This window comes from Sphingopyxis sp. PAMC25046 (assembly GCF_004795895.1).
Lineage (GTDB): Bacteria > Pseudomonadota > Alphaproteobacteria > Sphingomonadales > Sphingomonadaceae > Sphingopyxis.
This window is the reverse complement of the sequence record NZ_CP039250.1, coordinates 3,399,475-3,514,817: the sequence shown is the minus strand read 5'-3', so window position 1 is coordinate 3,514,817 and position 115,343 is coordinate 3,399,475. Positions and strand designations below refer to the sequence as shown.

At 64.4% G+C, this 115,343-nt stretch carries 107 protein-coding genes (2 of these 107 only partly in view); 73 read left to right on the top strand and 34 right to left on the bottom strand.

Annotation, left to right across the window (positions count from 1 at the left end; translation table 11 throughout):
* A protein-coding gene (locus E5675_RS21805; protein WP_231679523.1) for a TonB-dependent receptor crosses the window boundary here: on the top strand, positions 1–22 show its 3' end. It extends 1,166 nt beyond the left edge of the window; the window shows 22 of its 1,188 coding nt (coding positions 1,167–1,188); its start codon lies beyond the left edge, outside the window; it ends in the stop codon at positions 20–22.
* Between the two features lie 164 nt (positions 23–186).
* On the opposite strand, the gene E5675_RS16590 is transcribed toward E5675_RS21805, so the two are convergent.
* On the bottom strand, positions 187–1,152 hold the full coding sequence (locus E5675_RS16590; RefSeq protein WP_247594657.1) for a LysR family transcriptional regulator: 966 nt from the start codon (positions 1,150–1,152) through the stop codon (positions 187–189).
* Between the two features lie 116 nt (positions 1,153–1,268).
* Between E5675_RS16590 and E5675_RS16585 the strand changes: the two genes are divergently transcribed.
* The 14 genes from E5675_RS16585 (at position 1,269) to E5675_RS16520 (ending at position 12,539) form a co-directional block, all read left to right on the top strand.
* Positions 1,269–2,414 (top strand): CaiB/BaiF CoA-transferase family protein, encoded by a 1,146-nt coding sequence (locus tag E5675_RS16585; protein WP_026108913.1) that lies wholly within the window; start codon positions 1,269–1,271, stop codon positions 2,412–2,414.
* A 538-nt stretch (positions 2,415–2,952) separates the two neighbouring features.
* Positions 2,953–3,228 (top strand): helix-turn-helix transcriptional regulator, encoded by a 276-nt coding sequence (locus E5675_RS16580; protein WP_230960638.1) that lies wholly within the window; start codon positions 2,953–2,955, stop codon positions 3,226–3,228.
* A gap of 86 nt (positions 3,229–3,314) precedes the next feature.
* Positions 3,315–4,061 carry a LuxR family transcriptional regulator gene (locus E5675_RS16575; protein ID WP_017499962.1) on the top strand — a complete coding sequence of 249 codons (747 nt, stop codon included), beginning with the start codon at positions 3,315–3,317 and terminating at the stop codon, positions 4,059–4,061.
* A 92-nt stretch (positions 4,062–4,153) separates the two neighbouring features.
* Positions 4,154–4,768, top strand: a complete 615-nt coding sequence (locus E5675_RS16570; protein ID WP_017499961.1) for an acyl-homoserine-lactone synthase — start codon at positions 4,154–4,156, stop codon at positions 4,766–4,768.
* 11 nt (positions 4,769–4,779) lie between these two features.
* A complete protein-coding gene (locus E5675_RS16565; protein ID WP_038292484.1) occupies positions 4,780–5,655 on the top strand; it encodes a phytanoyl-CoA dioxygenase family protein in 876 nt (291 codons plus the stop codon).
* 30 nt (positions 5,656–5,685) lie between these two features.
* Entirely contained in the window at positions 5,686–5,997 is a 312-nt protein-coding gene (locus E5675_RS16560; protein ID WP_081095412.1) for a helix-turn-helix domain-containing protein, read from the top strand.
* Entirely contained in the window at positions 5,990–6,511 is a 522-nt protein-coding gene (locus E5675_RS16555; protein ID WP_017499958.1) for a S26 family signal peptidase, read from the top strand. The genes E5675_RS16560 and E5675_RS16555 overlap by 8 nt, the downstream gene beginning before the upstream one ends.
* Positions 6,499–7,140: a lytic transglycosylase domain-containing protein gene (locus E5675_RS16550; protein ID WP_017499957.1), complete on the top strand. Its 642-nt coding sequence runs from the start codon at positions 6,499–6,501 to the stop codon at positions 7,138–7,140. Before E5675_RS16555 ends, E5675_RS16550 begins: the two co-directional genes overlap by 13 nt.
* Positions 7,141–7,206: 66 nt before the next feature.
* Positions 7,207–7,650, top strand: a complete 444-nt coding sequence (locus E5675_RS16545; RefSeq protein ID WP_136175471.1) for a hypothetical protein — start codon at positions 7,207–7,209, stop codon at positions 7,648–7,650.
* Positions 7,651–8,165: 515 nt separating this feature from the next.
* Positions 8,166–9,137 carry a zincin-like metallopeptidase domain-containing protein gene (locus tag E5675_RS16540; protein ID WP_017499955.1) on the top strand — a complete coding sequence of 324 codons (972 nt, stop codon included), beginning with the start codon at positions 8,166–8,168 and terminating at the stop codon, positions 9,135–9,137.
* Positions 9,134–9,568 (top strand): DUF2958 domain-containing protein, encoded by a 435-nt coding sequence (locus tag E5675_RS16535; protein ID WP_017499954.1) that lies wholly within the window; start codon positions 9,134–9,136, stop codon positions 9,566–9,568. The genes E5675_RS16540 and E5675_RS16535 overlap by 4 nt, the downstream gene beginning before the upstream one ends.
* 85 nt (positions 9,569–9,653) lie before the next feature.
* Entirely contained in the window at positions 9,654–11,465 is a 1,812-nt protein-coding gene (locus E5675_RS16530) for a ParB N-terminal domain-containing protein (protein ID WP_017499953.1), read from the top strand.
* Positions 11,466–11,575: 110 nt separating this feature from the next.
* On the top strand, positions 11,576–12,043 hold the full coding sequence (locus E5675_RS16525) for a hypothetical protein (RefSeq protein WP_017499952.1): 468 nt from the start codon (positions 11,576–11,578) through the stop codon (positions 12,041–12,043).
* Positions 12,036–12,539 (top strand): hypothetical protein, encoded by a 504-nt coding sequence (locus E5675_RS16520; protein WP_017499951.1) that lies wholly within the window; start codon positions 12,036–12,038, stop codon positions 12,537–12,539. The genes E5675_RS16525 and E5675_RS16520 overlap by 8 nt, the downstream gene beginning before the upstream one ends.
* A gap of 53 nt (positions 12,540–12,592) precedes the next feature.
* Here the strand turns inward: E5675_RS16520 and E5675_RS16515 are convergent, their stop codons facing one another.
* A complete protein-coding gene (locus E5675_RS16515) occupies positions 12,593–12,820 on the bottom strand; it encodes a hypothetical protein (protein ID WP_017499950.1) in 228 nt (75 codons plus the stop codon).
* A gap of 360 nt (positions 12,821–13,180) precedes the next feature.
* On the opposite strand from E5675_RS16515, the gene E5675_RS16510 reads away from it, so the two are divergent.
* The 5 genes from E5675_RS16510 (at position 13,181) to E5675_RS16485 (ending at position 18,434) form a co-directional block, all read left to right on the top strand.
* On the top strand, positions 13,181–13,501 hold the full coding sequence (locus E5675_RS16510) for a DUF736 family protein (RefSeq protein WP_017499949.1): 321 nt from the start codon (positions 13,181–13,183) through the stop codon (positions 13,499–13,501).
* A gap of 840 nt (positions 13,502–14,341) precedes the next feature.
* Positions 14,342–16,306: a relaxase/mobilization nuclease RlxS gene (rlxS, locus tag E5675_RS16500; protein ID WP_017499947.1), complete on the top strand. Its 1,965-nt coding sequence runs from the start codon at positions 14,342–14,344 to the stop codon at positions 16,304–16,306.
* A 51-nt stretch (positions 16,307–16,357) separates the two neighbouring features.
* Positions 16,358–16,558, top strand: coding sequence for a hypothetical protein (locus E5675_RS16495; protein ID WP_017499946.1), 201 nt, complete (start codon positions 16,358–16,360; stop codon positions 16,556–16,558).
* Entirely contained in the window at positions 16,555–17,733 is a 1,179-nt protein-coding gene (locus E5675_RS16490; protein ID WP_017499945.1) for a nucleoside triphosphate pyrophosphohydrolase family protein, read from the top strand. The genes E5675_RS16495 and E5675_RS16490 overlap by 4 nt, the downstream gene beginning before the upstream one ends.
* Positions 17,730–18,434: a uracil-DNA glycosylase gene (locus tag E5675_RS16485; protein ID WP_017499944.1), complete on the top strand. Its 705-nt coding sequence runs from the start codon at positions 17,730–17,732 to the stop codon at positions 18,432–18,434. Before E5675_RS16490 ends, E5675_RS16485 begins: the two co-directional genes overlap by 4 nt.
* Here the strand turns inward: E5675_RS16485 and E5675_RS16480 are convergent.
* The 5 genes from E5675_RS16480 to E5675_RS16460 are packed head-to-tail and all read right to left on the bottom strand — an operon-like array spanning position 18,401 to position 21,562.
* The gene (locus tag E5675_RS16480) at positions 18,401–19,180 is read right to left on the bottom strand and encodes a hypothetical protein (RefSeq protein WP_017499943.1); all 780 of its coding nucleotides are present in this window, start codon (positions 19,178–19,180) and stop codon (positions 18,401–18,403) included. The two genes, E5675_RS16485 and E5675_RS16480, sit on opposite strands and share 34 nt — an antisense overlap.
* Positions 19,152–19,832, bottom strand: a complete 681-nt coding sequence (locus E5675_RS16475) for a C1 family peptidase (protein WP_017499942.1) — start codon at positions 19,830–19,832, stop codon at positions 19,152–19,154. The genes E5675_RS16480 and E5675_RS16475 overlap by 29 nt, the downstream gene beginning before the upstream one ends.
* Positions 19,833–19,838: 6 nt before the next feature.
* Complete coding sequence (locus E5675_RS16470) at positions 19,839–20,849, bottom strand: ImmA/IrrE family metallo-endopeptidase (RefSeq protein WP_017499941.1); 1,011 nt, start codon at positions 20,847–20,849, stop codon at positions 19,839–19,841.
* Between the two features lie 3 nt (positions 20,850–20,852).
* On the bottom strand, positions 20,853–21,227 hold the full coding sequence (locus E5675_RS16465) for a helix-turn-helix transcriptional regulator (RefSeq protein ID WP_017499940.1): 375 nt from the start codon (positions 21,225–21,227) through the stop codon (positions 20,853–20,855).
* On the bottom strand, positions 21,224–21,562 hold the full coding sequence (locus E5675_RS16460) for a hypothetical protein (RefSeq protein WP_017499939.1): 339 nt from the start codon (positions 21,560–21,562) through the stop codon (positions 21,224–21,226). The genes E5675_RS16465 and E5675_RS16460 overlap by 4 nt, the downstream gene beginning before the upstream one ends.
* A 342-nt stretch (positions 21,563–21,904) precedes the next feature.
* On the opposite strand from E5675_RS16460, the gene E5675_RS16455 reads away from it, so the two are divergent.
* The 14 genes from E5675_RS16455 to E5675_RS16390 all read left to right on the top strand — a co-directional run bounded on the left by E5675_RS16455 (position 21,905) and on the right by E5675_RS16390 (position 35,629).
* Positions 21,905–23,932: a conjugal transfer protein TraG gene (locus tag E5675_RS16455; RefSeq protein WP_038292469.1), complete on the top strand. Its 2,028-nt coding sequence runs from the start codon at positions 21,905–21,907 to the stop codon at positions 23,930–23,932.
* 2 nt (positions 23,933–23,934) lie between these two features.
* Complete coding sequence (locus tag E5675_RS16450; RefSeq protein WP_017499937.1) at positions 23,935–24,360, top strand: hypothetical protein; 426 nt, start codon at positions 23,935–23,937, stop codon at positions 24,358–24,360.
* Positions 24,357–25,379 (top strand): P-type conjugative transfer ATPase TrbB, encoded by a 1,023-nt coding sequence (gene trbB / locus E5675_RS16445; protein WP_017499936.1) that lies wholly within the window; start codon positions 24,357–24,359, stop codon positions 25,377–25,379. Before E5675_RS16450 ends, trbB begins: the two co-directional genes overlap by 4 nt.
* On the top strand, positions 25,376–25,729 hold the full coding sequence (locus tag E5675_RS16440) for a TrbC/VirB2 family protein (protein WP_017499935.1): 354 nt from the start codon (positions 25,376–25,378) through the stop codon (positions 25,727–25,729). The genes trbB and E5675_RS16440 overlap by 4 nt, the downstream gene beginning before the upstream one ends.
* A gap of 50 nt (positions 25,730–25,779) precedes the next feature.
* A complete protein-coding gene (locus E5675_RS16435) occupies positions 25,780–26,010 on the top strand; it encodes a VirB3 family type IV secretion system protein (RefSeq protein WP_051035683.1) in 231 nt (76 codons plus the stop codon).
* The gene (gene trbE / locus E5675_RS16430; protein WP_017499933.1) at positions 26,004–28,472 is read left to right on the top strand and encodes a conjugal transfer protein TrbE; all 2,469 of its coding nucleotides are present in this window, start codon (positions 26,004–26,006) and stop codon (positions 28,470–28,472) included. The genes E5675_RS16435 and trbE overlap by 7 nt, the downstream gene beginning before the upstream one ends.
* Before the next feature lie 6 nt (positions 28,473–28,478).
* Positions 28,479–29,231, top strand: coding sequence for a P-type conjugative transfer protein TrbJ (gene trbJ / locus E5675_RS16425; RefSeq protein WP_017499932.1), 753 nt, complete (start codon positions 28,479–28,481; stop codon positions 29,229–29,231).
* 136 nt (positions 29,232–29,367) lie between these two features.
* Positions 29,368–30,675: a P-type conjugative transfer protein TrbL gene (gene trbL, locus E5675_RS16420; RefSeq protein ID WP_017499931.1), complete on the top strand. Its 1,308-nt coding sequence runs from the start codon at positions 29,368–29,370 to the stop codon at positions 30,673–30,675.
* A 3-nt stretch (positions 30,676–30,678) separates the two neighbouring features.
* Positions 30,679–31,521, top strand: coding sequence for a conjugal transfer protein TrbF (gene trbF / locus E5675_RS16415; protein ID WP_026108910.1), 843 nt, complete (start codon positions 30,679–30,681; stop codon positions 31,519–31,521).
* Entirely contained in the window at positions 31,518–32,369 is an 852-nt protein-coding gene (gene trbG, locus E5675_RS16410; protein WP_006635655.1) for a P-type conjugative transfer protein TrbG, read from the top strand. The genes trbF and trbG overlap by 4 nt, the downstream gene beginning before the upstream one ends.
* Positions 32,366–33,604, top strand: a complete 1,239-nt coding sequence (locus tag E5675_RS16405; protein ID WP_017499929.1) for a TrbI/VirB10 family protein — start codon at positions 32,366–32,368, stop codon at positions 33,602–33,604. Before trbG ends, E5675_RS16405 begins: the two co-directional genes overlap by 4 nt.
* Positions 33,597–33,809, top strand: a complete 213-nt coding sequence (locus E5675_RS16400; protein ID WP_017499928.1) for a DUF2274 domain-containing protein — start codon at positions 33,597–33,599, stop codon at positions 33,807–33,809. The genes E5675_RS16405 and E5675_RS16400 overlap by 8 nt, the downstream gene beginning before the upstream one ends.
* A 4-nt stretch (positions 33,810–33,813) precedes the next feature.
* The gene (locus tag E5675_RS21995; RefSeq protein WP_051035681.1) at positions 33,814–34,047 is read left to right on the top strand and encodes a helix-turn-helix domain-containing protein; all 234 of its coding nucleotides are present in this window, start codon (positions 33,814–33,816) and stop codon (positions 34,045–34,047) included.
* Between the two features lie 349 nt (positions 34,048–34,396).
* Entirely contained in the window at positions 34,397–35,629 is a 1,233-nt protein-coding gene (locus E5675_RS16390; protein WP_136175470.1) for an integrase arm-type DNA-binding domain-containing protein, read from the top strand.
* A 363-nt stretch (positions 35,630–35,992) separates the two neighbouring features.
* Here E5675_RS16390 and E5675_RS16385 read toward each other — a convergent pair whose 3' ends face one another.
* The 7 genes from E5675_RS16385 to E5675_RS16360 form a co-directional block, all read right to left on the bottom strand.
* Complete coding sequence (locus tag E5675_RS16385) at positions 35,993–37,321, bottom strand: type II toxin-antitoxin system HipA family toxin (protein ID WP_136175469.1); 1,329 nt, start codon at positions 37,319–37,321, stop codon at positions 35,993–35,995.
* Positions 37,321–37,572: a helix-turn-helix domain-containing protein gene (locus E5675_RS16380; RefSeq protein ID WP_136175468.1), complete on the bottom strand. Its 252-nt coding sequence runs from the start codon at positions 37,570–37,572 to the stop codon at positions 37,321–37,323. Before E5675_RS16380 ends, E5675_RS16385 begins: the two co-directional genes overlap by 1 nt.
* A gap of 136 nt (positions 37,573–37,708) precedes the next feature.
* A complete protein-coding gene (locus tag E5675_RS16375; RefSeq protein WP_136175467.1) occupies positions 37,709–38,464 on the bottom strand; it encodes a DUF6499 domain-containing protein in 756 nt (251 codons plus the stop codon).
* Positions 38,465–38,665: 201 nt separating this feature from the next.
* On the bottom strand, positions 38,666–39,628 hold the full coding sequence (locus E5675_RS21560; protein ID WP_168707909.1) for a JAB domain-containing protein: 963 nt from the start codon (positions 39,626–39,628) through the stop codon (positions 38,666–38,668).
* Entirely contained in the window at positions 39,592–40,047 is a 456-nt protein-coding gene (locus E5675_RS21555; protein WP_168707908.1) for a hypothetical protein, read from the bottom strand. Before E5675_RS21555 ends, E5675_RS21560 begins: the two co-directional genes overlap by 37 nt.
* 53 nt (positions 40,048–40,100) lie before the next feature.
* Positions 40,101–40,442 carry a hypothetical protein gene (locus tag E5675_RS16365; protein WP_136175465.1) on the bottom strand — a complete coding sequence of 114 codons (342 nt, stop codon included), beginning with the start codon at positions 40,440–40,442 and terminating at the stop codon, positions 40,101–40,103.
* 59 nt (positions 40,443–40,501) lie between these two features.
* Positions 40,502–41,020, bottom strand: a complete 519-nt coding sequence (locus tag E5675_RS16360) for a helix-turn-helix transcriptional regulator (protein ID WP_136175464.1) — start codon at positions 41,018–41,020, stop codon at positions 40,502–40,504.
* 426 nt (positions 41,021–41,446) lie between these two features.
* Here E5675_RS16360 and E5675_RS16355 point away from each other — a divergent pair, with 426 nt between their 5' ends.
* From E5675_RS16355 to E5675_RS16330, 7 genes are all read left to right on the top strand, one after another.
* On the top strand, positions 41,447–42,190 hold the full coding sequence (locus E5675_RS16355) for a LuxR family transcriptional regulator (protein ID WP_136175463.1): 744 nt from the start codon (positions 41,447–41,449) through the stop codon (positions 42,188–42,190).
* 77 nt (positions 42,191–42,267) lie between these two features.
* Positions 42,268–42,882: an acyl-homoserine-lactone synthase gene (locus E5675_RS16350; RefSeq protein ID WP_348769809.1), complete on the top strand. Its 615-nt coding sequence runs from the start codon at positions 42,268–42,270 to the stop codon at positions 42,880–42,882.
* Positions 42,883–42,896: 14 nt separating this feature from the next.
* The gene (locus tag E5675_RS16345) at positions 42,897–43,799 is read left to right on the top strand and encodes a phytanoyl-CoA dioxygenase family protein (RefSeq protein ID WP_136175462.1); all 903 of its coding nucleotides are present in this window, start codon (positions 42,897–42,899) and stop codon (positions 43,797–43,799) included.
* Entirely contained in the window at positions 43,796–44,419 is a 624-nt protein-coding gene (locus E5675_RS16340) for a GntR family transcriptional regulator (protein WP_136175461.1), read from the top strand. Before E5675_RS16345 ends, E5675_RS16340 begins: the two co-directional genes overlap by 4 nt.
* Before the next feature lie 98 nt (positions 44,420–44,517).
* On the top strand, positions 44,518–44,649 hold the full coding sequence (locus E5675_RS21930) for a hypothetical protein (protein WP_281727858.1): 132 nt from the start codon (positions 44,518–44,520) through the stop codon (positions 44,647–44,649).
* 48 nt (positions 44,650–44,697) lie between these two features.
* Complete coding sequence (locus E5675_RS16335; protein ID WP_136175460.1) at positions 44,698–45,360, top strand: lasso peptide biosynthesis B2 protein; 663 nt, start codon at positions 44,698–44,700, stop codon at positions 45,358–45,360.
* Positions 45,357–47,033, top strand: coding sequence for an asparagine synthase-related protein (locus tag E5675_RS16330; RefSeq protein ID WP_136175459.1), 1,677 nt, complete (start codon positions 45,357–45,359; stop codon positions 47,031–47,033). The genes E5675_RS16335 and E5675_RS16330 overlap by 4 nt, the downstream gene beginning before the upstream one ends.
* Positions 47,034–47,078: 45 nt before the next feature.
* On the opposite strand, the gene E5675_RS16325 is transcribed toward E5675_RS16330, so the two are convergent.
* The 4 genes from E5675_RS16325 to E5675_RS16310 are packed head-to-tail and all read right to left on the bottom strand — an operon-like array spanning position 47,079 to position 53,541.
* Positions 47,079–49,049: an Atxe2 family lasso peptide isopeptidase gene (locus E5675_RS16325; RefSeq protein WP_136175458.1), complete on the bottom strand. Its 1,971-nt coding sequence runs from the start codon at positions 49,047–49,049 to the stop codon at positions 47,079–47,081.
* On the bottom strand, positions 49,043–51,967 hold the full coding sequence (locus tag E5675_RS16320) for a TonB-dependent receptor (protein ID WP_136175457.1): 2,925 nt from the start codon (positions 51,965–51,967) through the stop codon (positions 49,043–49,045). Before E5675_RS16320 ends, E5675_RS16325 begins: the two co-directional genes overlap by 7 nt.
* A gap of 60 nt (positions 51,968–52,027) precedes the next feature.
* Positions 52,028–52,960 (bottom strand): FecR domain-containing protein, encoded by a 933-nt coding sequence (locus E5675_RS16315; RefSeq protein ID WP_136175456.1) that lies wholly within the window; start codon positions 52,958–52,960, stop codon positions 52,028–52,030.
* Positions 52,957–53,541, bottom strand: coding sequence for a sigma-70 family RNA polymerase sigma factor (locus E5675_RS16310; protein ID WP_168707907.1), 585 nt, complete (start codon positions 53,539–53,541; stop codon positions 52,957–52,959). Before E5675_RS16310 ends, E5675_RS16315 begins: the two co-directional genes overlap by 4 nt.
* A 1,060-nt stretch (positions 53,542–54,601) precedes the next feature.
* On the opposite strand from E5675_RS16310, the gene E5675_RS16305 reads away from it, so the two are divergent.
* The 4 genes from E5675_RS16305 (at position 54,602) to E5675_RS16290 (ending at position 58,893) form a co-directional block, all read left to right on the top strand.
* Complete coding sequence (locus E5675_RS16305) at positions 54,602–55,579, top strand: zincin-like metallopeptidase domain-containing protein (protein ID WP_247594897.1); 978 nt, start codon at positions 54,602–54,604, stop codon at positions 55,577–55,579.
* Positions 55,579–56,022, top strand: a complete 444-nt coding sequence (locus tag E5675_RS16300) for a DUF2958 domain-containing protein (RefSeq protein WP_136176536.1) — start codon at positions 55,579–55,581, stop codon at positions 56,020–56,022. The genes E5675_RS16305 and E5675_RS16300 overlap by 1 nt, the downstream gene beginning before the upstream one ends.
* A gap of 85 nt (positions 56,023–56,107) precedes the next feature.
* Positions 56,108–57,907: a ParB/RepB/Spo0J family partition protein gene (locus E5675_RS16295; protein ID WP_136175453.1), complete on the top strand. Its 1,800-nt coding sequence runs from the start codon at positions 56,108–56,110 to the stop codon at positions 57,905–57,907.
* A gap of 341 nt (positions 57,908–58,248) precedes the next feature.
* Complete coding sequence (locus E5675_RS16290) at positions 58,249–58,893, top strand: hypothetical protein (RefSeq protein WP_168707906.1); 645 nt, start codon at positions 58,249–58,251, stop codon at positions 58,891–58,893.
* Between the two features lie 4 nt (positions 58,894–58,897).
* On the opposite strand, the gene E5675_RS16285 is transcribed toward E5675_RS16290, so the two are convergent.
* The 5 genes from E5675_RS16285 to E5675_RS16265 form a co-directional block, all read right to left on the bottom strand.
* Positions 58,898–59,131, bottom strand: a complete 234-nt coding sequence (locus E5675_RS16285; RefSeq protein WP_168707905.1) for a hypothetical protein — start codon at positions 59,129–59,131, stop codon at positions 58,898–58,900.
* A gap of 65 nt (positions 59,132–59,196) precedes the next feature.
* A complete protein-coding gene (locus E5675_RS16280; protein ID WP_136175450.1) occupies positions 59,197–59,433 on the bottom strand; it encodes a hypothetical protein in 237 nt (78 codons plus the stop codon).
* Positions 59,433–59,900 (bottom strand): hypothetical protein, encoded by a 468-nt coding sequence (locus tag E5675_RS16275; protein ID WP_136175449.1) that lies wholly within the window; start codon positions 59,898–59,900, stop codon positions 59,433–59,435. Before E5675_RS16275 ends, E5675_RS16280 begins: the two co-directional genes overlap by 1 nt.
* Positions 59,901–59,944: 44 nt before the next feature.
* Complete coding sequence (locus E5675_RS16270) at positions 59,945–60,313, bottom strand: hypothetical protein (RefSeq protein ID WP_136175448.1); 369 nt, start codon at positions 60,311–60,313, stop codon at positions 59,945–59,947.
* 32 nt (positions 60,314–60,345) lie between these two features.
* Positions 60,346–60,900 carry a helix-turn-helix transcriptional regulator gene (locus E5675_RS16265; protein WP_136175447.1) on the bottom strand — a complete coding sequence of 185 codons (555 nt, stop codon included), beginning with the start codon at positions 60,898–60,900 and terminating at the stop codon, positions 60,346–60,348.
* Positions 60,901–61,370: 470 nt separating this feature from the next.
* Between E5675_RS16265 and E5675_RS16260 the strand changes: the two genes are divergently transcribed.
* The 3 genes from E5675_RS16260 to E5675_RS16250 all read left to right on the top strand — a co-directional run bounded on the left by E5675_RS16260 (position 61,371) and on the right by E5675_RS16250 (position 62,574).
* Positions 61,371–61,568 carry a hypothetical protein gene (locus tag E5675_RS16260; RefSeq protein WP_136175446.1) on the top strand — a complete coding sequence of 66 codons (198 nt, stop codon included), beginning with the start codon at positions 61,371–61,373 and terminating at the stop codon, positions 61,566–61,568.
* Between the two features lie 74 nt (positions 61,569–61,642).
* Positions 61,643–62,152, top strand: coding sequence for a hypothetical protein (locus tag E5675_RS16255; RefSeq protein WP_136175445.1), 510 nt, complete (start codon positions 61,643–61,645; stop codon positions 62,150–62,152).
* Complete coding sequence (locus E5675_RS16250; protein WP_136175444.1) at positions 62,143–62,574, top strand: hypothetical protein; 432 nt, start codon at positions 62,143–62,145, stop codon at positions 62,572–62,574. The genes E5675_RS16255 and E5675_RS16250 overlap by 10 nt, the downstream gene beginning before the upstream one ends.
* Positions 62,575–63,011: 437 nt before the next feature.
* On the opposite strand, the gene E5675_RS16245 is transcribed toward E5675_RS16250, so the two are convergent.
* Entirely contained in the window at positions 63,012–63,422 is a 411-nt protein-coding gene (locus tag E5675_RS16245) for a hypothetical protein (RefSeq protein ID WP_168707904.1), read from the bottom strand.
* Positions 63,423–63,735: 313 nt separating this feature from the next.
* On the opposite strand from E5675_RS16245, the gene E5675_RS16240 reads away from it, so the two are divergent.
* The 9 genes from E5675_RS16240 to E5675_RS16200 all read left to right on the top strand — a co-directional run bounded on the left by E5675_RS16240 (position 63,736) and on the right by E5675_RS16200 (position 73,169).
* Positions 63,736–64,059 (top strand): DUF736 family protein, encoded by a 324-nt coding sequence (locus E5675_RS16240; protein ID WP_136175442.1) that lies wholly within the window; start codon positions 63,736–63,738, stop codon positions 64,057–64,059.
* A gap of 166 nt (positions 64,060–64,225) precedes the next feature.
* Positions 64,226–64,495, top strand: coding sequence for a helix-turn-helix domain-containing protein (locus tag E5675_RS16235; protein WP_136175441.1), 270 nt, complete (start codon positions 64,226–64,228; stop codon positions 64,493–64,495).
* A complete protein-coding gene (locus E5675_RS16230) occupies positions 64,488–65,060 on the top strand; it encodes a S26 family signal peptidase (protein ID WP_136175440.1) in 573 nt (190 codons plus the stop codon). The genes E5675_RS16235 and E5675_RS16230 overlap by 8 nt, the downstream gene beginning before the upstream one ends.
* Positions 65,048–65,758 (top strand): lytic transglycosylase domain-containing protein, encoded by a 711-nt coding sequence (locus E5675_RS16225; RefSeq protein WP_136175439.1) that lies wholly within the window; start codon positions 65,048–65,050, stop codon positions 65,756–65,758. The genes E5675_RS16230 and E5675_RS16225 overlap by 13 nt, the downstream gene beginning before the upstream one ends.
* A gap of 228 nt (positions 65,759–65,986) precedes the next feature.
* The gene (locus tag E5675_RS16220) at positions 65,987–66,343 is read left to right on the top strand and encodes a hypothetical protein (protein WP_136175438.1); all 357 of its coding nucleotides are present in this window, start codon (positions 65,987–65,989) and stop codon (positions 66,341–66,343) included.
* 111 nt (positions 66,344–66,454) lie between these two features.
* The gene (locus tag E5675_RS21550; RefSeq protein WP_168707903.1) at positions 66,455–66,676 is read left to right on the top strand and encodes a hypothetical protein; all 222 of its coding nucleotides are present in this window, start codon (positions 66,455–66,457) and stop codon (positions 66,674–66,676) included.
* A 171-nt stretch (positions 66,677–66,847) separates the two neighbouring features.
* Complete coding sequence (gene rlxS, locus E5675_RS16215; RefSeq protein WP_348769808.1) at positions 66,848–68,824, top strand: relaxase/mobilization nuclease RlxS; 1,977 nt, start codon at positions 66,848–66,850, stop codon at positions 68,822–68,824.
* An 81-nt stretch (positions 68,825–68,905) separates the two neighbouring features.
* Positions 68,906–69,850 (top strand): nucleotidyltransferase and HEPN domain-containing protein, encoded by a 945-nt coding sequence (locus E5675_RS16210; protein ID WP_247594656.1) that lies wholly within the window; start codon positions 68,906–68,908, stop codon positions 69,848–69,850.
* Positions 69,851–70,352: 502 nt separating this feature from the next.
* The gene (locus E5675_RS16200; RefSeq protein ID WP_136175436.1) at positions 70,353–73,169 is read left to right on the top strand and encodes an SEC-C metal-binding domain-containing protein; all 2,817 of its coding nucleotides are present in this window, start codon (positions 70,353–70,355) and stop codon (positions 73,167–73,169) included.
* A 44-nt stretch (positions 73,170–73,213) separates the two neighbouring features.
* Here the strand turns inward: E5675_RS16200 and E5675_RS16195 are convergent, their stop codons facing one another.
* Together E5675_RS16195 and E5675_RS16190 are read right to left on the bottom strand one after the other, a co-directional pair.
* Positions 73,214–74,314 (bottom strand): DUF3800 domain-containing protein, encoded by a 1,101-nt coding sequence (locus E5675_RS16195; RefSeq protein ID WP_247594896.1) that lies wholly within the window; start codon positions 74,312–74,314, stop codon positions 73,214–73,216.
* Positions 74,315–74,357: 43 nt separating this feature from the next.
* On the bottom strand, positions 74,358–78,785 hold the full coding sequence (locus E5675_RS16190) for a hypothetical protein (protein WP_168707902.1): 4,428 nt from the start codon (positions 78,783–78,785) through the stop codon (positions 74,358–74,360).
* 22 nt (positions 78,786–78,807) lie between these two features.
* Here E5675_RS16190 and E5675_RS16185 point away from each other — a divergent pair, with 22 nt between their 5' ends.
* Complete coding sequence (locus tag E5675_RS16185) at positions 78,808–79,041, top strand: hypothetical protein (RefSeq protein ID WP_136175433.1); 234 nt, start codon at positions 78,808–78,810, stop codon at positions 79,039–79,041.
* A 20-nt stretch (positions 79,042–79,061) separates the two neighbouring features.
* On the opposite strand, the gene E5675_RS16180 is transcribed toward E5675_RS16185, so the two are convergent.
* Positions 79,062–79,400, bottom strand: a complete 339-nt coding sequence (locus tag E5675_RS16180; RefSeq protein WP_136175432.1) for a hypothetical protein — start codon at positions 79,398–79,400, stop codon at positions 79,062–79,064.
* Here E5675_RS16180 and E5675_RS16175 point away from each other — a divergent pair.
* The 6 genes from E5675_RS16175 to E5675_RS16150 all read left to right on the top strand — a co-directional run bounded on the left by E5675_RS16175 (position 79,383) and on the right by E5675_RS16150 (position 87,985).
* Complete coding sequence (locus E5675_RS16175; RefSeq protein WP_210727552.1) at positions 79,383–80,552, top strand: DUF4365 domain-containing protein; 1,170 nt, start codon at positions 79,383–79,385, stop codon at positions 80,550–80,552. The two genes, E5675_RS16180 and E5675_RS16175, sit on opposite strands and share 18 nt — an antisense overlap.
* Positions 80,549–80,812, top strand: a complete 264-nt coding sequence (locus E5675_RS16170) for a hypothetical protein (protein WP_136175431.1) — start codon at positions 80,549–80,551, stop codon at positions 80,810–80,812. Before E5675_RS16175 ends, E5675_RS16170 begins: the two co-directional genes overlap by 4 nt.
* Positions 80,813–81,224: 412 nt before the next feature.
* Positions 81,225–83,300: an ATP-dependent endonuclease gene (locus E5675_RS16165; RefSeq protein WP_136175430.1), complete on the top strand. Its 2,076-nt coding sequence runs from the start codon at positions 81,225–81,227 to the stop codon at positions 83,298–83,300.
* A complete protein-coding gene (locus E5675_RS16160; protein WP_136175429.1) occupies positions 83,293–85,053 on the top strand; it encodes a UvrD-helicase domain-containing protein in 1,761 nt (586 codons plus the stop codon). The genes E5675_RS16165 and E5675_RS16160 overlap by 8 nt, the downstream gene beginning before the upstream one ends.
* 158 nt (positions 85,054–85,211) lie before the next feature.
* Positions 85,212–87,128 carry a DUF4365 domain-containing protein gene (locus tag E5675_RS16155; RefSeq protein WP_136175428.1) on the top strand — a complete coding sequence of 639 codons (1,917 nt, stop codon included), beginning with the start codon at positions 85,212–85,214 and terminating at the stop codon, positions 87,126–87,128.
* A 14-nt stretch (positions 87,129–87,142) separates the two neighbouring features.
* Complete coding sequence (locus tag E5675_RS16150) at positions 87,143–87,985, top strand: hypothetical protein (RefSeq protein WP_168707901.1); 843 nt, start codon at positions 87,143–87,145, stop codon at positions 87,983–87,985.
* 100 nt (positions 87,986–88,085) lie between these two features.
* Here E5675_RS16150 and E5675_RS16145 read toward each other — a convergent pair whose 3' ends face one another.
* Positions 88,086–88,265: a hypothetical protein gene (locus tag E5675_RS16145; RefSeq protein WP_136175426.1), complete on the bottom strand. Its 180-nt coding sequence runs from the start codon at positions 88,263–88,265 to the stop codon at positions 88,086–88,088.
* 238 nt (positions 88,266–88,503) lie between these two features.
* On the opposite strand from E5675_RS16145, the gene E5675_RS16140 reads away from it, so the two are divergent.
* Positions 88,504–89,532 carry an IS110 family transposase gene (locus tag E5675_RS16140; protein ID WP_136172897.1) on the top strand — a complete coding sequence of 343 codons (1,029 nt, stop codon included), beginning with the start codon at positions 88,504–88,506 and terminating at the stop codon, positions 89,530–89,532.
* Positions 89,533–89,824: 292 nt separating this feature from the next.
* Here E5675_RS16140 and E5675_RS16135 read toward each other — a convergent pair whose 3' ends face one another.
* Positions 89,825–90,589: a hypothetical protein gene (locus E5675_RS16135; RefSeq protein WP_136175425.1), complete on the bottom strand. Its 765-nt coding sequence runs from the start codon at positions 90,587–90,589 to the stop codon at positions 89,825–89,827.
* A gap of 448 nt (positions 90,590–91,037) precedes the next feature.
* On the opposite strand from E5675_RS16135, the gene E5675_RS16130 reads away from it, so the two are divergent.
* The 6 genes from E5675_RS16130 to E5675_RS16105 all read left to right on the top strand — a co-directional run bounded on the left by E5675_RS16130 (position 91,038) and on the right by E5675_RS16105 (position 103,664).
* Positions 91,038–91,718: a response regulator transcription factor gene (locus tag E5675_RS16130; RefSeq protein WP_210727551.1), complete on the top strand. Its 681-nt coding sequence runs from the start codon at positions 91,038–91,040 to the stop codon at positions 91,716–91,718.
* Entirely contained in the window at positions 91,715–92,737 is a 1,023-nt protein-coding gene (locus E5675_RS16125; RefSeq protein ID WP_210727550.1) for a HAMP domain-containing sensor histidine kinase, read from the top strand. Before E5675_RS16130 ends, E5675_RS16125 begins: the two co-directional genes overlap by 4 nt.
* A 171-nt stretch (positions 92,738–92,908) precedes the next feature.
* Positions 92,909–93,631, top strand: coding sequence for a response regulator transcription factor (locus E5675_RS16120; protein WP_168707900.1), 723 nt, complete (start codon positions 92,909–92,911; stop codon positions 93,629–93,631).
* A gap of 330 nt (positions 93,632–93,961) precedes the next feature.
* Entirely contained in the window at positions 93,962–100,465 is a 6,504-nt protein-coding gene (locus tag E5675_RS16115; RefSeq protein ID WP_136175423.1) for a peroxidase family protein, read from the top strand.
* An 86-nt stretch (positions 100,466–100,551) separates the two neighbouring features.
* The gene (locus E5675_RS16110; RefSeq protein WP_136175422.1) at positions 100,552–102,309 is read left to right on the top strand and encodes a type I secretion system permease/ATPase; all 1,758 of its coding nucleotides are present in this window, start codon (positions 100,552–100,554) and stop codon (positions 102,307–102,309) included.
* Positions 102,306–103,664 (top strand): HlyD family type I secretion periplasmic adaptor subunit, encoded by a 1,359-nt coding sequence (locus tag E5675_RS16105; RefSeq protein WP_210727549.1) that lies wholly within the window; start codon positions 102,306–102,308, stop codon positions 103,662–103,664. The genes E5675_RS16110 and E5675_RS16105 overlap by 4 nt, the downstream gene beginning before the upstream one ends.
* A 359-nt stretch (positions 103,665–104,023) precedes the next feature.
* Here the strand turns inward: E5675_RS16105 and acpA are convergent, their stop codons facing one another.
* The 4 genes from acpA to E5675_RS16085 form a co-directional block, all read right to left on the bottom strand.
* Positions 104,024–105,682 carry an acid phosphatase gene (acpA, locus tag E5675_RS16100; RefSeq protein WP_136175421.1) on the bottom strand — a complete coding sequence of 553 codons (1,659 nt, stop codon included), beginning with the start codon at positions 105,680–105,682 and terminating at the stop codon, positions 104,024–104,026.
* A 41-nt stretch (positions 105,683–105,723) separates the two neighbouring features.
* Positions 105,724–107,169 carry an alkaline phosphatase family protein gene (locus E5675_RS16095; RefSeq protein WP_136175420.1) on the bottom strand — a complete coding sequence of 482 codons (1,446 nt, stop codon included), beginning with the start codon at positions 107,167–107,169 and terminating at the stop codon, positions 105,724–105,726.
* 182 nt (positions 107,170–107,351) lie between these two features.
* Entirely contained in the window at positions 107,352–108,938 is a 1,587-nt protein-coding gene (locus E5675_RS16090) for an amidohydrolase (RefSeq protein WP_136175419.1), read from the bottom strand.
* A 67-nt stretch (positions 108,939–109,005) separates the two neighbouring features.
* The gene (locus E5675_RS16085) at positions 109,006–112,011 is read right to left on the bottom strand and encodes a TonB-dependent receptor (protein WP_168707899.1); all 3,006 of its coding nucleotides are present in this window, start codon (positions 112,009–112,011) and stop codon (positions 109,006–109,008) included.
* Between the two features lie 503 nt (positions 112,012–112,514).
* On the opposite strand from E5675_RS16085, the gene E5675_RS16080 reads away from it, so the two are divergent.
* On the top strand, positions 112,515–113,867 hold the full coding sequence (locus tag E5675_RS16080; protein ID WP_136175417.1) for an MFS transporter: 1,353 nt from the start codon (positions 112,515–112,517) through the stop codon (positions 113,865–113,867).
* Here the strand turns inward: E5675_RS16080 and E5675_RS16075 are convergent, their stop codons facing one another.
* The gene (locus E5675_RS16075) at positions 113,868–114,974 is read right to left on the bottom strand and encodes a LacI family DNA-binding transcriptional regulator (protein WP_136175416.1); all 1,107 of its coding nucleotides are present in this window, start codon (positions 114,972–114,974) and stop codon (positions 113,868–113,870) included. It lies immediately after the preceding gene.
* 243 nt (positions 114,975–115,217) lie between these two features.
* Between E5675_RS16075 and E5675_RS16070 the strand changes: the two genes are divergently transcribed.
* Positions 115,218–115,343: the 5' portion of an FAD-dependent oxidoreductase gene (locus tag E5675_RS16070; protein ID WP_136175415.1), read on the top strand. 1,269 nt of this gene lie beyond the right edge of the window; the window shows 126 of its 1,395 coding nt (coding positions 1–126); it begins with the start codon at positions 115,218–115,220; its stop codon lies beyond the right edge, outside the window.

The following is a 115,343-nucleotide window of genomic DNA, read 5'->3' as shown; positions in this document are numbered from 1 at the left end:
AGAAGTGGCGATTAGCTTCTAGGCCATTTTCGAGGCGAGTGGAATCACCCGCCAACTCGGAAAATGCCCAAGATCAATTTGCTAGAGCATTTCCTGCCGGAAAGCCGGTTCCCACTTCTGCGCGAAATGCTCTAGCTGATCGCGACGGATGCAGCGGATTTCCGATCGCACCCCGCCCCCTTGCCGTTAATCCGATGATGCGGTGCGCCATGCCTGACGAACAAGGCTGACGAGCGCACGGCCAGCCGGTTTTACCTGCCAGCGGCTACGCACAGCATAACAAAGCGTCAATGGATCGAATAAACCGATTCCCTCCAAGGCCACGAAATTGGCGCGAAACCATGAGTTCTCGGTGAACTGTTTTGCAACCATCCCGATAGCATCGGATGTGGCAACGATCCGTCGAACCAATTGAAAATAGTCTGTCATGTGGATCCAGTCAGCGGGACGCTTACCGCTTTTTTCGTACATCTGCTGAATGATCGATGTGTAGGGTTCGGAAGATGAGGGCACTACGAATTCGAACTGGACCAGCGGCTCCTTGCTGGTCGGGTTTATCCCCAGAATGGGATGATTGTTCCGCACAAAAGGCAGTATTTCGATCGAGGCGACCCGCTCGCACTTGAATTCCGGCCAGCGTGCAAAGGCCGCTTCAAGTCCAAAGGCGACATCGATATCGCCGCGCGACAGGAGTCGCACGCCCCTTTCGCTGTTGCCCGAAACGACTTCGACGCGCACTGCCGGATGGCGCCGCAGCAAAGAAACCAGAGGTTGGGTGAGCAACCAGTCGATTGACCCTGGGAACAGTCCGATTCGAAGCGGGCCCGCATAGGCGTCGGCGCGGCGGGCTGTATCTCCGAGTAGTTCAGCTGCGTCGGCAAGCAAGCGCGCTGCGCGATCAATAAATTCGCGTCCCTCCTCTGTCGGCATCGCGCCCCGTGAGGTCCGATGGAAAAGGGAATAGCCAAGATGCCGTTCGAGTTCAGCGACACTCTTGGTCACCGCCGACTGCGTGACACCAACCGCATCCGCTGCCCTGGAGAAGGAACGAAGCTGACCAACCGCGACGGCATGCTTGAGGCGAGAATCGAGCATGGACATGCCCCCCAGGAATAATTGCTCCAGAGAATGAATTAGGCGAATCAAGGTCATTTTGCCAATCTTACTTTCGACACTGCCGCCCAGCACGACTGCAACCCGTCTCGAAATCTGGAGCGGCGAAACGGCCTGGATCAAAGCGCCAAGGTCTCAGACGCAGGTATGCCTGAATGACGAAAACTGGTCCGCTTGCAGGCCTCAAAATACTCGAAATTGCGGGCATCGGCCCGGCGCCGTTTTGCGGAATGCTGTTGGCCGACCTTGGCGCCGATGTCGTCGTCATTGAACGCGTAAGCCCTAACTCCGAAAATATCGATCTTGGCAGCGGCGCCATTGTGAACCGCGGGAAACGTGTAATTGCCTTGGATCTGAAGTCCCCCGAAGGCGTCGCGCATGTCCTGGATCTCGTCCAAAGGGGCGATGTACTGATCGAAGGCATGCGGCCTGGGGTGATGGAGAGGCTCGGCCTTGGTCCCGAGGTTTGCCTAGCGCGTAACCCCCGCCTTGTATTCGGTCGCATGACGGGTTGGGGGCAGCAGGGACCTCTCGCCCAAGCGGCCGGCCATGACATCAACTATATCGCGCTGTCAGGAGCCCTTTGGTATGCTGGGCATCCCGGTGAACCGCCAATGGCGCCGCCAAGCCTGGTAGGCGATATTGGGGGTGGAGCGCTCTATTTGGCCATCGGCGTCCTCGCAGCGGCAATGCACGCGCGGGATACCGGGAATGGGCAAGTGGTTGACGCCGCGATCGTCGATGGGAGCGCTCACATGATGAACTTGCTCCTGAGCCTGAAGGCCGCCGGCCAGGTTGCCAGCATACGCGGCTGCAGCATCCTTGACGGCCCTCACTGGTACTCGACCTATCGGTGCGCCGACGGGAATTTCATCTCAGTCGGATCACTCGAGCCCAAGTTCTATGCGCTGCTTTGCAAAAAGCTGGGGTTGGCCGGCGATAGCAGTTTTGACGACGGCTATGATCGTGATGCCTGGCCCGAGCTCAAGCAGCGTTTTAGCGAGATATTCGCCATGCGGACACGGGAAGAATGGCGCACACTGCTGGAAGGCAGCGATGCCTGCTTTGCCCCCGTGCTTGATCCGGACGAAGCGGCGCGCCATCCTCATATGGCAGCGCGAGGCGTCTATCGGGAGATCGACAATATCCTCCAGGCAATGCCGGCGCCACGTTTTTCGGGCTCGTCACTACCGATCCCCGGACCGATCCCGCTGCATCATGAAGATCCGAGTACAATTCGGCGGGGCTGGAGCAAACCGGACCGCTGCGGGATTACCGCCAGAACCGACTGTTGCGAGTAGTCGGTTGGCATGGTGGGCGGCCAGCGGCCCGACACGAACGGTGATTTCATAACTATGAACCAATGCGACGCTCCGCTTCGCTGCGCTGCATTCAAATCAAAGGAGACAACGACACACAGGCACGTCAAACTATCCGATGATTCCTGTACGCCACGCCGGAACGGCGATTGCGGACGTGTCCACGGGACGTTGTTCGCATCGTGATTCGCTCGGCGCTTGAAATCAATGCTCGCCCCGGATGTGACGACGCCGATGGGATTTCCACTGCGGCGTCCACGGCCAATGTCCTGGCGTGAGGGCTTCGGTCATCGACCGATTCGACCGTCCGAATGCGGTCTTTTGGCGCGCCTGAGAATCCGCATCAGAGTTGAGTGCGCGTTGTTCGGGAATCTCATTTAAATATTTGTAAAAACGTAATAATATAGATAATAACTCCAACCTGTATCCAGTGTGGAGTAATGGTCGCAGGGCGTGAACTTACGCCCTTATGGATGCGTCGAAGTCCTTCAGTTTGAATCTCAGGAAATTGCGGCTTGCGATGCGCATCACGCAAGAAGCGCTCGCCCATGATGCGGGCACGAGCAGCTCTTATCTGAGTGCGATCGAAAATGGCCGGTCGAGCCCGACGCTGAAAGCAATGGAGCGGCTCGCGAAGGCACTCGGCGTTAATGCCGTCTATCTCTTGTCCGGCCGGATATCGATCTCGATCGTTTCGGACGACGAACTGGAAATCGGCGCGATACTGGCGCGCCCGGCGGTGACGCTCCGGCGCCATCCGCACAAGCCGACGGGGCGGCCGAGCAAGACCAAGTAAATCATCGGGGGCTGCACGCGCGTGGGCTGGAACCACGCGCCCGATAGACGCGCCCGCAACGCGCGCGTCGAAAGGAGTGCCCCTCGGTGCCGTTTCGCGACCTCGATGCCTATATTAAGCAGGCCAGGCGCGCGAACAGTGATCGCGAGCTGTTCAGTTGCAGCGAGGCCGCCGCACGCCAGCTCGGCCTCCCATGGCTCGCGATCGTCCAGAGCATGGCCTTCTTTCAGCCCGGTGGGCGATATTTCCGCATGGACAATTTCCAGAGCTGGGGCGACGTTTTCGTCGCCGAAGGCTATTACCGCGACGATCCCGCCTTGCTCGCGGCGCGCTCGACAAGCCGGGCGTTCTGCTGGCACGAAATGGAGCGACTGCTGGGCGGCTTCACGCGGCGACAGGCGCGCATCGTGCGCGAAGCCGCGCGTCATGGCCTGCGCAACGGCCTCACCGTTCCGATTGGCGTCGCCGGCGAGCCGCCCGGATGCTGTACGTTCGCAACGCGCGACGGGCAATTGCCGCCATCGCATATCTGCCGGATCGCGACGCTGATGGCGAGCGAGGCGTTTACCGAGGCGCGGCGCTTGCACGGCTTTCCGGCGCGCCCGCTGAAATTACCCCATCTCAGCCCAAAGCGGCTCGAATGCTTTCGCTTGGCGGCGATGGGCAAGAGCGACGTCGAGATCGGGATCATGATGAACATCGCCCCGACGACAGTGCGCACCTACATGCGTGACCTGCGCGAACATTTCGGAATCTATTCCCGCGCGCAGCTCCCGGCGATCGCGCTCGCCTGCGGAATCGTCTGCATCGAGGAGATCGTCCCGCGGTTCTGAGCGGGATCGCCGCATCCTCAATATTGACGACTGTTTGAGCCCTTCATCTCTGCTCCCTTCGCGACTGTTCAATTTGAACGGGAGCTACTGCCATGATCCATATTGTCAAAGGGTGCTCGCTTACCGATGCGCGCGCCGCCTCGATGTTCGAGGACCGCAAGACCCTGTTCGTCGATCTGCTGGGCTGGGATGTTCCGGTCGTCGGCGGCCGCTATGAAATCGACAGCTATGACGGCGACAAGGCGGTCTATCTGATCGCCACCGACGATGGCTGCATTCACCAGGGGTCGATGCGGCTGCTATCGACAGAGGGCGCACATCTTCTCGCCGATCGTTTCGCGTCGCTCTGCGAGTGCGATGCGCCCCGGGGGGAGCAGGTTCGCGAGATTACGCGACTTTGCCTGCCGCAACGATTGGGCGCCCCCGGACGCCTGCGTGTCCGCAACCGGCTCATCTCGGCGATGGTCGATCATGCGCTCGGCAGCGGAATCACCATGCTAACCGGCGTCGTGACCGCTGCTTTTCGCGAGGAGGTTTTGGCGATGGGCTGGCGCGCAGCGCCGCTCGGCCCCGCGCGCCGCATCGATGGCGCGTTCCTTGGAGCGTTCCGCATCGAGATCTGCGCCGGTACGCCTGCGCTGCTGGCGTCGAACGGCATCTATGTACCGGGTGCGATCACTCCCGATGCGGCGGCAAGAGCCGCGTGAAGGGAATGGCGATGCACGACCCCGCCCGCCTCGCCGCGATGCTGCTCGCCGACGGTTATGTCATTGTCGATAACGCCGTGCCGACCGAGCTAATCACCGCGCTCGAAGCCGAACTCGCACCGCGCTTCGTCGCCACGCCCTTTTGCGAAGGCGGATTCTACGGAGCCCGCACCAAGCGCTTTGGCGCGTTGTTGCGGCGTTCACGGCATATCGCCGGCCTTGTGCTGCACCCGATCATCCGCGGTATCGCCGAAACGGTGCTCGGGGAATGGTGCGATCGTATCGTTCTCAACCTCACCCAGGCGATCGAAATCCATCCCGGCGCGCTCGCGCAGGTGCCGCACCGCGACCAGGATCTCTGGGGCGGCGTCAAGACCGGGATGCACTATCAGATCAACGTCATCTGGCCGATCGATCCGTTCACGCTGGAGAGTGGCGCGACGCTGGTCTGGCCGGGCAGCCATCACGATGCGGCATCGCAACCGGGCGATGCACGTCCGGTCGCCGCCGAAATGCCACCCGGCTCCGCGCTGCTGTTCCTCGGATCGATCCTGCATGGTGCCGGCGCTAACCAGTCCGATCATGTGCGCCGCGCGGTCATCACCTCCTATTGCCTCGGATGGCTGCGGACGTTCGAGAATCAGTATCTCGTCTATCCGCCCGCCATCGCTCGAGCGTTCGATCCCGATCTGGCCGCGCTCATCGGCTATGCCCAGCATCGCCCCAATCTCGGCAATGTCGAAGGCCAGTGCCCGTCCGTGCTGCTTCACCGGGACGATATCGACGGCCTCCCTGCGATCGACGCGCTGCTCCCCGGCCAGGCCGACATGCTGGATGCCTATGTCGCCGAACAGGAAGCCGCGCGTGCGGGCCTGATCGGCGGGTAACGCGGGTTCGTCGGACCGGGCGCTGCACTCATGACACACGATCCAAACCCCGAAGCAGGCGGCGGCGCGCGAACACGGATCGAGGCGGATTCATCCGCTGTGGACGGTGGAGCCACGGCGTCGTCGGCCGCGGAGCGCGCTCGGCGGGCACGCGAGCATTGCCCGTTTCTGACAACCAAGCAGGCCGCGTTCCATCTCGGTCTCGCGGGGGACACGCTCAAGAAGATGCGCCGGGAGCGGCGCGGCCCGCCGTGCCGAAAGCATGGCACCGTCTGGCGCTACCATATCGACGATATCGAGGCCTGGTCGCGCGCGAACATGCGGGAGGGAGGCAATGGCTAGGCTGCTACCCTCCCGTCTGCCGGCTAAACCCACCGCGCTGATCGGTCTCGGCGCGGCCGCGCTGGCGACCACGATCGCGCTGCCGCCAACGCCGTGGCTGGTCTGGAACGCATCGGCCAGCGCGCCGATCGGTCTCTATGCCGTCAGCGGACGGCAGGACATCGCATCGGGCGACATGGTGCTGGTCCGGGTGCCCGACCGCTGGCGCCGGCTCGCCGCCGAGCGGCGCTACATTCCGATCAATATCCCGCTGGTCAAGCGCGTCGCGGCCGCGCCCGGCGATCGCGTCTGTGCGCGCGGGCGGGAGATCTATGTCAACGGCCACCCGGTGGCCGAACGCCGCGAAGCCGATGGCCGCGACCGTCCGATGCCGTGGTGGAATGGCTGCGTGATGTTGCGTTCGGGCGCATTGTTCCTGCTGATGGACAGCCCGGATTCGTTCGATGGGCGTTATTTCGGACCGACATCGCGCGGCGACGTCATCGGCGAGGTGCGACTGCTGTGGCTGGGCTGAGGGTCGCCATCACCGCCCTGGCGCTGCTGGCGGCGGCACCGGCTGACGCGCAGTCGGTCGTTCACTGGCGGCCCTATATCGAGGCAGCCTCGGCGCGTTTCGGCGTGCCGGTAGAATGGATCGAGCGCGTCATGCGCGCCGAGAGCGGCGGGCGCACGGTGCTGGACGGGCGCCCGATTACCAGCCACGCCGGCGCGATGGGACTGATGCAGCTCATGCCCGGCACCTGGTCCGAAATGCGCGCGCGGCTCGGGCTCGGACGTGATCCCCATAGCCCGCGCGACAACATATTGGCGGGGACGCTCTATCTTCGTCTGATGTATGACCGCTTCGGTTATCCCGGACTGTTCGCAGCCTATAACGCGGGACCGGCACGCTATGCCGAGCACGTGCGGACCGGCCGCGCGCTGCCCGGTGAGACCCGCGCCTATCTCGCGAGCGTCGCCGGAGTGCCCGTCAATTCCCGGTCGGCTGTCACGGCCGCCAGTGCAACGCCGCGTACCGTCAATGCCATCTTCTTCGCGATCGGCGACCGGCCCCCTGCCGGCCGGAGCGAAGCCGGTGCGGCCACGCTGTTCGTCGCGCTGCGATCGACGTCGCCCGAGAAGAACGCGCCAGACCGCCCATAGTGCGAGCCGATCGGGGCTTCATGCCGAATCGTGTTTCTGCTATGTTCCGAGCCTATGGAGTTGGTCGTGATGTTGCTCGGTCTGATCCTGTCCGCCACCGGCATCGTCCTCTTCGCCTGGGCGATGTTCCGGCTCGCCGTCTTCGCACTCCCGGTCGGGCTCGGTGCGGCCGCATTTCTGTGGGCGGGGGGTGGCGAACTGGGGCCGTTGCTCGGTCTGCTTCTCGGCCTCGTCGTCGGCGTCGCGGTCTTGCTGATCGGACGCATGCTCATCGCGTCGCGGTTGCCCGTTCCGCTTCGCGGAGCGATCGCGCTTCTCTTCGCCGTGCCCGCCGGGATCGCCGGCGGCAGTGTCGTCTCCAGCCTGATGCAGCTCGGCGGTGCGGGGCCGACCGCGACCGGCATCGCCGCGGCGGTCGGCGCGATCATCATCGCCGGTGCCGCCATGATGAGCCTGTTGCCCGCGATGACCGCTTGCACCGGTTCGAACGGATCCCCGCTGCACGGTTGATCTGTTGGGGCCAGTGGGCCGAGTGCTCGCTCCTCGTGTCACCGCGCGCATGGCGACCACGACGAGAGTGCTTCAAGACGGCAGGGTCTGACCTGACGCATCCGGGTTTTCAGGCGCCTCGCGCCTGCGGCGCGACCGCCGCTCTATTCCGCTAGGCTCACATCCGTTCGCCAAGCTCCACCGGGCCACGCTTCGCGCGTCCCGGCCAAAGGTGACGATCGGACTGGCGGGATGCCGGAGCCTTGCTCCGGCCTGTCGTCGCCGCGCCTGACCGGCGCGGCGGCATTTTTCGTTGGGCCTTCCCCTCGTCGCGCGGGTGGGCGGCGCTCCCTTCTGGGCCCGGCCCGGCGTCCCGCAAGCCGGCCTTCGACTGCGCTCGGGTCCGGCTCCTCCATTGCATTTCGGCCCTGCGGGTGCGGACCGCCTCCTGGCCGCGCCCGGCAGGTCGCAATTCGCCGCCCACCCCCGCTCCGGGGGAGGCCCTGGGGTTTTTGGGGCGGCATTGGAGGATAGCCATGCACCAGACCGGCAGCCAACGCGCGCGCGCAGAGGGCAGCAAACGCCAGCCCCCGGCGGAGCGCGCCAATCTTTACGACGAGGTGACGGGCCGCATTGTTTCCGAACTTGAGGCGGGCCGCTTCCCTTGGGTCCAGCCTTGGGGCCGCCCCAATGGTCAAGGCTTCTCCGCCGCCCCCGGCCTCCCGCGCAACGGGCTCACCAGCCGCAATTACAGCGGCGTCAATGTCCTGATCCTGTGGGGAGCAGTGATCGAGAACGGCTATCCGTCGCAATCGTGGCTGACCTTCCGCCAAGCCTTGGAGGCGGGCGGCAATGTCAGGAAAGGCGAGCGCGGGACAAGGGTTGTCTATGCCGACCGCTTCACCCCCGAAGCCGAGAAGGAACGCGCGCGCCAGACCGGCGGCGAAGCCCGCGCGGTGCCGTTCCTCAAACGCTTCACCGTGTTCAACGTCGCACAGTGCGAAGGCTTGCGCCCCGGCCTTGCCACCGACCCCGCACCGCTTCCCGAACGCCAAGTCGTGCCGATCGCCGAAGCGGTCATTGCGGCATCGGGCGTCGATTTCCGCATCGGTGGGGACAAGGCCTACTATGTCCCGAGCGCCGACTATGTGCAGGTGCCCCCGCAACCGGCCTTCCACGAACAGATCAATTTCTACCGGACGGCGCTGCACGAACTCTGTCATGCCAGCGGCCACCCGTCGCGCCTCAATCGCAATCTGCGCAATGCGTTCGGCAGCAAGGACTATGCGCGCGAAGAATTGATCGCCGAGATGGGATCGGCCTTCCTTTGCGCCGCGCTCGGCATCGTGCCGACCGTTCGTCACGCCGATTATCTGGCATCATGGCTCGACGTGCTGCGCGAGGACAATCGCGCGATCTTTCGCGCGGCCAGTCAGGCGAGCAAGGCCGCCGATTGGCTGCTTGCCCGCTACGCCGAGACGCAGGACGAAGGGAGGGAAGCGGCATGATTACGCTCCCCCATGCGATCCTTTCGGCGCTGCGCGCGAATGCGCGCGCCAGCCGCCTCCACGAGCAGCGCGACGAACGGTTCGACCCGTTCCCGGTGGTCAAATTCTTCAATCCGGTCGGCGCGGCGACGTGGATCGCCACCGAGCTTTACGACGATGGAGACACGCTGTTCGGCCTCGCCGACTTGGGGTTCGGATGCCCGGAAATGGGCGTGTTCTCGCTTACCGAGATTGCGGGCGTCCGCTTGCCCTTCGGCCTGTTCATCGAGCGCGACGAGCATTTCGAGCCGCTGGCCCCGCTTTCGCTATGGTCCGATACCGCGCGGCGCATGGGTGCAATCGTTCTGGCCGAAGCCGAACTTCGCCGCATCACCGATAGCCGGAACGGCAACGAGCTTCCGCCGCCTCTTGATGATCGAGGGGCCGGATGACGCGCGGCGCGTTTCGCCGCATTGAGTGCCGGTCCCGCCCATCCAGCAAGACAAACGGGACCGGCGCTCCAGAAGGAGCAGACCAATGAAACTCGACTTTATCGACCATAGCAAGCTGGTTCCGTCCAAGGTGAACATGCGGCACGGACCCAAGCCCCCGGACGTGGGCGACATTCTGCCCTCGATCCGCAAGCGCGGTGTCATCGTGCCGCTGATCGTGCGCCCGCAGGCGGGCAACGATAATGGCGTCCACGAAATCGTCGCCGGGCGGCGGCGCTGGACGGCGAACGCCATCGCGCTTGTCGAGGGCATCGACCACGGCCCGCTTCCCGTCGCCATCCTCGACGCCGGGGACGACGCCGACGCCATCGAGGCATCGCTTCTCGAGAACACCCGGCTCGATCCCGACGAGGTGACGCGATGGGAAACCTTCGCACGGCTGGTCAAGGAGGGCCGCGACATTGCGGATATCTCCGCGACGTTCGGCATTCCCGAGCTTGGCGTGAAGCGTATCCTAGCGCTCGGCAACCTGCTTCCGCGCATCCGCGATCTTTACCGCAAGGAGAAGATCAACGCGGCGACCGTCCGGCATCTGACGCTGGCGAGCAAGCAGCAGCAGAAGGCATGGCTGGCGCTCTACGACGATGACGACGCCTATTGCCCGACCGGCCAGCAATTGAAGGCATGGCTGTTCGGCGGGCAGTCGATCAAGGTCGAACATGCCCTGTTCGACGTCGATGCGAGCGGCCTTGCGATCGTCGCCGATCTGTTCGGCGAAGACCGCTATTTTGCAGATGCCGACGCGTTCTGGACCGCGCAGAACGCCGTAATCGACGCGCGCAAGGAGGACTATCTGGATGCCGGATGGTTCGACGTGGTGATCGTCCCGCCCGGCGAATATTTCTACCGCTATGAGTTCGCCAAGGCACCCAAGCGCAAGGGCGGGCGCGTGTATATAGATGTGCGCGAAAGCGGCGAGGTCGAGGTCCACGAAGGCTATGTGACGAGCAAGGAGGCCAAGCGGCTCGAACGCGGCGAGGCAATCGAAACCGGCCCCAAAGTGCCGCGCCCCGAAGTGACGAGCACGATGCAGACCTATATCAACCTGCACCGTCATGCCGCTGTCCGCGCCTCGCTGACCCGTCATCCCAAGGTCGCGCTGCGCTTGATGGTCGCCCATGTCATCGTCGGGTCGCCACTGTGGACGGTCAAGCCCGAGCCGCAGACCGCGCGCAACGACGATGTGCGCGAAAGCGTCGAAACTTGCCGCGCGGAAACCGACTTCGACGCGAAGCGCCGCGCCGTATTGGACCTTCTCGGCTTCTCGCCCGAGGAACCGACCGTCACAGGCGGCAACGGCGACGACTTCGGACTGGTCGGCGTGTTCCTGCGCTTGCTCGACGTGCCCGACCGCGCCGTAATGGACGTGATCGTCATCGTCATGGGCGAAACGCTCGCCAGCGGCAGCGCCGCCATCGAGGCGGTCGGCGGCGAGATCGGCGTCGATATGGCCCGCTACTGGCAGGCCGACGACGCCTTTTTCGAGTGTGTCCGCGACAAGGAGGTGCTGACCCGCATCGTCGCCGAGGTGGCGGGCGAACCTGTCGCCGCCGCCAATGCGAAGGAACCGGGCAAGGTCTTGAAGCGCATCGTCCGCGACCATCTGGAGGGTGCGAACGGGCGGCCCAAGGTCGAGGGTTGGGTGCCGAAATGGATGGCGTTCCCGCCCGCTACCTATACGGCGCGCGGCGGCGTCGGCACCGTCGCGGCTCATGCCAAGGTGCTCGCGGCGCGCCCCGACCGCGAGCCGGAACCGACCGGCCCCGGCGCGGTGATTGCGCTTCCGGCCCCTGCCAAGGCCGAGCCGCAGGAACAGCCCGAGCGCGAAGCCGCATGAAACTGGACGGGCGGCGGCGCACCCGCCGCCCGTTCCGTCCCCCATAAAATCGCCGCGCCGCTCGGCCGCAAGCGGCCCTCGCGGCGCGGATTTCAGACAGGAGACTTGTCATGGCCGACCGTGTTTCGGCATCCATCACCATCGGCGGGACGCTCCCCGCCAGCCAGCTTCCCGCCTTCGCCGAGGCCATCGCGAACGAAGGGCTGTCCACCGAATGGGACGGCGAACCCTTCGCGCTCGGCGATCTGCCCGAGGGCGAGCCCTTGGCGCTCATGGCGCACGAGGTCGCCTGGGGGCGGTTCGAGGGACTCGAAGCCTTCTGCATCGCGCATGGGCTTTTCTTCGCGCGCTGGTCGGGCGCCTATGCCTGCCAGTGGGGTGCGGAACGCACCGTGTTCACCGGCAGCGGCGAACCGCAAAGCTACGCTGCCGACGAGGACGACTATATCCTCATGGGGCGCTGCACCGCCGAGCGATTGGGCAGCTATGCGGCGATCATCGCGCATTTCGATGCGGCCGACTTCGCGGTGCCCCCGCTTGTCATCACGCCCGAACGGGAGGAGGCGAGCAATGGCTGACATCTGGATTCAGGGCAGCTTCGCCTTTCGCTGCACCGCCGCCGAGTGCGCGCTGATCGAGGAAGTCGCAAACGCTGGCTACGCGCTAGCGAATGACGACGCGCCCGATCCGCCGAGCGCGGCGCTGCTCGCAGCCTTTCCGCCGGACGATGCGAACGCGCGGTGGAGCGGGTTTCGCGAGGCGTTCAACGATCCCGAATTTCCCACCATCGGAGCCGATTTCATCGCTGAAACCTGCCCCGACGATCCATCCGCGCGGATCGTGTGTTTCGCCAGCATGGACGATTTCGATGCCGCTGCCATCGCGGTGGTGATCCAGCGATGTTGCCCCGAAACGCTCGCCAAGGGGCCGATCGGCTTTGAATGGGCCATGACCTGTTCCAAGCCCCGCATCGGGGAGTTCGGTGGCGGCTGGTGCGCGATTTTCGCAGACCGCATCGAGATCGACGCGACCAACGAGGCGCTGTCGCGCGCGCTCGCGGGCGACGGCAACTAGCCCAAATCGCGCCGCACTGCGCGCTCGCGTGCCGAAAACCCCTGCCGCCTGACCTACCGGGCGGTGCGGCGGATCACCGTCCGGGCGCTTCCGCATAACGTGCATTCGTCCTTCTGCCGCTCGAATCCGCGCGTGCCGCCGAGCGCGCAGGTGACGACATTGGCCTGTGCGGTAACCGACAGGTTGAGCCGGTCAGTCACGCAGGCATCGCACACCGCCGCGCCGTCCAGCCGCACGATCAGCCGTTCGATCTGCCCCGCAATCGTCGTTCCTTCGTTCATCGCCGTGAGGCTATAGCCGCGGCCTCGTGGCCGCGAAAGCAATCATGGCTTCCCGGAAAGACGCCGGACTGGGCTTCCTGTCCGCGCGCGCATCTCGTCCTTTCGTGTCTCACCAACCCGTCGCCGGCTCCTTGGGCGCATGACCTGGGACGGCCGCGCGCCTCGCGAAACCATCGCGCGGAACTGATTTCCCCGCGCCGCTTTGGCGGCGCTCCTCGCGGCCGCTTCGCTCCAAATCAGCCCCGCGCTTCCGGTCCTCCGCTTCGCTTCGGCCTGCGGTTCGCAGCGCGCTCAAGGGCCGTCCCTTCGGTCCGCCCATCGCCCGGCATCGGGTCGGGCGAATGTGCAAGGAGACGAGAAATGCCCTCAATCGGTCATGTCCAGCGCCAGAACGACGGTTCGTTCCGGGGCGCCTTGAAGACGCTTTCGGTCAATGCCGAGATCGCCATCATCCCCAACCGCAGTAAGACCGGGGACCAGCCCGACTACCGCGTGCTGTCGAACGGCGTCGAACTGGGCGGCGGCTGGATCCGCACCGGCGAGGTGAGCCAGCGCGAATATGTCCGCCTCGCCATGTCGGCCCCCGAACTTGGCGGCCGCACCCTCTACGCCAATCTCGGCCGCGCCGCCGGGCAGGACGACGACGACGCGTTCGCCGTTATCTGGAACCCCGGCGACTGAGCCGGATCGGCCCCGCGCCGGTCACCCGGCGCGGGGCTTTCCTCATGCCTTGAGGGCTTGGCGTGGGCCTTTTCCTGCACCGGAACGCGCTTGCGGGCCTGCAGAGAGGAAGAAATCCGCTCAGCAAGCACCGAGTATCCGGCGGCGAACGGACCGCCTCAACCATCGACGGTTCCCCCAATTTTCACGCCACCTGCGTTCCGCTTCGCTCCACTCCGGCGACGAGAAAATCGGCTCCCCCGTCGCCCGCTTCGCGGCCGCTGCGCGGTGGTTGACCCCGCCCGCTCCCCGCCGGGCGATGGCTCATCTTTCGCTTGTATCAGGAGGATGAGATGTCGGTTGAACAACAGATCGAGGAGCTTCGCGCGGAGCTTTCATGGTGCGATGACGCGGGAGAACGGCGGCAGATCGAAGCCGAATTAAGGGCCGCTGAGAAGAGGCTGAAGCGGTGCAATCGGGCGCTGCGTCAGGCCGAACAGGCAGGCTGGCAATAAGGCGATGCGCTGTTGAAGGGGCAGGTTCGCGGGAGTGGTGCCGCATGGCGCCGCTCCCCTTTTTTGATCGGGAAGGCGGGAAGGCAAAGCGGGCGTCTGGGGCGGCAGGTGGCAGTCGGGCTCGATGGCAAGATAGAGGCAAAATCTCGCGATTTTGTAAGTGTTTGTCTGCACATCGTTTTTTGAAGGCTTTTGCGAGACTCGCCCTTTGAGTGCGAGACAGGGTTACCAGGAGTGGCGGTTTTCTGGGCTTTTCCGATCCCAATCGCGAGACTCCTTGCGCTCTGGCGAGGACGCGCCATTCTTATCGGCGGGGAGCGTCATTCCGGCATGGAAGGACGCCGCTATGCGCGATGATGAGTTCGAACCGCAGCTGGGCCGGATGCGCGGCCGGGGCAAGGAGCAGCGCTACCTGAGCCGCGTCGTGAAAGCGGCAAAGCGGGCCGGCATGAAAACGGGCAGGCGCGGCCGTTTCGACGGCAGCCGGATCGGGCGCGGCGCGAGTGTTGCGCGGGTGCTCAGATCGCGCGACCGATTGGGCGCGTTCCGGTCGCGCCGCGTGATCGTCAAGATACGGCCTGTCGGCCTTGGCGGGAAAGGCATGGGCGGTGCGAAGGCGCACCTTCGCTATATTCAGCGCGACGGCGTGACCCGTGAGGGCGAGGCTGGTGCGCTCTACTCGCCCGACAGCGACGTCGCCGATGGCAAGGCGTTCCTCGAACGGTGTGACGGCGACCGCCGCCAGTTCCGGTTCATCGTGTCGGCCGAGGACGCCGACCAGTATCCCGACTTGAAGCCGTTCGTGCGCCGGCTGATGACGCAGATGGAGCAGGATCTTGGGACAAAGCTCGATTGGGTGGCGGTCGACCATTTCAATACCGGCCATCCGCACACGCATATCGTGGTGCGCGGCGTAAACGATCGGGGTGAGAATCTGCTGATCGCGCGCGAGTATATCTCGCACGGGAGCCGGCAGCGGGCGATCGAGATCGTCAACCTCGACCTGGGGCCGCGCACCGACCTTGAAATCGAAGAGCGGCTTCGCAGCGATACGGGTGCCGAGCGGCTGACCGCGATCGACAGACGGCTGATCCGCGACATGGATACCGCGCGGCTGGTCAGCGCGAGCGATGGCGATCCCTTCCAGCAATCGCTTCGCGTCGGTCGCCTGCAGAAACTCGGGCGCATGGGACTCGCCTCGCATGTCGGCAACGGCACCTGGCGGCTTGAGCCCGACCTTGCGAACACACTGCGCCAGATCGGCGAGCGCGGCGACATCATCCGCACCATGCAGCGCGAGCTGACCGCGCGGAAGCTCGATCGTGCTGCGGTCGATCGCGTCATCTACGACCCGGTCGCGAAGGAGGCGACGCCGATCATCGGCCGCGTCGTGATGCGCGGGCTCGCCGACGAACATGAAGACCGTCATTATCTGCTGGTCGACGGCATCGACGGGCGCACCCATTATGCCGAGATCGGCAAGGGCGAGCTGGTCGACACGATCCCCGAAAATGCCATCGTCCGGATCGCGCCACGCGAGGGCGGCATTCGCGCCGTCGATCGGACGATCGACGAGATCGCGGCGGCGAACGGCGGGCGCTATTCGATCGACGCCCATCTGAAGCACGATCCGACCGCCAGCGAACGCTTCGCCGAAACGCATGTCCGGCGGCTTGAAGCGATGCGAAAAATCTCGGGCGTCGTCGAGCGCGAGCCCGACGGAAGCTGGATCATCGCGCCGGACCATCTCGCCAGGGTCGAGAGGTTCGAAGCCATGCAGTTCCGCGACCACCCCGTTGCCATTGAAACCCTGTCGGCGATCCCGCTCGACAAATTACCGGGAACCGATGCCGCGACCTGGCTCGATCGCGAGCTGGTCGCCGAAGCGCCGGTGCCAGTGCGCGATGCTGGGTTCGGGCACGAGGTTCGTTCAGCGCAGGCGATGCGACGGCAATGGCTGATCACCGAACAGCTTGCAGACGAACAGGATGGGCAGACGGTCTATCGGCGAGGGATGCTCGCCGCGCTCCAGCGGCGAGAATTGCTGCGTGTCGCCCGCCAGCTCTCCGACAAGTTAGGCGTTCCGTTCGCCGAGGCCAGAGAGGGGGAGGCTGTTCAAGGCAGGCTCGTGCGCGCAGTCGAGATGACGAGTGGTCGCCATGCGCTCATCGAACGGTCGCGCGATTTCACGCTGGTGCCGTGGCGCTCTGTTCTCGATCGCCATGTCGGTAAATCGGTCTCGGGCATCATGCGCGACGGCGGGATCAACTGGACACTCGGGCGGCAGCGCAGCGGGCCGAGCGTCTCCTGATCCGGAGGATTCGGGCTTTCTATTTTCATGAAATTATGTTTTCATGGATTCATGAAAAATATCGCAGCGCAAACCGATGTCGGCGACGAGCATCTTCAGGTGCAGATTCCTGCCGTTACGAAACGCGATCTCGGTCAACGGTCGCTCGATTCCCGCGAGCCGATCCGGATGATCGTACTGCGGGCACTTGAAGCCTATGGCGTGAGCGTCCCCGCAGACGCGATATCGGATCGCCGGAAGGGCAGGCGATGAGCGAGGATTTCGAAGCTCTCACTGTTGCGGATTATGCGAAGCAGGCCGCGCGGACTGATCAACGCAGCGGTGGCCGCGCACTGGGCTTCTCGATGCTTGGCCTTTTCGGCGAAGTCGGCAGCTTGCTCAGTGAGGCCAAGAAAAAGCAGCGCGACGATGCCTCCTACCTGGGTTACGCTCACGCCGTCGCGGAAGAGCTTGGTGACGTCCTTTGGTATCTGGCGGCGATCGCACGGCGCAGCCGCATGGCGCTCAGCGACATCGCTGCCGCCGCGGCGACAAACGGCGGACAATGGCAGACGGGCGGCAACGAAACGCTCAGTTTCCATGCGCTGCAGCCGCAGCACATTCCGCTTGCCAAGGCACCGATGCCGCAGTTCGAGCATAGCCTGCTCGCGCTGGCAGGCGACGTTGGGCTGCTCATCAACGATTTCCAGGCGGGCGGTCTTGCGAAGGACCGCGAAGCACTCGCGGGCCGGCTGGTCGCGGTCATGCGCCGGTTGATCCAGGCGGCAAACGAATCCGGTGTTACCATCGAGGCTGCCGCCGTGAAGAATCTTCACAAGATCTTCGATCGCTGGCCGCGCGAGCGCATCTATCCGGCGCCGACCGATGCGGCGCTCGACCCAGAAGAGCAATTGCCGCGGCGGATGGCGATCGACGTCTATGAACGCACCGTTCGCGGGCAGACATTCGTGTATCAACGCTCAAGCGGTGTGTATGTCGGCGACCGGCTCACCGACAACGCGCTCGAACCCGACGACTATCGTTTCCACGATGTCTTTCACTACGCTTATGTCGCGGTGCTTGGCTGGTCGCCAGTGCTGCGTGCGCTGCTCCGTCTCAAGCGCAAGAGCGATCCGAAACTCGACGACGCCGAAGACGGTGCTCGGGCGATTCTCATCGAAGAGGGCATAACTTCCTGGATTTTCGGACAAGCGCAGCAACTCCGGTACTTTGAAAACGTGAAGCGCGGTGGCCTTCCGCTGGACATGCTGAAGCATGTCCGCCAGTTCGTCGCCGGCTACGAATCAGAACGCTGTCCGCTGTGGCTTTGGGAGGAAGCGATCCTCCAGGGCTATACGGCTTTCCGCTTCCTTCAGGAGCATCGGCGCGGCCGCGTCCTGATCGACTTCGCCAATCGCCGCCTGCGTATCAAGGAATTGCCGTCATGACCCCGAAATCCTTTGTGTCCACCCTGGCGGCGACCGAACTTCCCTCAGTGTTCAATCCCTGGCGCGATCGCTGCACGGTCCATGACCGCAGCGACGCCGCCGCCCGGCGCCGCGACAATCTCGAAATGCTGCTCACCGCGGCGCTTGATCATCGCGTCGAAACGATCTGGATCGCGCGTGATCTCGGCTATCGCGGGGGGCGGCGTACGGGCGTACCGCTGACCGACGAAATTCACCTCGGACATGCCGGCACGCTGATGGGCGGCATCGCATTTGAACGTGCGACGCAGGGACCCGCCGTGGCGGAGCGCACCGCGGCGATCGTCTGGCGTGTGCTAGAGCGGATCGGTCAGCCTGTCATGCTCTGGAACGTTTTCCCGTTCCATCCCCATGAAGCGGATGATCCGATGTCGAACCGATGCCACACGCGAAGCGAGCGCGAGGCGACCTGGCCGATATTGCAAGCCCTCGTGTCAATGATCCGGCCCCGCCAGATCGTCGCGATCGGGCGCGACGCTCACCTGGCGCTGGACGGTCTCGACATTCCGACCACCGCGGTCCGCCATCCGAGCTACGGCGGGCAGCGCGAGTTCATCGAGGGCATGTTCAGCCTGTACGGTGTCGCGGATGACAACGATGAGCCGCTAGAACTGCCGTTGGGCGCGCCTCACGCCGCAGCACGGAGATGTGCGCTCGCCTGATCGCAGCGTTCAAAGAGTTGCTTAAGATCGCCGCGGTTCCAGTTGGCGGTGTCGACCGTGGCGTTGGTCGAGACGATCGTGAGCGGACCCAGCGCGACCCCGCCTTCCTTGGCGATGAATTCGAGCAGACGGCCGAGGCCGATCAGATTGCCGAGCAGTTTTTCGATATAGTAGTGATTGCGGTAGAGCGCGGTCATGCCGAGGCGACGATCGTCGCCCTTGCCGATCAGCTTGAGACTGGCAAAGCTCAGGCACTGACCGCCGTAGGGCGAGTCATTCACGTCGCGGGCGGGGTCGAAGATCAGCAGTTCGAATTTGTTGAGCGCTCGGACGTTCGGGTTGCGCAGGCGCTCGACGATGCCCCAGATTTGATTGATTGGCTGGCCGTCGGCGCGGGGCAATTCCATCATCCGTTCGAAATAATAGCCCGACCAAGCGCCCGACCTCCGGACCTTCGGCAGCACGTTGTCGCGAAACCGGTCGAAGAATTGCGGCGCGCCGTAGCGCCTGTACAGCGCTGCCGGAAAAATCGTGTTGGCGACCGTCTCGATGGGCTTCTTGCCATGGCCCGAAAGGAAGGCATCGACTTCCGCCACGACGGGATCGGCGAGTGTTGCGCGCGCAGTCGGCTCGGCCACGGAGATGACGACATTCTGCGCCTGGTGTCCGGTGGCGAGGTCGACGAGCCGGACCGCCTCGCGCCAGCCAGCAACGCAGTCAGGCTGCGGCGGTATGGGAAGATACATCGACTTCCTCCGTCAAATTTGCCGTGGCGAAAAGGCGCGGCGCTAGAAAGCGCTCAGTAAGCCAGGCGTGGCCTTCCAAGCCCCAACCTGGTCCCCAGCTGTTGCGGATGAGAATGGCCGGGGTGCCGTCCACGGTTCCATGCCCGACCGCGACGACCGCGTGCCGTTGCGCTGGCTCGGGGAGTTCGTCGTTCGCCGGATCGACGACGCCATCACCGCGCGGCTGGAAGAAAGACCGTGACAGCATCGTCAGCATGAGCACCGGCGTGTCACGATCCAGCGCGGCAAGGATGGATGACAGGTCGGTTCCATCCCTCTGTCCGTTGCGGCCATAGAGCGGGCCAACGGTCGCCGGCGGCGTCCACAGTCGATGATCGGCTGGAACCGCTGCCAGATACGGCCAGCCTTTCTCGTCGGGTTGGCCATCGAGCCGTAGCGCGTCCAGCATTGTGGATAGCAGTGCGCCGCTCGTCGGCGGTCTGCCCGCCCGTTTCTGCGCGGCATAAAAGGCGAATTCACACGACAGCGGTGCCCAGCCGTCGCGAAGCCCGGCGTGGGTGTCGCTCGCGGCGAATGCGAGGCATGTCGGCCGCGCGCCTTGATCGCGCGCAGGCCCGAACAGCGGCCGAAGGTCACGGACGATATCGATCATGGGGCGTCAGGCGGCCTCGAGCAGGTGCCGCCGTTCGGCGCGCGACAGGCCCGTCTGTTCCGGGCCGGTGAGGTCGAAATCGAGCGTCAGGCTGGTGAGGGCCGGCGCAGGCTGCCACGGCCGCCGCTCGTCGAGCGACATGCGGCCGCGCCGCGGCGCATCGGGCGCCGCGGTGACACGGCGGACAACGGGACCACCGATGCCATCGCCGTCGATTGCCTCACGCTCGTCTCGAACGACGGCGAAGCCGCTGGCGATCAGTTGGTCGAGATCCCAGAGATACCCACCGCCGCTATGTTCTTCGAGCTGCAGCACGAAAAGATCATTGCGACTGCCATCGATCCGCGAGCCGGCATCGCGCTCGGTCAGCAGCCAGACGTCGCCGCGATAGTTGTCGGGCCGATAGTCCTTGAGGAGATCGACCTTCAGGCTGCGCGGCTGCGTCCGGAGCAGGTCGGTCATCACCGATGGCGAAATCAGATTGTAGCGAACCAGGGTGCGGCACGTCGCCTCATAGCTGGCGCCGATCCGCAGCGAGAGCTGATAGACGACATTGGGGCGCCGGAAATGATCGATCTGCCATCCTTGTCGCGCGCTGTGCGCGAGCACCAGCCATTTCGGCATCATGAAGGCGATCGCAAAGGCGTCGGCTTCGGTTTCCTCGAAGTTGTTTCCCGGTTCGGGCGACATCGGCATCCGGCGCAGGATGCTCTCATCGTCGAGGCTCGGCTCGTGTCGCATCGAAAAATGCCCGAGTTCGTGCGCGGCCGTGAAGCGCTGGATGCTCATCGGTCGTTCCGTCGTGACGAGAACGCCAGGAGCAGGTGCGCTGAGATAGGCGCCGAGCAGGCCTTTCAGAGGACGAAGCAGCAAGGGTAGACCCACGGCATGGATCGCGCCGAAGACATCGACGCTGCCGCCTTGGGTCTCGATCAGTGCGCGCGTATCGAGTTCGCGATGCAGGCGGCCCGCTGCCATCGTACCAGCGCGAACCGCGCTCGCATAATCCGACGCCATCGATCAGCTCCGTTCGCCGCCAGACCGCGAGCGGAGATATTCGGCAAACCGGCTCAGCTCGGCCCGGTCCTCAGTCGACAAGGCCGCAACGCGTCGCGCCAGATGGGCGACATCGGCGGGAAGGCTCGCGGAGGCCTCGTCTTCGCCGGTAAAATAGGCCACCGACTGGCGGTAAAGACGGGCAAGCCGCGTCAGTTCGATCGCTTCAACGCGGCGCTGGCCATTCTCGATATCGGTAAGCGCGGTCCGGGGAATCTTGAGATAGGCAGCAACTTCTTCCTGCTTGAGGCCGAGATATTTCCGTGCTTCGCGCAGACGGTCGCCCAAGCGCCGCCGCTCCTGCTCGTCGCCTTCCTGGCGGAGTGCGAGATTGGTCATGGCTTCGACCCTTTCTTCTTAACCCAGACGCGTTCGATCTTAGGGAGGAGGTCGTCAATCGCCTTCTCGATCGAATTGTAGCCGCCGGTGCGGACGATGCTGTCGCGAAGCTCGATGTCGAGGACCTGCTCCACCGCGCAAAGCGTGTCGACCACGGACAAGGAGTCGAGTGGCACGGGCGCCTGGATGATCTTCGGGTTTTCCGGAGGCAGGGCAATTCCGCGCACCTGTGCCTCAGCCCTGGCCACTTGCAGCAGTTCGTCGACCAACGCCCTAATGGCGTCGGCTTTGGGAAACGCGGTTGCCGCGGGCTGCGGAGGAGCGATTGTCGCCATGCATGCCTCGCACGATTTCACTACATTAAATGCGATATAATGTCTGATAATCCGACACGCAAGCCCGAATTTGCAGCTCGGATTTTTGCAGGGTGTAGCGGGTCATCGGCGGTGCGGTGTGGTGGTCAGTGCCACCTCGAGGGACAACGACAGGGCAGAATCATCAACTCGGGTCATAGCTCGATCAAAAGAACAGAGCTGGAATATTGAGTCAGTCGCCGACGAGTGATCTCCTTCGGTCACCCACCAGCCCCCAGCGGCTCCGTTCATTTCGGGCGGCCCATAGCCGAGTCTTGAAGCCGCGCCCCGACCGCATCCGGCGGTATGGGCGGGAGCTTCAACGTGACCCCGACCAAATTGCTCATCGGCCAGATCCTTGTCGTGTTCGCAATCGTGATCGCGGGCCTCTGGGCGGCGACCCAATGGGCGGCGGCGATGCTCGCCTACCAGCCCGAACTTGGTCCGGCCTGGTTCATGGCTGGAAGCACGCCGGTCTATCGTCCCTGGGCGCTCTTCCCCTGGTGGTATCACTACGATGCCTATGCGCCGCATGTTTTCGACAAGGCCGGCGCGCTCGCCGGCGCGAGCGGTTTCATCGGCTGCGGCGCGGCGATCGCAGGCTCGCTCTGGCGCGCGCGGCAGTCGCGTCACGTCACCACCTATGGTTCGGCGCGCTGGGCCAGGCCGAACGAGATCGAGCGGGCCGGCCTTTACGGTGATGCCGGCGTATTCCTGGGCCGCTCGCGCGGCCGCTATCTCCGGCATGACGGCCCCGAACATATCATGGCGTTCGCGCCAACCCGTTCGGGCAAGGGCGTCGGGCTGGTCATACCGACACTGCTTGGCTGGACCGGCAGCGCCGTGGTTCACGACATCAAGGGCGAGAACTGGCAGCTCACCGCCGGCTGGCGCGCGCGCTTCTCCCACGTCCTGCTGTTCAATCCGACCGATCCCGCTTCCGCCAAATACAACCCGCTGCTGGAGGTCCGGCGCGGCGAGCATGAGGTCCGCGACGTCCAGAACATCGCCGACATCCTGGTCGATCCCGAAGGCGCGCTCGAACGGCGCAACCACTGGGAGAAAACCTCCCATTCGCTCCTGGTCGGCGCGATCCTCCACGTCCTTTATGCGGAGGAAGAAAAGACGCTCGCACGGGTAGCCACATTCCTGTCGGACCCGCAGCGGCCGTTCACCGCCACGCTCCGGCGGATGATGACCACCAATCACCTCGGCACGAAGGATGCGCCGCAGATCCATCCCGTCGTCGCCTCGGCGGCGCGCGAGGTGCTCAACAAGAGCGAGAACGAGCGCAGCGGCGTCCTCTCCACCGCAATGTCGTTTCTCGGGCTCTATCGCGACCCGACCGTCGCCGCGGTGACATCGCGCTGCGACTGGCGGATCGCCGATCTCGTCGAGGCCGGCCATCCGGTCTCGCTCTACCTTGTCATCCCGCCATCGGACATCAGCCGCACCAAGCCGCTGGTGCGGTTGGTGCTCAACCAGATCGGCCGCCGCCTCACCGAAAAGCTCGATGCCGATCCCGCCAGGGCGGGCAAGCACAAGCTCCTGATGATGCTCGACGAGTTCCCGGCATTGGGGCGGCTCGACTTCTTCGAGACCAGTCTTGCCTTTCTCGCGGGCTATGGAGTGCGCGCCTTCCTGATCGCGCAGTCCTTGAACCAGATCGAGAAGGCTTATGGCGAGCACAACTCGATCCTCGACAACTGCCATGTCCGCGTCGCGTTTGCGACCAACGACGAGCGCACGGCGCGGCGGATTTCGGACGCGCTCGGCATCGCCACCGAACAGCGCGCGATGCGCAACTATGCCGGCCACCGGCTCGCGCCCTGGCTGGCGCACGTCATGGTCAGCCGGCAGGAGACCGCCCGGCCACTCCTGACCACCGGCGAGGTGATGCAGCTCCCGCCCAAGGATGAGCTTGTCCTTGTCTCCGGCATGGCCCCGATCCGCGCGAGGAAGCTGCGCTATTACGAGGACCGCAATTTCCGCGAGCGGATCGCACCGCCGCCGCAGCCCGCGCCCGGAGACTATCCCGACCGGCCGCAGGCACGCCCCAACGACTGGAGCGGACTGGTCCGCGCGCCCGATACCCGGCTCGGCAAGCCCGATGACGATGCGAAGGCGGATGAGGACGGCGGCTTGCAACAGCAGCGCCACCCCGGCCTCGGCGAAGAACCCGCCAAAAAACCCGAGCCGCCAAAGCAGCTCGACCTGCTCGGCCTGGACAGCGACGACACCGACACGATCGCCGACAAGCACGCGATGGACCGCGCCGGCGCCACCGGCACGCTGATCCGCGCTCACGCGATCAATCAGGGTCGCAGCGCCGACATGCTGCCGGACTTCTGACAATGGCCGCGATCAAACCCAACCGCGTCCGCTACCAGCTCTTCCTGCCCGAAGATCTGAGCCACCGCTTCGAGGCGCTGGCGAGCCAGCCCGGCGCGTCCAAATCGGCGATCCTCACCGACGCGCTCACCGCCTGGCTCAACCGGCAGGCGGCGAGCGAGCTGGAGAACAAGTTCAGCCAGCGGCTCGATCGCATGTCGCTCGCGCTGGGGCGTGTCGAGCGTGACGGGCATGTGCTGCTCGAGAGCCTGGCGCTGTTCATCCGCTATGAACTGATGGTGCAGGCCCCTTTGGCCGAAGCCGACGAAGCGGCGCGTGCGATCGGCCGAGACCGCTTCGAGGCGTTCATTGCCCGCGTCGGCGAAGCGCTCGCCAGCGGCCAGCGCACGCTTGCTGCCTCCGCGAAAGACAATGGAGGTGGGCGATGAGCGACACGCTTTTCGGCTCCGATAATTCCGCAGGGCGTCGGCGCGCGATGCTGCGCACCGCGATGGGGCCGACCATCGCCGCAGCGCTGGCCGATCCGGTGGTCATCGAGATCATGGTGAACCCGGACGGCGTGTTGCGCCTTGATCGACTCGGCGAAGGCCGGATCGATACCGGCACCAAATATGAGCCCGCGCAGGTCGAGCGGATCATCCGCCTGGTTGCCAGCCACGCACGGACAGAGGTTCATGGCAATGCGCCGATCGTGTCAGCCGAGCTGCCACCGCACGGCGAAGGCGCGGGCGAGCGGTTCGAGGGTATCCTGCCGCCGGTCAGCCTCGCGCCGTGCTTCTCGATCCGCAAGCCCGCGGCGCGCATCTACACTTTGCTCGACTATGTGCGGGACGGCATCATGCCCGCCGACACGGCGCGACTGCTGTCGATGGCCGTGGTCGAGCGCAAGAACATCCTGGTCGCGGGTGGCACCAGTTCGGGCAAGACGACGCTTGCCAACGCGCTGCTCGCCGAGATGGCGCACCTCGACGAACGCGTCATCATCATTGAAGACACGCGTGAGTTGCAATGCGCCGCGCCCGACGTGGTGGGGCTGCGCACGCGTACGATTGGCACTGCCGGAGCCGGCGGCGTCACGATGGCTGATCTTGTCCGCTCGACATTGCGGCTCCGCCCCGATCGCATCGTCGTTGGCGAGGTGCGCGGGCGCGAAGCGCTCGACATGCTCAAAGCCTGGAACACCGGGCATCCGGGCGGCATCGCAACCGTCCACGCCAATTCGGCAGTGTCGGCGCTCTACCGGCTCGAGCAGCTCGTGCAGGAAAGCGTCGTCACCGTTCCGCGCCGGCTGATCGCCGACGCCATCGACATGATCGTGTTCATCGCCGGGCGCGGCCTCGCGCGCCGCGTCGACACGATCGCGCGCGTCGCCGGCCTCGATCCCGACGGCGGCTACGCCGTCCTCGACCTTACTCCCGACCACGCCCTCGAACCCCAAGGAGAATGACCATGCGCTTGTCCCGTATTCCTGCCCGTATTCCCGATCGTCGGAGCATCTTCCTCACCGGCGCCGCCATCGGCCTCGGGCTTGCGCTCGCCGCCACCGCGCAGGCCGCCGGCTCGGGCATGCCGTGGGAGGAACCGCTTCAGCAGGTCCTCGAATCGGTCCAGGGTCCTGTCGCCAAGATCGTCGCGGTGATCATCATCATCGTCACCGGTTTGACGCTCGCGTTCGGCGAGACGGCAGGCGGGTTCCGGCGCCTCATCCAGATCATCTTCGGCCTGTCGATCGCGTTTGCGGCGTCGAGCTTCTTCCTCAGCTTCTTCAGCTTCGGCGGCGGGGCGCTCATCTCGTGAACGCGCCAAATTCCTATGGCGCCAGCCATATCGAGGGGTTCGAGGCGCCGATGCACCGCGCGCTTGCCGAGCCGATCCTGCTTGGCGGGGCGCCGCGAGCGATCGCGATCGTCAATGGTACGATCGCGGCCGCGCTCGGACTCGGTCTCCAGCAGTGGATCGCCGGGCTGGCCATGTGGGCGTTCGGGCACACTCTCGCGGTGTTCGCCGCCAAGCGCGATCCCGACTTCGCCCCGGTCCTTGTCCGCCACCTTCGCCAGAAGGGGCATCTGTCATGCTGAATCTGCGCGAATACCGTCAGAAGGCCGACCGGCTCGCCGATCATCTTCCATGGGCGGCGCTTGTCGCGCCCGGCGTGGTGCTCAACAAGGACGGCAGCTTTTTGCGCGTCCTCAGGTTCCGCGGCCCCGATCTAGAATCCGCCACCGAAGCCGAGCTTGTCGCCGCCTGCGCGCGGGCGAACAATGTCCTGAAGCGCTTCGGCTCGGGCTGGGCACTCCATTTCGAGGCCGAGCGGCGCGAAGCGCTGGGTTATCCCGACAGCAGCTTTCCCGATGCGGCGTCGTGGCTGGTCGATGAGGAACGGCGCGCGGCGTTCGAAAGCGCGGGCGCGCATTTCGAGAGCCGCTATTATCTGACGCTCACCCTCCTGCCTCCGCCCGATCAGGCGGACACGGCGGGCCGAGCGCTGATCGAGCGCAGCGACGACGCGAAGGGCCGCGACTGGCGACAAGCGCTTGCCGGCTTCATCGCCGAGACGGATCGTGCGCTTGACCTGTTCAGAGGCTTCATGCCCGAGGTGCGCGCGCTCGGCGACAGCGAAATGCTGACCTTTCTCCACGGTGCGATCTCCGCGCGCCGCCATGTCGTCGCCGTGCCCGAAACGCCCATCTATCTGGACGGGCTGCTCGCCGACACGCCGCTGACCGGCGGGCTCGAACCGATGCTCGGCGACGAGCATCTGCGGACGCTCACCATCCTCGGATTTCCGAACGCGAGCCGTCCCGGCATCCTCGACGGACTCAACCATGAGGATTTTGGCTATCGCTGGGTGACGCGCTTCATTGCGCTCGACAAGACCGACGCAACCAAAGCGCTCACTCGCCTGCGGCGGCAGTGGTTCAACAAGCGCAAGTCGATCACCGCGCTGCTGCGCGAAGTCATCTACAACCAGCCGGTCCAGCTTCTCGACAGCGATGCCGACAACAAGGTGGTCGATGCCGACCTCGCCTTGCAGGCGCTCGGCGGCGATCATGTCGCGTTCGGCTATCTGACGACGACGATCACCGTTGCCGATATCGACCGCGCCCGCGTCGAGGAAAAGGTCCGCGCGGTCGAGCGCATCGTCAACGGGCTCGGCTTCACCTGCATCCGCGAGGGCATGAATGTGGTCGAGGCGTGGCTGTCGAGCCTGCCGGGCCATGTCTATGCGAACGTCCGGCAACCGATCGTCCACACCCTGAATCTCGCGCATCTCATGCCGCTGTCCTCGGTATGGGCAGGACCGGCGCGTAATCCGCACCTCGACGGTCCGCCGCTGCTTTATGCGGAAACCAGCGGCTCGACGCCGTTCCGTCTCAGCACGCATGTCGGCGACGTCGGTCATATGCTGATCGTCGGACCCACCGGGGCCGGAAAGTCGGTGCTGCTCGCAATGCTCGCGCTTCAGTTCCGGCGATATCCAGACTCCCAGGTCTATGTCTTCGACAAGGGATTTTCGGCGCGCGCGGCCGTGCTGGCGATGGGCGGCGCGCATCACGCGCTCGGGCTTGGCGGTGAGAGCGGTCATGCCGATGACGTGGGCGGGCGAACGATCGCCTTCCAGCCGCTGCGCCACATCGATCGCTCCAACGCACGCGCCTGGGCGACCGAATGGATCGGCGCGCTGCTCGCCCATGAGAAAGTACTGGTCACACCCGAGATCAAGGAGGCCGTCTGGTCGGCGCTCACCAATCTCGCGACCGCCCCGATCGAGGAACGCACGCTCACCGGCCTGTCGCTGCTGCTGCAATCGGCACCGCTGCGATCGGCGCTCGCGCCCTATACGCTCGAAGGATCGTTCGGCCGCCTGCTCGACGCCGCCGAAGACGATCTAGCGATCGCCGACGTGCAGTGCTTCGAGACTGAAGCGCTGATGGGGCAGGCGGGCGTCGTTGCGCCCGTGCTGACCTACCTGTTCCATCGTCTCGAGGAGCGCTTCACCGGGCGGCCGACGCTTCTCGTACTGGATGAAGCCTGGGTGTTCCTCGACCACCCGCTGTTCGCCGCGCGCATCCGTGAGTGGCTGAAGGTGCTGCGCAAGAAGAACGTCAGCGTCGTGTTCGCGACACAGAGCCTAGCCGATATCGCCGACAGCACGATCGCGCCGGCCATCATCGAAAGCTGTCCGCAGCGCATCTTGCTGCCCAATGATCGGGCGATCGAGCCGCAGGGCCAGACGGTCTACGTCCGCTTCGGTCTCAACGCGCGCCAGATCGAACTGGTCAGCCGCGCGACGCCCAAGCGGCAATATTATCTGCAATCAGCGCGCGGCAACCGGCTGTTCGAGCTTGGGCTAGGCCCGATCGCGCTGGCGTTGTGCGGCGCGTCCGATCCCGACAGCCAGAAGCGCATAGACGCGGTGCTGGCCGAAAAGGGCCAGGCCGACTTCGCCGCGACCTTTCTCTCCCAAGCCGGCCTCGATTGGGCGGCCGACCTGCTTGGGCGTCACCCTGCCGCCCGCCCCCCAGAAGACAAGGAGTAATTTCCCGTGCCCCGTATCCCTATCCGCAAATATGCGTGCCTCTCCGCTCTCGCGCTCGGCGCCGTCGGCTCGCTCGGTATCGGCATCGCGTTGACCTCGACGCCCGTCGCGGCCCAGCTCAGTGTGTTCGATCCATCGAACTATTCGCAAAACCTGCTCACCGCCGCGCGCACGCTTGCCCAGATCAACAACCAGATCCAGAGTCTCCAGAACGAAGCGCAGATGCTGATCAACCAGGGCAAGAACCTGTCCCGGATCGATTTCCCGCAACTTCAGGAGCTTCGCCAGCGCCTCCAGCAGATCGACCAGCTCATGGGCCAGGCGCAGGGCGTCGACTTCCGCATCGATCAGCTCGACGAGCGCTTCCGCCAGCTCTACCCGCAGGAGTTCGATCAGGTGTTCCGCCGCGATCAGCGTGTGGCTCGCGCACGCGATCAACTCGATACCGCGATGTCCGCGTTTCGCCAGACGATGGGGGTCCAGAACCGCATCGTCGACAACGTACGGAGCGACACGCAGGCGCTCGCCGACATCGTCGCGCGCAGCCAGGGCGCGGAAGGCTCGCTTCAGGCGCAGCAGGCCACGAACCAGCTTCTCGCGCTCACCGCCAAGCAGCAGCTCCAGCTTCAGCAAATGATGGCGGCGCAGTTCCGGGCGGAATCGGTCGAGCAGGCGCAGCGGGGCCAGATCGCGCGCGAGGCACGCGAGTCGACGCGCCGCTTCCTCGGCGACGGCAAGGCTTACACGCCACGCCAATGAGCTGAGGCAGGCGAGGACCGCGCCCCCAGCTCCCCCCGGGTCCGAACCTGTCTCGTCGCGGGGGCCGTAGGGCTTGCCCCTCTCATGGCCGCCGGTCCCCGCGACACCTTTCAACTTCAAGCAGGAACCCGCCCATATGGATGACCTGAATGTCATCGATCAGTTCATGGAGGCCTTCGCCTCCTACATCGACAGCGGGTTCGGCCTGTTGGGCGGTGACGTCGGTTTCCTGACCACGATCCTGATCGGCATCGACATCACGCTCGCCGGGCTGTTCTGGGCGCTCGGCGGCGAAGACGACGTCATCGCCAAGTTCCTCAAAAAGATCCTCTATGTCGGCGTCTTCGCCCTGATCCTCAACAGCTTCTCGACACTGTCCGATATCATCTTTCGCAGCTTCGCCGGCCTCGGCCTCACCGCAGGGGGCAGCGCGATTACGGCTGACGATTTATTGCGACCCGGCAAGCTGGCCGGGACCGGCTTCGAGGCAGCATGGCCGCTCCTCGAGCAGGCGAAGGAGTTGGTTGGCCCGATCGCCTTCTTCGACAATTTCATCGAGATCGCCGTGCTGGTGATCGCCTGGGTCGTCGTCATCGCCGCCTTTTTCATCCTCGCGATCCAGCTTTTCATCACAATCCTCGAATTCAAGCTTACTTCGCTCGCCGGCTTCGTGCTCGTGCCCTTTGCGCTGTGGAACCGCACGTCGTTCCTCGCCGAACGGGTGCTCGGGAACGTCGTCAGTTCGGGCATCAAGGTCATGGTGCTCGCGGTCATCGTCGGCATCGGCTCTAACTATTTCGCCGACTTCACCAGTGCGATCACCGGCGACGAGGTGTCGATCGAACAGGCCGTGTCGCTGATGCTCGCGAGCCTCGCGATCTTTGGCCTCTCCATCTTCGGCCCGGGAATCGCATCCGGCCTCGTCGCCGGCGCGCCGCAGCTCGGCGCCGGATCGGTGATCGCCACTACCGTGCTTGCCGGCGGAGGTCTTGCGATGGCAGGCGCTGGCGCCGTCGGCGCGGCACGCGGTCTCGCGGGGGCCGGTCTCGGCGCGATCCGCGCCGGTACATCGATGGGGTCTGCCGCATCCACTGCCTACAAGCTCGGGCAGGAAACCTCGGGCTCGACCAGCGTCGGCGCGGGCCTCGGCGGCGTTGCGACCGCCATGCGCGGCGCGGCTGCCAACCGGATGAGCGGCGGTCTCGGCGTTAGCGCTGCCGCCGATCGTGGGCAGCGCGCCGCATGGGAAGCAGGAAGCACCCGTGCCGGCGGCGCCGCCCCCGCAGCCGCGCCGATAGGCGCAGCTGAAGGAACACCCGCCTGGGCGCAGAAGCTTCATGCCAGCCAGAATGCTCGCCACCGCCGCCAGATGGCGATCCACGCAATCCAGGGCGGCGACCGCGGCGGCGCTGGCGCCACTCCAGACATCAAGGAAAGGGACTGAGCGATGAAATTTCGACGCGCATTGCAGCGCTATGGGCGAACGCCCGAACCCGAGACACCCTACCAACGAGCGGGCCAGCTTTGGGATGAGCGTATCGGCTCGGCTCGCGCACAGGCGAAGAACTGGCGGCTGATGGCCTTCGGCGGCCTGTTCCTGACCACTGGTCTGTCGGGCGCGCTGGTCTGGCAATCGATGCAAAGCCGCGTCGTGCCCTATGTGGTCGAGGTCGATGCACTCGGGCAAGCACAGGCCGTCGCGCCTGCCGCCAAGGACTATCGGCCGACCGATCCGCAGATCGCATGGTTCCTCGGCCGGTTCATCACCGGCGTTCGAGCGCGCTCGCTCGATCCGGTATTGATGCGTGAAAACTGGCTATCAGCCTATGATTTCGCGACCGAACGTGCGTCACTGTTCCTCGGCGAATATGCCCGCACCTCCAATCCGTTCGCCGATGTCGGGCGCAAGACGGTTTCGGTGCAGGTGACGAGCGTCGTCCGCGCGTCGGATACGAGCTTCCAGGTCAAATGGACCGAGCAGCAATATGAGCGGGGAAGCCTCGCCAGCACGTCACGCTGGACGGCGATGCTCACGGTGAAGATCAAGCCGCCGCGCTTGGCCGATGTGCTCCGAAAAAACCCGCTCGGTCTCTATGTTGACGCGATCGACTGGAGCCGCGAACTGGAAACGCCTCAGGACCGGCCGCCTTCGCCGCAACCATCGGCCGTGCCCGATCCCGCACAATCACTCCCGGTCGCGCCGCCCACCGACATTCCGCTGGGCTCGCCGCTCGATCCGACCCTTGCTCAACCCGCAGCCGCACCATCCCCCGAAAGGACCGACCAATGATCCGTGCCCTCATCCTGGCGGCGAGCGCGATGGCGCTTGCCATGGGCGTCGCTGCGCAGAGCCGCGAACCCGCGTCACCCACCGCGCGCGTCACTGCCGCCAACCGGGCGGCACTGCGCGAGCCGTCGAGCGCGGGATATATATATGCCGTCCAGGTCTATCCCTGGGCGGAAGGCGTGCTCTACCGGCTCTATGCCGCGCCCGAGCGCATCACCGACATTGCCTTGCAGCCGGGCGAAACGATTGTGTCCGTCGCCGCCGGCGACACCGTGCGCTGGACTGTCGGCGATACCACCAGCGGCATCGGCGAAAGCAAGCGCGTGCACATCCTCGTCAAGCCGTTTTCGGCGGGCCTACGCACAAACCTTGTCATTGCTACCGATCGCCGGACCTACCATCTCCAGCTCGAAAGCACGCCCGCGACCGCGATGGCGGCGATCTCCTGGACCTATCCACATGACGAGCTGATCGCGCTCCGGCGTCAGCGCGATGCAGCCGTGGCGGCGACGCCGATCGCGTCGGGCCTCTCGGTCGAAAGCCTCAACTTCAACTATGCGATCTCGGGCGACAAGCCGGCCTGGCGGCCGCTGCGCGCGTTCGACGATGGGCGGCAGACCTACATCGAGTTCTCGCCTGCGATCGCCGTGGGTGAGGCGCCCCCGCTGTTCGTGATTGGCGAGGATGGCGAGGCCCAGCTCGTCAACTATCGCGTCGCCGGCCGCTATTATGTGGTCGACCGCCTGTTCGGTGTCGCCGAGCTGCGCCTTGGCGGCAAGAAACAGCAGATTGTCCGTATCACCGCCGCCCAGCCGAAGAGCCGGCAGCGCAAGGCCGGGAGGGGCGCGTGACCGATCCAACCGCTTCTTCCGCGCCGATCGCGGCGCCCAAAGCCGACCCCGAAACGCTCGTTCTGCGCGCGGCGCCGGGCCGCGTCACCCGTTTTCGCCGCGGTGCGATCGTCGCCATCGCTGCCGCCGGCTCGACCGCGATCATCGGCGTCGCCTGGCTGGCGCTCAAGCCCGCGACCCTGAGCCTGATCGCACGAAGCGATGAAAAGCTGGTTGGCGCGAAGGCGCCGCCTGATGCGCTCGCGGGCGCGCCGACGAGCTATGGCGACGTGCCGAAGCTCGGGCTACCGCTTCCCGGTGATCTCGGGCGGCCGATCCTCGAGCGCCAGCGGCAGCTTGGCGGGATGGTTCCCCCTGACCCCGCTGCCGATGCGGTGAGCCGGGCCGCGCAGGAAGCCGAAGCCGAGCGCCAGCGCATCGCCGCTGAGCAGAAGGCCGCACGCGAGTCTGGCGTCATGCTGCAATTGGCGGGCGGCGGTCGCGCCGCCGCCCCTGCACCGGTGACTACCGATGCAAGTGTTCCGCCAGCATCGGCCGAGACTGCCAAGCCGCTCCTCGACCCTGACCGAGATCCTAACGCCCAGGGGCGCAAGAACGAATTGGTCGGCCACGCCAATCGCGACGACGACATCAATCCGCACGCGCTGGCGCAGTCCGTATCGCCTTGGACCTTGCAGGCCGGCAGCATCATTGCCGCGAGCCTCATAACCGGGCTCAACTCGGATCTTCCCGGGCTCGTCACCGCGCAGATCACGGAGAACGTCTATGACAGTGTGACCGGGCGCGGTCTGCTCATTCCGCAAGGATCGCGGCTGATCGGCAGCTACGACAGCGTTGTAGCGTTTGGGCAGAGCCGTGCGCTGGTCGTCTGGCAGCGGATTATCCTGCCCGACGGCTCGTCGATTCGTATCGACAATGTGCCGGCGACCGATACGCAGGGCTATGCGGGTCTGTCCGACCGGATCGACCGGCATACTTGGCAACTTCTGAAGGGCGTCGCCCTGTCGACACTGCTGGGCGTCGGCACTGAATTGAGCTTCGGCAGCACCGAAAGCGACCTTGTCCGGGCGATCCGCGAGTCAGCGCAGCAGAGCGGCGCGCGCGCCGGCGATCAGCTCGTCACGCGCAATCTCAATATCCAGCCGACCTTGCGCGTGCGTCCCGGCTGGCCGCTACGGGTGGTCGTGCACAAAGACATCATATTGCCCGGACCCTGGGGAGGCCGTCATGGCTGATTTGAAGCTGCCAAGGCTGCCCGATCGGACGCCGGCTAAGATCACGATCAACGTCATGCCGGATCTCATCGAAGCGCTGAACGACTACGCCGAGGCCTATGAGGCGGCCTACGGCCGACGCGAGTCCGTACCGGACCTCATTCCATTCATGCTTAGCGGCTTCCTGGCGAGCGACCGCTCGTTCAGCCGGGCACGTAAGAAATAGTCCGATGTCGGCCCGGCAGCCTGCAACGAATGGCGACGACGCGCCCCCGATTGGGCCGATAAGCGTTCGCATTCCCGACGCAGTACGGATGACGGGGCTCAGCAAATCCAAGATCTACCAGCTCATCGCTTCCGGCGACATCGAGGCAGCCAAGGTCGGCCGTGCAACCGTGGTGTTTGTCGATAGTCTGCGGTCCTTTCTGCGATCACACTGTAAACAGCCGCGTTCTCGGGCGTAGCAGGGATCGCGCATGTCGGCCTGTCGATATTTCGGCACGGCCTGTCGCGAAGGGGTAAAATTGGGGGTGGATTGAGCGGAATTATCGGCACGACGATCAAGAACGTTGTTATAAATCAGTATCTTATGTTTTTCGTGTGAATCCCTCCTCCGCTACCATCCGCGAATCACCTTCAAACCTCGCATTTCCGGCAGTTTTCTGCCATTCATCGAGGTCGTTCCAATGGTGACAGACACCCCTCCAGAAGTGAGTTATTCGGACAACTCACGCCTGATTTGGACCCGTTTGGACACAAGTTTCGCGAGAATTTTCGCGAGTGTTTCATGGCCTCGATCCCCTCGAGGTTATCATGAGCAAAGCAGTAATATTGACCCCCGCCCATATCGAGCGGTTGAAGAGCGGCGCGCTAGCCGACCGCGAAGTCCCGGGCCTTTCCATCATCGTTGCCGGCGCTGCCAAAAAGCAGTGGCGCTTCAAGCGCGTTGTCGCGGGCACAAAGAAGACCGTCGAATTGATCTTTGGGGTCTACCCGGCCTTTTCAATCGATGAAGCGCGTGAATGGGCGGGGCCACTCAGCAAGGCCGTCGCGCGAGGCGAGGATCCGCGCGAAACCAGGCGCGCTGAAGAGGCCTTGGCGATGTCGGTCGCCGATGCGCATGCGATTTACATGGACGCGATGCGCCGCGGCGACAGGAAGAAGCTGAAGCCGCGGACGATCCTGGACAAGGACAAGATGTATAGCCGCGACATCGGCCCGAGGATCGGATCCAAGATACTGTCCGCACTCACCGAAGATGAATGCTGGGACGCGGTTTATGACAAGGCAAAGGTTTCCAAGCATCGTGCGAACAAAATGGCGGGAGAACTTAGCTGCTTCCTGAAATGGTGTGCGGGTCGTGAAGGCCGGATGGCGGGCATCATTCTGAAGGAGCATCCGGCGACCACCCTCAACTCGAACTGGTTCGATACCGGGCCAAAGGCCAACAAGCGCTTCCTGTCGGACGAGGAAATCGAGTGGTTGTTTCGGGCGCTCGTCGATGAGGATCATACCTATCGGCGCGGTTTCGTCCTCCTGATGCTGACGGCGGCGCGGCGCAGCGAGCTTTTCGAGGCGCCTGCGGACGAGGTTGTTGCGGGTGTCTGGACGCTGCCTCCGGAAAGGTCGAAAAATGGCGAGGAGAATGTCGTGGCGCTCGGGCCGTGGGGAAGGCGTCTTGCGCAAACCAACTATGAATGGCTGTTTCCATCGCCGCGGATCGATGGCCCCCAGCGCGCGGGTTGGTTCAAGGCGCGCGATCGGGTCCATGCACGGATGGAAGAATTCGCTGGACGTGCGATCGCGCGGTGGCACTTTCACGACCTCAGACGGACGTTCCGATCGAATGCACGGCGTGTCGGTATCGACAATGAAATCGCCGAGTTGATGCTCAACCACAAGCGCAAGGGTATCGAGGGCATTTACAACAGGAACCAGGAGCTCGAACTCCGCGCTGCGGGATTTTCGGCATGGGAAGATCATGTCCTCGGGCTCGCCCGGTCCGCTGGCGTCGCCGAAAGGCTGTCTGCGCCGCCGGTGGGATGAAGCCGCCGGGCAGCTCGGGCGCCGACACCATGCGGGTCAGGCCAATTCTGTCGCACGAGAAGCACGTCCTGCTGCTCGGCAAGTGTCAATGAAGTCGGGTGCGCTAGCCTCTTTCCCGTTTGGTAAAGGATTGCTGGGAGTATATTTCGCTGCAATCCAGGGTGATTCATGGCGAGCGCCGGTACGCCACGCCTCAAGGGCCATATATAACGGGTGCCGGGGCAACATGCTGCTCGGGCCGGTTATCGGCATCTATATGCCGAACGCCCGAACGGGTGCCGGCTGACGTTTGCGTTGCGGGCGTCCGGGGGTGTTTTCCAACGTCCGTCGCGACCGGTCGATTTGGTCCGCGACTGGCAATCGCTAAGTGATCGACGTGAGCGCGGTTTCGAGGCGTGGTAACCGCGCGTCGATCGCTTTTGCGATGCTGTCGTGGATCGCCGGATGAAAGTCTGCGGGCATTTCGGAGAGAGCGGTAGAGGCCGCCTTTGGCGCGGCTTCCAATATCTCGGTCAGGACCGCCTTTATCGTCGTTACACCGAGCCCCGCCTCAAGGCCGGTCTCGATGAAATGGCGACCGACGATTTCGAGAATCCTGTATTTGCCGCTGGCGCCCGCAGACATGGCCAACTTATACTTGTTGTTCGGGATTTGCTTGCGGTCGAAAGCGCCTTGCGCGGAGAGAATATCGTAGAAGGGAGTCAGGCCATAGCGCCCCCCCGGACGAAGGAAGATGCTGAAATTCTTCCCATGGCCGTCGGTTGCGCCGATCAGCCAGAAAAGCAGCAGGCTCTTGAAGAAGGCGGCCTGATCGCCGAGCGGATCGTCTGCGCCGCGGAGCAATTTTAGCACGTCGATCGCGCTTGGCCCGCCATGGCTTTGATATTTCTGTGCCGGAGGGATGGCGAGTGCCTGGCAACAATCTTCTTGCGGCAAGCGCAGAATCCGGTTTTCGCGCCGCTGCCGGTCGAAGCGCTCGACGACGAGTACCCGGCGTTTTCCGAAGGTTTCGATCTGGCTGGAGGCGGCAGGCAAGCCGAAGGCAGCGAGCAGGCGCAGACAATAATGCTCGTTGTCGACACTGTCCTGCATATCGATGGTGCCGAAGGCCGTCGGTATTTCGCCGAGCTGGGGCTTCAGGATATGCGTGGTCGGGGTCGTGCCGAGAGGACGCATCCAGCGTCCCTCGTTGAACAGAAGCGCGGTCTTTTCCTGGGCACCGGCCACGGAAATTCGAAATTCATGGTCGTGATCGATACCGAGCGGTGTTCGCGCCAGATTGGCGAGCATTCTCTCGATCTCGCCTTCGTCGACGATCTCGCCTTCGATCTGCGGCAGAGCTTCGATCGACGTCCCCTCGGGCAGGAATTGCATCGCGCCCACGCAGTCGCGGCCGATCCGTTCGAGCAGGCTGTAATAATCCGCGCCTTCGGCGCCGGTACGTTCCGCGACTTTCTTGCGAACATTCGGATTGTCTGGAAGGAGATTTTCGAAAACCGCCGAAACGGGGAGGCCGCTGTAGGCGGATTCGCGTAGCGGCAGCGACAAGGAGATCGCGAAGCCATGCTGCCAGTCGAGCCAGCTCTGATCATAGCTAAAGCTGGTCGCTCCGCTGCGGTCCTTGATCAGTTGCCCTACAGGGCGGTTATTGATCAGCACGTCGAGGGGGGTATGAGCGCGGCGGCGCGGCATCAGAAAATATCTTCTATTCCGGCTGCCGGACCGCGCGACCGGTTATCGACAAGCAGCTCCAGATCGAGAGCCGCGAATAATGCATATATGGAAGATAGCTTCGTGCCGTCTTTCCCGCCTTCGATTTTCGATATCAGCTCCTGGCGCAGGCCGGACAGGCCAGCAAGTTCGGTCTGGGTGAGCCCCTTTTGCCGGCGTGCTCTCTGGATCAGATTTCCCAATTGCTTCGATGACCGTGCAATCTGAGCCATGATAATCTCCTTGAGGAATTTATGTCGTAAAGGGCATAAATTGTCAATATGCGATTTTGAGCATAAAGTGAAAATATGCTCAAAAGAGCATGAGGGTTCGTTATGCTGTTAATGGCATAAGATCAGGTATCCGGGATCAGTCAAACCATGGACCCCAGCTCGGATCCGACAGCCGCCGTCGTGCAATGCGTACGAGCCTTTGGACGCGTAGGCGGTAAGAGGCACTTTCCAGCCGCCACCGCCTTGGCGCGATCGCTAAACTGAAAAGTGCGCGCGCGATGTCCTGTTGGCTCGCATCGTCGAGAAGCGCATCGCCCGTGCGCAATTCGAGAATCCACTGCCCCGCCTTGCGCTCGCGCGGCATCATCGAGGCGGGAAGGGTGCCCATCTGCGCGAGAACAAGGAACTGCCGGAGCGCCTCGAGCTTTGGTTTCGCCGACACGATCCCGGCGATCCGGTGCTCGACGCGTATCGGGCCGCCGAGGAGCGTGCCGTCGTTGAGGTCGAGCCGCACCGACCACCGCCCGTCGCTGACCAGCCAATGCTCCCGGTGCGCTGCGTCCACGGCGACGGAAACCAGGGGCGCGACGGCGAGGATATCGAACAGATCCTCGCTCGCGCATCCGCGGCCCGCAGGACGTCCTCGAAGAACATGCGGGTCGCGATCGATACTCCAGATGGGGCGTGCCTGCGGCGCCGCAAGCGCGGGGTCGATCCATCCGAGAAGCCCGGTTGCATCCAATGACCCATCGGGAAGTTCGGCGCGGCGCGCCCACATCTGCCGGTAGGAGCCGCTGCGCCTAAGCCATTCCCATGCGAACGCGCGCCGGTCGCACAGAAGGAGCTCGGCATAGGCATCGGCTGTGCGCCAGTCGGCGGCCGGCCCCTTCATCCGATATACCCATAATATATTCTGAATATTTGCATCGGGCAGAGACCGGGTGGCGCTGCGGGCCGTCAGCGGCGCCGACGACCGGCCAGTGGCCGGCTGGTCGCTCGTGACGAGGGTCGCGATACATGCTGTGAAGAGGGATGGAACATGCACGTCCGACGCGGCGCGGCGGCGACGCCTGCGGTGCGCCTGCGGCGCTGTCTATTCGGTGCCTTCGGCAAAATAGGCTCGCAGGCGGTGAGCGACCCCGGCGTTGAGGCGCATCAGACTGCGGCGGCCATCGAGATGGTCGGGAATGCGTTCGAGAATGTCGGCGTCGCACAGTTTTTGAATGAGCTTCATTGCGCTGCTCGTCGGAATTCCGGCCGATATGCAGAGGGAAGACATGGCGAGCGGTTTGCCTTCGCACTCGTGGACGAAGAGATCGAGAAGCATGTCCCACGCGGGCTCGCCGAACAGGTCCGGCGCGCCGATCAATTGCCGCCGCAGCATTCGCCGCCGGACGACGGCCAACGCATTTTCAAGGGCGCGCCCGGCTGCGGGGTCGGTGTCGCTGCGCAAGGTGAAGGCCGACGGCTTCGCATCGGGGCCGGCAAGGGAATCCTCGCTCATGATGTGATGCACCTGCGCTGCGGTCACGACGATATGGTCGAGAATCCGGACGTCGAGCGCGCGGCCGATTTGGTCGAGCCTGTGCGTGGCGAGAATATCTTCCTCGCTCGGCCGGTGATCGCCGCTCGGATGATTATGCACGAGAATAAGCGCCGCGGCATTATGTTCGAGCGCGCGGCGGAAGATGGTGCGGGGGTAGATGGCAAGATGCGCAAGCGTTCCGCGCTGCACCTCCTCGTCTGCGATCAGGTTCCGCATGGAGTCGAGAAAGAGGATGCGAAGCCTCTCGTCGGGGAGCGACCCCATCGACGCGATGAGATATTGGCATAGCGCCGGATCGAACGGATCGACTTCTGCCGACCGGATGCTGGATCCCAGAAGTTCGAGCATTGCGTCGCGCGCCGATATCAGGACCGCCGCTACTGCGGGCCGGTCGCCGACAATGCGGCCGATCGCCTCTGCCGTCTGGGCCCAAAGCGAAGCCAGGTTGCGGAATTCGTCGAGAAGCGCGGTGGCTATATGTTCGCAATTGTCGGGTTCGACCGCCGCCACGAGGCGTGCCAGGACGGATCGTTCCCGGTCGCGCGAGCCCGAGAGACATGCCGCCAGGTTGCGAGGGCGAGGACCAGAAGGAGCGGCCAGGAAGCAGCAACCTGCATCGTCTGATAGGCGATCGGATGAACCGAGAGATCTACGGCCTTGCCGACATGCGCGGTCAGCGGAAGGATCTGGAGAACAGCGGCCAGCATCGGCCAGAACCGGTGTGCGACCATAGCCAGGGCAAGCGTCGAAAGCGCCGCCGCTATATCGATCGCAACATGGCCGGTGTCGATCGAGGCAAAACGGGGCGGCACGAAGAGATGAAGCACCTGGTCGGCGACGAACATCCCGATAAGGATGAGCGCCATTGCCCGCTCGGGACCGCCGCCCTTGCGCAGCGCAAAGACGACGACCGCGATGAGGAGGGCCACGAAGATCGCTATCCGGATCATCAGGATCAAAGACCATGCGCCGGACCCTCGCGTCAATGCCCGAGCGCGGCGGCTCCGCTGTCGGCAGCTTCCGCGTGGGCGGCCGAAGGGCATTCGTGAAGGTCGAGCCCGCCCGTTTCGCGGGCGATATGTACGAGTTCGCCATGGATGCGCAGCACGTCACCACTTGCGCCGGCAAGTGCGCTCTGGACTTTCACGAGCCGGCAGATCGTGGCCTGGCCCCGGGCGGGAGGAACGCCGGGCGTGTCGCGCCGCGCCGTGACGACGCTCGCCAGCAGCGTCGAAACCGCAATCATGGCATCGTCGATCCGCGTCTCGGCGGCGGGCACCTGGCGCTGCAGGCGGGCGGCGGTAAGGCTGATATTCTCGGACATGACGTCTCCTTTGCCGGAAGCGGCTGCTCCGGCTCTTGCTGCATAAATAATGAGAAGGGTCAGCCGGCGAGGAGGCGCGTGAGCACCTCGGCGATCCCGATGCTTCCCGCGAGAAAAATGATCAGCGTGCTGAGCAGGGCAGCGATGATCAAAAATCTTGCGGCGAGCGCGTGGTCGTGCCTCCAGATCTTCCCGGACGGCGCGGCCGGTCCCCCGGAAGGGTGGGCGATCCCCGCGCTTTCGCGAATGTCGAGGATTGCGTCCGGTACGCCGTCTGCGAAATCGGATGGCACGATCGTCGCTTCGGCGGGAATATCTACCGGGTGATATGCGATCCGGTCGCATATCTTCCGGAGGCGGGCGTAGCGTAGCGCCGCGTCATCGCGGCCTGCAGCGCCGAGGACCGCGCGCGCAGTACGCAGCCGCTGGTCGACCGTGAATTTCGAGATGCCGAGCGCGCGAGCGATTTCCTTCGACGTCTTGCGCTCGAGCAGGAGGTCGAGGCACGCGCGCTGCTTGTCGGTCAGCCGGTCCCAGCGGAGACGGTCGTCGGCGGTAGAAGTTTGCGACCCTTCCATGATGTGTTTTGGTGTCTGCTCCGGTCGATGGCCTCGCGAAAAAGAGCTGGTCGAATATATATTGCTGAATTTGCGCCCAATTCTCAACTACTGGACGAGATCGCGGGCGATACACCTTGGTCGCGGCTTCGGGCGCCGCCCCGTTTCGAGTTCACCGAAGGGCCGACCGGCGCAGCATTATCAAGGGCACATGGTTTTCGCTGCCGCCAGTCACAACAACTCTCAAATTGAGACTAACTAACGAATATATTTGAAATATATTGTTTGCTCGATAGCGTTGGGGTGCTTCGCATCGCTCCAGACCAGCGGCGATGCCCAACGGTCGGCCCCCCTGCCATTTGAGAGGAAGGCGAGGCCCGGCACCGGAAGGGAAGCAAGAGCGGATCGGGCGGTTCGAGAACGCCGCCGCTGTTGCTATGGGTCGCAATGCCAACGCCTGACGCTGCGCTGCGGCTGGCGGCCGACGCTATGTCGGCAGCCAGCGAGGATGCTCTGGTCGATGTCCTTCTCGAGGCCTGTGCACGTATGGGCTGTTCCTGGTTCGCGCTCACCCATCATGTCGATTTCCTCGCGGCACCGGGGAAAGGTGTCCGGATTCACAATTATCCCGAGGACTGGGCGCACTGGTTCGATTCGCGCGGGCTCGGCACCTCCGACCCGGTGCACCGCGCGAGCCAGAAGCGAATGGCGGGCTTTTTGTGGCATGACATGACCGATTTCTCGCCGGAGCGTCCGGGCGACGCGGCAATATTCGCACGCGCCCGGCGGCACGACATCCACGATGGCCTGACCGTGCCTGCCCATCTGCCCGGCGAGGTCCATGGTTCGGTCTCCTTCGCGTGGCGAAGCCGAGCCGCGGCGACGCCCGAGGCGCTGATGTTCGCGCAGTCCATCGCGGCCTTCGCCTTCGAAGCGGCGCGGCAGATTTCTAGACCTGCTGTCCACATCAACCGGCCGCGCCTTACCGATCGCCAGATCGAATGCGTGCTGTGGGTCGCGAGGGGTAAATCCGATGGAGTGATCGCTCAGATTCTCGGACTCAAGGAGGACACGATCAGCGAGCACCTGAAAAATGCGCGCGAGCGCTACGAAGCGCCGAGCCGCACGAGCCTCGCGATCCGGGCACTGTTCGACAGCGCGATCACCTTCGGCGACGTCGCGGGCGGCTGACACCCCCCTTTCTTGGTATGGCGCGTCCGGACGATGCGCTCCAATTGGACTGTCTTCTCAACCAAGGGAGACAGTCAATGATGATCATCGTGGGCCGAGACAACCGGACGCGCGAGCATGTCGCGCTTCGCTCGATGTTCGAGGCGCGCAAGCGCATCTTCGTCGATCTGCTGAAATGGGATTTGCCGGTGCTGGCCGACCGCTTCGAGGTCGACCAGTTCGACGACTGCCATGCAACCTACCTCATCGTGACCGACAAGGACGGCGGCCATCTTGCCTCGGCGCGCTTGCTGCCGACAACGCGCCCGGCGATTCTCGATGGGCTCTTCCCGCATCTCGTTGCCGGACCGGTTCCGCGCGGTGACGGAATAGCCGAGATCACGCGCTTCTGCCTTTCGCGCGATGCAGGTGCCTCTATGCGCAGAATCGCTCGCGACACGCTTCTCGCGGGGCTAGTCGAGCAGGCGCTCGCGGCAGGCATCCATACCTATACGGGGGTCGCCGAACATTCCTGGTTCCGCCAGGTCCAGCGTTTCGGCTGGGAGTGCCGCGCGCTCGGCGAACCCTCCATCGACGGCGGGAAGCTACTGACCGCGCTTGCCATCAGTATCGACGCGGAGACGCCGGCGCGGCTGGCGGCGGCGGGGATCGGGAGCAGTTCGACTGCCGCGCTGCCGGCCGCTGCCGCCTGAGGGGGAGAGGGATTATGACCTGTGCGTTGCTACCCGTGCCAGCGAGCGGGCCCGCGAATGGCAATGGCCTCCTCGAGGACGGCTATGACATTCTGCGCGGCGTCGTCGAACCAGGGTTCGTCGCCGAGATCGAAGCCGATCTCGCCGACCGATTCCAACGGACGCCCTTTTGCGAGGGAGGCTTCTACGGCGAGCGAACCAAGCGCTTCGGTCGCTTGCTGATCCGCTCGCCGCACATCGAGCGGCTCGTGCGCCATCCCGATATTCTTGCGCTCGCCGAAGCGGCGCTCGGGCCGTGGTGCGAGCGTATCCAGCTCAACCTCACCCAGGCGATCGAGCTTCACCCGGGCGCGCTGGCGCAATTTCCTCACCGCGACCAGCAGATGTGGATGGGCGAGCAGGGACGGACCGAATATCTCGTCAATTTCATCTGGCCCCTCACCCCCTTCACCGCCGAAAATGGGGCGACTCTGATCTGGCCCGGAAGCCATGGTATGCGGTTCGAGAGCGACACCGGCGAGGGCCCGGCGATCGCCGCAGAAGCGCATCCCGGCGATGCGATCGCCTTCCTCGGTTCGACCTTGCACGGAGCCGGTGCCAATCGGAGTTGCGGCGTGCGGCGCGGGATCATCATCAGCTACTGCCTCGGCTGGCTCAAGCCTTACGAAAACCCCTGGCTCGCCTATCCGCCTGAGGTCGCGCGGACCTTTTCGCGGCCGCTGTCGGAACTCGCGGGATATGTGCAGCACCGTCCCAATCTCGGCAATTTCGAAGGCCAGTGTCCGTCGGTGCTGTTCGACGGCTATCCTGCCGACCCGCTCGCCGCGATCGACGCGCTCAGGCCCGAACAGGCGCTTTTGCTCGAAGGCCATGTGGCGGCGCAGGCCGCCGAAGCGGGCGCGAGGCACACGCCATGAGTCCCGGACCCACGATGGAGCGCGTCTATGCCGAGTTGAAGGCCCGGGTGATCCGCGGCGATTATGCACCGGGTGAACGGCTCGACCCGGTGCAACTCGCCGGCACGGTCTCGGCCAGCGCGACCCCGGTCCGCGATGCCTTGCACCGGCTGGCGGGCGAGCGGCTCATCGACAGCTGGCATCAGGAGGGGTTTCGCCAGCCGATGACGATCGAGGCCGACCTTCACGATCTCTATGCCTGGTGTGCATCGCTGCTGCTTCTGGCGCTGGCGGGGCAGGAGGAGGCGCCGCTGGTGGCGGCGCCGGCGTTCGGCGGCAGCGACCCCCGCGATTATCCCGAGGAGATTGCGAGTGCTTTCCGCGCTGTCGGCTGGCTCAGCGCGAACCGCGAATTGCGCCACGCCGTCGCGAATGCCGTCGATCGCTGCCACGTCGTGCGGAGCGCCGAACTCAAGGTCGACCCCAATTGCCGGAGCGATATTGCCGCGATCGACGAGGACCGGCGCTTCGGTCGCTGGAGCGCGCTCCGCGCGAAGATCACGCGTTTCCACCGGCGCCGCGCCTTGCTTGCGGGCCGCGTCGTCGCCGAACTCAGGCCGCGCGAACCGCCGCTCAGATAATATTCGAACTATTTGAGTCGTATAAAATTCCTATTCGGAAACGGCCTTTTACGCTTGTGAATGCCGCAATTTCGCGGCGGTTGCACAAGGAGGTTCTCATGAACCCGAATGACAACGAAGCGATCGAAGAACTCGGCATCGCCAGCGTCGAGACGCTGGGCGACGAGTTCCCGGTGCCCGAGCAGATCGGCCACGATCTGAAGCTCGGCGGCGGCATCAGCGCTGACTGACGATCGACGGGGCGCGGTCGCTCTTCGCGACCGCGCCTTTCGCCGGCCATGGCCTACACCCTCGCTCCCCACATCAGCTTCGGCTTTGTCGGCGCGGATGCCGTTGTCCTCGACATCGCCGCCGACCGCTATCTCCGCCTCGGAAAGGCCGAGACCGATACCCTCCGCGCTCTTACGGAAGGTGAGTGGTCAGACAACACGCCGGCGGCGTTCGAACGATTGTCTCGTCGGGGCATCATAGTGAGCGGCTCGGGACCCATCGCGCCGGTCGTTGCGGCACCTGTCATCGCGAGCGTCGTCGAGACGATTTCATTCTCGCGAGCGACTTGCGAGCCCGGCGTCTTGGAAATCCTGACGGCACGCATGATGGCCGCTCGCTGGATGGATTTTGCCGGCCTCTCGAGGACGATGGCTCGCTGGAGGGCATTGCGAACGCGAGCGGGCCCCTTCGATCCGGCCGAGCCTTCTTCGCTCGCGGACCTCGTCCGGGCCTTTCAGCAGGGGATGCGTTATTATCCTTCGAAACGCCGGTGCGTACAGGACTCGCTGGCGCTGATGACATGTCTCTGGCGCCGCCATTTCGATGCCGACGTTTATTTCGGCGTCCGCCTCGATCCCTTTGCCGCGCATTGCTGGGTGCAGTCGGGCGGTCTTCTATTGACCGACCCGGCCGCCGTCGTGGCCGAATTCTCGCCGGTATTCCGGCTATGAGCCACAACCTCGCAATCGAGACCGGGTGGGACGAGGCGAGCATCCTGCCTCCCGGACTCAAGGATTATGGTCGGCTCGGCAAGGCGCGCATCGTCGGCACGGACGCGCAGCCGCTGAGCCTCCAACATGGTCTGTTGCTCGCCGGCTATGCGTTCCGCCGCCAGACCTTCAGCTCGCTGCTCGCGATCGACCGGGCGGACGCGCAGCGGATTACCAGCACCGACGGCAAATGGGCCATCGATAATCTCTGGGGCAATTATCTGCTCGCATGGGTTGGCGGCAACGGCAGCGTTCGGATCCTGCGATCCCCATCGACCGGACCGGCCCTCTATCACCATGCGGGTTCGGGCAGCGCGTGCATCTTTACCGACCTCGCGCTTGCGCGCGCGTTGGGCCACGCGCTGACACACCCCGACCCGGCCGCGCTCGATGCGCATCTTCGCTTTCCGCTTCTTCGTGGTCCGGCAACGGGGCTGACGGGGGTGAGAGAGATATTGGCGGGAGAGATCGCGGCCCTTGGCGAAGCGGGTGAACCGAGATGCGCATGGTCGCCGTGGAGCTATGTCGGTCGGCGCCCGAGGGTGGTAGCGCCGGAGGAATTGCGCGAGGTCGTCCAATCGGTCGTTGCGGCGTGGGCGTCGCGCTTTCCGCGCGTCCAGCTCGAACTGTCGGGCGGCCTCGACAGTTCGATCGTCGCGGTGTCGCTGGGCGGCCGACCGGACTGGCGCGCGGTCAACCTCGCGACCGAAGGCGCTTCGGGCGACGAACGCATCTATGCGCGCGCCGCAGCGCAAGCGGCCGGAGCGCCGCTCGTGGAAATCATGCTGCCGGGCGACGCCGGCGATCCGCTGGCGCTACCCGAGCATGTACGGGTACGGCCGGCGGGCTTTGGATTGCTGCGATCGAGCAACGCGGCGTTGCTCAAAGCGGCGCGCGATTACGGCGCCGACGCGATCTTCAGCGGCGCCGGCGGCGACAATATATTCGGCTATATCCGGCGGGTCGGACCCGTAATCGACGCCTTCCGCTTCGCCGGTGTCCGGTCCGGAATGAAGGCTGCGGCCGATCTTGCCGACCTCACGGGTGACAGCCTGTGGCGGGCGCTGCGTCTCGCCGCCCGCCGGTGTATCGTGCGGCCGCCCGACTGGCCCGCCGATTCGGCATTCCTGTCGGCGCGCTACGCGACATCGCAGCCGCCGCACCCGTGGTTGGCTTCGGGTCGTGGCGTAAGCGCCGGGCAGTTCGGGTACGGGCGCGCCATGTTGCCGATCCAGCCCTTCCTCGATGGCTATGATCGCGCGCTCGAGATGCCGATGATTGCGCCGCTCCTCTCGCAGCCGCTCGCCGAGTTCGGGCTCTCGGTCGCGACCTGGCAATGGAGCGCGGGGGGACATGACCGGTCGTTGGCGCGAGCGGCGTTTGCGGAGCTGCTCCCGCCGATCGTCCGCGACCGGCGGACCAAGGGGCGGGTGGACTCGCTGTTCGCACCGGCCTTCGACGCAAACCGGCCGGCGCTACGCCAGTTTCTGCTGGGTGGCTGGCTCGCCGCGGCGGGCATCCTCGACAGCGATGCGATCGACGCGGCGCTGCACCGCCCGGCGAACGCGCTCGACGCCGTCTATATCCGCCTCTTGCAGATTGCCGACGTCGAGCGCTGGGTGCGCTCCCTCTGAGCCCACACGGGGACCAGGCAAGGAGAGGAAGCGCACCCGGGAGAGTCAGGGTGACGGAGGAAGCGAGGCCGCAGCCACGGGCGCGGTCGCAGCCGCCCGATAGCCCCGCCACCGGCGATATTGGTCCGTCTTGGCGGGATCGCTATCCTCTTCGCCTTTCAGCCAAAAGCGGTACCAGTCGAGATTGCGCTCATAGACGGCGCGCTTGTGCGCCGGCTGCTTTTTGATGTGCGGCTCGTCGGCGAAGGCGAAGAGTTCCGCCGGCTTGCCGGCGAGCTTCAGCTTGGTGTGAAGCTCGAGCACGTAGCGCGCCTCGCTCTCGGGAAGCTGCATCAGCAGCGGCGTATCGATCGGCCCGACATCATAGACTGCGGAAAGCCGCCGCCAGCCTGCGGGGTCGCTATCCGGATCGCCGATCTTCCAATACTCCTTGAGCATGGCGGCGAAACCGCGTCCCGGGAGGGCATTCGCCCAATAATAGGCGGGCGACATTTGTCCGGAGGCGAGCGTCGCGGCGGCAAAGCGACGGGTGTTGCGGATGCCGTAGAAGGCGACCTCGGAGCCGAAGCTGAGCCCGCCGATCCCGACCCGTCCGGGGTCGACCAGGCCCTCGTCGACGAGAGCGCCTACGGCGCCGTCGATGTCGGCCAGCGCGAGCGCATAGCTCGCCTCGGTGCCCGCTTCCTTCGGCGCCCTTACGCGGTCCATGCACAGCACCGCGATGCCGTGCTCCACGAGCGGCAACATCGGAATCTCATCGCCGATGCCGCCCTTCAGAAAGCCCGGGCAGCGATAATATTGGATGACCAATGGCAATGGCCGCACCGCATTCTTCGGGGTGAGCAAGATGCCGGTCACGCCGCGCGGCCAGCGCATCGCTCTCGCGGTGACCGAGATGCGCGCGCGAAGGGCGCGGTTCGGATCGTCGAGGACGCGCCGCGCGGGGTCCGAATAGGACAGGGCGACGAGCCGCGGGGGGCTGTCGGGTCCGGCCACGGCGCACACGAACCGCTCGCGGCCGAAGGTGCAGCGCGGCGGACGATCCGCCGAGCGCTGCGCCCCGTCGACGGCAGCTAGTTGCCGCGCTTTGGTCGACCCGACACGCCATAGCCAGAGCTGCTCGCGCGCGCTGCCGGTCCGTTCGAAGAGGATGAGTTCGTCGAAGCCTGGACGCCATGCAAGGGCGACAATCTTCCCATCGCGGCAGGGCGCGGCGCGGCAGGCGAGGCGCCTGCCGTCCGGGCGCGTGACGATAATATCTGTGCCGTCGCCGATTTCGGCGCGGCTCCCGCCCGCGCTATCGGCCTTCTCCCCCTGCGGACCGGCGCCACCGACGGCGCCGATCGCCACCGGCAGGAGCGTCGAGGTGCGCGGTGCGTCGGACAGGATGCGCTCGCGTGTGAACCAGGCGCCAGGCAGCCGCATCATGACGCGCTTGCCGCCTTCGATCCCGCCGCCGGCGATCGGCTCCATGGGATCGAGCCGATGGTCGACGAGCGTCCCGTTGTCATAAGCAGAGCGCTCCGCAGCGGCGATGGCGGCGCGGGTCGCCCCCGTCACATATCGGATGGCCTGTCCCTCCGCCGCGGGTTGGAACGCGATGATGTCGGCATCCGGAACGAGCTCGGCGGCAAGTCCGCTATCGGTGCGCCAATGCCACAGGCCGACGGCGCCGTCGCGGAGCGCGAGGAAGCGCAGCCCCTTCGAATCCGAGTCCCAGACCGGAGATTGCTCGCGGATCGCGCCGGCGCCGCCGAACCGCGCGGCACCGCCGCTGCCGATGTGCGTCGGTACGCCGCCATCGACGGGGACGACATACCAGTCGAGCCGCACATCATTGTCGGCGATCGAAGGCCGGCCGATGCGATAGGCGACCTGCCGCCCGTCGGGAGAGAGAGCCACGCCCGAAATCTCGGCAACCTCGACAATGTCCCGGACCGCGACGGGAAGTCGCTCGCCACCGGGCGCCTGCGCCGGGGCTGCGGCCGCTGCAAGCAAGGCGGACAGCATCACCATGCGATCACCGCCTGCAGCGCGGCCATGCGGCCGATGGCGCTGGCCTGCTCGGGGTCGTAACCGAAAGCCGAATTGCTGGTCAGGAAGCGCACATAGGGCGGCGCCTTGTCGAATAGATTGTTGATGCTGAGCGCAAGCCGGAGACTGCGCCCGCTCGCACTCGCCGCGATCCGCGTGCCAAGCTGCAGGTCGAACGTCGTCCAGCTCTTCACGGGCTCGGCGGGGGTCACGGTGAGGTTGCGATAGCCCCCGACATGATTGACGGCGATGCCGCCGTCGAAAGCGCCGAACTCCAGGCCCGCGCGTCCGCGCAGCCGCAGCTTGACCGGATTCCCGAGCGTCGCGAGGACGTTCTGCTCGGGCGCCGCATCGGTCACCTTGCTGCCGATCTTGAGCATGCGCGTTCCCCCGAGCGACAGCGTAACCCGGCCGGCGGCAAGGGGGCGGGCGAAGGTGAGGTCGAAATCGATGCCCCGGACGGTGGCGCTCGAAAGGTTCAGCGTCCGTCCGTCGACGATCGCGCCGATCGCGGTCGGCGTGACCCCGAGCGGATTGGAGAAGCTCGGATCGGCGAAATAGGCCGACACGAGCGCTGGGTCGGGCGCGTCGTCGACGAGCGATCCGTAGATATCGCGCCGGACGAGGAAATTCTGGAGATCGAAATTGGCGCTCGCGATTCGGTCGCGATAGGCGATATCGAACCAGGTCGCCGAGAGCCTGAGACCCGGTGCGAAGCGCGGTTCGAGATCGACGCCCGCGGTCCAGCTCCGCGCCTTTTCGGGGCCGAGATCGGGCCGGAAGCCGAAGAGGCCGAGGGCGGTCGTTTGCCCTGTCGGCGACTTGGGATCGGGGAGGCGCAGCGTCTGGTAAAGCGCGTTGGCGGCACCGACGAGCTCGGTGAAATAGGGCGCGCGGAACGAGCGGCCATAGGAGGCGCGCAGCGTCACGCCGCTCAGCGGAACCCAGCGGGCGCCGAACTTCGGATTGGCGGTATCGCCGACATCCGAATAATCTTCATAGCGTCCGGCGGCGGAGAGGGTGAGGGCGCCCGGAAACTGCGCGCCCGCATCGAAGGCCGGAACGACGATCTCGCCATAGAGCGCTTTCACGGCGCGCTGGTCGGGCAGACCCGGGATCGTCGAGACGACCGGTTCGTCCGATGTGACGTCGATGAGCGCATGGTAGCGCAGCCGGTCGCGGCGATACTCGGCGCCGAAGGCCGCCTTGACGTCCCCGGCGGGCAGCGCGAACAGCGTGCCGTCGGCGCGGAGCGCGGCCGAAAGCACCTCGTACCGGACGTCGCGCGTTTGGCCGCCGCGAAGGCTGTCGATCAGCGCGGGGTCGTTGACCCCGCCATCGCCGAAAAGATTGATGGCAGTCGCGGTGGTCGTGGCTGCAGCGGCGCGCTGGAGCTTCAGGCGGTGAACGACGTTGACGCCCTCGTCATGTTCGCGCTGGAGCCCATAGCCTCCGGACAGCTCGACCGACCAGTCGCCGACATCGGCCCGCGCACCGAAGCTGCTGTTGAAAGCGCGGGCGCGGCCGCGCGTCCCCTCGGGTCCGAAATCGGCCGCCGGATCATAATAGACGGTGATCGGCTGGCCGGTCCCGATCGGATCGACATAATAGGGATTGGCGCTCGTCACCCTTTGCGCCTGGATGCCGAACAGGCGGCGGCGGGTCTCGAACCGCCGGTCGGCGTAAAGCGCGCGCGCGAAGACCGAGATGGTGGGAGCGAGGTCCTGCTCGGCCGAGAGGTAGAGGCTCTTCGTTTCCTGGCGCGGAAGGATGTCGATGTTGCGGCGCGTGTCGCCGCGATTGAACCCGCCGGGAACAAGGTCGGCGCGGGTGAGGCGCGTTCCGTCCTGTCCGCGCGGGATGCCGAAGACCTGGCCGTTTGCCGCGACGATCGACCCCGGATTGGCGAAGTTCGAGCGGAGATCGGGGCCGCCGAACGGGCGTAGATCCTCGGTCGCAAAGGCCCGCCTCGACGAAGGTAGGTTGCCGCGGCGATAATATTCGGCGGCGAGCGTGAGATTGCCGCCGTCCCAGCCCGCTCCCGCGATCTGGCTGAGCTGGACCTCGCCGAAATCGCCATCGGCGGTGCCGGCGCGCAGCCGTGCCTCGAACCCCTCGTACCGGTTGCGGAACCTGATATTCACGACGCCCGCGATCGCGTCGGATCCGTAGATCGCCGATGCGCCGTCGGTCAGGATCTCGATACTTTCGATCGCGACTGAAGGCACGAGCGAAAGATCGGTGAACGCCCCGGCGCCCCCGCCGAGCGCCGGCCGGCCATTGTCGAAGAGGGTGAGCGTAGAGCCGCTGCCGAGACCGCGCAGATTGATCCCCGAACCGAAACCGAGGTTGGTTCCGGCATTGCCGCGCGCCGTCGAGCCCGAGACCGCCTCGGTCGGCCCGCCCGAGAAATTCTGCGGGATCGTCTGGATGAGCTCGGCGAGGGTCGCGCGGCCGCTGTGCTCGAAGGCGGCGCGGTCGATGACGGCGACCGGCGACCCCACTGGCCCCGTGCCGCGAATGCGGGTGCCGGTGACGATAATGTCGGCGTCGAGCTGCTCAATATGTTCAATGGCATCGCCGCCGCCGTTTCCCGCGCGCGCGACGAGCGTCCCCTCGACGAGATCGATCGACAGGCCCGTGCCCGCGAGCAGGCGCGATAGTGCCGCGCCCGCCGTGAGGCGCCCGCGGACGGCGGTGCTGAGTTTGCCTGCGACGATCTGCTCTGCGGCGATGACCTGCTTGCCCGAAATCTCCGCGTAGCGGCGAAGCGCGGCAGCGAGATCCTGCGCGGGGATGTCGTATCGCGCTTCGCTTTGCTGCGCGCGAGCCGCGGGGGCGTAAAGCGCCGCAGCCGACGTCGAAGCCGCGAGGACGGCGGCGATGGTCCGAATTCTCATATTTCCCTCCCAGATTGCGGCCGCGATGGCCGTCTGGGATGCGGGAATGATGGGGGCGGACTATTCCCCCCGTTTTTGTGGAGGCGCCTTCAGGACGATGTCATGGGGCTGCACCTCGACCGCGAGATCGAGCGCGGCGGCAAGCTTGCGCGCGAGCGCCGCACTATTCGCGAGATCGAAGCGGCCGCTGAGTTCGAGCGACGCCAGCGCCGGATCGGCGAGCCGGATCGGGACCGCGTTCGCCCGGTTCGCGCGGTCGATCACGACGCCGAGCGGGAGCTTGTCGGCGTCGATCAGGGTCGCCGAGACGGGCGATATCATCTCGGGCAGGCGGCGGGGGCCGGCGGCGAGAACTTCGGCGCTTTCGCCGGGAGAAAGCCGGATCGCATCGGACGTCCCGGCGAGACGAACCTCGACGGCGCCGCGGATGAGCGTGACGCGCGGCGCAGCGGCGCGGGTGTCGACCTCGAAGATCGTGCCGAGCGCCCGGATCTCGCTATTGCCCGCGACGACGATGAAAGGGCGCCTCGCGTCATGCGCGACATCGAAGCGCGCGCGGCCGCCGTGGACGACGAGGCGCCGTTCGCTCTTTGAATAGTGCGGCTCGGTCCAGGCGCCGTCCATCAGCGCGACCGTGGTGCCGTCGGCGAGACGGAGCTGGCCGGGCAGCATCGGCCCACTCGCGATCTGCGGCGTTTCGGCGCGACGGTCGATCTTCCAGGCGAAGAGGAGCGCGACGATCATCGCCGCCGCGGTGGCGAGCGCCCAGCGCGTACCGCCGGGTGCGAAACGCGCGGCTTCGCGTTCGCTGCGGCTGCGCGCGCGCGGCGCCGGCGCGATGCGGCCGATCAGTTTCCAGTCATCCTCGTAGGCGCCATAAGCGGCGGCGTTGGCGGGGTCGCGCCGCCACGCCTCGAACGCCGCGCGGCTGGACTCGGCGTCGGGCCCGTGCATCCGGGCGTACCAATGTCCCGCCTCGCTCTCGCGGCTCACCGGCGCCCCGAGCGCGCGCGGCGGATCGCGATGAACGCCTTCGCCATCTGCTTTTCCACGCCCTTTGCCGTCATTCCCATCTCCGCGCCGATCTCCTCATAACTCAGTCCCTCGAACCTGTGCATCAGGAATATGTCTCGCGTCCTGGGTTTCAGCTTCGAAATGGCGCGTTCGACGCGCGCAAGTTCGTCGCGCATCTCGAGCCGCTCGTGCGGGCAATGGTCGGCGGTCTCGGAGTCGTCATATTCCACATGGGCGGCGGTGCGGCGGCGGTCGTCGCGCCGCGCCCGCTCGGCGAGCAGATTGCGCGCGCTGTCGAACAGATAGGGTCTTGTCTCCTCGGCGGGAAGCGGCGCGGAGAAGCGGCCCGAGACGAAGCGGCGGAATAGCTCCTGCACGAGATCGCCGACGTCCTGGCTCGCGGCGCGGCGGCGGAAGAAGCGCGTGAGCTCGGGCTCATGCGCCGCATAGGCGGCCGCGGCGCGCGCGGTGCGACCGTGTCCGTGCCAGTCGTCGGGCGGCAGGGGATCGGCGGCGGCTATGCCGCGCCGGTCCTCGCTGTCGCTGTCGTCATAGTCCATCGCCGTGCGCCTGTGCCAATTCCCTTGGAGGGCGGCGAGGCGGGAAAGCCGGGCGTTGAGAACAGGTCGAGAAACCCGCGCCGCCGCCTTTGGCCCGAGGGCTTGGACATGCGCAGACGGCCACCCGGCGAGATGGCATTTCAGGGACATTCACTCTCGAACGGAGTTCTCACGCTCCGGCATCCGGCGCTTCGCTGCCCGATGCCGGACCAGCATAACCGGCTGTTCCGTAAGGGCAAGAGTCTGTGGGGCGACGTCTCGACAATGGACCGGATCCGGACGGGGCGGGGTGCCGCCGGGGGGTTATGCCGGATTGGACTCCGCCTGACAGAGCACTGGAATCAAAAGTGACAGCTGATGAGCGCGGCCCGGGTGGTGCGCGCACCGGCGGCGGCAGGCGCCGCCAGAGGTCGCGCGTCGCACGGTTGGCCGCGCTGCGCTCTTGGTCTCGCAGGTCTTGGCACGGCGGCGGCTAAGCACAGCTGCGCGCGCACGCCGCCGCGCCTGCGGCTCGCCAAGGGCGCGAGTTGGCGGGCCCTTCGGGCCGGATCGAAGCCGAATCTGTCGGGTGGACCGGTAAGTATCGCTGCGCGCGGCGGGTTCGAACAAATTTCGTAGCGACGCAGCCCGGCTGATGACGCCGCGCCGGGCGCGGCGTCGTTTTGGTGGGCCGGCAAGTAGGACACCGGTGCGGGCGGCGCCCGGTCTGTGGGACCGCCCGGCGCCCGCGCAAGCCGTCCTTCGGCTTCGCTCAGGGCCGGCTCCTCCGCTTCGCTTCGGCCCTTCGGGTGCGCGGCCGCCTCGGATGGCGGTCCCTCTGACCGCGGGTTCGCCGCCCGCCCCGCTGCCCGGGGCCGGCCGCGGCGGATTTTGGTCAGGAGGAGACGCCCCCGTGAACGCATTCCCGCACCCTTCGCTCCTTGCCGTAGCCGATGCAGCGCGCGCTTCCGCGCGCGGCGAGGGCGCGCGGCGCCCGTGCGCCGCGCCGGACAGAACCAAGAAAAATGGCGCGAGGCGAGACGGCGCCAGTGCAAGCGGCAGCGGCGAAGCGCGCGGGTCGATTTATGACGAGGTGACCGCGCGCATCGTCGCCGAGCTCGAAGCGGGCCGCGTTCCTTGGACGCAGCCTTGGGATGCGACCGACTTCGCTCCCGGCTTGCCGCGCAATGCCGACACGGGGCGCAGCTATTCGGGCATCAATATCCTCATATTGTGGGCCGAAGCGGTGCAGCGCGGCTTTGCCGCGCAAGGCTGGCTGACCTTCCGTCAAGCGCTCGCCGCAGGCGGTCAGGTCCGCAAGGGCGAGAAGGGCACCACGATCTTCTATGCCGCGCGTTTTACGCCGAAAGACGGAGACGGCGGCAGCGCGATCTCGACCGAAGGCCCACGAGGCGGCGCGCGCGGCGGAGCTTGCGGCGGCGAGGGCGGCGACACGCCGATGGTGCCCTTTCTCAAGCGTTTCACCGTGTTCAATGTCGGGCAGGTCGACGGGCTTCCCGAGCGCTGCACCACGTCCGATAGCGTCCCCCTTCCCCGCGAAACGATTCCGGTTGCCCAAAGGCTGATCGCCGCGACCGGCGCCGATATCCGTATCGGCGGCAACGAGGCCTATTATTCGCCATCGGGCGATTATGTCGCGCTGCCGCCGCAGCAGGCCTTCTTTCAGCAGATCGATTATTATCGTACCGCGCTCCACGAGCTTGGCCACTGGACCGGCCACGCCTCGCGGCTCGGCCGCGACCAGACCGGGTGCTTCGGCAGCGCCGCCTATGGCCGCGAGGAATTGTGCGCCGAACTCGCGAGCGCCTTTCTTTGCGCTGCGCTCGGCATTCGCCCCACCGTGCGCCACGCCGATTATGTCGGCGCGTGGCTCGCGATCATGCGCGCCGACACGCGCGCGATCTTCAAGGCCGCGAGCCTCGCTTCGAAGGCCGCCGACTATCTGCTCGCTTTCGCACCGGACGCAGCGCCGATCATGGCGGGACTGCCCGAAAGCCATCGCGGCGCGGCTGCGACCGCGCGCGGGGAGGCGGAATGATGACCCTCATTCCCACCGATCTTCGCTTCGCGCTCAATCTCAACGGCCATTCGAGCCGCATTCACCGCGCGCGCGAAACCCACTTCGATCCGTGGCCCGTCGTCAAATTCTTCTCGCCCGTAGGCGCGGCGACATGGCTCGCGAGCGAGATCGACGGCGACGGCGATACGCTGTTCGGCCTCGCCGATCTCGGTTTCGGTTGCCCCGAACTCGGCTGCTTCTCGCTCGCCGAAATTGCGGCCGTTCGGCTTCCCTTCGGTCTCGGCATCGAGCGCGATCTTCATTTCGATCCGCTCGCGCCGCTCTCGCTCTGGACAGACGCGGCACGCCGCCTCGGCTCGATCCAGCTCGCCGAAAAGGCGCTTCTGCGCCGCAAACTCGACCAGCTTCTGCCCGACCCGCCGACCGGACCCGAGAGGGAGGCGCGCGGCGAAGGCAGCTGACGCGGCGGCGCGTTTCGCCGTCATTTTGCCGGTCCCGCTCCGCATTCACTCAAAGCGGGACCGGCGCTCACACGGAGCAACGATCATGAAACTCGATTTTATCGACCTCGACAAGCTGTCGATCGCCAAGACCAATATGCGCCACAAGGGCAAGGACCCCGATGTCGCCGATATCCTCCCCAGCATCGCGAAGCGCGGCATCCTAGTGCCGCTGCTCGTGCGGCCCAATGGGAGCGATGGCCACTTCGAAATCGTCGCGGGGCGGCGGCGCTTCACCGCCGCGAACGCGGTAGTTCGCGATGGCGCTCGCGCCCGCCCGCTGCCGTGCGCGATCCTCGATGACGGCGACGACGCCGACGCGCTCGAAGCCTCGATCCTCGAAAATCTCGCGCGCGTCGCCCCCGACGAGGTCGGGCAGTGGGAGGCGTTCGTCTCCTTGGTCAAGTCGGGGCGCAGCGCGCAAGACGTAGCCGACACCTTCGGATTCGAACCGGCGGCGGTGAAGCGCATTCTCGCGCTCGGCAATCTCGTGCCGCGCATCCGCAACCTCTATCGCGGCGGCGAGATCGACGCGGCCACCGTGCGGCACCTGACCCTCGCCTCGAAAAGCCAGCAGACCGCATGGCTCGCATTGTTCGACGACCGCGAAGCCTATTGTCCGACCGGCCATCAATTGAAAGCGTGGCTGTTCGGCGGCGCCGCGATTGCCGTGTCGCGCGCGTTGTTCGACGTCGCGGCGAGCGGCGCGGCCATCGTCTCCGACCTCTTCGGCGAAGAGAGTTTCTTCGCTGACGCCGACCAATTCTGGGCGCTCCAGATGGCGGAGATCGAGGCGCGCAAGGTGGCCTATATCGAGGCCGGGTGGTCCGACGTCGTCGTCATGGCGAAAGGCGACTGGTTCCGGTCGTGGGACCATGCCCATGCACCTAAGCGCAAAGGCGGGCGCATCTATGTCGAGGTGCGCGACAATGGCGAGGTCAGCTTCCACGAGGGCTATCTCACCGCCAAGGAAGCGGCGCGCGGCGAGCTTAGTGCGAGCCAACCCGAACCCAAAGCGGTGCGCCCCGAGGTCACATCGGCGTTGAACGCCTATATCGATCTGCATCGCCATGCCGCCGTGCGCGCCGATCTCGCGCGCTACGGCGGGGTCGCGCTCCGCGCGATGCTCGCGCATGTCGTCGCGGGCTGCGGCCATTACCGCGTCGATATCGAGGCGCAGCGCGCGCCCAAGGAGGAGATCGCCGAGAGCGTCGAAACCGCGCCCGCCGAAGCCGCGTTCGACAAGCAGCGGCGCGCGGTGCTGGGCGTATTGGGCTTCGACGCCGAGACGCCGACCGTGACGGGGGCGCCGGGGCACCGGCCCCCTTTTGCGGCGATCTTTGCGCGACTTCTCGAACTTCCCGAGCCTGTGGTGCTGGAGATCGTGGGAATTGTGATGGGCGAAACGCTTATGGCGGGGCACGAGGCGGTCGAGGCGATCGGCTTTTATCTGGGGACCGACATGCGGCGTCACTGGCGCGCCGATACAGCCTTTTTCGGCCAGCTTCGCGACCGCGAAGTCCTGCTCGCCATCGTCGGCGACGTCGCGGGAGAAGCGGTCGCGAGCGCCAATGAAAAGGAGAAGGCGAATGCGCTGAAAGCGATCATCGCCGATCTTCTGGGCGGCGCGAACGGGCGCGAACAAGTCGCGCCCTGGGCGCCGCGCTGGATGGCCTTCCCGCCCGAGGCCTATACGGCGCGCGGCGGGGTCGGAAGCGTCAAGGCGCATGCGCGCTGGGCCGCCGATCTCGAATATGGGTTCGGCGCCGAGATCGCAGAAGGCGTTGCGCGGGAGCCTGACGAAGGGGGCGAGGACGCCGCCGAGATCCCGCCGCTCGCGGCGTGAAAGGAGGGCGGGCGGTAGCGCGCCCGCCCTTTTTAGGCCGCCGGATGGAGGGCCAAGCCGGGGCGGGCAGAGGTGCTTTCGAGCCATCGCGCCGTTCCTCGCCGCTGACGCGGCTCGGAACGGCGCGATGGATTTTTCTTTTTTTGCGCGCCTTGCCGTGCGCGGCTTCGGCGCGCGGCACACGGCCGAGCGGCATCCGCTAGATGAGTTTCGGCAGCTCACTTGCGGTTTTGAGCGGGTCTGCCAACTCCTGCCCTGCCCTGTTATTGACGTCGAGGTGTCACATCGCTCTCGTTTCTGCCCGGCGGTTAACGGAGTGAGCCGACGCCGACGCTGCCAGTTTGGCACCATTTCTCGCCGCATTGGACGATGATAAGGCGGATTCCTGCGCCACTATGGGGCATATTCATGACGTCACAGATGCGGGGGTGGATATGGAGCATCAAATCGGCAATCAGCCCGTTTCGGCGGATTATGCGGGCGACAAGGCAGCGTTCGTGGAGAATGAGCTTCGCCGGCTGTGCAGCCTTCTCGGCTTCACAATGGAACCGATCGAGAGCCGGAATGAAACCGACATCGCACAGGCCGGTTCTGCGCCGCGCTCGTTTTCGCCAGCACTTCATGGTCAGCTCAGCCCTGTCATGCAGCACCGCAGGGCGCGGGCGCGCCTTGTTCGAAGCGAAATCAAGAAACGGCGCCAGCGCGATCGTTTTTTCCCGCCGGACCTGTTCGCCGATCCGGCCTGGGATATTTTGCTCGACCTCTATGCGGCCGATTATGAAGAGCGGCACATTTCGGTCTCAAGCGCCTGTATCGCCGCGGCAGTGCCTGCCACGACGGCGCTGCGGTGGCTGAAGACGCTGGCCGACAGCGGGCAAATCGTCCGAGTGCCCGATCAGGCCGATGGGCGGCGCATATTCGTCGCGATCAGCGACGCCTCGCGCCTTCAACTGGATGCCTATTTCGACGAGCTGGAGGACAGCTAGCCCGTCAGTTGCGGAAATGTCGCTGTTTCAGCTTGGCGATGTCGCTCGCACTCGTTTCTTCGCCCAGCCGCTTGTTGAGCGCCTCGATGGCGGCATTCAGCTCGATCGCCGCCATGCTTTCGCCGAGGCGATCCAGCTCCTCGAGCTCGAGCTTCAGCCGGTCTCGTACCGCGCGGACAGCGACTGGATCGCGAATTTCTACCAAGACACCCCCCGGCGCAATTGTCGCCTCGATCAAGCCAGGTGGCAGGCAAGGCGGTGCCATTTATCAAATGCGGTTGCGGAGCGAAACCGAAAAGGCGCTCAGCCGCGAAGCTCCGCCCTCGCCGCCATCGACAGTTCCACGTCTCCCCGCACCCAGCGGGCCGTCAGTATATTGTCTTCGACGAGCTTGGCAGCGATGCGAACGATCGTCGTTTGCGGCAATGCCGTCGCGTGCTCGAGATCGGCAATGGTCCTGCACCCGGCCTCGACGCTCCTGAGAACGGCGGTTGACCGAAACAGATAATCAGCCGTGCGCGGTGCAAAAGGCTCGCCCATCACGATGTCCCTTTTGTGGGTGCTGAGAGGGTGTCGCGCCTCTCGCGCGCCATATCGTATTTCTTGTAGGCACGCTGCCAATAGGCCGCGGCCAATATGATGGCCATCTGCGGATAGGCCCAGAAGCCCTGGCCCGCCGAATAGATCTTCGGGACGATCTCGGGCGCGGTGAACTTCGCGATATGGGTGAGACAGGTGATCAATTGGAGCGCGGGGAGCACGAGCGTCCAATGGCGCCGGCTTATCGCCATATGGCTGAAGAAGGCAGCAAAGACGAGAAAGTCGAGGGAAACGAGAAGGAGATCCGCCGACCGGAAATAATGACCCGACAGGTACACGGCGAGAAGCGTCATCGCCGATCCGAAGACGAGGGTCGCGATCGCAAGGCGGGTCTCCCAGTCACCAGCCCATATTATATAGGCCGTCGCCGACGCGATCAGGCCGATATAGATGTAACCCCAGATCATCTTGGCATCTCTTCGGTTTTTTCACGATCCGGGGTTACGAGGGTTCAAGCGGCCCGCACGTCGCCGGAGCTTGTCGCGGCGTCGTCATTCAATCCCTGCGGTTCGAGAATTTTCGCGGCATCGCCCGTGCCGACGATGCGAAAACGGCGAAGGCCCATCTGGTTGCGAATGTCGTCCACCTTGTGGTGAAAGGCGACCATTCGCGACCGTGTGGTGAAGAGCGAACTGATCGCGGCCTGAAGATCGTCATAGGCGTTGTCGCCGACGACCGGCGAAACGTTCGCGGCCGATTGCGCTTCCGGCAGGTGGGTCATCAAGGCGCCGACCTTCGCGATGGCATCATCGATCGCGCGCTCGGCGTCCGAAAGCTTGGTAGCGACGCCATTGGCCGCCGCGAGACGTTTTTTCAGCATGTTTCCCCCTTCGCGCGCATTCGCGCACTCGATCATGGCGACGAGAAAAGCCGGGACAATTGCAGCAAACCACTCACCAGTCCGCCAAATCCGATCCCGATTCCTATGGTCAGCGCGACGACCCACGCCGCGCGCCTTGCCAATGGAAGTCTGTTCTCGCCTCCAAAGAATTTGGCGATCGGATGATGAGGCTCAAGCCATGCGGGTTTGCGCTCGGAATTTACCGATTCCGAATTGAACAGTTCGCGATGTTTGAGGCCGCCAGGTCCGTCGCCTTCCCCTGCCGACGCACCCTTGTCGGCGAAACCCACGGCATTCGGAATGGCCGAATTTTCATATACCAAATTTGGTATTTCGCGGCTTCTGGCGGTTGCCAGCATCTGCGCAGCAACGCTTCGCTTGGTGACGCGAAGCTTGGCGGCCGCCGTTTTCAGATATGCGTCGACAGTGTGGGGAGAAAAGCCGGTTTCTCGCGCGATCTCTTTTGAAGTGAGACCCTTGGGGACCAATTCGAGGCACCGGCTCTCGGCAGGCGTCAGCTTTGCGAGCAGCCTGCCTATGTCGTCGGGGGAAGGTTCTTCATTCATCTGCTTTGCCTGCCCATACCGGGCATAATGCCGTCATCAGGTCGCCTCAATCAAGCTTTGGTTAAGCTGTCGGTAACGCAAGTTGGCTTCGGCCTCGACCGGGAAGATTTTTATCGCTGCCGTCGCGATTGGCGTTTCCGTTCGTGAATGTCGGGCATCGGCAATTTCCGCACGTGATCCTCACCGACAGCGCACCCACGAGCATTTCCAGAGAATATGACGAGCATTTTAGGGAACATAGCGCCACGCTGCGCGCCATAACGCCGCGACAGAAGCGGCTCAGGCCGAAATAATGCGGCCAGGCCCGGACAATGCGGGCGTCCTGTCCTCTTTTCGGCGAGCGCCCGACCCGGTCTATCGAAAGAGCGAGCGCCCGGGTCGAAAAGCGAGTCGCGGATTGTTCGCCTGATCACCCGGTCGCGAGCGGCATCGCCGACGGCGACCATCGGCTCGACGCATGGTTCGGGCAGATGTGCACGTCTTGGGATACGATCGCGCGCAAGACCGGCATTGCGCGGGTGCGGATCGAGACGCTGAACGACGGCACCGTGCTCACGTCAGAGGAGATCGAGAAGCGCGCCGCGCTATGGTCGGCGACCCCCGAAGGACTGCGCCGATCGATCGAGGAGAGCGGCGTTGCCGCCAAAGCGGATGCGACCGGCGATTGACATAACGACAAGATATTCGCCCTAGAATCGCCGCGCAGAAGGATCGCGATCGAGCGATTCGGGGGGAGTATTTCATGAAATCCATATTTGTCCTAGGCGGGGCGCTTGCCGCCGCATCGCCCGCCCTTGCACAGGAGGTGCCCGCGCCCGCGCCCGCGCCCGCAACGGCCGCGCAAACCGTCACGCTTCCTGTCAACACATTGGTGCAGGTTACGCCCGCGTCCGAGATCACGTCGAAGAAGATGAAGGAAGGCACGACGCGCGAGTTCCTCGTCGTGAACGATGTCGAATATCAGGGTGTCGTCGTCATTCCGCGCGGCTCGCCGGTCGAGGCGCAGGTGACCTGGCGCACGGGCAAGGGCATCGTCGGCAAATCGGCGAAGTTCGAGCTGTCGTTCGACTGGGTGCGCGTGAACCAGGCCAATTACAAGCTGCGCGGCATGCATCGGCAGGAAGGTCGCGGAAACACCGCCGGCGCGCTTCTCGGCGCCGCCATCATCACGGGCAAGTCGGCAACGATGGTGCCGGGGCAGATCGTCAATGTCTTTACCGCCGATCCGATCATGGTAACCAAATACCGGTGATCCTGCTTTTGTTCGCCGCGGTCGTTTCCGAAGGTCAATCCTTCGATTGTACGCCCGTCGCCGTCTGGGACGGCGACGGGCCGATATGGTGCGCCGAGGGGCCGCACATCCGCCTCTCGGGCATCGCTGCGCGCGAAATGGACGGGTCGTGCCGTCCGGGCCACCCTTGCCCCGCCGCCGATCCGGTGGCCGCACGCGACCATCTCGTATCGCTACTCGGCGAGCGCACCGGCACGCGCGCGACCGGACATATATTGCTCAACGGCCCCACATTGCGCTGCCGCTCGGCAGGCGGCGCCGGCGGCAATCGAACCGCCGCATTTTGCACATCGCCGCGCTCGGGAGACATCAGCTGTGCAATGGTCCGCGATGGCCAGGCCGCGCGCTGGGACCGCTACTGGCAAGGGCATCGCTGCCGCTGAACCGCGGGCGTGTTCCCCGTAGGTCGAGGCAGCCGCACAGAGCGGCCTGCGCCGCACTGCTTCCGGAGTGTCCTTTCGCAGCGTGAACCTGACGGGCCGCATCGTCCCGAAGCAGGTTGTACAGGCTTCGAATGCACGAATTTGAAGGGATCGCGCCGGCGCGCTGCGCAATCGCGGCAAGTTTGCGCGGTTGAAGGCCGCATCGGCCGCGACGAAGCGAAGCCTTTCCTATATCGTCCGGCGCTGGCACGATCGCGCCTATGAAACCCGAATCCAAATGGAGGTCGCGTGCCCTCGCCATCGAATTCTGGCTGGCAACCATGGTCGTGGGGGGCTCGTTCGTCGCCGGCGCAATCGCCGCCATTCGCACGCTTTTAGGCTGATACCGCGCATTGGTTACGCCCGAATTCGGCGCGCCTGCCTGCGACGCGCCTCGATTAGCCGAACAGGCGGCGGAGAAAATTTACGCGGAACAGATCGAGAAGCGCCTCGGCGCCGACATCATCGATCGCGCGCGCGGTGACGCGGATGCCGCCGTCGGGAGCGGTCGCAAAATCGAACGGATGGGGGCCCGACAGCCGCAGCGCGGCGGGGTCGAGCCCGTCGCGCCTCAGCGCGGCATGCACGCTGTCGTCGAGCGCGAGCCCGATCCAGATGCCCGCGCTGCGCGCGGCGATCGTGTCGAGATCGCCATGGTCGCCCGCGATCAGAAGTTCGGCCCGTCCATCCATATTCTTTCCTCGCCCAGCCGATGTCGCGCGAATTTTCGGTCCGGGCAGCACGCCCTTCTCCACGCGAATCCGGTGGCACATCGCTGCGCCTTGCCGCGTTCGCGCGATGCTGGCCATGCCCTTTTCGATGGACCGTTCAGCAGAAAATCTTTTGCTGCTCGTCGCTAGCCGTTCTCGCCGGCGACTGTCCGGAGCCGGGTGAGCGGTCTGGCCGGGCGCGGACCGGGGCGCAACGGGCGGCGCCGGCTTTTTTCCCCGCCCGCTTGCCGCGGGCTCCTCGCGCCGCCGCGTTCCGCGGCCAAAAAAGGCCGGCCCCGTCCGTCCTCCGCTGACGCTGCGGCCCCTCGGGTGCGCCCCGGTCCCCGGGCGCCCGGCCTGTCTCTGCTCACGCTCCGGAGACGGTCTCCGGCAGCGATGAAGGAGACGAACAATGGCAGCTATCGGATTTGTGAACGGCACCATCGAGAAGGGTTTCGTGGGCCAACTCAAGACGCTCTCGATCCGGGCGAGTATCGAGATCAGCCCGAACCGCAACAAGGGGAGCGACGTCCAGCCCGATTTCCGGGTCTTTTCCGAGGGCGTCGAGATCGGCGCGGGCTGGGTCCGGACCGGCGAAGTATCGGGCAAGACCTATGTGTCGCTGAGCCTCGCCGCCCCCGAATTCGGGCCGCGCCGGCTCTATGCGAACCTCGGCCGTGCCGCCGGGCAGGACGATGACGACACCTATGCCGTGATCTGGAATCCCGCCGACTGAGCACCGGCTCAACTCCCCCCGCGCGTCCGCCGCGGGGGGCTCGTTTTTTCATAATGTCGTTTTCGAGCCTCCCCGCCGGGGGCGGCGACCGCGATCTTCGGGACGACGCGGCGTGTCCCGATATGGGCCGCCGCCGTCATCCGTGGAGACGATGGAGGAAGCCGACATGGCCGACGACGACGATGAAATTGCAAGGGCGCGCGGCATGGTGCGGGGCACGCCCTACCTCAACACCGAACAGGCGGCCGCCTATCTCGGCGTCTCGGCCTGGCGCATGAAGGCATTGCGAAAGACCGGAAAGGGGCCGCGTTACCGCCGCCACAGCCGCTATGTCCGTTACCTCATCGACGATCTCGTCCTCTGGTCGCGCTCGACGTCGGAGGTGGCCGCGGAAGCTGACCGCGCGCGGTCGAGGGGGGAGAAGCGCGATGGCTGAACGCCGCGATCTGCCGCATGTCGCATGGGGCAATGCGATCCGCGCGGCGCGAACCCGGCGCGAGCAAATCCGCCTCCGTCTCGCGATTGGCGCTCTCGGAATCGCCGCGCTCGGCGCTACGATCGCGATGCCGCCGGTCCCGCGCCTCGTGTGGAACGCGAGCGCCAGCGCGCCGGTCGGATTCTATGTCGTCAGCCCCGGCGTGCCCGTCGCGGCGGGCGATATGGTGGTGGCGCGAACGCCCGAACCGTGGCGCGCGCTCGCCGCTCGCCGCCACTATCTGCCCGCCAATGTGCCGCTCGTGAAGCGCGTCGTCGCGGCGCGCGGCGACCGGATTTGCGCGCGCGGGCCCATGGTATCGATCAACGGCGAACCCGCCGTTACACGGCGCGCGCGCGACGCACGCGGACGCATCCTTCCCTGGTGGGAGGGCTGTCTGCGGCTCGGACGGGACGATGCGTTTCTGCTCATGGCGGGCGAAGACGCCTCGTTCGACGGGCGCTATTTCGGCGCGACGCGCGCGCGCGACATTCTTGGCAAGGCGCATCTGCTATGGGCGCGCTGAGCCGCGCGGCGGCGGCCTTGGCGCTTGCGCTGGCGTTCGGATACGCCCCGGGCCTTGCCGCCGCCGAAAGCGACTGGCGCGCCCATGTCGGCGAGGCCGCCGCGCGCTTCGGCCTTCCCGAAGCGTGGGTGCTGCGGGTCATCGAGGCCGAGAGCGGCGGCCGCACGCACCTCGGAGGCAAGCCGATCACCAGCCACGCCGGGGCCATGGGGCTGATGCAGGTCATGCCTGCGACATGGGCGAACCTGCGCGCGCGCTACCGGCTCGGACCAGACCCGTACGATGCGCGCGACAATATCGTCGCGGGTACCGCCTATCTTCGCGAAATGTACGATCGCTTCGGATATCCGGGGCTCTTCGCTGCCTATAATGCCGGACCCGGACGCTACGGCGACTATCTCGCGCGGCGGCGCCCGCTGCCGCGCGAGACGCGCGAATATGTCGCAAAGATCACCGGCGGGGTGCCCGCGCGGCGTGGCGCGTACGCGGCGCGTGATGGGGTGCGAGCCGTCGCGGCGGGCCCGATCGATCCGATTTTCCTCTCGCGCCGAGCCGTTCCGGCCCGCGCATCTCTCGTAAATAACGACGCGCTCGAAACGAGCCCGGCGCAGCGCGCAGGAGACCAGCGGGATGTCGCCGGGGCGCCGGCGGAATCGCTCTTCCTGCTGCGCAAACCGGCACCGGCCGATGAACCGTAACCGCGCGGCGCCGGGCAAGGCCGGGAGGGTGGGGCTCGTCTCGGCAAGGCCGAGTATGACGGGCGGCGGCGCGGCTGTGCAAGGCCGGCGGTACCCCCAATTTTCTTCGAAAATCGGCTCCCCCACCGCCGCTTCGCGGCGCGCTTCGCGCGGCCCTGACAGCCGCGCCGCCCCCCGTCCCCGAGGACAGGTTCCCGACTTTGGGATCGCTTGTTCAAGGAGGAAATCATGGGCGCCATCGCTATCGCAAAGGCTTCGGACGGGGTGTTCGAACGGCTGGTTTCGGGGCTCGAAGGCGCATTCGGACGGAGCGCAGCGGAAGGTCTCGCACGCCATTTCATCGAAGCCGAGGGCGCCGACTTCTATTGGGAAGCGCGGCAGCGCGAACGCTGGATCGGCACCTATGAGCGACTTGAAGAAGAAGGCGAGGTGCTCGACCAGGTGGCGGTTTTCGGATTTCTCGATGGCCTCTTCTATGTCGCGGTCGTGCTTGTGGACGCGTTCGACGGCGTCGAGGCCTTGGCCGGGCTGCGGCGGTTCGAGCGGCGGGGCGAGGCCGAGCGCGCCTTCGAAAGCATCGATTGAAGCGGCGAAGATCGCGCGCGGGAGCGGCGCCGAAGCGGCGCTGCTCCTTCCTTTTTTCCTCATCTGCGCTGGCGCTTCGGGCGCCGTGCGGCATCGATCCGGAGCGACGTCATGCCTGTTCCTTCGCCCCGACGCATAGCCATTAGCCTTAATCGCGAGCAGCGTGACCTCGTCCTTTCCGGCGTGCTCGATTTCGATGAAGCCGACGTCCTTCCCAAGGGCCTGTTCGAAATCGAATGCTGGCGGGACTGGGAGGAAAGCTGCGAGCGGGTGTTCTGGCGGCGCACCTGGATGGGTGAGGCGGTCAAGTCGGTGCTCGAGAAATATGCGTGACCATGGGACGGGGACGCTCGATGGCAAGATAAAGGCAGAGCCCCCCGAGGGCGGCTATGCGACTGTCTGCACATCCTTTTTCTTGGGGACTGCTCTGCGTTTGTGGAGGCCGAGCGCCGCTATGCCGCGGGTTCCCGCGACGTGGCGGGGGGTTGGCGCGGAAATTGGGCGGTGAGCGGCGAGGACGAGTTCGAACCGCGGCTCGGCAAGATGCGCGCGACGCGCGGCCGGCGGGCCAGCAAATATCTCGGACGAATTCTCTCGGCCGGCGCGGTGGTGGCGAGCGCGACGGCGACGCGCCGCGCGCGCTTCGACGGCAGCCGGATCGGGCGCGGCGCTGCGACCGGAAGGCTGCTCGCATCGCGCCGCGCCGGCACGCGAAATGCCGCGCGGCGCGTGATCGTGAAGTGCCGTCTTGTTCGCCTCGGGGGAAAGGGACTCGCTGCCGCCGGCGCGCACCTCAAATATATTCAGCGCGACGGGGTGACGCGTGAGGGCCAGCCCGGCGAATTATATTCGGCCGTGGAGGATATAGCCGACGGCAAATCCTTTATCGAGCGCGGCGCCGGAGACCGGCACCAGTTCCGTTTCATCGTGTCGGCCGAGGAGGGCGATCTCTATGCCGACCTCAAGCCATTCGTCCGGCGGCTAATGGCGCAGATGGAAGCCGATCTCGGGACGCGGCTCGACTGGGTCGCGGTCGACCATTTCAACACGGGCCATCCGCACAGCCATATCATGCTGCGCGGCAAGGATGATCGCGGCGCGAATCTCGTCATCGCCCGCGAATATATCGCGCATGGCTTGCGGGCGCGCGCGAGCGAGATCGCGACTCTCGACCTCGGGCCGAGGACGCAGCTCGAAATCGAGACGCGGATGCGCCACGATATCGGCGCCGAGCGGCTCATCGATGCCGACCGCGAGCTGCTCCGCGAAGCCGATACCAACCTTGTCGTCGCGGCGCGGCACGGCGACCCCTTCGTCCAGTCGCTCCGCGCCGGCCGCTTGCAAAAACTCGGGGCCTTGGGTCTCGCCGACGAGGTGGCACCCGGCCAGTGGCGGCTCGCGAAGGATATGCGGGCGACGCTGACGCGCATGGGCGAGCGCGGCGACATCGTCCGCACGATGCAGCGCGAACTCTCTGCTCGCGCCCGCGGCATCGCGCCGGCCGACCGCGTCATCCACGGCGCTGATGCGCCGCTCGCCGAGGCGCTCGTCGGCCGCGTCGTGATGCGCGGCCTTGCTGACGAGTTCGCCGACCGGCATTTCCTGATTGTCGATGGCCTCGACGGTCGCAGCCATTATGTCGCAATCGGGAAGGGGGATGCCGTCGGGCCCTTGCCCGACAATGGCATCGTGCGGATCGTCCCGGCGGCGCAGGGGCCGCGCGCGGTCGATCGCACGATCGCCGCGATCGCCGCAGACAATGGCGGACGATACGATGAGGCGGCCCATTTGCGGCACGAGCCAGGTGCCTCAGCGGCCTATATCGAAACCCATGTCCGGCGGCTCGAGGCGATGCGCCGCCAGGGCGGAGCGGTCGAGAGGGCGAAGGATGGCAGCTGGACAATCGCGCGCGATCATCTCGCGCGCGCTGCCGCCCACGAGGCAAGGGCCGCGAAGGATCGCCCCGTCGCGGCCGAAATCCTGTCTCCCGTACCAGTCGACAAATTGATCCGCGCCGAAGCGGTGACCTGGCTCGAGCGCGGCGCGGAAGATAGCGTCCGCGCCTCGGGGCGCGACAAGGGCTTCGGCCGCGAGGTCCGCACCGCAATCGCGCTCCGCCGGCAATGGCTGATTGAGCAGGAATTAGCCGATGCGGCGGGCGATGGGATTGCTTTCCGGAAAGGCGCGCTGGCGGCGCTCCAGCGCCGCGAATTGCTCCGGCTTGCCCGAGGCCTTGCCCGCGAGCTTGGCAAGGAGTTTGCCGAGACCGCGAACGGCGAGCGGGTCGAGGGAAGGCTCGTGCGCCGGATCGATGGCGCGGGCAGCCGATATGGCGTCGTCGAAAAGGCCAGGGAATTTACCCTTGTGCCCTGGAAACCGTTGCTCGACCGGCATGTCGGGAAGGACGTCGCCGGCATCGTGCGCGAAGGCGGCGTCAGCTGGACGATCGGCCGGGGTCGGGGAGGGCCGCAGATTTCATGATCGGCCAAGGTGGAAAGCATGCTCGCCAGCTCGATGGCATTTGCTCCGGAATGAATCCGGTTTGGCTTGCCAGCGCATCGAATGTCGGCCAGATTCCTCGCTGAAATGAAATCAGAAATCGACCATCTTCCCTCCAAGCAGCAGGACGAACTCGAGCGCATCAAGTTGGTGCTGATGGAGGAGTTCGCGCGCTCGATCGAGCGCTCGACGAAGGACGTCAAGCGCAACGGCAAGATCCTGAAGATCATCCTGTTCGGAAGCTATGCGCGCAGCGACTGGGTCGATGAGCCCGAGAATGGCTACCAGTCCGATTTTGACATCCTGATCATCGTCAGTCACGCCGACCTGACCGACATCGCCGATCACTGGTATCTCGCCGAGGATAAGATCCTGCGCGACCCGGCGATCGGCCGAACGCTCAACATCATCGTGCACACGCTCGACGAAGTGAATCGCGCGCTTGGTCGCGGCGAATATTTCTGGGTCGATATCCTGCGCGACGGCATCATGCTTTACGAGCTGCCGAACCATGCGTTGGCGGTTCCCAAACCGCTCACGCCGGCTGACGCTTACGAGATGGCGGCGGGGTATTTTGAAGAATGTCTACCGGCCATCGACGTTCAATTGGCAACGGTCGATTTTCAAGTCGGGCGCGGGAATGATGACCTCGTTTGGCGCAAGGCGGCAGCGTTCACCCTTCACCAAGCTGTGGAGCGTGCCTACGCTTGCTACTTGTTGACCAACACCTTTTATTTTCCTCGCTCTCACAACATCAAGTTTCTCCGATCCTTGGCTGAGGACCGCGAGCCGCGGCTCGTCGAAGCTTGGCCGCGCGAGAACAAACTCGGCCGACGGCGCTTCGAACTATTGAAGCGCGCGTATGTGGAGGCGCGCTATTCGTCGAGCTATACGATAGCAGCCGATGACCTGGAAGCGCTCGCCGCGGCCGCGACGAGGCTTCGAGATATCGTCGGGCAAATTTGCCGCGAACGAGTCGACGCGTTGAAATCTCAGGCTGGCCTCTGAGCCTCCTCAAACGTAATTCGTGGAATCCTCTCGATTTGAGAACGATCGTTTCGATCCCGGTGTCGCCGACATGCCAAGTATCTGCTATGTCGCGATCGCCGGGCGGCCGCCGCATATGTGCATGCTTCGGCGAAAAGCGGTGGCGCAAATTCTCGAATTTGTTCTCAACGCCCGGCACCATTCGCGGTCCGGTTTGCGCCTCATGTCGGCCATTGTGCTGGATTCGACTAGAACCCGGAAGCGGACATCAGGTCGCTGGTGGACGATGACGGCCATCCGCCTCGACGATATGTGGGTCGAACTATGAAGGGTCCGGCGGTCGGCATCTCCCGATGAGATCAGCGCTGATGCCCCACCGCGAATGCCGTCGCAGCTGCAGACGCGGCGGCACGGCCTCCCGGAGAAATAGACGTCAATCCGGTGCAAAAACTTCCGGCGACTTCTCGAAATCAGGCGCGGGGCGGTCCATATCGACCCGAATAAGAAAAGGGTGGAGGGAAGATTGGCTGACGGCGACGACCACGCGGATATGGCCCTGCCACCCGTTCTCGACACGGCTCAGCTGGTCCGGATCGAGGCGGTCCATCGCGGCTACTTCTACCAGCATCTTTACGCGGTCCAACTACTCTTCGGCATGCAAGGCCGAGATATCGTCTCGGTCTCCGTCGAGCGCGACGAAGATATCGAACTTCGCGAGGAAGGGAAGACAAGCTACATCCAGGTCAAGACACGTGGAAGGCCGATCGTACCGAGCGATCTGACAAAAGTGCTGGCGCGGTTCGACACGCTTCGGAAGGACCATGCGGACGGGAAGCGGATCGGATCTGCGTCCTTTTCCATCGTCGCCAACGCCGAACCGTCGCCTTTGCTGCTTCAACAATTGTCGGCCAAGGATTGGCCCCGCGACGTAGAGTTTGTCTCGCCCGGCCGCCCGTCGTCCAACGGCTTGCCCCTTCCGGCAACCACCGTGGCTGGCGCCATCGCCAACGGCGAGACGGCGGCGGCATCGGTTCCGTTCGGCAGTTTGTCGCCGGCCAATCTGGTCCTGAAGCTCGCAGCCATCGTACAGTGGCGGTCGTCGGGCGCAGGCAATCATGTCATTACGGCAAGCGAACTGGTGCTGATGCTCGACCAGATCGTGGCGCAGTTGCATGACTTTCCCGAGCCGCCACGCCCTTATTATCCGCAGGAGGATGAGCCGCCCATCCTGTCCGATCAGCGCGTCCGCATGATCATAGGCTTTTCGGGCGCCGGGAAGACGTCGTGGGCGGCGGAAGCCGCGCGGCACCGAAGCGAGCCGATAGCCTATTTCGATGCAGCCGGGCTTCCGAGCGCTTCGGTCGCGAGCAACCTGGCCCGTGAGCTGGTCGCCCGATTCGTCGGTTCGGCCACGGGAGCGCCGCGGTTGGCGCCCGGCGCCGGTCTTGAGCTCCTTCGATCCGCCGACCGGCTTCTCGTCGAGCAGGAAACGCGCGCGCTTGTAGTGCTCGACAATGTGCATGAGCTCAGCGTCGACGATTTGAAGCGTGTCGTCGAGGCTGCACCCAACACGTCCTTTCTGGCACTCGGCCAGCCCTGGCCCGAACGCGCGCTCGCAGAAGCGCAGCTCAACGTCGAGGCCGAGGAACTGCGCGGCTATGGCCCCGATGCTGTCGCGGCCGTTTTTGCTACCGCCGACGTCGCGATCGATCTCGAAGGCGCCAACGGCATTCTCGCGTTGACGGGGGGATTGCCGCTCTATGTGGCCAATGCCGAGCAGCTGACAGCCTCGCATCATGACGGGGATGTCGATGCCTTCATCTCATCGATCCGCGGGCAGACGCAGCTTGTGGACACCGCGCAGGCGCTGATCCTCGAGCGAAATTTTGCAGCGCTGAGTGACAAAGCCCGCGATGTCGCTGCTTTCCTTGGCCTCTGCGACGTTCCGATCACGAACGACGAGGCCATGGCCTATCTCGGCGATGTCGGAACACCGGTCCAGATAGCTGCTGCGCTCCGCGAATTGCGGCGTTCCTCGATGATCCGCACCGCGCCGGGGGGATTGAGCCTCCACGACGCGCTCCGCGCTCTGGCGGTCGCGCACGCTTCGCTCATGGACGACGACCGGATCGTCGATGCGCTGACGCTGCTGCGCGCGATGCTGATGCAGTCGCTGCGGCAGTCTGCGAACATCCCGCGGCTGACCTTTCTTGTCAGGCTCCTTCCCAAGGTCGGACAAACCGACGCTTTGGTCGAGCTTGCGACGTCGGAAATGTTCTACGAGCAGGGCAACCACTCGATTGTTTTCGAGACGTTGCTGGCGGCGGCCGCCGACGAGACAGCGGGTCCGGTCGACCGGTTCTGGGCCATGGATGCCGTCGCCTATTGGCAGAGCCGCGACGGCGGCACGCCCGATCGGGCACTGGTCGAGCGTATGGCTGCTCTTGTCGCCTCGCATCCCGAATTCGAGAATCGAGAACGGTCGAATCTGCTTTTCAAGCAGCTGGTCATCGCCGGGAGCGATGGCGACCGACGAGAAATCGATCGCCTGTCCGAGACCGGTCGACGCCTCACCAAAGGCCGATCGATGGAATCCCGGATTTTCCGGCACAACAGGGCTTTGGCCCTCTACCGGGCCGGAGCCTTCGACGCGGTTCGCAAGACGACCGAGCCGCTCATCGACGATATGTTCAAGGCGCTCGGGTTTCCCGAACACCGGCTGGTCGGCTCCAACGGCCCCGCTTTGGGCGAGCTTCTCCAGTCGGTCGAAGAGTTTGACGACATCAAACGGACAGCCGATGTGCTCAATCTGTGGGCTTCGACGGTCGCAAAAACCGGTCAGTTGCCGGGCCTTCGCCGTATCCAGGCGACCAAGCTCTTTAATGCCGCCGGCGCTGGACGGTCGGCTGTCAGTTCGGCGATGGATGCGGTCGAAGATACTCTGCTCTTCATGGCGGACGCCGAGCATGCACGCGCGATAACCGAGCAACATATATTGCCGCTGATCGAACGCTACGGTCTTACCGACCTCGATCATGAAGCCCGCAGCCTCTACGCGGTCGTCCTTGCATGGAACGGGGATTTCGAGGCTGCCGACAGGGAAATGGCGATCCTGTCCAACTTCGGCGGCGCTGCCGCGCGCGCTCGCGAATTCGGGCGGCAGGCTTCGCTCATCGAAGCGATCCGGACCGGGCAAACCGAGCTCACCCCGATCCCGCGTCAGGATCGCGGAAAGCATCTGATCCGACAGCCGAACCTCATCGGCCGAAAGATACGGCCCGATAACCCGTGTCCCTGCGGCTCGGGACGGAAGTATAAACGCTGCCATGGCAGGTCTTAAGGAGGTCCGTCGGCATTTGCCTCGCCGGGCTGATGCATGATGGCCTAGACGTTCGGTTGCGGGACGATGCCGAGCATCCGCACCAGGCTCGTGGGCGCTACGAAATTGATCCCCGTCCCGAGGCTCTGGTCACCCATTGTCACGAGTCGCTCGAAAATCGCCATCTTCTCGGGATGCATCGGTGTCTCGCCCCAGATCGCCTCCTCGACGTAGCGCGCCACAAAGCCGGCGAGAATGTCGGCAATCTGGATTCCGATCGAATCCTGCGAGCGCAGAAATCGCAAGTCAGCGGACTCTTGATATTCGAAGTCGGCGGGTATCAGGGGCAGCTTCAAATTTAGAGCTTCGGCCATGTCCTTGCTTTGCTGAAGAATGTCTCCGAACTGCAGTTGCTCGTCGTGAAACAACGTTATCCCCGCCACCCGCTTCTGCGCAAAGCGGTTGATGCGGGCGTAGATGTGGGTGAAGGATGAAAGGTTCGGAAGCACCCAGATCAGCTTCCCGGCGGGGTTTGTATCGGGAACGGGCAGCGCCCGCTCGACGGCCCTGGCCTTTGGCAGCTTGCGAAAATCCTTCAAACTGTCGCGCGTCAGACGGACGATCCCAGCCGCCACGTCGGGGTGGGGACCCCGGCTTTGCTGTCCCCAGGCGATGATCCGCTTGTAGAGATCGCGAATTTCGGTGTGATCCCGGCTCTGACAACAGGAGGCGAAGGCGTGCGCTATCTCGGGAGGCGCATAGACGGCCATATGATCGGCCATGACGCTCTTCATCCAGAGCGCTTTGCGGCTGGTGTCGCAGTCCCCGACATAGGGCATCACCATCCGCTCGATGATGTGCATGACGACAAAATAATGTTTGTCGACGGCCTCGATGAAGAGCGGACAGCCGCGCGCTTCCAGCAATTCCAGCAGAGCGCTGAGGAACCGCGGTTTGTGATAGACCTGCTTCGCTTTCACGTCCGCCGACTGGACGCGGTGGGCCGTCTTGAGGGCGTCGAAGGCCGCCCGGAAACTGTCGTCGAGCGTACAACCGAGCGCCGCCAGCGCGAACATGCGCTGCTCGGTGAAATAAGCCTCGCTTGTGACGGTGGTGAGGTCACCGGTATTGCCGCTCTCGTCGAGATAATAATCCGTATGCGCCAGATGGGCCGGGCCGGGAGGCGCCGGGGCGAGCTTCGCTGAGCGATCAATCATCCTTGTCGGCCTTCTTTTCGTCCTCGGCGACCTTCTTCGACCGCCTCGCGTAGAGATCGCGGGCCTCGACGACGAATTCCTGGGGCACCCGGTCCAACAGTGCCTCGAGGCTTGCGGGATCGTCCTTCGACCAGAGGAGGTGCGGATCGACCGAATGGAAGACCGCATCGAGCCGCGCGCGCTTCTGCGGCTTGCTCGACCGGTCGAAGGCTTCGACATGGACAGCGGCGCCGGCCTCGCGTTGGCGGCGCGCGATCGCCTCAAGCGCGATGTCATGCAGCTCGCGATTTTGGGCGCGGGCGAAGTCCGCAAGCCAGGGAAAGTCGAGCGACGGCGGCATCCAGCTGGCGAGTTCGGCGGCAAGGATGCGATCGCGCACCCCGTTGCCCCGGGCGAAGGTGTCGACGAGAGTCTTGAGCTCGGCCATTGGCACATGGAAGCGCATCTGCCGCGCGATCGAAGCCTTGACCGACGGCTTTCCCGACCGGAATTTCGCGATCAGCAGCGGCAACGCCTGTTGGCGGTCGAGCTCGAGCATCAAGCGGATGGCATCGATCGCTCCCTGGCGCGCCAGATAGCGTTTGGCCGCAAAAAAGGCTTCGTCCGGGTCGGACTTTGCGAGGTGCCGGATGGCGTCGCCGGTCCCCCGGAAGCTGACATTTGCGTCGCGATAGGCGCCGCTGAGGATGCGAGCCTGGGCATCGCTGTCGCCTGCGTCGGCCAACACGGTCAGATAGCGCATGTCGAGATGGATGTGACCGTTGCGCCGCGAGCGGAGCAGAAATTCGATGACCGCGGGGCGGCTGTCCTCATGGTCGAGCAGCGCCATCAGGCAGAGGTCGCGGGACTGGAACCAGGTGCCGAGATCCTGGCCTTCGAGCCATTGCATCACGAGCGCGCGCGCGTGCCCGTCGCCATATTCGGACAGATAGACGGCGAGGAACTGGCCCTCGTCGCTGAGGTCGCCTTCGAGCATCGCCCCCGCCACCGGCAGGATCGACGCGTCATAAAATTCATGCGCCCGAAGCGTCCCGAGGATCGACCGGCGTACCCGGTTGCTCGTCCCGGACGCAGTGAACAATTCGATGAGCATCGCCAGATCGGTTCCGTCGGCGAGGAACCCAGCGAGCTTCGCGGCGACCTCGGCGTCCGTTTCGTCGCCGGTGGCGAGGAGGGCGTGGACGCGCGCGAGAAGCGTGTCGCAGTTTCGCCCGACCGATCCGCGAATGTCGGCGGCGTTCACATAGATGGGCGCCCCGCTGCGGACCATGTCCTCGATCTTCGCGTCGCGTTCGTGGACGGCGAGCGCCTGCATACGGAGGATCGCGCGATAGCCGTCGGGATCCGCCTCGCTGCTCGCATCGAGCGCGTCGCGCACCTCGCTCGCTTCGGTCCATTGCGCGGCGGCATAGCCGTCCTCGCGGCCGAAGCCGTCGGGACGCCCGAGTTCGCCGCGCACCAGGAGGTCATAGCCCTCGCCGCCGATCGCGGCGAGCAGCCGTTCGCACGCATTGCCTTCGGTATCGCGCAACCGGCTCGTGCGCCCGGTCCGGCTCGTCGCCAGGCGCACCAGTTCCTCTTCGAGCGCTGTCCCGGCGCGGCGTGCAAGGCACTCGAATTGCCAGGGAAGGACCAGTTCGGCGAGGAAGGTGAGGCTGTGGCGCAGCGACCCGAGCCGCTCCTCTGCGTCCGAATCGGAGGCCGACAAAGCGGCAAGGGCATCGGCAAACCGGTCAAGAATCCACTCGAGCGTCGCTTCGTCGATCAGGTCGAGATGCGAGCGATAATAAAGCACCACATCGGTCAGGGGATCGTCGGCCCCTTGCGCGCTCTCCATGATGGCCGCTGCGACCTCGTCGGGATGGGTGAACGCCAGCTCGGGCAGCCACCAGTTCGACGAACTCCACCGATAATCCTCGTCGCGCGCCGCGACGAGCCGGAGCGCCTTGTCGGGATCGACGCGCGCCAGCGAACGCAGGACCCGCGACGACATCCAGTCGTCGCGGCTCAGCGGCACCGCGTCGAGCCATTCGCGACCCTCGATATCGCGAAAATGACCGAGTGCATTGACCAGCGCTTTGCTGTGCTGCGGAAGAACCCGAAGGAATTTATCGCGGTGCCGGTGCCAGATCGCATCGGCGCGTTCGTCCTTGAGGCCCGAGCGGTCGGTCAGCACCCACAGCAGTTGATCGAGCTCGCCCGGATCGTCGCTCGCGGCGATGCGCGCGTCGAGCCAGCGGTCGTGCGAGGCGGCGGCGAGTTTGGCGGCCGTCCATGCGATATCGCGCGCCGATCGGCTGTTGAAATTATCGTCTTCGGCCCCGCTCGCGAGATGGCGTTCGAATTCTTCGTTGCGCTCCAGATATTGGGTCCAGAGCGCGTCGAGCAGTTCGGGAAAGGGATGGGCGCGCGCCGTGCGAAAGGCCACGCGGCGGGCGTGCGGTGCTTCAGAAGCGAGAAGTCGTCCCACCACGCCTGCAACCGCCTTATGGTCGCTCTCGGCGATCGCTGCCAGCGCGACCGGGATATTCCTCGGGATGTCCCAGTCGCGGTCCTCGTCATAGACACGAGTGGCGAGGTTTTCGAGCGCGGGCAGGACGTCAGGCCCGACCGTAGCGATATTGTTCCACATCGCGGCGCCGCGCCATTCGTGCGGCAGGCGCTGCGCGCGCAGGAGAAGGACGTCGGCAATCTTCTCCGGCGATGTCGCCTTCGCAAGCAGCCACAGAAGGTCAAGAAAGACATAGCCGAGGCGCGCGAGGGCGCCGGCGTGGGCTTCGATCCGGTCGAGAATGTCGGCGATGCGCTCGGCACCCCAGCGTTGGTCGACGATGCGGACGGCGAGATACTCGGCGACGGCCCAGTTCAGCATGCGATCGGACGTGAAGACGAGCGCGTTGCCATCGTCCCAGCGGATCAGACCGACCAGCTCGAGCCGTGCGAGCGCCGCGTCATCGAGGCCGACCGCCTCGGCATCTCGGCGCGGCCAGGGATAGCGGGGATTGTCCCCGAGGAGCGAGCCGGCGAGCTCGGCCAGCCGGTCGCCATCGGATCGATGATCGCGTTGGTTGCGCGCGTCTGTGGTTGAAAAAGTCCAATAGGCCTTGAACAGCTGATATTCGGTCACACCGGTCCAGCCATCCGACTGCGGCAGTTGCACAAATACGCGGGCATGGATCGGCTTCATCAGCAGCTCCAGCACATCGTCGGGCATCGTCTCCAGCGGCGCGGCGCGGTCATGGCGCTCGAGGAAGCGCCGCAACTGCGCGCTGTTGAAATTCTCGATGGGGACAATGTCGCAGTCGCTGCGTTGCTGCTCGAAAACCTCCGTTACGCGCGGCTGAGCGGAGACGATGATGCGGATCCCATGAGCACCCCAGTCGAGGCGCGCGATCGCTCCCGCAAGGTCGCGGCTTTGCACATCGTCGATATAGAGATTGAGCCAATAGCCATCGTTCTGGAGGGCCCCCGCAAGCCGCTGCGCCATCACGTCGGGTGCCGTATTCTGTCCATAGGCGACGCGCCAGACGCGCGCGTTGAGATGCTCGACGATCTGCTCGATGCTCTGCGGGGACGCGACGACAACCGAAAGGCGTCCGGCTTCGCTGTTCGCGATCGCCGACCGGCAAAGCGCCCAGGTCTTGCCCTGTCCGGATTCCGCCGAGAGCAGCGTCAGCGCGGCGCTCGGGATGACAGGCACGGGCCTTGCGTCGCGCGACGCGTCGTAGCCGATGTTGGCGCAGTCGGAGCGTACGCTGGCGGCCAGTAGCGCGGGGAGGGCCTGCGCATGGCCGAGCCGCTTCATCGCCTGGGGCGCGATGAGGGCGAGAAGGTCGGCAGCGTCGAGCGTGCGCCCGTCTTCGGCAGCGCCGAGCAAGCGACTGGTCATTTCATGGCGCTTGGTTTCGGCGTCCTGTCCCGGTTCCAGGAGCGGCGCCAGAAGCCGTTCGACGTCGGCGACGGCATCGCTCGTATCGACCACTTCGATCGAAAGCCCGGCAAGCAGCGCGCGGAAGGCGGGATCGGCCGGATCGACCTCCGCACTTGTCGCAAGCCGGGCGGCGAATGCCTCTGGCGTCAGCCGCTCACGACCCCATGCCAGACGGGGCGGTTTGACCGCCGGGTCGGGCGCGCTCTGCCAGGCGTCGAGAAAGCCCCGAAGGCTCGCGAGGCCCTGCTCCTTGTCGGTGACGAAGCGGAAGCTCTGCTCCGTTCCCGGCTTCACCGCTTTCAGCAGGTCAGGAAACACCTTTTTGGCGATTTCACCCGGCGACCAACCGCGCGACGAGCGTCGCATCTTGACCTGCTCGATGATCGTCGCGCCATTCGTCGTCAGACTATGGTCGCCGCCGGTGTCGGGTTCGAGCGCGAGTTGCATAGTCGAGAGCTCGGGCGCCGCATCATCATGACGCAGCGTCACTGTGGCCCGCAGCCCGATGTGGATGCTGCGCAAGATCTGGAAGAGAAAGCCCGCAATGGCGATCCGGCCGCCATTGGGCGCACTTCTGCGCGGCGCGGCGACTGATCTCGGAATTTTCCTCACTCCCCTATCGGCGGTTCGTTCGTCGCGTCCGTTCGAGGACGGCTTCCACACACTCGTTGCGCAGCGAAGATGGTGGTGCGCCGCGAAGCGCGCAACCGCGGCGGGCGCGCTTTTTGATCCGGTCCGGGCTTAATATCCTGCGCTCCCGGCACGTCATTTGAAGGCTTGCCCCCGATGCTTTTCGAGCAAGCCCCACAGCTCGGCGCCGTCACTTTCCCGCTTGAAGCTCACGCCGCCCGAGCGGATCAGCAGCCGCCGCAACTCATTGTCGCTATCGAAGCCGGGCAGATAGGCCTTGATCCTGTCGAAGGTTCGCATGTCATATTCGCCAGAATCGAGAAGCGCCCCGATGGCGATCTCTGTCGAGAATTCGAGTTTGAATTCGCGGTCCAGTCTTTCGCGGCCTAGGTGGAGCGTGGCCTTGGAGACCAGGAAGGATACGACGGCTGCAATGATGGCGGCCACGACGGTTGGATGAATGCTTGGTTCCATGCTCACTTCCCCCTTTTAGGCACCGCTCGGCAGATATCAGACCCTCCCGGCAAAGCCCAACGACGGCAGACTTTATCTGCCCTTATCTGGCACATCTGCCGCTCTCTAGCGACGATCCGGATTGCTTGCCGGGGATCACCGCGGCATCATGCCGCGATGCTGCCTCAAAGCCCGAGAAATTATCAAACCGAGCGCCTCGGCGTGAACGCCGTCGCCGTCGCCGTCGCTCGTCTTGGCTTGATCTGGCGTGAAACACCTACGGGCGATGTCGGCATCGACGGGCAGATCGAATATGTCGACGCCGCCGGCCATGCGACCGGCCGACTGCTCAGCGTGCAGGTCAAGTCGGGGATCTCCTATTTCGCGAACGAGACGGAGGATGCGTTCCTGTTCTATTTTGACGCGAAGCACCGCCGCTATATCGAACAGCATCCGCTTCCCGTTCTCCTGATCCTTCACAATCCCGACACGGACATCTCCTATTGGGCGGACGTTCGCCAGCAACTGCGTGGCGAGCGGGCGGGAGCCGCCGTCCGCCTCCCGAAGCACAGCATTTTCCAGACCGCCACCGCTCCGACACTGTTCGAGACCGACGGGATCGACGGCAGCGGCTTCATCGACGACCTCAACGAGGTTTGCGCGACGATGATCGCGACGCGCAGCGCGAACGCGAGCTTTCCGGTCTCGCACTTCGACCTGTTCGCGCACGGCCTGACGAACATCGCGCGCTCGATCTATTATGGCATGGATGTGCCGCTGATGGTTGCGGAAGCGAACCTCGCCCGCACCGATTATGAGTTCGGCTTCGGCGTGGGGGAGGACGAGCATCTCTTCCTCTTTGGGTTCGTCAGGTTTTTGATAGCGCAGAACCTTGCGCGTATCGATTTTGGCGACTGCCTGATCGACTGGATCGACCGGGAGAAACAGCCGCACTTCGTCGCACCGCTCACTGCGCGGGGACGCGATCTCGTCCGGCACATCCGCGATCAGGAACTGGCCCTGGTGGAAAATGGCGCGTTGCCCGACATCGGGACCACGATGGTTGTTCGCGAGGCATTCTTCGAGATGGTGCCGAACTCCTTTTCGACCCGTCTGCCGCGAATTCAGGAGTTTCAGGCAGCGATGGTGCAGCAAGCGGGCGCGGCGCGATGAGGCGCAACGTCTCGCGCGGCGCGATGCGACGCCTCTTTTTCGCTGCCTTCGAAGACTTCTGCGCCAATGAGAGCGCCAACATCCGCAACGGGACGTCCGAGCGCAACCTGTGCCAGCGGCTCGGCCCGCAGTTTGCCATGCTAACGCGGGCGGCAAACTCCATGCTATCTGCCAGAAATGGTTTCAGGTCGGATAGCTTGGCCAGAATTGCAAGCGCAGCCATCATGTTGACTTTCTCGTCGCGCCGGAGCGGGGCGTAGGTGTGCGTCGGTCGTCGCCTCTGTGATGTATGACAGCTGCTGAAATCACTTTGGCAGCGCAGGCGCAGTTCATTTCGGTCGAGGATTTCGCTCGGCTGGCGCGGCTGTCGCGGCGCACCATCGACCGCTATCGGCGCGATCGCCCGGATGGTTTCCCTAAGGAGTATGATGTGAGCCGGGGAAGGGTACCGCGTCCGTAGTTCAAGCTTGCCGACATCCTCGCATGGATGGAAACGCGCGCGCTCTGGTAGCCGCCACGATCGCGGTCAATTGGACCATCAATTCTGTCTTAGGGAATAAATCATGAGCTCGAGCGAGAGCGACCGTCGAGGTCGCGGTCACTCCGGATCCTTCGTGTCGCGACAAGCCTTGCCGCTGCGCCTATGACCCGGGCCTTGGGGGAGGGAATCGAATGCGATTGGTCCGAGCGAAGATAGAGAATTTCCGACTCCTGCGGGACGTCGAAATCGGGTTTGAAGAATCGACGACACTTATCGTCGGACGCAACAACAGTGGGAAAACGTCGATCGCTGAGCTCTTTCGGCGCCTTCTGTCGGGAGGGAGCCTGGCTTTTCGTCTCGAGGATTTCTCGCTCGGTTGCCACGAAAGCTTCTGGCTCGCGCTCCAAGCCTATCGCGCCGACCCAGAGGCCGTCGATATTCTCGAACTATTACCGTCGATACGGCTGGTCGTCGACATCGGATACGACACGGATGCCCCGGACCTTGGGCCACTAGGCAACTGCATTATTGATCTCAATGACGAGTGCGAAGAGGCTCGGCTCGAGTTTCGGTTCGGCCCCAAGGCGGCAGCCCCCGAGGCATTTTTCGCGAGCCACATAACGCCGCTCGACAATGTCGCCGATGACCGGGCCCGCTTCTTCCGCGACCTCAGCATTCGGCTTCCTGCTGCATACGCAGGGACGCTCGAGGCAGTTGATCCCAACGACGCCACCAACCGCAAAACGCTTGAGACGAAGATGCTCACGACACTGATCGGAGGCGGGTTCATCAACGCCCAGCGCGGCCTCGACGACGACACGATCCGCGAGCGGGACGTCCTTGGCAAAGTCGTCGAAGTGCTGTTTCAGTCAGCTCTGACGGACGATATCGATGCTGACCGACGAACCACAGCTGAGCAGCTCAAGGAAGTCGTCGAGACCATCCAGGGGGACGTTCACAACAGCTTCAACTCCGGTTTGACCTCGCTCCTCCCGACGTTCGATCTTTTCGGATACCCTGGTCTCGCGGATCCCGGGCTCGTGACCGAGACCAGCTTCGACGTGAACAAGCTTCTGAAGGATCATACCAGAGTCAGGTATCGCGGCGTAAATGGAATGACCTTGCCCGAGACCTACAACGGCTTGGGAACGCGAAATCTCGTATATATGCTCCTGCAGCTCTTGCGCTTCTTCCGAGAGTATCAGGCGACGCCCACGTCTGCGGGTGTCCATCTGATCTTCATCGAGGAGCCTGAAGCCCATCTCCATCCCCAGATGCAGGAGGTGTTCATTCGGCAGCTCGAGCGGGTGGCTGCCGCTTTCGTTGCACAGCTGAACGCTGACCGGCCTTGGCCGGTGCAGTTCGTCGTAACGACGCACTCACCGCACATGGCAAATGAAGCCCGGTTCGAGAGTCTTCGGTATTTTCTGTCAGTTCCCGATGGCGAGGGCATGCGGCGGTCGCTCGTAAAGGATCTCCGTCAGGGAATGTCAGGCACCCACCCCGACGTTCGCGAGTTTCTTCACCAATATCTTACGCTGTCACGTTGCGATCTGTTTTTTGCTGACAAGGCAATTCTCATCGAGGGAACATCGGAACGTCTCCTGCTACCCTCGATGGTTCGCAAGACCGACGCAGCTGCTGTGGGACAGGCGCAGCTCAGCAGCCAGTATCTCACCGTGATGGAGGTCGGTGGGGCCTATGCGCACCGCTTCTTCGGCCTCCTCAACTTTCTCGAACTTCGGACCCTCATAATCACTGATATCGACTCGGTGGCGCCCAACGACAAAAACAAGCGCGTCGCCGTGCCGGTGGCCCAGGGAACATTCACGAGCAATGCATGCATCAAGGACTGGTTCGAACCTGACGTGTCGCCCGCCGAGCTCCTGGCCAAGGCGCCGGACGAGAGGGTGAACGGTAATCGGCGGTTGGCCTATCAAATACCGGAACAAGATGGCGGACCGTCCGCGCGCAGCTTCGAAGATGCTTTCATCCTCGCAAATCCGGGGATGTTCGAGCTAGGCGAGGGAGACCAGGCGACGCTGGCCTACGAGCATGCTTCGGAGCAAAAGAAGTCGAGCTTCGCGCTCGAGCACGCCATCGAGAATACCGAGTGGGATACGCCCCGATACATCGTCGAGGGCTTGCGCTGGTTGGCAGAGGGGAATCCCGCGCCAGTCCTAGCGCCCGAGGACGTGGCCGCGGGGCTGGTGGCCGGGGTCACAGGGGTGGATTTGGCCGATGGCGGGCAGTCTCACAATGGCTGATCAGGAGAGTCCGGCCGAGGCCGCGGGCCGCCTTGCATTGGAGAGAGTGTTCGAGTGCCTGGACGAGGGCCGCAGCTTTCGCCTTGAGGCGGGGGCGGGCGCCGGGAAGACCTATTCGCTCGAGAAGGCGCTCGAACGCCTGCTCGCGCTCCGCGGAACCGCGCTGCTGCGCAACCGGCAACAGATCGGCTGCATAACCTTCACAAACGTAGCAAAAGACGAGATCACCTCCCGCGTCCAGGCTCATCCTGCAGTTCGGCCGGAGACGATCCACGGCTTCTGTTGGTCGCTCTTACAGGATTTCCAGCCCGAGATACGCGCGTTGGTTCCGACGCTTCCTGGCTGGGACGAACGATTAGCGGCTGCGGGAGTGCCCGATCTCGCTCTTCGCGCCATCCAATATGATCTTGGCTATCCGCGCATTACCGATACCGAGGTCTCGTTGCGCCACGAGGACGTGCTCACGCTGATGTCGGAACTCCTTGGGCGGCAGAAATTCCGGTCGGTGATGACAGCGCGCTACCCAATCCTCCTGATCGACGAATATCAGGATACCGATGCGGGGTTTGTCACCGCTTTGAAGCAACATTTTCTCGATACCGGCACTGGGCCGGTCATCGGTCTCTTTGGCGATCACTGGCAGAAAATATACGGAGATGGATGCGGAGCGGTAGAGCATGAGGCACTTGAGATAATAGACAAGAACGCCAACTTCCGCTCGGCCGGCCCGATCGTCTCGATGCTGAATCGCATGAGGCCGGCGCTACCCCAAATTCCGAGCGACGCGGACGCGCCCGGGGAGGCGCGTCTGTTTCACACAAACGCTTGGCCGGGGCAGCGACGCACTGGACAAGGCGGCGGACATTGGACCGGCGACACCAGTCCCGAGGCGGCCCGCGACTATTTCGACCATCTCAAGGGGCGTCTCACCGACGAAGGATGGGACTTCGCCGTCGAGCACACCAAGATCCTGATGCTCAGCCACAGCGTCCTTGCGCGGGAACAAGGCTACCCGACGATCCAGCGGATATATGGTCAGTTCAACGATGCATGGCTAAAGAAGGAGGATCCGCACATAAAGTTCTTGGCGGACCAGGTAGAACCGGCATGTGCGGCTTTCCAGGCTCAACGCTATGGCGAGATGTTTGGGTGTCTGGATTCTGGTGGTCCGAACATCCGCAGGCACCAGGACAAGACGGCCTGGTCCCAGTCGTTCCAGCAACTCGTTCAGCTTCGCGCGACCGGCACGATCGGGGATATCGTGGACTTCCTCAAGGACCAGGCACATATTCGCATCCCCGAGGCTGTCATCGACCGGGAAAATCAGCTGGCTGCCGTCGGTCCGGAGCCAGTCGATGGGGAACCGCGCCGGGTAACCCAATTGCGCAAGTTGCGCGACGTACCCTATGACGAGTTGATCGCGGTTGACGCCTTCATTGACGGCCACACACCGTTTGCGACGAAGCACGGCGTCAAGGGCGCCGAGTTCGAGAATGTCCTCGTGGTCGTTGGCCGCGGCTGGAACATGTATAATTTCGCTCAAATGCTGGAGTGGATCGACCCTGGTCCACCGGTCGAGAGAACGGCATTTTTCGAGAGTAACCGCAACTTGTTCTACGTCGCATGTTCTCGCCCGAAGCGTCGGCTGGCACTTCTGTTCACACAAATACTGAGCGATGCGTCGCTCGCCAAAGTCACCGAGCTGTTCGGCGGGGCCAATGTGATAGCTCTTCCTGGGGATCCCGCTGCCTGAATGACAAGGCGGTCGCGCCGATCTCGACGCATGGCGCTGCGACGTATTTCAGTTGAGGGGGTCGGCGCGGGCCTTGGGCGCTATGCTAAAACGACCTATCCTGTCTGGTGCGGACCTTGCTGGTTGCGGCGTCTGAACGCACACGACATATGGGGTGAATGCCTATTCGCGCCCGCTCGCACATACTTGAAGAGGAATCGATCCGCCGGTTTGAAGACGCGCTTCCGGCCGGTTGGGTCTATCGCGGAAAGTCGCCTGACTATGGGATCGATGGTGAAGTCGAAATCTACAATGAAGACGGGAGTGCGACCGGCCTGACCTTCAACGTTCAGCTTCGCGCAACCGACGATAACGCGCGCGCAGATCGGGTCAGACTCAAGGTCGATCAGCTCGATTATTTCCTGTCATTCGATGTGCCGACCGCCGTCGTGCGCTACGACAGCTCCGACGCCTCGTTTAACTGGCAATGGGCCTCGTATATCGCGTCTAGAACCGTTCTCGGCGAGAAACAGAAGACCTTCACCTACCGCTTCGGCGCGCGCGAGCGTTGGAACGGGGCGACGCCCGCTGACATCCGGCGAACGCTCGAAGTGCGGCGGCGGCTTTCCGCATATCCTCCAAGCATGGCGGTTCCGCTGCGCGTCGATCTTTCAGCCATTCCTGTCGCGGATCGCTACAATGTCGATCGGGCGATTGCCCGAGCGATCACTGACAGCCGCGGTGCCTTGGCTCGAGCGGCAAACGAACCTGCTGAAGTCGAGGCCTTTGCTCGGCTTGAGCCGGCTTTTCTGGCTGTCGGCATCGACACGGTCACGGGTGCAACCTTCGACTTGCGGGATCCCGGTCCCGACGACTATCTTGTCTCGATACTTTATGCGCTCGTGCGAATGTTCCGCCGTAAACGCCTCATCCGTCAAGCCGAGGCGTTGGCCAAGCTCATTGCGGAGCGTGGGCTTGCCCATCATAGCCAAGACCTTGCCTTCGAGGCCTGTCTCGCGCTCGCAAGCGATCTTCCAGCGCTCGTCAAGCTCGCGGTCATCAACGGCTTTCACGAGCAGACCGGGGTGCATTACGGCGCGCTCTCACTCACGATTTACAAGGCGCCACAGGACGAAGGGACGCGCCGAATTGCCATGGATGCCTTCTTCGACGCCTCTATTTCTGCCGCCCGAGCGATCGACGGAGCGAGCGGGGCGGCGGCCCATTATTCGATCGGCAATTTCTATCGCGCGCAAAATGAACGCGCGCTCGCCGTCGCCCATTATAACCGGGCTCGGAAGCTGCGGTCGGCCTATCTGGATACCGGCTATTATCTCTCCGAGCTTGGCGGTCTCCTGTTTGTATCGGGCCGCTACAGGGCGTCGGCCCAAGCTTATTGGGGCGCCGTGCTCCAGAATCCTGATGACGCGGATCTCCTATTTCTGCTTGCGGATGCGTTGCTACTGGCGGGATGCGTCGCTGCCGCGCTGTGCTGTTTCAAGCTGGCGGTCCCTGGATGCACAGCGCCCCGCTTGTTGGCAGAAGCCGAACTCAAGATCTTGATCTGTGATCAATTGGTCGAGGAAGTGGGCTCGGTCGTTGTGCCGCGGCGCCGTGCGGAAGCGAGCCTCGCTCTGCACCCGGACGGCCACGACCGGCCCGAAGACCTCGAAAGGCTCTTGCGCGAGGTCGACGCCATTAACCCGGGAGCGCGCTTCAATCTAGGGGTAACCCGTGCGGGCGAAGGCAACAGGAGCGCTGCGCTCCATCATTTTCTGCTTTGCGCGATCGCTCAACCCCAAGATGTCGAAGCCTGGGCCAATGCCGTCATTTGCGCCTTGCCGCTCGGAGACGAGATGCTCCTGCTCTGCATCATGAGCGTCGCAATTCATCACAAGGGTGCGGAGGCCTACGATCATCTGCGTGGGGAACTCGTAGCGCAATCGGCACCGCCGGAAATGCTGGAGGCGCTTGACGAGGCGGCGATGGTTCTTCTTGAACAGAGTGAGCGGCCGAGCGAGGGCGGTTTCACTCTGCGTATGCTTGACGGCGACAGCTACCATAGCTTTACGGTTTCGGGTCTCGGTACCGCTTGAGCCAGGGCAAGGGTATGCAAGTCGTCATCGACAGCAATCGTCTGCGAAGCGAGGAGCTGCGCGACTTCCTTGCCGCTAGCCCTTCCAATCATGCCGTCCTGATCGATTTCGCATCGATCGAGGCATACAAGACCAACCCGCTTATCACGATCCAGAAATCGATGGCGGTGTTGGGCGAATTTTCACCGCAGGTGCTGGTCCTGAAAGGTACGGGACGCATCGCCCGGCTGGACTCCCGAGAGCCCGACTATGTGCAGGAGATGATCTGGGACGAATATACTAGGACGTTCCCGCTCCACGCGGCATCGATCCCGTTCATCAGCCTCAACGAGACGAACATGGTCGAAAGCAGCCTGATGCTCCACGAAAAGGCCCTAGACATTCTCGCGCTCCAGTCGCCGGAAAAGTTTCGGGAGTTTCATGAGATATTCGCAGCGCTCTATTCCAAGGATGATATCCGTAACCTGCGCAAAGGCATTTTGACACAGGAGATGCTCGGGACTCTACTCGAGACCGCCGTCGTGGGCGCTGCTTACCTCCTCGAAGAGGAATGTCGCTTCCACACGCATGACTATTTCGACGTGCTCAACGATTTCGCGGTCCGCCAGGTGCTGGCGCGTCTGCTGCTCAACCAGCGGTGGATATTGGACGGGCGACCGGCGCTGGACGATGAGAGGCTTCTGAACGACCAGGTGGACTCGATCTTCGTAACCTATGCCACTTACTTCAACGGCATGATGACGGGAGATCAAGGCTCCTCGCGACTGCACGGCGAGCTTCGCAGCCTGCTTTCGACCTTTTCGAAGAATGACGAAGCCCTGATCCTGCCGCCGGCCTATCAGACTCCATCGCGCTGATGCGAGGTTTTGGCCGCCTATTCGGCATGGCTCGAACGTCCGCCCGCGTCTGCGGCTGGCGAGCGTGCGAGATCGTTATGCCGATTGCCCGGCAGTTGGCTTATTCGGCGATGACGCTGCCCGAAGCCGACCAGCTCTTGTCGCCCACCGCTGAATAATCGGTCGGCAGGCCGTCGAGCCGCTCCATCCGCCGCACGCTGTTGGCATCCACCAGTGCCTTGTCAAGCGGCGTGGTGAGTACATTGTTCGTGAGCGTATATTTGGCTGCTAGACGGTCCACGGGAGCCAGTGCTGTCGTGTCGACCGTGCCGCCGCCCTGATAGAGATCGGTAAATTGCCGGCGTGGAGCGAAGCGGCAAAGCGACAGCTATTGATTGTTCACGTTTCGCGGCGCAAATCGTTCAATGTCGGCTATCTCTAAATTACGGCTTGAAGCGGAAGTTCCGCAATTGATGACGTGGACGGCTCTCCAACGCCCCGCGGTATAGTCCGCGGGATGAGCTGGAAGGAGAGCTACGATGGAGAAGATTGCAACAGTCGGGTTGGATATCGCGAAGTCGGTGTTTCAGGTCCACGGCGTTGATGCTGCAGGCGAAGTGGTGGTGCGCAAGCGCCTGAGCCGGGCGCGCGTGATTCCGTTCTTTGCGAAGCTGCCGCGATGTCTGGTCGGCATCGAGGCCTGCAGCAACTCTCATCACTGGGCCCGCGAGTTGATCGCGCTGGGGCATGATGTTCGACTGATGCCGGCGCAATATGTGAAGCCCTATGTGAAGCGCGGCAAGAACGACGCTGCCGATGCCGAGGCGATCTGCGAGGCGGTAACGCGGCCGACGATGCGGTTCGTGACGGTGAAGACCCCGGAGCAGCAGAGCGTGATGATGCTTCACCGGGTCCGCCTGATGCTCAACCGCCAGCGCACTCAGCTGTCGAACGCGACGCGGGCCCATATGTCGGAGTTCGGGATCGTGGCGCCGGTGGGGCGCATTGGGCTCGAGCACCTGCTGGCGATAGTCGCCGACAAAGATGACGAGAGCATCCCACCCGATGCCCGGCTCTGCCTGGAGATGCTCGGGGCGCAGCTCGCCATCGTGAAGGAACAGATCCTCGAGAATGACCGGCGCATCCGTGCGAGTGCGCGCGACACAGAAGTCGGGCAGCGGTTGATGGAGATTCCCGGCATCGGACCGCTGCTTGCCAGCGCCTTTGTTGCCAGTGTCGGCGACCCCGGTATTTTCAAGACGGGGCGCGACCTCGCCGCGTGGATAGGCCTGGTCCCTCGGCAGAACTCCAGCGGAGGGAAGGAGCGGCTCGGCGGCATATCGCGTGCGGGCAACCAATATCTGCGCCAGATGCTCGTCGTCGGTTCGATGGCCGTCATCCGCCATGCTGAACGACACGGCACCAAACGGCCGTGGCTCATCGAACTGATGAAGCGTCGCGCGAAGAAAATTGCAGCTGTGGCGCTAGCTAACAAAACCGCCCGCATGGTCTGGGCACTGATGACGAGCGGAGAGCGCTACCGCGAACCGCAGGTCGCGCACGCATAAGAGATCAGGCGCCGAACTTGGCGTCGCCGAGGTTGGGAAGGGCAGATAGGAGCTGATGCACAAAGCCGGTTGAAACCGCCGGATCAGGAAAACCCATTTTGGCCGGTGCACCTCGAGTGCGAGCAATTGGTCGGGACCCGATCCGCGCGAAAGGCATCATGGCCAGCGGCGCATGACAAGGCCGCATCACAGGCCGGACACATGGCTGCACCAACCAGCAGGTCGCATCACATCCAGAAACCACTTGCCAACGGAGGGCCGTCCACACACGGCCATTCTGGCTGGCTCCGCGCTAAAACCGTCGGGTGCCGGCTCCCCAGTCTCCCAAGTCGCACTGTCCGGAGAAATTGGTCTGCGCCGCGATGGAGATTTGGCCGGTGCGGCGGTCGACGGTGAGCTTCGGCTTGTTCATTCCGTTGAGCCGATAGCTCGCAGTAATCCGGTCGCGCGTGACGACAAGGTTGTCGAGGTCCCACCAACCATTGTCGCCGCCCGAGTGAAACGGTGGCACCATTTTTGATCCGAGATGGATGCGCCCGGCGTTGCCGAAAAGTTCGATCTGGACGTCGCTGTTGAAGCCCTGGGCGCTGTTCCCGACCTGGTTGCTCCATTCCCATTTATGGGTCCAGGGGTTCCAGCTGTACGTGGGCTTGGACGTAACCGTCGGGCGAGTTCCTGCGCCATAGCAGACCAGCACGAGCGAATTCGGATCACGATAGCCGGGCTCTGGTTCGCGGTCGTCATGATCGACGGCCGGCGCCGGCGCATGGGAGCCTCCCGTGCCGCAATTCTCCGCGGGAACAGAGGTGATCGCGGCATAGCGGCCGTCGGCGGTAGATACGGAAATGCATCGGTTCAGACGCGCATTCCACCAGAAGGTGAACCGCTGATCCCTCACGACATTTGACTGTCGGGCTTCGTAGCCCCGCGAGAGAAGCTGGGTCTCGCCGCCAGCGCCGCGGGCCCCGACCAGATCAGCGACATCAGCGGGCGCTTGTGCGCTGGCAACGGCAGGGAATAGGGAAAAGACCGATACTAGGGAGAGGGCGAGACGCATAGCAGGCTCCTTTCGATGGTGGCGGACTAGCCCCGCAATGATCATATCATCCGACGACTGCCTTACGAAGTGATGACTCGTTGGCTGGCGAGCGCCACGTACGGATTTAAAGGAGCTCGGCCGAAAGCCGACGGTCGGAAACCGGCCAATCCCTCAGTATTCGCAGCATCCTCGGGGTTTGCCGCTACAGGTCGTGAGCTAAAGAATGTCGAACATGTGCAGGGCGAGCCACAGCAAGGACAGGCCGGCAAGGGCGCCCAGAAACCAGCCTTCTTTGCGCATTCCCCCTCCGATCTCCGGCTACTTGTGACACCTGCAACCGTGGTTGTCATAATTCAAGCGCGATGATGTCGGCGTCTATCTGGTCTATCGAATTAAGCCTTAAGGACTAGATCGCAGCCCTTGACCATTTGCGGCGGGGATGATGCACTCCTTGCAGGGGGACAAGGTGCGCATTCTGATCGTCGAAGACAATGCGCGGATAGGCGCTTTGACGGCCGAAGGTCTTTCGGCGATGGGGTTCTGCTGCGATATTGCGCCGACGCTCGCCGAAGCCTCGGAGTTGCTGGCAGCGACCACCTATGACGTCGTGGTGCTCGATCTCGGCATGCCCGATGGCGACGGGAGGGCGTGGCTGATGGTCGAGCGAGCGCATGGTCTTGCAACGCCGGTGATCATGCTGACCGCGCGCTCCGCGCTGGGGGACCGTATCGATGGCCTTGATGCCGGCGCTGACGATTATCTGATCAAGCCATTCGCCGTCGAGGAACTGGCTGCCCGCGTGCGAGCGCTTCTGCGCCGGCCTGGCGCACGTTCGAGCGCGCGGCTTTCCGTTGGTCTGATCGAGTTCGACACAATTGCAAGGACGGGCACCTGCTGTGGAGAGCCATTGCATCTCAGCCAGCGCGAGGCCGCGCTGCTCGAGCTGATGATGGTCAAGGCGGGCAGCGTCGTCAGCCGCGACCAGATCGAGGCGTCGCTCTATCCTTTCGACGATCCGGTGACGCCCAATGCCATCGAGGTGCTGATGTCGCGGGTCAGGAAAAAGCTGGCGACGCTGGGTGTGCACGATCAACTCGTCACGCTGCGCGGCGTCGGCTACCTGATGATCGAGCCGGTGGGCGGATGACGGGCGGGCGATCGATCATTGCGGAGCTGCGCTCCGGCTTTGCGTGGATGGCGGCGGCCGGCAGTATCGTGCTCGCCGCTTTTCTGGTCGTCGATTTCGAACTGCTCCAAGTGGAAATCCGCGCAACATACGGTCACATCGGTATCGCGCACGAGGTTATCGACCATGTGATATTTCCGATCATCGTCCTGCTCGCGCCCCTTGCGATCGCAACCAGATGGCTGATCGGCCGCGCGCTTCGCCCGCTTCACGACGCGGCCGACCTCATTCACCAGGCAACGGGCCGGGAACGGGGTTTTCGCGTTAGGCTTGCCGATTTTCCGACCGAAGCCCTGCCCTTTGCCGAGGCGGTCAATGCGCTGCTATCGCGGCTCGACGATGCCGCGCGTCGACAAGAGGGATTTGCCGCCGACGTCGCGCATGAGTTGAAGACGCCGCTGGCGGTTGCGATGCTCGAACTCGAACGGCTCAAGACCGCCGATACCGACCGGGTGATCGCCGATCTGACGGCGATGAACCGGCTGGTCGAACAGTTGCTCGTCCTGGCGCAGCTTGATGCCTATGCGGCAGCACCGCAGCCGTTCCGGCCTATCGATCTTCGGGATTCGGCGCTGGAGGCGATCAAGCTTTGTGCCGTCGATGCGGCGCAGAAGGGCGTGGCGCTCGCTTACCGGGACGAAGGCGCCTCGCCGGTCATGGGCCGTATAGAAGCCGTGACAGCGGCGCTGCGCAATCTGGTCGAGAACGCAGTCAGAGTAACAGCGGCGGGCGGAGAGGTGATCATCATTCGCGGGCCGGGGCCGACGATCCGGGTGGCGGACGGCGGGGCCGGGATCGCCCCGGACCGGCTGCTGGCCTTGTCGGACCGTTTCCGGCGCGGCGAACATGCCAGTTTTGGCGGCGCCGGCTTAGGCCTGTCGATCGTTGCGCGGATCATGGAAGTTCATGGCGGAACGATGGGTTCGCATCCCGATGAGCCGTCGATCGAGCTGGATTTCGGAGCGATTGTAGCATCCTGAGACAGGTCCAGGCTTCGTAAGCTTTCTGTCAGCAAAATCCGATAGAATAGGACGCGAAGGATTCGGTGGGGGCCGAACCTCGCGACGGACTAGCTCAAGAAAAAATAAGGCGAGCGGCTATCCGGCGTTCACAGCGGGTCGCAACCGTTGATGGACTGTGGGGGAAATATCTTGTCGGCTGTATTGACGGCGCTGGTTTGGGAACGGCAATTGCTTTGCCGGAGCGGTCTCGCTTCCATTGTCCGGCGCGAATTCGGAAACATCGAGGTCGCGACTGCGAGCGACGCCGATCAGGCGCTGGCCTGGCTGGCGGCGACCCAAGCGCATGGCTTGCTGATTCTCGATGGCGGAATCGACCTCGCGTCCGTCGTCCCCGGGGGCATTCGCGAATTGCGTCATCGCTACCCGTGGCTCGCTTTGGTCGTCGTGGACTGGCGGCGCGACCGTGACGTCGTGCTCCGTGCAATAGGCGAAGGCGCGCATGGCTTCATTCCGAAGGATATGGAGCAGGATGAAATGCTCCAGGCCTTTCGGCAGGTCATGGCGGGGCAGGTTTACGTTCCGCCGATCGTCAGCGACGTCGATGCGGAAATGCCAGTATCCAGCTCTTCTTGTTCGGCCCAGGCTTCGATCACCAGCCTGACCGAACGCCAGCGCGAAGTTCTGACCCATATGTCGATGGGCAAATCGAACAAGGAAATCGCCCGGTCGCTCCGTATTTCCGAAAGCACGGTCAAAGTGCATGTGGCGGCCGCCTTCCGCCTCCTCGGCGTTCGCAATCGCGTCGGGGCCGTGGCGATGATTCAGGACCGGGGCGCGGCACCGGCGTTCGTGCGCGACCCACAGCTCGTCGAGCGCCAGGCGTATGAGCCACGCAAGCGCGCTTTCGGCTAAAGCATCCATAACCAAGATTGAGCTGCGCGATCGGGACTGCTCGTTCATCGCGCCGAAGCCAAAGCCGAAAGTATTAGATAATCCCGACGGCCCGATAATACCGAGGACTCATGGAATCCCATTTTGGGCTAATACCGAAAGCCCAATCGACTCCGGACCCCACTTTTTCTTAAGCTTTCATTAAGTCGTCGGGCGAGTCCATCGACTCGCGATGTTCGGCAACTGCTGGCGGGGCCGCACCAGCTCTATGTGCAACCTTTCGTCCGCGCGAATTCTGCGGATGAGGCCGCTCGCGCCTGGTTCGCGGGGAGGCAGGACCGGAGACGTGGCATGGTAAAGCTGACTCAACATGACCTCAATTTCATCCTCGACCAGATCGAGCTTGCCGAGGAGCATAACCGGCTGGTGCAGGAAGAGGGGATGGACCCGGGTGAGGCGCTGCGCCTGCTCGTCGACAATCCGCTCCTTCCCAACGGACTGCGCACCGTCGACGGCAGCTTCAACAATCTTGTCCCCGGCCGCGAGCTTTGGGGCGCGTCGGGTGAGGCCTTTCCCCGGCTGACGACGCTGAACTGGGTCAACGAAAGCGACGATTCGATCATCTTCGGGGCGGGATCGCCGGGACAGATTACCTTCACCGACGGCAATTACGGCGAGAACGGGCCGCCTTCGGGCCCGGGCGGCCTTGGCGGCGGAACGCTGGTGGACGCCGATCCGCGCACCATTTCCAACCTGATCGTCGACCAGACGCTGAACAATCCGGCGGTCATCGCCGCGGCGCTCCGCCTCGCGGGGCATCCCGAAAGCGAGATCATGGACGGCATCACCGCGATCCGGACGGCGATGCAGGCGCATCCTGATGCACTGGAGGCACTGGCGGGAGCCAATCTGGCGCTGACCGACGCCCAGGCAGCCTATAACCAGGCGGTCGCGAACCTGATTGCCGAAACCGATCCGGCAGCCATTCCCGCCCTCATCACGGCGGTCTCCGCCGCCGCGACGGCGCAGGCGGAGGCGCAGGTCGCCGTCACAACCGCAGAAGATGCGGTGGAGGTCGCCCAGGGCGTGCTTTCGGCGACACTCGACGACTATGGCGTCGAAATGGACGGCAACAGCGTCCTCTTGCGCAACGTGTCGCCCGACGAGGGGCTGTCAGCGTCTTACAACGGCTGGTTCACGCTCTTCGGCCAGTTCTTCGATCACGGCCTCGATCTCGTCTCCAAGGGGGGCAATGGCACGGTCTATATTCCGCTCCAGCCCGACGACCCGCTCTATGACCCCGACAGCCCGCACACCAATTTCATGGCGATGACGCGCGCCACGGTCGGGGAGGGCGCGGGTAACGTGACCACGCCCTGGGTCGATCAAAACCAGACCTATACATCGCATGCCTCGCATCAGCTGTTCCTGCGCGAATATGAAATGGTCGGCGGCAAGCCCGTCTCGACCGGCCATCTGCTCGAGGGCGATCGCGGCATGGCGACCTGGGCCGATGTCAAGGAACAGGCGCGCACGATGCTGGGCATCGAGTTGACCGATGCCGACGTCACACAGGTCCCGGTCTTCCGGATGGACCCCTATGGTGAATTCATCCGCGGTCCCAACGGCTTGCCCCAGATTCTCGCGGCCTTCACGCCCGACGGCGAACCCATCTATGTCGAGGGCAACATCGCGAGCCCGATCAACCCGTCGGCGATCGAGCTTCCCGTCGGCACGGTGATCATGGGGTCGGGTGGGACCGAGATTACGATCGAGGCGGGCCAGACCGTTTCGGCGGCGCGCACCGGCAATGCCTTTCTCGACGATATCGCCCATGCGGCGGTGCCGGTCCTCGCGGACGGCGTGCTTCAGCAGGATACCGATGATGCCGTCGGCTATTCGGGCGGCTTCAACACGCGCGGGCAGCAGACGCAATATGACGATGAACTGCTCGACGCGCACTACATCACCGGCGACGGGCGCGGGAACGAGAATATCGGCCTGACTGCGGTTCACCACGTCTTCCACTCCGAACACAACCGGCAGGTCGAAGAGATCAAGAAGACGGCATTCGAATCGGGCGACCTCGCCTTCCTCAACCAATGGCTCGCCGTCGATGTGACGAGCATTCCCGCGACGATGGACGGGCTGGCTTGGGATGGCGAACGCCTGTTCCAGGCGGCGCGCTTCGCGACCGAAATGCAGTATCAGCACCTCGTCTTCGAAGAGTTCGCGCGCAAGATCCAGCCCGACGTGGACATCTTCCTCGTCGAACCCGATGTCGAGCTCAATCCGGCAATCTTCGCCGAGTTCGCGAACGTCGTCTATCGCTTTGGCCATTCGATGCTGAACCAGACGGTCGATCAGCAGAATGCGGATGGCAGCGTCACCAATATGGAATTGTTCGACGCCTTCCTCAACCCGCTGGCTTTCGGATCGGACACGGTCAATCATCGCGAAGCCGCGGCCGCGATCGTGCGCGGGATGACGATGCAGGTCGGCAACGAGATCGACGAATTCGTCACCGACGTGCTGCGCAATCAACTCGTCGGCATCCCGCTCGACCTCGCCGCGCTCAACATCGCGCGGGGCCGCGACACCGGCATGCCGACGCTCAACCAGGCCCGGGCGCAGTTTCAGGACATGGCAACCGGCGACACGCTGCTGCGTCCCTATACCAGTTGGACCGACTTCGCGCTCAACATGCGTAATCCCGAATCGGTGATCAACTTTATTGCGGCCTATGGCACGCACGCGACGATCACTGCCGAAACGACGATTGAGGGCAAGCGCGACGCCGCGATGGCGCTCGTCTTCGGCGGCGAGGGCGCGCCGGGCGACCGGCTCGACTTCCTCAACGCGACCGGAGCCTATGCGGGCGGCAGCCTTGGCGGGCTCAACGACGTCGACCTGTGGATCGGTGGCCTGGCCGAAAAGAAGATGGCGTTCGGCGGCATGCTGGGATCGACCTTCTCCTTCGTGTTCCAGATGCAGATGGAAAATCTGCAGGATTCGGATCGCTTTTATTACCTGTCGCGCACGCAGGGCCTCAATCTGCTGACCGAGCTCGAAAACAACTCGCTCGCGAAGATGGTCAAGAAGAATACCGACCTCGACGGCTTTGCGCTGCCGGCGGACATCTTCTCGACCCCCGATCACATCCTGTACATGGATCATAACAAGCAGATGGCGATGACCGGGATCGACGATCCCGCGCACGAAAATGCGGTGCTGCAGGGTATCTCCAGCCTCGTCGAGCGCCGCGACGTCGACGGCGACGGGGTGGCGGAATATATCCGTTATAACGGGCTCGACCATATCGTCATCCAGGGCACAGGCGCCAACGACCATATCGTCGCGGGCGGCGGGGACGACACTGTCTGGGGCGAGGATGGCGACGACCGCATCGAAGCCGGTTACGGCGTCGACAGCATCAACGGCGGTGCGGGCGACGACATCATCACCAGTTCCGGCACCGACATCGGCGCGATCTCGGTGTTGAAGGGCGAAACCGGCAACGACGTCATCGTCGACGGCACCGGCATGTCGCTGATCTTCGGCGGTGCGGGCAAGGACTATCTCGTCTCGGGCTTCGATGACGGGGAAATCCGCGGCGGTCTGGACGACGACCTCATCTATGGCGGCGACGGCATCGGCGCGCTGTTCGGCAACGAGGGTGACGACTGGGTCGAGGGCGGCGCTGGCTTCGACTATATCGCGGGCGACAATGGCGAGCTGTTCTTCAACTCGACGATCATCGGCCACGATGTGCTCAACGGCGGGCAGGGCGATACCGATTATGACGCCGATTCGGGCGACGACATCATGTTCGCCGGCGAGGGGATCCAGAAGAATATCGGCATGTGGGGCCATGACTGGGTGACCCATCAGGGCCAGTCGAGCGGTGTCGACGCCGACATGCGCGTCGACATCTTCACGACGCTGCCGAACGAGGTGCTGCGCGACCGCTTCAGCCAGGTCGAGGCGCTGTCGGGCTGGAACGGCAACGACGTGCTGCGCGGCGACGACCGCACCGGCGCCGATGCCGAGGGCGGCACGACGGTCGATCCGACGCCCGAGACGGGTTTCCGCTACAATGAGCTCAACCAGGCGGGGATCGACCGGATCGCCGGATTGTCGGAGATCATCACGCCCGACCTGATGCAGACGCTGCCCTATTGGGCGACCGGATCGTGGGAGAATGGTGCGACCGGTATCACCGAGGCGGTCTTCGTCGGCGGCAATATCCTGCTCGGCGGCGGCGGCAGCGACACGATCGAGGGCCGAGGCGGCGACGATGTGATCGACGGTGACCGCTATCTCAGCGTCAAGCTGACCGGCGTCACGAAGGACGGTATCGAATTCAGCGTCACCAGCATGGAAGATTCGGTCACGCTGGGCGGCGTGACCAGGTCGCTGACGAGCTGGATGAGCGAAGGCCGGATCAACCCGGGCGCGATGGAGATCGTCCGTGAGATCCTATCCGACGACAGCGGCGAGGACACCGCCGTCTTCTGGGACGTGCTCGAAAATTACGCGATCACGAGCAACGGCAACGGCGGGCTGCGCATCGAACATGTCGACCAGACCGGCGGCGCGATCGACCCCGTCACCGGGCGCAATCGCGAATCCGACGGTATCGATCAGGTCTATAATGTCGAATGGCTGCAGTTCGGCGACCAGCGGATTTCGACCGCGGGGCTGATCAACACGCCCGCGACCGGTGCGCCGGTGATCAGCGATCTCACCCCGACCGAGGGCCAGACCCTGACCGTGAATACCAGCGCGATCGCGGATGAAAACGGGCTCGGCGCGTTCAGCTACCGCTGGCAGGTTTCGAGCGATAATGGAGCGACCTGGAATAATATCCTGGCTAGCGGGACGGGGGCGTCCTTTACGCCGACCGACGGCATTCTCGGGATCGGTGGTCAGGTTGGCGGGTTGCTCCGCGTCAGCGTCAGCTTCACCGACGGTGCGGGGCATCAGGAGACGCTGGTTTCCGCGCCGACCGGTGTCGTGGGTGACAATTGGGACGCGGTTCCCTTCCTCGGCAACACGTTCAACGGTACCGCCGGCGACGATATCGCCGACGGCACGAGCGGCCTGTTCGGGGCCGGGGCCAACGACACGCTCAACGGCAATGGCGGCAACGACATTTTGAACGGTGCGGGCGGAAACGACACGCTGAACGGCGGGGCGGGCGACGACCGGCTCGACGGCGGCGCGGGAACCGACGTCGCGGTCTTTGCCGGCAATGTCGCCAATTTCGCGCTGGCGTCGAACGGCACCAATCTGGTCGTGACCGACCTGACGGGCGCCGAAGGCACCGACACGCTGAGCACGATCGAAACGCTGCGCTTTGCCGGTGCCAACTATAGCGTGGTGGCGGGGACTGCGGCAAACAATGCCAATCTCAACGGCGCGGCAGGCGCTGGCGGGTCGCAGGCGGTGTTCGGCTTTGCCGGCACCGACTCGCTCAACGGCGGCGCGGGCAACGATCTGCTCGTTGGCGGTCAGGGCAATGACACGGTAAACGGCGGGGCGGGCAACGACACCGCCTATTGGTCGGTCGGCGATGGCCGTGACTTCATCGATGGCGGGGCGGACACCGACACGGTCAAGGTCGTGGGCGATGCGAGCGCGGAAACCTTCCGCATCTATTCGCGCGCTGCGGCGCTGGCAGCAGGCCTCACGGGGCTAAACGCTAATGCCGAGATCATCATCACGCGCAACGGCACCACCAACGCCGACATCATCGCCGAACTCGACAATGTCGAGGAAATCGTGATCAACGGCCGCGGTGGCGGCGATACCTTCCTCCCGATCGGCGACTTCGCTCCGACCAGCCTGTCGACCAGCACAATCACGATCGAGGGCAGCGACGGCGACGACGTCGTCGACATCGGCGCGCTCCAGTCGGCGCACCGCGTCGTGTTCAAGTCGAGCGGGGGCAATGACGTCATCCTGGGCCAGATGCGCGATCAGGATCGCTTCGAACTCGCCGACGGCAAGACCATCGACGATTATACCGCGACCGAAAATGCCGACGGCAGCACGACGCTGTCGACCGAAGGGCACAGCGTGACCTTCTTTGGCACCACCGCCAACGCGGGAGGTGTGTCGGCTTCGGATGACGACGATCACGATCACGATGACGACGACGACGATGCGCCGGCGCCCTCACACGCCGATACGCCGATCGGGACCGCCGGGCACGATGTGCTGAAGGGCGGGTCGGGCGACGACGTTATCCGTGGCCGCGGCGGCGATGACGCGCTTTCGGGCGGCTCGGGTGACGACGAGCTCGACGGCGGTGGCGGCGACGATGTGCTTTCGGGCGGGTCGGGCGACGATCTGCTCGCGGGCGGCGGCGGCGACGATGTGCTCGGCGGCGGATCGGGCGACGATCGGCTCGACGGCGGCGCGGGCGACGACGTGATGACGGGCGGTAGCGGGGACGACGTCTTCGTCTTTGGCGAGGGCGACGATCGGGTGACCGATTTCGACGTCGATGACGATGTGATCGACCTTAGCGCCCTTGGCATCACCGCGGACAATTTCGCGGCGCGGGTCGCGATGGCCCAATCAGGCGACGGCGCGATCCTGCGCATCGACGGGCATTCGATGACGTTCGACGCGATGACCGCCGGCGACCTCGCGGGTGCGTCCTTCCGCTTCGCCGGGGGCGCCGTGGGCAATGCGCCGCTCGCCGCGCCCGCGGAAGGCGGCACGCCGCCGCCCGCCGATCCCGCTCCCGCTCCCGCCCCGCAGGCGCATAGCCGCTGGCTGGATCCGGTTCGCGATTGGTGGATCGATCGCGCCGACATGGTCCGCAACGACTGGGATTATGTCTGAAGTCCCCCGGGGACCCGGATCGGCTCAGCCGGTCCGGGTCTTTCCTTTCGCTTGAACAAGATCGTCAGAAGAAAAGGGGGAGGGTCATGCGTCACGATCCCGCTGTTCCGGTTCCGATCAAGGCGGCCTTCGCGGCGTGCCGCCGGCATTTCCTCGCGGCGGCGCTGTTCAGCGCGCTGGTCAACATCCTCTATCTGGCGCCGACCATCTATATGATGCAGGTCTACGACCGCGTCGTGCCGACGGGCGGGGAACTGACGCTGTTCTGGATCACCGTCATCGTCGGCATATCGATCGCCTGCCTCAGCGCGCTCGACATGGTGCGCAGCCGGCTGATGCTGCGCGCCTCGCTGCGGCTCAATCGCCAACTCGCGGCGCCGATCCTCGACCGGCTGCTCGCGCGGGCCAAGGGGAGCGGAGATCCGGGCGCCGCTCAGGCGATGCGCGATTTCGACAATTTTCGCGGCGCGGTCGCCAGCCCGGCCGCGATCGCGCTGTTCGATATTCCCTGGACGCCGCTCTATTTCATCGTCGCCTTCCTCATCCATCCGCTGCTCGGGATGATCATCCTTGGCGGCGGCGTCATTCTCCTCGGCCTCGCGCTGCTCAACGAACGCGCGACCAGGCGCTCGGCCGCCGACGGGCACCGCGCGATGGCGCTGGCCTATGCGGGACAGGAAGCGATGTTCGACAAGGCCGAGATTGTGCGCGCGCTCGGCATGCGTCGCGCGATGGTCGCGCGCCAGATCGCCGATCGCCGCGCCGGGCTCGAGGCGAGCGCGGCGACGCAGTTCGTCGCCTCGCGCTATTCGGGCCTCGTCAAATTCGCGCGCATGTTCATGCAGTCGCTCGCGCTCGGCGCCGGGGCCTATCTGGCGATCCACGCTGAGATTTCGGTCGGCGCGATCATCGCGGCCTCGGTGCTGCTCGCGCGCGCTCTCCAGCCGATCGAACAGATGGTGCAGGCGTGGCCCTCGGTGGGCCAGGCGCGTCAGGCGAAGGCGTCGGTCGAGGCGCTGTTCCGCGATACCGACGATCTGGTCGGCGAGCGCCTCATTCTTCCCGCGCCCGAGGGCTATGTCGAACTTGCCAACGTCCTGCTGCGCACCCCCGACAACAGCGCGCTGATCCTGCGCGGCGTCTCGACCTGGATCATTCCCGGCGAAGTGCTCGGCGTGATCGGTCCGTCGGGCGCCGGCAAGACGACGCTCGCGCGCATCGCGGCGGGCGCGATCCCGCCCGACGGCGGCGAAGTCCGGATCGACGATGCTCAATATAGCGACTGGGACGGCGAGCGGCTCGCCGCCCATATCGGCTATCTGCCGCAGGATCCGACCCTGCTTCCCGGGACGATCGGCGACAATATCTCGCGCTTCGCCGCCGCGCGCGGCGAGCATGCGGCCGACATCGACCACAAGGTGACGCGCGCCGCGATATCGGCGGGCATCCACGACATGGTCCTGCACCTGCCGGGCGGATATAATGCGCGGATCGGCGACGGGGGGCTGCGGCTGTCGGGCGGACAGGCGCAGCGCGTCGCGCTGGCGCGCGCGCTCTATGGCGATCCCAAGATCCTGATCCTCGACGAGCCCAACGCCTCGCTCGACAGCCAGGGCGAGGAAGCCCTGGGCGATGCGATCGCCGCCGCGAAGGCGCGCGAGGCCGCCATCATGATCGTCACCCACCGTCAGGCGGCGCTCCGCGATGCCGATCGGCTGGCGGTGATGAAGAACGGGATCATCGAACATCAGGGGCCGCGCGAACAGGTGATCGAACAGCTCAAACAGAGCGCCGCGCGCGCGGCCGCCAATGTCGTGAAGATGCAGAGGGGCAAAAAGCCATGAACGCGATGAGCTTCGGCGACGACCTCCACGGCGCACCGCTGCCGGTCGAGGCGATCGATTCGTCGAAACGCGAGATCAGAGTGGGCCTGCTCGTCGCCGGCGCCTTCTTTGTCGGCCTGCTCGGCTGGGCGGCGCTGACCCCGCTCGACGCGGGGGCGCTCGCGCAAGGGTCGGTCTCGGTCGCGGGCAACCGGCAAGCGGTCCAGCACAAGGACGGCGGCATCGTCACGGCCTTGATGGTGGCCGAAGGGAGCGAGGTGCGCCGCGGCGACGTGCTGCTCAAGATATCGGCGTCCGACGTCGTCGCGGCCGAGCGCGGGTTGACGGGCGAGATCGTCGCGCTGCTCGCGCAGCGTGCGCGGCTGATCACCGAGCGCGACGGGGCGGGCAGCATCGCCGAACCGGTCGAGTTTTCGAGCTTCCTCGCCGGCGACCGCGCGCTCGCCGACGAAGCGATGCGCGGGCAGCGCCTGCTGTTCGACGCGCGCCGGCGGTCGAACGCGACCGAACGCGCCATGCTGGGCCAGCGGGTCGCTCAGCATAGCCGGCAGATCGTCGGTTATGGCGCGCAGATCGAATCGAACCGCATCCAGCAGCGGCTGATCCACGAGGAACTGACGGGGCTACGCACTCTGTCCGCGCGCGGCTTCGTGTCGACGAACCGGCTGCGTGCGATCGAGCGCAGCGCGGCGCAGCTCGACGGCGATTTCGGCGCGCTCAACTCGGACGTCGCGCGGCTGGAGGAAGCGATCGGCGAATCGCGCCTCCAGATGGTGTCGATGGACCGCCGCACGCTCGAGGAAGTCGCCACCCAGCTTCGCGAGGTCCAGGTGCGGCTCGACGAATTGCAGCCGCGCCTGTTCGCGACGCGCGAGCGCCTGACGCAGTCGGTGGTGCGCGCGCCGGCGAGCGGGCGCGTGGTCGGCCTGAAGATATTCACCGTCGGCGGCGTCGCCGCGCCGGGCGACGTGCTGATGGAGATCGTTCCGAAGAATAAGGCGCTGGTCGTGCTGGCGAAGGCGTCGCCCAACGACGCCGACGACCTGTCGCCCGGAATGGAAACGCAGGTGCGCTTTTCGGGAATCCAGGAACGCAGTCTACCGATCCTGATGGGCAAGATCAGCAAAGTGTCGGCCGACAGTTTCGAGGACAACCGGACGGGCCTGGATTATTTCGAGATCGAGGTGATGGTGCCGCCGGCCGAGATGCAGAAGATCGCGGCGCTGCGCGGTAACAATGGTCTACGGGCGGGTATGCCCGCCGAGGTGATGGTCCCGCTGCGTAAACGTACCGCGCTCGAATATCTGTTCGAACCGCTGACCCAAACCTTGTGGAAGGCCGGCCGCGAACATTAGAAAGATTTCCAAACGTCCGCTTTCGAGCTTTTCCGCTTAAGAGCAGACTGACTGCTACCGGCCAGTATCAGCGGTTGCGGAGGCCGCTGGGCTCTAATTCGGATGGATGAAGGCTTGGGTCATATCAGGCCGACTTTAAATCGGAAACGCTCTTAAATTGAGAACTTCATCCGACGATTACCAGCATGGCCTAACTGACGTTCAACAACAGTGGTCCGTCGGGATTCTCTTGCCGTTCCCGCGCTCGAAGGCGAGCAATCGGTATTGTCGGTGGGGGCCTAGATTAGTCGCACTTGGGAAAACGAGCTGCGGTCGCATGATCCACTGCCGGACCCGCACTATGGAGCTGGACGTGCTACTCATCCGTCGAAGGCGAGTGCGCCTGTGAGATCGCCCGGTGGCGGCTCACCGGCGGCGACCATCGCGCGCTCGCGTTCGACCAATCCTGGCAGCTTTTTCAGCCCGAAGCGTCGTGTGAGGAAACGCGCGATGGAGCCGGTGTCATAGATCGTGTGATCGACTTCCCCGCGGCGCGCATGGGGAGAGACGATGATCGCGGGAATACGCGTCCCGGGGCCCCAGCGATCCCCTTTGGGCGGCGCGACATGGTCCCACCACCCGCCATTTTCGTCGAAGGTGACGATGACGAGCATTTTTTCCCATTGCGGGCTGTTGCGCAATGCGTTGATCACACCTGCGATATGGCGGTCGCCGGCATCGACATCCGAATAGCCGGCGTGCATATTGAGGTTGCCCTGCGGCTTGTAATAGCTGACCGCGGGTAAGCGCCCGGCCTCGACGTCCGCCAGGAACCTGTTGGTCCGCGCCGTTTCGCCGTGACCGCCATCGCGCAAGTGCCGGTCGCGCTTAGCCGTGCCGGGAGCAAACTGCACGAAATAGTTGAGCGGCTGATGGTGAGGTTGGAAGTTGGGCCGCGAGGGAAATTCCGCGTCGGTGCCGTGCCCGGCGAGCGCCGCGCCCCAGCCGCCGGCGTACCACGCCCAATCGACCCCGCGGGCCGCGAGCATGTCGCCGATCGTGTCGTGGCGTTGGGGCGGGAGCGTCCTGGCGCTGGACCAGTCCGTAAACCCTGGCCGCGTGGCATCGAGTTCGTAGCTCGGAGCATAGGGCGGCATCATCGTGTTGACCGCGTAGAAATCGGGCGTCAGCGAATTGGGCACGAAGTGCACCGGCCCCTCCATCGCGCTGGCTGGCGATTGGGCGGTCTGTCCGGGACGGATGCCGCGCGGGTCGCTGTCGTCCAGCACGGTGATGCGTCCCTTCGCCGGGCTGGTGTCGGCGTTCGGATAATAAGGCGGATGGGCCGCGATCAGATATTGATGGTTGAGGAACGACCCGCCGAACGCGCCCATGAAGAAATTGTCGCACAAGGTGAATTCGCGTGCGATCTGCCACAGCCGAAGGTTGGCTGCATTGTCCGCATAATAGCCCATGACGAGCGCGCCGCTGTTACCCCACGCGACGAAGCCGTCATTGCGGCCGCCGTTGATCTGCAACTGGTTGTTGTAGAAGGCGTGGACCAGGTCGCGGGTCACCAGACCGTGCGGCAGCGGATCGCCTTCGGGCGTCGTGAGCGCGAACGGCGCATTGGCGAGCGGCGCATAGACTGTCTCGTCGCTCAGATATTCGCGGTGCTCGACGACCTGCCGGTGCGGCACCAGCCCTTCCCAGATCGGCGGCAATTGTTTCAGCACGCTGCCGTCGCGGTCACGCTGGAGATAGCGTTCGGGGCGCACCGCGGAAAGCGGCTGCTCGACCCCGGGAAAATCGCCGAACAGATTGTTGAAGCTGCGGTTCTCCGCATAGATGACCACCACCGTGTCGATGGCCTCGCGCAATGCCGCATTGGTGACCGGCTTGGCGGCGGGTGCCGCCGGTGGGGAGACGGCTCCCGCATCGCCGATTGCCGCAGCGCCCACCGCCGCGGCGAGGCCCCCAAGCAACAGGCGGCGCTCCGGGGAAAGCGGTTCGTCCGAACCGGGGGGATTCTCGTTCATCTCGTCTTCCTCATGCGGGGCCGCGGCGCCCTGTCTGACGTTTATCGGATTCGCTTGCGCTCGCCGCGCTCCTGCACCGGAAGCTGTTGGCCGGATCCGGGAACGAAGGGAAAGGGCATCGTTGCTGCATTATTTCTGGCGAGGGCCCACGACTCGTCTGTCGCCGGCAGGACGGGCGGCCCTGCGGCTGGGTGACGGAACCGGAAAACGGAAGTGAGATCGCCGAAGGTCTGGCGGCGCCACTCGCTGATATTGGGTTCGCGGACGCCGGTGATCAGCTCCAGGAATTGCAGGGTCGACGTATGGTCGAACGGCTGGCTGCACACCCAGCCACCGGCCGTCCAGGGCGATATGATGATGCACGGCACGCGAAAGCCGGCGCCGATCGGCACGTCGCCGACGAATTCATGCGGCGTTCCGGCCGGGGGCACGGGCGGCGCGACATGATCGAACAGGCCGTCATTCTCGTCATAGTTGAGGATGAAAACCGTCTTGGCCCAGACATCCGGGTTGGCGGCGAGTTCGTTGAGCCGGCGGGCGATGAAATCGGCGCCGGCGGCGGGCATATAATCGGGATGCTCGCACCCAACGGCGGAGGGCATCAGCCACGAGACGGTCGGCAGGCGGTCGTGGAGCACGTCATGCGCGAACCGGCCCTCGTCGGCGTCCGGCAACCCGCGCTGCGCCAGTTGCGAACCCGCGGGGGCGTTCCGGAATTGCGCGACATATTTGAATATGTTGTTGGGGCGTTTCCCCATCTCGCCATATTGATAGATGCGCCAGTCGATCCCGGCGTCCTGCAATCGTTCGGGGTAGGTTTTCCAGCGAAATCCGCCGGGCGGCATGATGTTTTCGATCACCGGCCCGCCGCCCGCCGCCTCCGGATCGAGCATGCCGGTCATATGATAGAACCGGTTCGGCCAGGTCGGTCCCATTACCGAGCAATGATAGGCGTCGCAGATCGTGAACGCCTCGGCCAGCGCATAGTGGAACGGGATATCCTCGCGCTTGAAATAGCCCATCGTATAGGGGCCATGGACGCCGTCTGCGGCGCGGTGAGCCGGCAGCCACTGATCCATCCTGCCGCCGTTCCACGCCTGATGTTGCACCGTCCAGGCATGGCTGGTGGAGGGCAGTTTCTGCGCGTTGGTCGAAAAACTGTCGAGGTGGAACGGCAGCAGATAGCCGTCGGGGCTCGCGGCATCGGGCTGGTGAAAGACGCTCCTGCCGGTGGAAAGCGTCAGGGCATCGGGATCGCCGAAACCGCGTACGCCCGAAAGCATGCCGAAATAATGATCGAACGACCGATTCTCCTGCATCAGCAGCACGACATGCTTGATGTCCTTCAGCGTACCCGCGCGTCGGAGCGGCTGTGCCATCAGCTTTTGCACATTGGGCGGCATCAACATCGACGCTGCGGCGACCGACGCGATCTGCGCCGCGTTCGTGAGCAGGCGGCGGCGGGTCAATGGAGGCGTCGTCGACATCCGGCGCTTTTTCCTTCGTTTATCCGTTTCGATTGAACCCACCCGCGATCGAGAGGCGAATGGATGTCGAAGACGGGCTTATGAACGATCCCGACGCCAAGGCGCCGACAGCGCGTCTCGCCCGCGGGCGGTTGGCGTTTCAGCAAACCGGCCCAGCGTGATCCCTGCCGTTCAACCAGGCATTATTTCGCCGGCCCCTTCGTCAGCGTCGGCCATTGGACCCCGAGCTGCTCCAGATACGACCCGTAACGTTGCGGATCATAATAATGCTTCGCGAGCTCGGGCTTGTACCGCGCCATCGTCTCGGCATTCAGCCACGTCGGCGGTGTATCGTCCGTCGCCAGCATCGAAACATAATGCTGGTCCTTGGTCTGCACCTCGCTGAAATAGCGCTTTGCGTCCGCCAGCAGCTTCGGCTTGGTCAGCAGGTCGACGACCGTCATCGCCATCACCTTGGCGCCTGCCTGGACGCCCTTGTGCGCGATCGGAGTCGCCATCGCGATAGCGTTCGCCCAATTATGCCCCGGCAACCCCGGGATATTGGCCGGATAGCGGATGGTGATCGTGGGCACTGTCCAACTGACGTCGCCGATATCGTCCGATCCGGCCGATTTCGGCTCCTCGGGCGGCGGGCCGAACGCCGTCAGCTTCGTCGGCAGTCCGGTCGTCACCGTCGCGCCGACATTCGCCTGCACCGCGCGCGCGAACGCCTGATCGTCGGCGTCCCATTCGGGCAGGCCGACCACGACGATATTGGCCTGCGCCGCTTCCGCTATCGGCCGGTTGAAGTGCTGGGTGGCCGCCACCCCCAGGATTTTCCGGCTGACCGTCGTGCTCGTCATTTTGGCGGCGCCGTCGGCGATGGCGTCGGCGGTCGCGAGCATCTTTTCGATGGCGTCGAAATTCATTTCGCGCAGATAGAACCAGATTTTGGCTTCGGAGGGCACCACATTGGGCTGGTCGCCGCCTTCGCTGATGACATAGTGCGATCGTTGCTCGGGGCGCAGATGTTCGCGCCGCATCTCCCAACCGTCCGCCATCGCGATCACGCCGTCGAGCGCCGAGCGTCCCCGCCATGGAGCGCCGGCGGCATGCGCGCTCTCGCCCTCGAACATATATTCGACGCTGACCATGCCGGTGCCGTTGGGCTGGCCCCAGGCAGTCGCTAGCTGACTGCTGACATGGCTGAAGATCGCCGCGTCGACATCCTTGAACACGCCAGCGCGGACGAAACGGGCCTTGCCGCCCAGCAATTCCTCCGCGACGCCCGGCCAGATCACCAGCGTGCCTGCGGTGTTCGTGCGAGCCATCCAGTCCTTCACTGCCAGCGCCGCGACGATGTTCATCGCCTGGCCGCTATTATGCCCCTCGCCATGGCCTGGCGCGCCATCGACCATCGGTTGACGCCACGGGATACCGGGCGTCTGGCTGGCTTTCGGGATGCCATCGATGTCGCTGCCCAGCGCGATCACCGGGCCGCCGGTGCCGTTCTTCCACCGCGCGACCCAGCCGGTCGGCAGCCCGGCGATGTTGCGCTCGACCGCGAACCCGTGCTTTTCCAGCAGGGCGCTCAGATAGCGTTCGGTCTCATGTTCCTGAAACCCGACCTCGGCATAGCTGAACAATTGATCGTTGATGACTTGCGACAATTTGGCTCGCGCTTCGACGCCGCGCACGACCTCGGTCTTGGCGCCGCGCGGCGCGGCCTGCCCGGCGGCGGGGAAAGCGAGCGCCAGCGCTCCCGCAATGACAAGGGGGGATCGGATCATGCCTCGGCTCTCCTGGCTGCGAATGGCAAGCGAGGGGCGCCCCTCGCCTGCCATTCCAGTCTCCGGATCAGAAGTTCAACTTGATCGTGGTGAAGAAATAGCGGCCAACAACGCCATAGATTCTATCGTCGCGATAGATCGTCGGCATATGGGTCGGCATGATATTGAGGATATTGTTCACGCCGAAGCCGAACTGATACTTTTCCCCGATATCATATTGCACGGACAGGTCGTTGTAGACCTTCGCCGGAATATGCTGGCGCGGATAGGCCTCATCCGAATCGGTGTTCAGCTCATAGGTCGCGGCGCTGATGAAGCGCGTGTTGAGCGCGATGTTGAGGTCGTTGATCTTGTACGCCATCAGAAGGTTGCCGCGGAACCTCGGATTCTCCCAGGCACCGTCGGAAACGACATCGCCTTCCGGGATCCCCGGTGTGGTTTCGGTCACCTTGTCGAGCAGATAGGTCCCCTTGAACGACAGGCTGAGCGTGCCCTCGCCAATAGGCCGGCGATAGCCCAGCCCGATATCGACACCGCGCGCATAGAGACGGGCGGCATTGAGCTGGTTCGATTCGACCCGCGTCGCATAGCCGGTAGCCGGATCGCGGGTCACGCGTGCGCAGTAGGGATTGTCGATCGTCGGCGCATCGACGCAGAGCCGGATAAGGGTGGCGTAGGAGAATTGGGTGATGACATTCTTGATGTCGATATCCCAATAATCGACCGTGATATCGAGACCCGGCAGGAACCGCGGTTGCAGAATCGCGCCCAGCGTCAGGCTGTTCGAGGTTTCGGGCTTGAGATCGGGGTTGCCGCCGGTGACGACGACCGGCCCGATCCTGGGGGTCTCGAAGGGGGTGTCGATGCCCAGAGCCTTGCAGTTCGCCGCCCGCGTCTCGGAGGCGTAATAGAGCGCCAGCGAGCAGGCATCGGTATATGCGCCGGTGAGCGTCTCGACCTTCGCCTCGTAAAGCTCGCCGAAATTCGGCGTGCGGACGCTTCGTGAGAGGACGCCGCGGAAACTGAGGCCCTCGACCGGCGACCACATCGCCCCGGCTTTCCAGGCATGTGTGCTGCCGACGGTGCTATAATCCGAATAGCGATAGGCGCCCTCGACTTCGAGCCGCCGCGCGAACGGCAGGTCGCTGAGGAGCGGGATGACCACCTCCCCATAGGCCTCGCTCACATTGAACGATTTGTCGAGCTCGGGGTGTTCGGACGGGCCGGCGCCGTAAACCAGCTCGCCCGCGAGCGCGAGCGGATCATCCGTGGTCTTCAGCGTTTCCTTGCGATGCTCGACACCCACGGCGACCGACACATCGCCATAGGGAAGCGCGAACAGAGGGCCGCTGATGTTCGCGCCGTAGATCTGCTGCGTGTTGATCCGCTTCTCGTGCCGATCGGCCATCGCCCACTTGATCTGCGCTTCGGTCGCCGGCGCGGTGCTGAAGATGTCGAACGGCACGCAGCCCTGTGCGCGGGCCGCCGCATCGCGGCAGATGGGGTCGCCGGTCACCGGATCGGCGATGGCGTCGCGCGCGGCGATCCAGTGCGATTTCCAGGGAACATTCGCTTCGGTGACATTGTCGGTCACGCGGCCATATTGCCAGAACGCCTCCCATTTGAACCGGGAGCCCAGCTTGCCGCTGAGCGAGGAACCGATCGTGTAGCTTTCCCGGTCATGATCCTCTTCCCGCTCGGGGAAGTTGCCATAGGTCCGGTCGATATACAGCGAGGTCAGGTTGTTATCGAGCATCACCTGCCGGACGGAGTCGGGCAGATAGGGATTGTCCAACTTCGCGCTGGCGCCGCGCCCGCCGGGGACCGGGCCGGAGAAATAGGTCGTCCGGCTGTCGTCGCGCCAATAATTATACGTCCCATCATATTTCTGGCGCGAATAGGAAAAATGCGCGCCGAATTCGATGGCGTCGGTGATGCTGTAATCGACCCGCCCCATCAGCGCCAACGACTTGAGCCCACCCCGAAATTGATCGCGGTCGCTCAGGTTCCTGCCGTCGCCGCCATCGCATACGGCGTACTGCCCGGGGCTATATTCGATGTCGCAATTGGATTCGCTCACATTGCCGCCCTCGACCTTGTAGCGCTGGCCGTTCAGCCAATAGGTCGGGACGTAATCGAAATAGAGTTGGCGGGTGTTCGGCGCGAGCACCCGATCGGGAATGCCGTCATCGATGCCGGTATTTTCGGGGTTCGCCCGATAGGTCGGCCAATCGCGCCAGTCGAAGCGGTCGGTGTAGATCAGCGGATTGGATTGCGAATAGGTGCCGCCGATCGAGAAGGAGCCTCGACCCTCGGCAAACTTGCCGCCGGTGGCGAACGAAACCAGATATTTCGCGGCATCGCCCTGCTCCGAAATGCCGGCCAGTCCCGAAATGTGCAGGCCCTCGATGTTGCGCTTGGTGATGACGTTGACGGCACCCGTCACCGCGTCGGCGCCATAGATCGCTGCGGCGCCGCCGGTCACGACCTCGATCCGATCGATCATGCTCACCGGGATCATGCCGATATCGACCGCCGAGGATCGCGCGGAGCCGGACACGCGACGCTGCCCGTCGATCAGCGTCAGGCTGCGGTTGGTACCGAGATCGCGCAGGTTGACCGCCGCGATTCCCGCATCCCACCCCCTGACGTCGCTGCTGAGATTCTGATTGGTGCCCAGCGCCGGGTCGAGCTCGAGCGCTTCTATGGCGCTGATTCGCCCGAGGTCGAGCGCCTGCTCCATGTTGGTAACACTGACCGGCATCGGGGACTCGAGTTCGGGCCGGGCGATGCGCGAACCGGTGACGACGATCGCCTCGCCTTCACTCGCCTGCCCTGCGTCTCCATCGCCGGAAAGTCCGGCGTCGGGCGATAGCGCCTGCTGGGCAAATGCGGGGGCGGCGAATGCCATCAACATCGAAACCGTCGATGCCGCGAGAAACAGGCTTGTCTTAGACCTCATTACATCCTCCACTAAAATATTGTTTTTATTGGATAATATGAATTTTGCGTGGTGCAGGCCGCGGTCCGGCGGACCGAACCCTCTGTCTGCGCCACGACATTTTATCGACAATATCGTTAATGTAGAACTGCCAGATTGAACTCCAATAGTCAATAACCTCGCTATCACACGGATTTGCGACATATTTGTGCAATTCATTTAGGCGGAAATCCCCCTATGGACAGATCGACTGTGTCATTTTACGATAACGATAATGTTTGATGAAGGAGGTCGGGGCGTTTGATTCGTGACACGCATGCTATCTCGCTGAGGCCGCCCGCCGGCGTGCCGGCCGCTGTTCGACCCAATGGCCGTCGCGGCGGCGCGCGCCCACCGCGCGGAGGCCGGGTGCGACGCGTGGGCGCGGTGGCTGCCGTCAAATCGCGAGGCATGAGCTTCCATGCGCCGGCATCGGCGCGCCGACCGCGCGAACAGCGTGGGATGCTCCCCAAGGCCGGGCGGACGCGCGGCGCGTCCCGCTCCGGCAGCGAAAGACCCTCAATCCAGCCCGATATCGTCGGGATCGCGACCGCGTTCGTTGCCAGAATGCTCGATCTGAACGATGGGATTGCAACATGCGCCTTACCCGAGGCCGGCGCTCCGGCCCGTCACCCTCAATCGATTGGACCCGTCCGTTGACCCAAGCCCCGACCGCGCCCGCCGACCCCGCACCGGTAAAGAAAATGCCCCGAAAGGCATGGCTCATCATCGGCCTTGCGATGGCGCTGCTGGTCCTCAACTATTTCGATCGGCAGACGCTGGCCATCCTCAAGCCGGTCATGAAGACGCAACTTGCCTTCGACGACGAAGCCTATTCGTTGCTGACCTTCGCGTTCATGCTGCCCTACATCGTCATGTATGTCGTGAGCGGGCGGCTGATCGACCGGGTCGGCACACGGGTGTGCATGACGGTGTTCGCGATCGGCTGGTCCGTTGCGAACATCGCCTCGGGTCTGTCCCATAGCTTCGGGCATCTAGCGGCGTCCCGGGTGTTGATGGGTGCCGCAGAGCCGGGCGCATTTCCGGTCGTTCAGCGCGCCATCCTGAACTGGGTTCCCGTCGAACGCCGCGCTCTCGCGATCAGTATCGCGACGCCGGCCGGAAATATCGGCGCCATCCTCGCCCCGCCTTTGATCGCTTTGATGGCGACGGGCCTCAATTGGCGCATGGCGTTCGTGATACCGGGGGTGGTCGGGATCGTCGTCGCGATCATGTGGTGGTTCACGGACACCAAGAACGACTCGTCCGCGCAGCCAGTGCCGAACGTTCCGTCGCCATTGCCCGAAGCCGTCGACGACAAGGCTCCATCGGTCAAGGAACTGCTCGGGGACAAGAGATTCCTGGCGATCGTGGCGGCGCGCATGATCAGCGACCCGGTCTGGTATTTCTATCTTTTCTGGAGCGCGGGCTATCTCCAGGAGCGCGCCGGGCTGTCATTGGCCGAATTGGGCTTCGTCGGCGGCATCCCCTATATCGTCGCGGTGGTGGTCTGCATCATGCTTGGCCGCCTGGTCGACCGCTATACGGAGCGTGGGCATGATCCCATCCGTGTTCAGCTTCGCGTCTTCGCCCTCAGTGCCGCGCTGATGCCGCTGGGCGCCCTCATCACCATGGCGTCGAGCGCGTTCGTCGCCGTTGCCATCATCACCGTCGTCGTCGCGGTCTGTCAGGCCTGGTTCGTCGGATACAACGTCCTTCTTGCGGGCCTGTTTCCGGTCAAGATCAACGCATCCGCGGTGGGAATACTTGGCGCGGTCGGCGCCAGTACCTCCCTCGTCCTCAACCTGCTGGCCGGATCGCTTCTCGCCCAGTTCGACTATATCGCGCTGTTCGCGGGGCTGGCGATCCTGCACCCGGTCTCTGCGGTGATCCTGTTCCTGGTGATCGGACGGAGCCGAACAAGGCGTGCGGCCGCGACCGGTGCCTGATCAGCAGGTGGTCGATGCCCGGATCGCGAGCTCCGGAACGATGCGCTCGGTCACGATCTGCTTGTCGGCCGTGCCCTGAATATGGTCGAGAAGGCGGCGCGTGGCGCGGCGGGCGACTTCTTCGAAGGGGAGGAGTAGCGTGGAAAGCGGCGGCTCCATGAACCGTGTGAACGGAAGGTTTCCCCATCCCATCACCATCACGTCGTCGGGAATGCGAATGTTGCGCTCGCGTAGCGCACGGTACAGGCCGAGGGCATAATAGTCGTCGCCAACGACGAAGGCATCCGGGCGCCGGCCACGATCCAGTAAGTCGGCGGCGACGCGATAGGCATCGTCGGCATGCCACGACTGGGAAACGCGAAACGAGCGGGCAGGGGGAATGAGCGCGAGATTGTATCGAGGGTCGAATGTCAGCCCATGCTGCTCGAGCGAATGCCGGAATCCCTCGGTCCGAAGCCGGATGGTTGAAAAGGGCATGTCTTCATCGAGCAGCACGACGTCCTTCGCGCCCATGGCCAGCACGGCATCGGTCGTGAGCCGGATACCCGCGTCATTGTCGGTGGAATAGAAATCGACTCCCAGTTCGGGGAGTTCGCGGCTGACGAGGACCAGCGGAATGCCCGCCTTGATCACCGGCGTCCAGGCGGTCGAGCGTTCCTGCACCGGCGCCGCGATGAGGCCGTCCAACCCGGATCGCAGCGCCCGGTCAATGGCATCGCGCTCGCGTTCCGCCGATTCGTATGAAAGGAGCAGCAGGACGGTGTAGCCGGCATGTTGCGCCTGCAGCTCGACCTCGCTGACCAGATCCGAGAAAAAGGGGTTCGAAATATTGCTGACGATCACGCCAATCGTCTTGCGCGAGCCGAGGACGAGCGAGCGGGCATGGACATTGGGAACATAGCCGAGGCGTTCGGCCTCTGCCTTGATCAACGCGCGGGTCGTCGCGCTGACTCCCGGCCGGTCGTTCAACGCGCGCGATATCGTATTTGCCGTCAGCCCCACGGCCTTCGCGAGGTCCTGGAGTGTGGGCTGACGCCGCCCCCTGCTTGTTTCCACCATGCATGCACCTCCTTGAATGATAGTTCTAGCGCCCATAACGACGCGCAAAATAACATTATCGTTATCTCATTATTGCATTTTCAGCGATTTCTGCGATGCGCCTATGATCCGCAATGTTCTAATTATATTTCTATATATCATAGTGATAAAAGCAGAGTTGACTAGCAGGAGGGCATATGGCAGGAAAACATTATCGATATCTAATAGCTTTGCAGGGGCGATTCAGGCGGCAGCTTCAGTGCGGCCGGGCGCGCGCCCCATTCACCATCCAAACTGGCCAGTAGAAGAAGTATGTCCGCGATATTCAAGCAAAATGCGTCGATCAGCGTGCCGAGCAGCGAGGTGCCCGTCGGGGGCAGCTATGACGTCGTCGTCTGTGGCGGCGGCCCCGCTGGGCTAATCGCTGCCGTGGCGGCG

Bases quoted from the DNA above. Each gene is read 5' to 3' on its own strand.
- E5675_RS16180 (WP_136175432.1), bottom strand. From the start codon at position 79,400: ATGGAACCAAGCATTCATCCAACCGTCGTGGCCGCCATCATTGCAGCC.
- E5675_RS16375 (WP_136175467.1), bottom strand. From the start codon at position 38,464: ATGAAGGGGCCGGCCGCCGACTGGCGCACAGCCGATGCCTATGCCGAG.
- trbF (WP_026108910.1), top strand. From the start codon at position 30,679: ATGAAATTTCGACGCGCATTGCAGCGCTATGGGCGAACGCCCGAACCC.
- E5675_RS16170 (WP_136175431.1), top strand. From the start codon at position 80,549: ATGAGGCGCAACGTCTCGCGCGGCGCGATGCGACGCCTCTTTTTCGCT.
- E5675_RS16140 (WP_136172897.1), top strand. From the start codon at position 88,504: ATGGAGAAGATTGCAACAGTCGGGTTGGATATCGCGAAGTCGGTGTTT.
- E5675_RS16345 (WP_136175462.1), top strand. From the start codon at position 42,897: ATGACCTGTGCGTTGCTACCCGTGCCAGCGAGCGGGCCCGCGAATGGC.
- E5675_RS16490 (WP_017499945.1), top strand. From the start codon at position 16,555: ATGAGCGAGGATTTCGAAGCTCTCACTGTTGCGGATTATGCGAAGCAG.
- E5675_RS16280 (WP_136175450.1), bottom strand. From the start codon at position 59,433: ATGGGCGAGCCTTTTGCACCGCGCACGGCTGATTATCTGTTTCGGTCA.
- E5675_RS16495 (WP_017499946.1), top strand. From the start codon at position 16,358: ATGAAAAATATCGCAGCGCAAACCGATGTCGGCGACGAGCATCTTCAG.
- E5675_RS16535 (WP_017499954.1), top strand. From the start codon at position 9,134: ATGATTACGCTCCCCCATGCGATCCTTTCGGCGCTGCGCGCGAATGCG.
- E5675_RS16165 (WP_136175430.1), top strand. From the start codon at position 81,225: ATGCGATTGGTCCGAGCGAAGATAGAGAATTTCCGACTCCTGCGGGAC.
- trbE (WP_017499933.1), top strand. From the start codon at position 26,004: ATGCTGAATCTGCGCGAATACCGTCAGAAGGCCGACCGGCTCGCCGAT.
- E5675_RS16260 (WP_136175446.1), top strand. From the start codon at position 61,371: ATGTGCACGTCTTGGGATACGATCGCGCGCAAGACCGGCATTGCGCGG.
- E5675_RS16400 (WP_017499928.1), top strand. From the start codon at position 33,597: ATGGCTGATTTGAAGCTGCCAAGGCTGCCCGATCGGACGCCGGCTAAG.
- E5675_RS16465 (WP_017499940.1), bottom strand. From the start codon at position 21,227: ATGACCAATCTCGCACTCCGCCAGGAAGGCGACGAGCAGGAGCGGCGG.
- trbB (WP_017499936.1), top strand. From the start codon at position 24,357: ATGAGCGACACGCTTTTCGGCTCCGATAATTCCGCAGGGCGTCGGCGC.
- E5675_RS16380 (WP_136175468.1), bottom strand. From the start codon at position 37,572: ATGGCTCAGATTGCACGGTCATCGAAGCAATTGGGAAATCTGATCCAG.
- E5675_RS16255 (WP_136175445.1), top strand. From the start codon at position 61,643: ATGAAATCCATATTTGTCCTAGGCGGGGCGCTTGCCGCCGCATCGCCC.
- E5675_RS21995 (WP_051035681.1), top strand. From the start codon at position 33,814: ATGTCGGCCCGGCAGCCTGCAACGAATGGCGACGACGCGCCCCCGATT.
- E5675_RS16435 (WP_051035683.1), top strand. From the start codon at position 25,780: ATGCACCGCGCGCTTGCCGAGCCGATCCTGCTTGGCGGGGCGCCGCGA.
- E5675_RS16160 (WP_136175429.1), top strand. From the start codon at position 83,293: ATGGCTGATCAGGAGAGTCCGGCCGAGGCCGCGGGCCGCCTTGCATTG.
- E5675_RS16155 (WP_136175428.1), top strand. From the start codon at position 85,212: ATGCCTATTCGCGCCCGCTCGCACATACTTGAAGAGGAATCGATCCGC.
- E5675_RS16220 (WP_136175438.1), top strand. From the start codon at position 65,987: ATGGGCGCCATCGCTATCGCAAAGGCTTCGGACGGGGTGTTCGAACGG.
- E5675_RS16240 (WP_136175442.1), top strand. From the start codon at position 63,736: ATGGCAGCTATCGGATTTGTGAACGGCACCATCGAGAAGGGTTTCGTG.
- E5675_RS16245 (WP_168707904.1), bottom strand. From the start codon at position 63,422: ATGGCCAGCATCGCGCGAACGCGGCAAGGCGCAGCGATGTGCCACCGG.
- E5675_RS16340 (WP_136175461.1), top strand. From the start codon at position 43,796: ATGAGTCCCGGACCCACGATGGAGCGCGTCTATGCCGAGTTGAAGGCC.
- E5675_RS16485 (WP_017499944.1), top strand. From the start codon at position 17,730: ATGACCCCGAAATCCTTTGTGTCCACCCTGGCGGCGACCGAACTTCCC.
- E5675_RS16210 (WP_247594656.1), top strand. From the start codon at position 68,906: ATGTCGGCCAGATTCCTCGCTGAAATGAAATCAGAAATCGACCATCTT.
- E5675_RS16565 (WP_038292484.1), top strand. From the start codon at position 4,780: ATGCACGACCCCGCCCGCCTCGCCGCGATGCTGCTCGCCGACGGTTAT.
- E5675_RS16350 (WP_348769809.1), top strand. From the start codon at position 42,268: ATGATGATCATCGTGGGCCGAGACAACCGGACGCGCGAGCATGTCGCG.
- E5675_RS16450 (WP_017499937.1), top strand. From the start codon at position 23,935: ATGGCCGCGATCAAACCCAACCGCGTCCGCTACCAGCTCTTCCTGCCC.
- acpA (WP_136175421.1), bottom strand. From the start codon at position 105,682: ATGAACGAGAATCCCCCCGGTTCGGACGAACCGCTTTCCCCGGAGCGC.
- E5675_RS16365 (WP_136175465.1), bottom strand. From the start codon at position 40,442: ATGTCCGAGAATATCAGCCTTACCGCCGCCCGCCTGCAGCGCCAGGTG.
- E5675_RS16480 (WP_017499943.1), bottom strand. From the start codon at position 19,180: ATGTATCTTCCCATACCGCCGCAGCCTGACTGCGTTGCTGGCTGGCGC.
- E5675_RS16330 (WP_136175459.1), top strand. From the start codon at position 45,357: ATGAGCCACAACCTCGCAATCGAGACCGGGTGGGACGAGGCGAGCATC.
- E5675_RS16275 (WP_136175449.1), bottom strand. From the start codon at position 59,900: ATGATCTGGGGTTACATCTATATCGGCCTGATCGCGTCGGCGACGGCC.
- E5675_RS16355 (WP_136175463.1), top strand. From the start codon at position 41,447: ATGCCAACGCCTGACGCTGCGCTGCGGCTGGCGGCCGACGCTATGTCG.
- E5675_RS16360 (WP_136175464.1), bottom strand. From the start codon at position 41,020: ATGGAAGGGTCGCAAACTTCTACCGCCGACGACCGTCTCCGCTGGGAC.
- E5675_RS16320 (WP_136175457.1), bottom strand. From the start codon at position 51,967: ATGAGAATTCGGACCATCGCCGCCGTCCTCGCGGCTTCGACGTCGGCT.
- E5675_RS16295 (WP_136175453.1), top strand. From the start codon at position 56,108: ATGAAACTCGATTTTATCGACCTCGACAAGCTGTCGATCGCCAAGACC.
- E5675_RS16265 (WP_136175447.1), bottom strand. From the start codon at position 60,900: ATGAATGAAGAACCTTCCCCCGACGACATAGGCAGGCTGCTCGCAAAG.
- E5675_RS16510 (WP_017499949.1), top strand. From the start codon at position 13,181: ATGCCCTCAATCGGTCATGTCCAGCGCCAGAACGACGGTTCGTTCCGG.
- E5675_RS16470 (WP_017499941.1), bottom strand. From the start codon at position 20,849: ATGGCGTCGGATTATGCGAGCGCGGTTCGCGCTGGTACGATGGCAGCG.
- E5675_RS16095 (WP_136175420.1), bottom strand. From the start codon at position 107,169: ATGTCGACGACGCCTCCATTGACCCGCCGCCGCCTGCTCACGAACGCG.
- rlxS (WP_017499947.1), top strand. From the start codon at position 14,342: ATGCGCGATGATGAGTTCGAACCGCAGCTGGGCCGGATGCGCGGCCGG.
- E5675_RS16150 (WP_168707901.1), top strand. From the start codon at position 87,143: ATGCAAGTCGTCATCGACAGCAATCGTCTGCGAAGCGAGGAGCTGCGC.
- E5675_RS16310 (WP_168707907.1), bottom strand. From the start codon at position 53,541: ATGGACTATGACGACAGCGACAGCGAGGACCGGCGCGGCATAGCCGCC.
- E5675_RS16300 (WP_136176536.1), top strand. From the start codon at position 55,579: ATGACCCTCATTCCCACCGATCTTCGCTTCGCGCTCAATCTCAACGGC.
- E5675_RS16385 (WP_136175469.1), bottom strand. From the start codon at position 37,321: ATGCCGCGCCGCCGCGCTCATACCCCCCTCGACGTGCTGATCAATAAC.
- E5675_RS16590 (WP_247594657.1), bottom strand. From the start codon at position 1,152: ATGACCTTGATTCGCCTAATTCATTCTCTGGAGCAATTATTCCTGGGG.
- E5675_RS16110 (WP_136175422.1), top strand. From the start codon at position 100,552: ATGCGTCACGATCCCGCTGTTCCGGTTCCGATCAAGGCGGCCTTCGCG.
- E5675_RS16235 (WP_136175441.1), top strand. From the start codon at position 64,226: ATGGCCGACGACGACGATGAAATTGCAAGGGCGCGCGGCATGGTGCGG.
- E5675_RS16525 (WP_017499952.1), top strand. From the start codon at position 11,576: ATGGCCGACCGTGTTTCGGCATCCATCACCATCGGCGGGACGCTCCCC.
- E5675_RS16080 (WP_136175417.1), top strand. From the start codon at position 112,515: ATGCGCCTTACCCGAGGCCGGCGCTCCGGCCCGTCACCCTCAATCGAT.
- E5675_RS16230 (WP_136175440.1), top strand. From the start codon at position 64,488: ATGGCTGAACGCCGCGATCTGCCGCATGTCGCATGGGGCAATGCGATC.
- E5675_RS16125 (WP_210727550.1), top strand. From the start codon at position 91,715: ATGACGGGCGGGCGATCGATCATTGCGGAGCTGCGCTCCGGCTTTGCG.
- E5675_RS16580 (WP_230960638.1), top strand. From the start codon at position 2,953: ATGCGCATCACGCAAGAAGCGCTCGCCCATGATGCGGGCACGAGCAGC.
- E5675_RS16325 (WP_136175458.1), bottom strand. From the start codon at position 49,049: ATGGTGATGCTGTCCGCCTTGCTTGCAGCGGCCGCAGCCCCGGCGCAG.
- E5675_RS16520 (WP_017499951.1), top strand. From the start codon at position 12,036: ATGGCTGACATCTGGATTCAGGGCAGCTTCGCCTTTCGCTGCACCGCC.
- E5675_RS16540 (WP_017499955.1), top strand. From the start codon at position 8,166: ATGCACCAGACCGGCAGCCAACGCGCGCGCGCAGAGGGCAGCAAACGC.
- E5675_RS16460 (WP_017499939.1), bottom strand. From the start codon at position 21,562: ATGGCGACAATCGCTCCTCCGCAGCCCGCGGCAACCGCGTTTCCCAAA.
- E5675_RS16555 (WP_017499958.1), top strand. From the start codon at position 5,990: ATGGCTAGGCTGCTACCCTCCCGTCTGCCGGCTAAACCCACCGCGCTG.
- E5675_RS16115 (WP_136175423.1), top strand. From the start codon at position 93,962: ATGGTAAAGCTGACTCAACATGACCTCAATTTCATCCTCGACCAGATC.
- E5675_RS16225 (WP_136175439.1), top strand. From the start codon at position 65,048: ATGGGCGCGCTGAGCCGCGCGGCGGCGGCCTTGGCGCTTGCGCTGGCG.
- trbL (WP_017499931.1), top strand. From the start codon at position 29,368: ATGGATGACCTGAATGTCATCGATCAGTTCATGGAGGCCTTCGCCTCC.
- E5675_RS16270 (WP_136175448.1), bottom strand. From the start codon at position 60,313: ATGCTGAAAAAACGTCTCGCGGCGGCCAATGGCGTCGCTACCAAGCTT.
- E5675_RS16185 (WP_136175433.1), top strand. From the start codon at position 78,808: ATGCTGCGCAAGATCTGGAAGAGAAAGCCCGCAATGGCGATCCGGCCG.
- E5675_RS16475 (WP_017499942.1), bottom strand. From the start codon at position 19,832: ATGATCGATATCGTCCGTGACCTTCGGCCGCTGTTCGGGCCTGCGCGC.
- E5675_RS16570 (WP_017499961.1), top strand. From the start codon at position 4,154: ATGATCCATATTGTCAAAGGGTGCTCGCTTACCGATGCGCGCGCCGCC.
- E5675_RS16390 (WP_136175470.1), top strand. From the start codon at position 34,397: ATGAGCAAAGCAGTAATATTGACCCCCGCCCATATCGAGCGGTTGAAG.
- E5675_RS21930 (WP_281727858.1), top strand. From the start codon at position 44,518: ATGAACCCGAATGACAACGAAGCGATCGAAGAACTCGGCATCGCCAGC.
- E5675_RS16560 (WP_081095412.1), top strand. From the start codon at position 5,686: ATGACACACGATCCAAACCCCGAAGCAGGCGGCGGCGCGCGAACACGG.
- E5675_RS16515 (WP_017499950.1), bottom strand. From the start codon at position 12,820: ATGAACGAAGGAACGACGATTGCGGGGCAGATCGAACGGCTGATCGTG.
- E5675_RS16105 (WP_210727549.1), top strand. From the start codon at position 102,306: ATGAACGCGATGAGCTTCGGCGACGACCTCCACGGCGCACCGCTGCCG.
- E5675_RS16135 (WP_136175425.1), bottom strand. From the start codon at position 90,589: ATGCGTCTCGCCCTCTCCCTAGTATCGGTCTTTTCCCTATTCCCTGCC.
- E5675_RS16175 (WP_210727552.1), top strand. From the start codon at position 79,383: ATGAATGCTTGGTTCCATGCTCACTTCCCCCTTTTAGGCACCGCTCGG.
- E5675_RS16335 (WP_136175460.1), top strand. From the start codon at position 44,698: ATGGCCTACACCCTCGCTCCCCACATCAGCTTCGGCTTTGTCGGCGCG.
- E5675_RS16440 (WP_017499935.1), top strand. From the start codon at position 25,376: ATGACCATGCGCTTGTCCCGTATTCCTGCCCGTATTCCCGATCGTCGG.
- E5675_RS16530 (WP_017499953.1), top strand. From the start codon at position 9,654: ATGAAACTCGACTTTATCGACCATAGCAAGCTGGTTCCGTCCAAGGTG.
- trbG (WP_006635655.1), top strand. From the start codon at position 31,518: ATGATCCGTGCCCTCATCCTGGCGGCGAGCGCGATGGCGCTTGCCATG.
- E5675_RS21550 (WP_168707903.1), top strand. From the start codon at position 66,455: ATGCCTGTTCCTTCGCCCCGACGCATAGCCATTAGCCTTAATCGCGAG.
- E5675_RS16090 (WP_136175419.1), bottom strand. From the start codon at position 108,938: ATGATCCGATCCCCCCTTGTCATTGCGGGAGCGCTGGCGCTCGCTTTC.
- E5675_RS16585 (WP_026108913.1), top strand. From the start codon at position 1,269: ATGACGAAAACTGGTCCGCTTGCAGGCCTCAAAATACTCGAAATTGCG.